Below are 115,343 nucleotides of genomic sequence, written 5' to 3'. Positions count from 1 at the left end.
TGTCCACCATGAACATGGGCTGAACGACACGCAGCTCGCGGCAAAGCCGCCGCCAGTCGAACAGATGTTCGTATTCGCCCGTGCTGAGATGCACCAGCACACCATCGTCGGCCAGCGTGCGGCGGATGAGCAAGTCGGTGAGTTTGTCCCTCCAGAAATGGAACAGCGGAACGTCGTTGGTAGCTGGTAGACTGATGGTTGGCACGATACGGTAAGACGCGATTCCGTCCAGCGGCCGCAGCAGTCCGTAGAGATAGCACGTAATGCGTAGGTGCTCCTGAGCATAGTCGAGGGCTGACGGGCTGAGTGTTGCGGCCCGCAGGTGCTTGTAGGCCTGGCCGCTGTAGGCCATGATGGCCGGCCGGCGTTCGGCCAGCAGAAAGTTCTGATAGCGCAGCCAGTTCTCGGCGGCCAGCTTGGGGCTGCATTTCAGCTGGTCGCCCAGCTCAGCGGCATCCATCCGGGCCAGGTCGGCCGCAATGGCTTGGGCCGTGGCGTCAAACATGGGGACAGATTGGGGCTGCACCGTGCAGCGGCCATTCATCAGCTTGGCATCGGCAAGAAGTATTTGCATATCGGCGGTTTTGGGAGTTTGTGTTGCGGTGCAAAGGTAAGGTTTTTGGGCGAATCCCGTCATCCGGGGCCGGCTGTTTTTGCGTCGGGACACAAAAAAACAAGACCTCTCGCGAGACCTTGCATCTTTGTTGGCAGAACCTTGGTTCCGCTTTTGGAGCTTGATTGTGGGTTCACGCCTCACGGCGGAAACCAACGCTCATGCTTCAACTTGTTGTCCTGAATGGTTCAATCTTTGTTTACCTTAAACTAATTACCTAATGACTTAAACAATCTTTACCTAAAAACCTAAAACTAAAAACCTATATGAAACTACTAACCTAAAAATCTTATTAACCTTTTGACGATGCAAAGATACGGCGTTTCTCACGACTGCACAATGTTTTCGCTCCTGTTTTCTCCCAAAACCACTCAATTCTTGACCTAAATCAATGGGTTGTGTGCGGGCACAACACAAAAACTCCTGTTCGTCGCAATGAATGTCCCCACGGCTTGCCGCTTTCAGAAAAAATCTCTATTTTTGCATTTGCAAGTACCCCTCACCCCGAAACCGTGAGGTCGGAGAAAACCCTGCAACGAAGATGGAAGAAACGAAGAAGATAAAAAAGATGCTGCTCGTCGTGGATCCGCAGATTGATTTCATCGGCGGAACGCTGCCCGTGCCCGGCGCGGCCGAGGCCATGGACGGGCTGGCCCGGTATGTAGAGACCCACGACGACTATGCCGTGAAGCTCGTCACGTCCGACTGGCACCCCTACCGCCACGCATCGTTCGACCGTGAAGGCGGCCAGTGGCCGCCCCATTGCATCCAGCACTCGGCGGGGGCGGCCCTCTGGCAACCCCTGCTCGAGGCGCTCAACCGCTCGCGCGGTGGCTTTACCTTATTATATAAGGGCGACCGGGTGGACCGCGAAGAATACTCCATCATGCAGAACGATCGGTCGGCTGCCGTCGTCGACCGGCTGGTGCGGGCCCTCCGCATTGACCGGATAGACCTGTGCGGCCTGGCCGGCGACGTGTGCGTGCTCAACACCGCACGCGACCTGCTGGCCCTCTACGGCCCCGGGCGGCTGCACCTGCTCACCCCCTACTCGCCCTCGCTCGACGATGGCAGCCGGCTGCGCGCCTTTGTCCGGGAAAACGGCATCACCGCCGAATAGATGACAGACAAGCGCAGCTATATCGCCATCGACCTCAAGTCGTTCTACGCCAGCGTGGAATGTCGCGAGCGTGGACTGGATCCGTTGACGACGAATCTGGTCGTGGCCGACGTGAGTCGCACCGAGAAAACCATCTGTCTGGCCGTGTCGCCCTCGCTCAAGGCCTACGGCATCAGCGGCCGGGCACGCCTCTTCGAGGTGGTGCAGCGGCTGCGCGAGGTGAACTATGCGCGGCGCCAGCAGGCGCCGGGGCGGCAGTTCGCGGGGCAGTCGGTGTCGGACACGGAGCTCAAGGCCCATCCCGAGCTGGAGATTGGCTACATTGCCGCCACGCCACGCATGGCGCACTACAAGGCCTACAGCAAGCGCATCTACGAGATATACCTGCGCTACGTCTCGCCCGAAGACATCCACGTCTATTCCGTCGACGAGGTGTTCTGCGACGTGACCCCCTATTTGGCCAGCTATAAAATGACTGCCCACCAGCTGGCCATGACTATGATACGCGACGTGCTGCGCGAGACCGGCATCACGGCTACGGCCGGCATCGGCACCAATCTCTACCTGGCCAAGGTGGCTATGGACATCGTTGCCAAGCACATGCCGGCCGACAGCGACGGCGTGCGCATAGCCGAACTCGACGAAACAGCCTACCGTGAGCAGCTGTGGGACCACCGGCCGCTCACCAGTTTCTGGCGGGTTGGGGGTGCCACTGCCCGCAAGCTGGAGGCCTACGGCATGCACACCATGGGCGACGTGGCCCGTTGTTCCGTCAATCACGAGGCGTTGCTCTACCGGCTTTTTGGCGTTAATGCCGAGCTGCTTATCGACCATGCCTGGGGCTGGGAACCGTGCACCATGGCCGCCATCAAGGCTTACCGGCCGGAGACGAGCTCGCTGAGCAGTGGGCAGGTGCTGTCCGAACCCTATGATTTTGCCAAGGCCAAGGTGGTGATGAAAGAGATGGCCGACGCGCTGGCCCTCGACTTGGTGGACAAACGGCTGGTAACCGACCAGATTGTCATCACCATTGGCTACGACCGTGAAAGCCTCATCCGCCCCGAGATACGGGCCGCCTACCGTGGCCCCATCGGCTTCGACCACTATGGCCGGCAGGTGCCCCGACCGGCACATGGGTCGCAAAATCTGACGAGGCTCACGGCTTCGAGTAGAAAAATCATTGAAGCGGCTATCTCTTTGTTCGACAGCATGGTTAACCCTAACCTGCTCATTCGTCGCTTGAACATTGTCGCGGCACGGGTGTTGCCCGAGCAGGAAGCCGAGAAGCAGCACCAGACGCCGGTACAGCTCGACATGTTTGCCGACAATTCCCTGCTGCTGCAACAGCAGCAGGACGAGGAACGGTCGCTCGCCCGCGAGCACCGCATGCAGGAGACACTGCTCGACATCAAAAAGAAATTTGGGAAGAATGCCATCCTGCGGGCTCTCGACTTTACTGAGGGAGCGACGGCCCGCCAGCGCAACAGCCAGATAGGCGGGCACCGCGCCTGACCTTTCTGCACGCCAAAGCCACGGACACTCATCGAAAATACGACGATAATGGGAAAATACGACGACATCATTCACCTGCCCCACCACGTTTCCAAGCTGCATCCCCCCATGCCCATGTCGGAGCGGGCGGCCCAGTTCGGCTCTTTCGCTGCGCTTGGCAGCCTGGACTTTACCTCCTCGTCCGCCAAGAGCTGACAGGCCAGCGCTTAGTGGACAAGGAGAAAAAGGGGCCGCGACTACCTAATCTCCAGTACGGGCGCAATAGTGTTGCAGGGCTTTCCCGGGAGCTCTACCACAAGCCCTGTGGCTGTACGGTTGAACTTCACCTTACCGTGGCCAAGAAGTCGGACAGTATGAATCTTCCCCGAATAGAGATCACTACCGTCCGCCAGGCTCTTAATCGTTAACTGATGAGTGTCCGGCCAGGCAAGTGCTGTGGCATAGAGCACATTGCCTTTTGTTGTAAATCGAATCTCAGAGGCACCGGCCTTGGTGTATGAACCCTCGTTGAAGCCCTGGGCGTTAATCTTAATATCGGACTCTGCAATGGGACCCTCACCGAACTTTTTCCAAGGACGGGTTGCAAAGATGCTCTCTTTATTGACACGCATCCATGCGCCAAACTCATCCAGAATGGCTTTCTCCTTCTCGTCGAAAGTACCGTCAGCCCGTAGAGGTACCGAGAGCAACAGGTTGCCGTTCTTACTGACCACATCAACAAGAAGCCGTACAGCCTGCGAGGCCGTCTTGTACCAGCCGTTCTCGTAGACCTCGGTATCATAGTGCCAACCACCAATACACGAGCAAGTCTGCCAAGGATGGTCAACAATTTGGTTGGGCGCACCGCGCTCAACATCCCATGTAATGCCCTTGCGCTGGTTCTTATTGAGAATCTTACCAAACAGAACGGCCGTCATTTTCCCCTGATGCGTGGCCAGGTTGTGGTTGTAGAAGCCAGCCGCTATTTTCAGTCCGGCATCGCTGATTGGCCAGAATGGCAGTACGGTTACGTCAAAATAGAGCAAGTCGGGGTTATACCGATTGATGACATCAAGCGTCCGATTGTAGAAGTTGGTAACGAATTGCTGCGACGGCTGAGCCACACCGTTGCCCCAACCCCACTGTTGATGAATCATGCCATCGGCCCAGGAGCCCCGACTCAAGGGATGATTCTGCTGATAAAGGTCCTGCGGATCCAGGCCTTCCCACCATTTGCCCTTGCCGTCGGCCTTGGTGAGCCAGCCATCGTAAGGCACCCCCATCTTGTCGCCACTACGGTCGTAGCGGCGCGACGGCTCGTACCACGACCACGCATGGTCGGCATGTAGCGACACGCCAAACTTCAATCCATGTTTGCGGGCTGCCTCTGACCATCCTGCAAGAATGTCCTTATGTGGCCCTATATTCTTGGAATTCCAAGGCTGATACTTGGAATCCCAAAGGTCGAAATTGTCATGATGATTGCCAAGAGCAAAGAAATACTCCGCGCCGAGGCTCTTGTAATAGGCCACCAACGAGTCTGGATTCCAACGCTCTGCCTTGAAAAGAGGTAGAATGTCCTTGAACCCCACCTCAGACGGATGCCCATAATGCTCACAATGAAACTTCCAAGCCTTGGATCCCTCCTGGTACAGGGCGCGCGCCATCCAGTCGCCCGAACCCTCTACACACTGTGGTCCCCAATGGGCCCATATCCCAAATTTGGCATTGCAGAACCATTCGGGCACTTGATATTGCGTTTCAAGAGATTCCCATGTGGGCTGAAACCGGCCCGTAGTCATCTTTTCTTGCGCCTCGGACACGGGCACTTCGTAGGTTTGGGCCCATGAAACAGAGGGCAGCAGGAACAACAGGCTTATGAATAATGGTTGTTTCATATCGGGTATGCTTTACTTTTAAGTCAAACGGAGCAATTCTTTTTTAATTGTAGCCCTCGTTTTGTTTTAAGTTTTTGTTGACATTCAGATCGTTCTGAGGGATTGGGAAATAGCGATTATGGCTGTCCCATGCACGCGCTTCAAACTGATAATAGCCATCTTTGTCTATCGGAGAAGCCGAAGCACCACTGCCGCGATAGTTGCGTGCCGACGGATCATCGGAGAGTTTCACACCCGTAAACACATGGTTGAGCTCCTGCTTGGCAGTGCCCCAACGAAGAATATCGAAATAACGGAGGCCTTCGAGAGCGAGTTCCACGCGGCGCTCACGACGCACGGCCTGCCGCACATCGTCTTGTGAAGCGAGCTCTTCTTTCTTGAGGCCCGGCAAGGACACGCGACTGCGAATCTCATTGATCGTCGCGTCAATAACCTGTTGTGTCACAGCACTGGGGTTTGACTCGTTCAATGCCTCAAGATAACTGAGCAGTACCTCCGCATAACGCATCACGGGAGTATAGGTATAGGTGCTTCCCAAATTGTTTGTAATCGACGGATCAAGCCCTTTCTTTGGACAATAACCGTCAAAAAGCGTGTAGCGGTTATAGCTGTCTGAGGTGTTGGCACCCTTGAAGCAGTCGTAAGTAATGTCATTATACTTCGTTCCTGGATAGCTGCCGAGGGGTGGCAAGAAGACCGTGGCATAAAGACGGGGGTCGCGATTGACATACGGGTCCGCATCATTATAAAGCGGCGACTGGTCAATACTCTTGCCATCAGTGCAGAAATAAGCCTTTACAAGCTCGTTATAAGGCGCAAACTGGTGCCAGCCACCATACGCACACTCTGGATAGGCATACTGATATCGGGAAGTAGTGTACTGGTCCTTGACATAAGTAATGCAGAAAATCTGCTCGGCACTCTTCTCTCCACCCATTTGGAACAATTTCGCGTAGCTGTCAGCACCGTTAGTCTTGTCTATCTGATAGATGCCAGAATCTATGACTTGCCCGAGAACCCTGGCCGCATCGGCCCACCGTTCCTCGGCCAGATAGAGGCGGCTCAACAATGTACGGGCCGCACCACTGGTGTATCGGCCTACATCTGAAGTCTCATATGTAGCCGGGAGTAAGGATATGGCCTCTTTCAAATCGCTCTCGACTTGGTCGTAGACCTGCTGTTGAGGAGTCTGCGCAATCGTATTCGCTTCTGCTACAGACAGCGTCTTCAGCGGCATGGGCACATCCTTGTAATAGAAAGCCAAGGAGAACAGGTAGTAGGCACGCAGGCATTTTACCTCGGCCTTATACTGATTTTTCAGCGTCTCATCCATCGGACAGTTGTCGATATTGCCGAAAAATGTGTTGTAGCGGGATATATGGGCATAGGCATTACTCCAATACCAACGCAGGTTGCTGTTGGTAGCCACCGTATTGGTGCTGGCCATCAGTGTCGTGAAGTTCTCTTTCTCTGTGCCATTTCCACCGGCAAAGTCAAGATAGAGCAGGCCTTGAGGCGTAAGGAAGTCGTCATGCGACCAGCCGCTTTCAAAGCGATAGCATCCTACAAGAGCCAGATGAGCATCGCTCTCTCCCGTCCAAAAGTTGCCATTGGAGATGGCTGCCGGCGGGTTCTTCTCAAGCAGGTCGGTAGAACAAGCGGTCAACCCTGCTGCCAATATGACTGGAAACAACACCACACTGGTGTATTTCGCTAAATAATATCTTGTTTTCATCATCGTATGCTGCTTTTAGAATTTTACGTTCAGTCCAAACGAATAAACACTGTTGATGGGATAGTAGCTCGGTGCATCGCCCGTTGCGATCTCGTTCTCAGGGTCCCATCCTTTATAGAACTTGTTGATGCAGAAGAGATTCTGCCCTGATGCAAACACCCGAATGTGCTCAATGCCAATCCGGTGAACCAGCCGCTTAGGCAAGGTATAGCCTATCTGCAAAGTCTTCAGGCGAAGAAAACTTGCATCTCTCGTCCAGTAATCAGAGATTTGCAGGTTGGGATGGTTCATGTTGAGCGTTTCCAAGCGTGGGTATTCAGCCCATTTGTTGGGATTCTCCACAGTCCAGCAGTTGTCGGCTTGCCACCGTTGGATGGATCCTCCATTGTAGAAAGCATAGGCCATATAGGAACCAATGAGACGCTTGTAACCACCCAGTCCCTGAAACAGAGCCGAAAAATCAAATCCCTTGTACTGGGCCGTCAGGTTCAGTCCATAGTAGAACTTAGGAGTTGTGCTGCCCAGCACCTTGCGATCATAGTTGGCATCGACCTTGCCATCGGGCACACCATCGGGGCCGGAAATGTCTTTATACTTCACATATCCCGGCTTGATGTTGCTCTTGCCCACCAGTTGTTCAGGGGCGGCATCTATCTCGGCCTGATCCATAAAGAGGCCATCGGTCTCATAACCATAGATAATACCGATGGGTTGGCCCACAATACGGTTGTTATTGATTTCCTCCGTGGCACCATTGGAAAGCTCTTCCACAGCATTCTTTATCCATGTAAAGTTGGGAGATATACTGAATGTGAAATCCTTTCCTATCTTTCCATGATAGGCAAGACTGGCCTCAATGCCCTTGTTGGACACCGCACCAACATTGGATTGGCCCACCGACATGCCCATGATGGAAGAAACTTCGACGGGTGCAAGTATGTCGGACGTGTACTTATAGAAGTAGTCAATGGTGGCCGTAAGGCGGCTGCTGAACAGGTTGAAGTCGATGCCGAAGTCGGTCACGGCCGTCTTTTCCCATGTGATGTCCTGATTCAGATAAGTTGTCATGGCTGCTCCCGACTGCAATGTGCCTCCCAACGGATAGTCGTAGCCCAGGGTATAAGTCTGCTGATAAGGATAAACACCGATGTTCTGATTGCCCAAAACACCATAGGAGGCACGGAGTTTCAGATAGTCGACAACGTTGGAGATAGCAGCTTTTTTCCAGAAACTTTCCTCGGACACACGCCAGCCGGCCGACACTGACGGAAAGATGCCCCACCGATGCCCTTTGGCAAAACGCGACGAACCGTCGTAGCGTACGTTGGCTTCCAGCAGGTAGCGGCCGGCATAGGCATAATTGACACGCCCGAAATAGGAAATCAACGCATACTCAGAGAGCCCGCTATTGTTGGTGGCCGTCGAAGCATCGCCCGAAGACAACTCGTAGAGATAGTTGTTGGGAAACGTATTGCGATAACCATTCAAGTCCCTGTCTTTCGTGCATTCCACCGAGGTGCCCAGCAGTGCACTGAGCGCATGACGGCCAAACTCACGGTCGTACTTGGCATAGGCTTCCATGTCGGTGTAGGTGTTGTTGGCCGAATACACGTTCAGGCTGGCTGGCCCGACGGTCTTTGTAGCGTCGAAATAGGTATTGGCATTATAGGTTTTGTCGTATGCCGTATAGTAGTTGCCACCCATTTTGCCCGTGAGCGAGAGCCCCTCAAGTGGTGTGACCCAGGTGAGCAGGGCCGAACCACTGATGTTGCGGCCCACATTGCGCACAAACGACTCGCCGGCCATCCATGCCTCCGGGCTGTAGTTGTCCTGATAGCCAAAGCTGCCATCGCTCTTCCGACCGGCAAACTGTGCGCCTTCGCGCACGGCATAGCCTATCATGCTGGTGATTTCATGGGGTGCTTTGTAGCGATTGTTGTAGGCATTGACGTTGATGCTGATGTTCAATCGGTCGGTCAGGTCGGCCCGCAGAGAGAGCAAAGCCGTCATGCGCTCGTTGTAGGTCTTGTCCGTCATGCCGTTCTGCTTGCGGTAGCCCACGGAAAGATTGTAGGTGAGCTTTGGTGTTCCACCCGACACGCTCACGTTGTGCTGGTGCTGAAAACCGTTACCCGACTCCAGCAACCACTTCAGATGGTTCACGTTAGGGTAGTTGTCGGGGTCGCTTCCATCACGGAATTTCTGTATCTGTTCCTGGCTATAAGCATCCTGCCGCCCCATATTTTGCATGGCCATATTATAATAGGTGGCATACTCCCACGAGTTCAGGAACTCAGGAAGCTCGGTTGCCCACTGCCATCCCATCTGGCCATTGTAGCTGATGCTGGTCTTGCCCTCCTTACCTTTCTTGGTTTCTATCAGGATCACGCCATTGGCGGCGCGGTTGCCGTAGATGGAGGCCGAGGCGGCATCTTTCAGAAAAGAGATGTTATCTATGTCGTTGGGTTCCACATCGTCAAGATTTCCTGCCATCCCATTGATAAGCACCAATGGGTCTGTTCCGGCGTTCGAGAAAGTGCCTGTACCACGAATTTTCACGTTGGCTCCCGTGCCAGGAAGACCGGAAGAAGCGATGACGCTGAGGCCGGGAGCCAGTCCAGCTAAGGCCTGTGACGTGCTAGAGACGGGCTTATTAGCAATATCCCTGGCCGTCACTGACGATACAGACCCTGTGAGATTAGCTTTCTTCTGCGTACCATACCCCACGGCCACCACCTCGTTCAGTAGGGCAACGTCTTCCGTGAGCCGGATATTTAAAACGTCTTGCCCATCTGCCTTGACAACTTTTGACTGATACCCCACATAGGTTACAACAAGTTCTTGTCCTTGGGCGACGTGAGAAAGAGAGAACGTTCCATCCATGTCGGTCACGGCCCCATTCGTGGTTCCCCTCACCATAACAGTTGCACCCACGATGGGTTCACCCAAAGCATCAAGGATGCGCCCTCTTACTGTTCTTCCGTCTTGCTGGACAACGTAAACGCCTGCATCAGAAAATATTGGGACAGCAGTAGTAAAGGGAAGGTGCTTGGCCTGTATTGTCGGACAAAGGGCAAGCATAGAGGCCAGAAGAATGCCATGCTGTTTGTAGTTCATAAGCGTTATTTTAGGTTTAAATCATATTCTTTCTTTATCTGTCTATATTGCAAAAGTAGGGATTACCATTCAATAATCCATTAAACTTTATGCGTTAAAGATTGCACTTTGTCGACTTGTTGCTTGTTGCGTCACGTCTTCTGCACTGTTTCATCTCTCCCATATAGATTCATGGGAAAGCTCCTTTTCTTTTTGGGAAACCCTTTGATGTTTCATAGAAAATGGCGACATTTGCACAGATATGAACCATTACGACATCTCGCAACTACAGATTACGACCCTCAATACGGGTTACGCGGAGCACCATTCCGACTGGAACTGGCAGAACGTGCGGAGTCCTTTTGCACGTCTCTACTATGTCACCGAAGGGGAGGCATGGGTGAAAATGGAGAATCGGCGCATCCATCTGCAGCCCGACCACATTTATATGATACCGCCTTTCACCGTGCACAGCAACATCTGCACGGGACGCTTCTGCCACTATTACATTCATATCTACGAGGCTCCGGTCGACTTCAGCTTTCTGGAACAGCTCTCCTATCCCCACGAAGCCGCTGGAACCTCACACGACCGGGAGCTGTTTTGCCGACTGATGGAGCTCAACCCCTCCATGCAGCTTCCGGAATCAAACCCACAGTCGTATGACAACAGCACCACACTGCTACGCAATATTGCCAAAAACAAGCAACGGCAATTCTGTGATATTGTGGAATCGAGAGGCATTCTCTTTATTCTTCTGGCCCGGTTTCTCAAAGGGGCGCGACCTAAACAGGACATTAAGGACGAGCGCATCAGCAGCGTTGTGGGTCACATTCGCCGACACATCACCGAGCCAATGGATATTCCTACACTGGCCCGTAGGGCGTTCATGTCGGAAGACCACTTCATCCGCATGTTCCGCAAAGAGTTGGGAGAGACGCCCAATTCCTATGTCATCAGACTCAAGATGGAGCGCGCCGAGCTGCTGCTCGTCACTACCCGACAGCCGATCAAGAACATTGCAGCCCTGCTGGGCTATGACGAGGTGCCCTATTTCAACAGGATTTTCAAGAAGAAAGTAGGGAAGACGCCCAAGGAATACCGAATGGGGAAGACGGAATAAAACGTTGAAAAAAGACGAAACTCTCTCTTTTCAAGAAACTCCCCGAAAACCATCGGACAAGGTTTTCGGGGAGTTTTGCTCAATTGTGCACCAATGTGCCAATCTCCTCGCCGGCCATGACACGCTTGAGGTTGCCCACAACGTCCATGTTGAAGACGTAGATGGGCAGGTTGTTGTCCTGGCACATGCAGATGGCCGTGAGGTCCATCACCTTGAGTCCACGCTCCAACACCTCTTTATAAGTTATCGAAGTGAACTTCGTGGCCGTGGGATCTTTCTCCGGGTCGGCCGTGTAGATACCATCCACACGGGTGCCCTTGAGCATCACGTCGGCCTCTATCTCAATGCCGCGCAGCGATGAGCCCGTGTCTGTGGTGAAGTAAGGGTTGCCGGTGCCGGCCGAGAAGATGCAGACCGTGCCCTGCTCCATGGCCTCGATGGCTCTCCATTTGTTGTAGAACTCGCCGATGGGCTCCATGCGGATGGCCGTCATCACCTTGGTCTTCACGCCAATGGCACCGAGCGCAGAGCTGAGCGCCAGCGAGTTGATGACCGTGGCACACATCCCCATCTGGTCGCCCTTCACGCGGTCGAACCCTTTCTGGCTGCCACTGAGACCGCGGAAAATGTTGCCGCCGCCGATGACGATGCCGATCTGTACGCCCATGTCGCGTATTTCCTTAATCTGCCGGGCATAGTCGCTCAGCCGTTCGGCATCGATGCCATAACCCTGTCCGCCCATGAGGCTCTCGCCGGAGAGCTTGAGCAGAATACGTTTAAATCTTGCCATAACTGGTATTGTTTTTGATGAGTAAAAATCTTTATAACACAAACTCTACCTCCTTGAACGCGTAGCTGCGGATGCTCCCTGCGGTGTCACGCAGGATGAGATGTCCGCCGTCCTCCACCTCGACCAGGGCCGCCTCAAAGCTGCCCGCGGCATCGCGATAGGCATGAAAACCGTCGGCCCGATAGAGATGGGAAGCATAGGCCGCGGCTATGCCGGCATAATTGCCGCGGCGCAGGGCCTCGAGATTCTCGCGGAAAAGCTGAATCACACGGTCGAGCAGCTGCCGGCGGTCGGTCTCGTGGCCCAAAATCTGGACAAGCGACACCGGGTTGGGAGCGTCGCTGCGGAATGTCTGCTGGTTGACATTGATGCCCACGCCGACTACGCAGTCGCGGATGCGGCCTTCCTCCAGCCGGTTCTCTATCAGGATGCCGCAGATTTTGCGGTCGCGCCAGTAGATGTCGTTGGGCCATTTGATCGAGATGCCGCCTGTCAGTTCGGAGAGAGCATCCCGAATGGCCAGTGCGATGCACTCGGAAATGCAGAACTGTGCGCGCACGGGCACCCATACGGGATGGCACAGTATGGAGAAGAGCAGGTTTTGCCCGCGTTCGCTTTCCCACGTATTCGCGCCCTGTCCACGGCCTAATGACTGATACTCTGCGGTGATAACGGCCAGCGAATACGGCGCAATCCCGATGCGATTACGGCCGCACAATTCGGCGAGGCAATACTGATTGGTGCTCGTCGTCTCGTCCAAGGCGATATGGAGCACGTCGGGAGCCGGCTTTTTGGCCTTTTTAAACAAGGAGCGGATTGAAAGCATCTTGCAGGTGATGAAGTTGAATGTCGGCACCATCTTTGCGCCCTACAATGGTGATAATGTCAAAACGCAGGTGTTCCACCACGTGGCACTGCTTGACGTAGCAGTCGGCCGCAAGTCCGATATGGCGCATCTTGCGCACGTTGACGGCCTCTTCCGGGTCGCGGAGCTGCTCGGCGGAACGTGTTTTCACTTCGACAAAGACCACCGTCCGGCCATCGGGCGACTTGCAGATAATGTCAATGTCGCGGTGGCTCGGGCCCGACCGCCAGTCGCGCTCCAGGATGACGTAGCCCTGCTGCCGCAGATAGTCTGCGGCAAAAGCCTCGCCCCACTTACCCACTTCGTTGTGCTCTGCCATGCGTCGTACTTATGATTGTCATGCAAAAATAGTGCTTTTATCCCACACTTCAAAAAGAATGTTGTAATTTTGTGGGGAAATTACAAGTCGAAAAAAAAGAAAACCATGGAAACAGAGACGCAGCGGCAAAGCGACGAACGCTTCATGCGCATGGCCCTGCAAGAGGCCGAGACGGCCTTGGCCGAGGGGGAGATACCCATAGGAGCCGTGGTGGTGAGCCATGGGCGCATCATTTCAAGGGCCCACAACCAGACGGAAACCCTGCACGACGTGACGGCGCATGCCGAAATGCTGGCCATCACGGCGGCTGCCAATGCCCTCGGCGGCAAATACCTGCCCCACTGCACGCTCTACGTGACCGTGGAACCCTGCGTGATGTGCGCCGGGGCCATCGGGTGGGCCCAAATGGGGCGCATCGTCTATGGAACCGGCGAGGACAAGCGGGGCTACCGCCAATATGCACCCCACGCCTTGCATCCCAAGGCACAGGTGGTGGAGGGAGTGCTGGGCGAGGAGTGCCGGAAACTGATGGTGGACTTTTTCAGGAAGAAAAGATAGCCTCCCGAAAAAGCCCACCTGCATGATTACTTGACAAGAATGACCAGATATTTGCTGGTGCTCCAGAAAATCTGCGGGTTGGAAATCCTGAGCACATACTGCTTGTTAGCGTCGCGTGTCAGCGTATAACTGCTGGAGGGGTGCATGGTGAGCAGCTTGGCCGACTTGGAATAGAGCCTGATCTCCTTGTCTACACGGATGTCGATCTTGGTGAAGTAGTTCTTGTTGAAACTCGACTGCAGCACCTTACCATCGACCAGAATGCGCTGATCTTTCAACTCCCGCTTGTTGCCGAAGACATACCAGGCCGTGTTGAGCTGCGTGTCCTGGCTGTTGATGGTCTGCGTCTTCTGTGCGCTTTCCGTTTTCAGGTCGGAAACGTTGGTGTTGAGGTTGTTGATCGTCTCGTCCAGCTCCGTGATGTGAATGTCCTTGGCATCCAGTTCGGCACGCAACTGCTGCAACTGCTGGTCTTTTTCATCGAGCTGCTTCAGCATGTTCTCAATGGTTTTTCTCATTTCCTCGCCCTTGAAGCTGCTCTGGCGCAACTGTCCCTGCAACTTCTTGATGAGCTGCCGGTTCTGCTGCATGCGTGTGGAGATGAAGCGAATGTTCTCGCGAATCTGCTGGGCCTTGTTGGCACCCTCGCTCTCCTTGGCGATGCTGACGCGGTGTTCTGCCTCGTTGATTTCACGGAAGCCGTCCTGAATCTCGTTCATGGTCGACATCATGTCGTTGATTTCATTGTCTCTCTGGGCAATGATTTTCTTTAAAGAGTCGTTCTGTTCGATACTCTGCAAGTCGGTGGGAGCCGCCTTCTTGTCTTTGCAGCCAACGGTCATCAAGAGCGCGCAGGCCATGGATAAAAGCAATAATTTCTTCATATCTCGATGTCTTTAGATTTCTTTGGATGTTTCTTAACCGGGACGGTACCTGCCAATACAATGACGATTTCGCCGCGAGGTTCCTCCTCGGCAAAGTGTGCCGTCACTTCTTCAAGCGTTCCCCGGACGTGCTCTTCGTGCACCTTGGAGATTTCGCGGGCTACGCTCACCTGCCGTTCGTCGCCGAAGACCTCGGCAAACTGCTTGAGAGTCTTGAGCAGTCGGTAAGGCGATTCGTAGAAAACCATGGTGCGGGTCTCCTCGCGCAGACTGTCAAGATGGGTTTGGCGGCCTTTCTTCTGTGGCAGGAATCCCTCAAAGCAGAACCTGTCGCACGGCAGCCCCGACGACACAAGGGCCGGAATGCAAGCCGTGGCTCCGGGCAATGTCTGCACCGTGATGCCGGCACGGGTTGCCTCGCGGGCCAGATAGAAGCCGGGATCGCTGATGCCCGGCGTGCCGGCATCGCTGATGAGGGCAATGGTCTGCCCCGCCTTGAGGCGTTCCACGATACCGGCCGACGTGCCGTGCTCGTTGAACTTGTGGTGGGACAGCAGGTGATTTTTAATGTCGAAATGTTTCAACAAGATGCCCGACGTCCGGGTATCTTCAGCCAACACCAAGTCTGCCTCTTTCAAGATGCGGACGGCACGCAGCGTCATATCCTCCATGTTGCCCACAGGCGTGGGTACGATATACAATATGCCCATAAACGATGAGCAAATATAGGCAAATATTCTGCTCTGCCAAAATAATAGCTCATTTCTTTGCAATTTTTAAGTTACCCTAAAAATTCTCTTTGTCGCGCTCCATCAATCAACAATCTTTTGCTATCTTTGCACATGATATGATGGAAAATCTAACAGGGGAAGCCCACCGCCCCGGCAGAATAGAGGTGGTTTGCGGCTCCATGTTCTCCGGAAAAACCGAGGAGCTGATTCGCCGGCTGAAACGAGCTCAGTTTGCCCGCCAGAATGTGGAAATATTCAAACCGGCACTGGACACACGGTACTCGGAGATCAATGTGGTAAGCCATGACAACAACGCCATCCACTCCACGCCCGTTGACAATGCAGAGACCATCCTCCGACTGTCTGCAGGTCATGAGGTTGTGGGCATTGACGAGGCGCAGTTTCTGGACGATAAGCTCGTCGAAGTGTGCAATGCTATGGCCAACAAAGGCATCCGCGTCATTGTGGCCGGGCTGGACATGGACTATCTCGGAGTTCCTTTCGGCCCTATCCCCGCCCTATGCGCCGTGGCCGATGAGGTGACCAAGGTGCATGCCATCTGCGTGAAATGCGGGGCACTGGCCTATGCCAGCCACCGGCTGGTGCACAACGACGCCCAGGTCATGCTCGGCGAGAAGATGGAATACGAACCCCTGTGCCGAAGTTGCTTTCAGAAAGCACTCGAGGAAGACCGGCGAAACGCCCAGTCCAGAAGCCTCTTTGAGCATGTAGCCCCTTGAACAATCCGTCCAAAAACTGCCATTCAGAATTTATGCAAAAGGAAATCACTTTCGACCGTTTCATCCGCCTGGCCGGCATCGGGTTGCTCATACTTGCCGTGTTCTACATGGTGAACTACCTGAGTGGCGTGTTGCTCCCCTTTTTCATAGCCTGGCTTTTTGCCTACCTGCTCTACCCCATCGTGAAGTTTGTAGAGCAGAAGATGAGACTTCGCGTGCGTGCGCTGGCCATCATTGTCACCATGGCATTCGTGCTGTCCATCATCGGGCTCATCGTCTACCTCATTATTCCGCCAATGATTGAGCAGTTCCAGAAGCTCTATGACATACTGACCCACTGGATGCACGAGTCCACTCATACCAACAGCATCTCGGAATGGCTGTCGGGCTGGATAGCCAACAATCAAAGCCAAATAGAGCGATTCTTCAAAAGCACCGACTTCACCGACACGCTGAAGAGTGCGGCGCCCAAGCTCTTCAACATTCTAGGGCAGACGGCAAGCATCGTTATCAGCATTGTGGCTTCGCTCATCACCTTATTATATATGTTCTTCATCTTACTGGACTACGAATATCTTACCACCAACTGGGTGCGCATCTTCCCGCAGAAGAACAGGCCTTTCTGGCGCGACTTGATGAAAGACGTGGAGCACGAGCTCAACAACTACATCCGCGGGCAAGGACTCGTGGCCCTTTGCATGGGCGTAATGTTCTGCATAGGCTTCACCATCATGGACTTTCCCATGGCCATTGGCCTTGGCATACTCATCGGTCTGCTCGATTTGGTGCCCTATCTCCACACCTTTGCCCTCATCCCCACAGCCTTCCTGGCCATGCTCAAGGCTGCCGACACGGGGCAGAGCTTCTGGCTCATCTTCGGGTTGGCCGTCGGTCTCTTCATTGTGGTGCAGATCATCACCGACATGATTGTGACGCCCAAGATAATGGGCAAGGTGATGGGACTCAACCCTGCCATCCTCCTTCTCTCGCTCTCGGTGTGGGGTGCCATCTTCGGCTTCATCGGACTCATCATAGCCCTTCCTCTCACCACCCTCATCATTGCCTACTGGAAACGGTATGTGACCCGCGAGTAAAGACCAGAGACAGGCAGACTTTTACATTGAAAATTTAAGGGTTCCTCCATTCCATATGTCATGGTGATGAATGAAATTCCCTTTGATTTTCTTGCCATTGAGCATGGCCTGCCTTACATAAATGTCACTTGCACGCTTCCTTGCAGCCACAATATGGAAAGTGCGGCCATTCGGCAGATGAATTTTAATGTCGTCGAAGAGCGGAGTTCCAAGGGCCAGCTCACCGCCTACGGGACATACCGGATAGAAAGCCCATCGCACTGAAGACAAACCAAGAAGACATCTCGCCACAATCATCATTACCTGCATATCCGCTTGATGACGTGTTGTACAAGGTGTTCATAATCTGAGAAACCAGTTTTTGCGTCTTTTGTGGCTCGCCGGCATAGTCGTAAAGGTATGCCACATGATGGCTTGGCTCATTGCCATGAACATACTGTCCGATGAATCCGCTGGCATTGTCATTCTTTTCACCACTCGTATCGGTGAGCGTGAAGAATTTGTCCAACCGGCTAACAAACGCTTTTTGGCCACCCATCAGACGAATAAGGTCGGGCACGTCCTGTGGCACGTACCAGTTGTATTGCCAGGCATTGCCCTCGGTATAGGGATTGCCTCCGTTGGCACCATAACGCAAAGGGTCGAAAGGCTCCAACCATTTCCCGTCACTATTCTTTCCCTGAAAGAATCCATTGGCAGGATTGAACAGGTTGCGATAAAACCGGCTTCGCTTCATAAAGCGTTCGTAAATATCCTGCTTTCCCAGTCTTTTGGCAAGCAGGGCCACACACCAGTCATCGAAAGACTGCTCCAAAGTGACAGATACCGACTGCGACTGGATATTTTCTGGCATATAACCATACTGTTCCCAAGCCTCAAAGTTGGACCCCAGGTGTGATCGGGTGCAGGAAGTGACGACGGCATCCAGCACCCGCTCACCATCAATCCCCTTGAGCTACCCCTTGAGATAGGCATCCACCACGACGGGAACGGCATGGTTGCCTATCATGCAGTAATTGTCTTGTCCATAGAGATGCCAGATAGGAAGATAGCCATACCGGTCATAGTGGCAGAGCATACTGTTCACAAACTCGGCGTTTTTCTCTGGAACTATCAGGCTGTAAAGCGGATGGGCGGGCACGAAAGGTGTCCCAAAGCGAGAATGTGGTATAATAGTTTTGGCCATTTGGCATACGTTGCGTGCTATAGTCTGGTGCCGTGTATTCGCCGTTCACGTCGCTGAGCACATTGGGCTGAATCATCGTATGGTAAAGGGCGGTATAGAATTTCTGCATGTCTTTCTCGTTTCCTTTTACCTCAATACGCCCCAACAACTCGTCCCAGGTACGGTCTGCCGCTTCCTTGTAATGCCTGAAGTCCCAGCTTTCGGCTTACTTGCGCATGTTGGCGCGTGCATTCTCCAAAGAGGTAGAGGAAAGTGAAACCTTGCAGGTGAGCGGTTTGCCAACGGTCTGGTCGAAATCGAAGAATCCTTTTAATTCCGAACCATTGACAAGTGTGGCATTCTTTTCTTGTCTGCTTCCGTCTATTAAGAGATGAGAAGTGACCGGCCTTGACAACTCGAGGTGAAAATATACCCTTTGGAGTTTTGCCCACCCTGTGATAATACGCCATCCCTCAATTGTTGTTGGATTGACGAGGCATATCTGCGATTGGATGATGCGTCGGTTCCAACTGCCCTTTGGTGCAGAGTGCTCTATATCCAGGTAAAGCCGCTGACGTTTCCCTTGAGGGAAAGTATATTGGTGGATGCCTGTGCGCGTAGTTGCCGAAAGTTCTGCTATGATGCCAAATTGACCGAGCCTTACCTTGTAATATCCCGGGTGAGCCTCTTCCTCTTCATGAGAGAATGATGAAAAAGGCTTGGCAGTACCTTCTTGAGTGGTGGGCATGAGGAGGATGTCGATGAGGTCGCAAGCTCCAGTCCCGCTCAATCGGGTATAGCTGAAGCCCATGATATTCTAGTCGTTGTAATCATACCCCGAAGCCTTGTCCCAATCGGGTGCATCCTGTGTGTCAGGAGATAGCTGTACCATGCCAAAAGGCAAGGTAGCTCCAGGATAGCAATTGCCCGAGAGACTGTTGGCAACAGCACCTGTTCCTATGAACGGGTTCACATATTGGGTAAAGCCTCTTGCAAATGAAGCACTATATACGACAGCGGCAAGAAGTGTTGCAAATAGTTTCTTACTCATACGTTTTTCTCTTGAGTTTTTACTTTTATTTCAGAGTTATGTCTTCAAAACTTCTTTCTATAAGCTAATATCCTCTTATGAAAACGATTAATATTCACTGTTCAATCGATTCTTTCCAAATGAAAGGCCTGGCCAATCGTCTGTACGGAAAGAGGAGGCAGGAAGTCCGAAATGATTGAAAAGCTCAATCTCTGGGTTGTCTTGCCAGGCATATCTCACTGCCAATGGAAAAGGCACGTCCTTGCACCAAACAATGATGTTGTTGTCCTCTATCCTGGCTTCAGCTTGATGGAACTTATGGTCGGCACCGGCAATGGTGAAATTCTTGAGTTTGTCGCCCTTGACCTGCAATCCACCGGCCGGTTCCATCTTCAATATTATCTTATCTCCATCAATAGTATAGTCTTTCAGTGTTGGCCCCCAGTAAATTGCATCCTTGGCATGGTAGCATTTGGCAAGTGCTATCTGAGCTAATCGGCGTCCAACCTCCTGCTTGTTGGGATAATGCACATTGTCACCCTCGCCAATGTCTGCCGTCACAACCATCCCTGTATTTTTTACATGCAGTGCCATTTGCTGCGCTTCCCTTATCTCTGCCCAAAGAGACTCGACGGGCTCGTTCTTGCGAGCATGGAAGTTGGCTAACTGTACGAAAAGAAACGGCATGTCCTCTTTTTCCCATTGCTTTCGCCAGTCGCTGATGAGCATGGGCAAGAGGTCGCGATATTCATATCCGCGCAATTCGTTTTGCTCGCCCTGATACCAGCATACGCCTTTGATAGCCATAGGCACCAATGGACTAATCATGCCATTCCAAAGTGCTGTCTGAGAATTTCGCCATGGATGATAATCGGTTCTGGAGATACTGTCGGCGAACTGGGGTGCATACAGAAGCGTGCTCTTGCTAATCCATGACTCTATGTTGGAACCACCCCAAGTAGCATCTATGACACCAACAGGAATACCTGTCTTTTGGTTGATTTCACGTGCAAAAAAATAGGCCACAGCAGAGAATTCTGGCACGGACTGCGATGTGCATGCCTGCCATGTTGGTGAATTAGCAACAACTTGGCGAGACGGTTGCTCGGCTGCCACCTTGTGTATTTGCAGCAACCGGATGCCCTGATGATTGGCTTCTGCCACCTCTTTGTCGGCATTGATCACCTGGGCCCAACCTTTTACAGGAAACTCCATGTTCGATTGTCCACTGCAAAGCCAAACTTCGCCCACCAATACATTTCTCAACGTGATGGTCTGACCATCAGATATACTGATCGTATAAGGGCCTCCGGCTTCAGGGGTCTGGAGAGAGGCCCTCCATTCTCCTTTATTGTCTGCTCTGACGATGATTTTCTCTTGGTTCCAGGATGCGGTAATTATTACTTTCTTATTAGCTTTTGCCGATCCCCAAATTGGAGCGTTGGTTTGCTGTTGGAACACCATATTGTCGGAGAACAAAGGCGGTAGTATTGGCAATGCCATGGCTGTATTTGCCATGGTCATCGCCATAATGATGGTTGAGAAAAGGATTTTCTTCATCTTTTAGAATCGTGATGATTGAATGATGGGAGCATATACCCTAATACTTGGGGACGGGATAAGCCCCTAAACAAATTCAATAAGTTGTTACTTGCTCGAGAGTACTACCTTATGGCTCTTCTTTTCTTTTGAGCCGATTGCCTGAATAATGTATATGCCAGCAGCACAATCTTCCATTGACAGGTCATAATAGCGTTTGCCCTTGGTGCCTTCTTGTCTCAGCACCACTTGCCCCATGGCATCGTAGACAGCAATATTCTGCACGTCCTCTTGTGGGGAACTCACAGAGATTTTTCTTCCTCTTGTCTGGATGTCAATATGCGAGTTATGCCCTTTCTTGATGTCGGGGATGCTATTTGCTGAATGTTTTTTTGTAATGCGATAGATACGGGCATCACTGAAAGGAACATCATATGTAAAACCTGCGGATGAAACAGCAACAGGATTGCCAGTCCATAATTCCTTGATCTCCTCCACACGATCGGCATCCACGCCTAATCGTTCAAAGGGTATGTTGTCTTTAAGCGAAGCAAAGACAGACTTCCCGTAATTGATGGCGGCAAGATACACATACTTATCATTCTCATAGGTCATCAAGTTTTCTGCGTTTTGGCTGGAAGAGGCGTTTCCCTCTACCGGGCGAAAAGCTTGGCAAGTGCGGGGTATCTCGTTGATTTCCTCGTTGATAAGCAGGGCGAGAGTCCTTTCTCTTGATAAGGATGGATAGCCTGCATCCACCCTGTCACTAAAGTTGTCACCTATAATAAAGGAACCGGTTATGACTCCCGAGGTGATGCGTGCCCTGTTTACCCCCTCGCTTTCTTTACCATTTCTATCAAGAGTTTTCATAACCAAGTGATCCGGATCATTGGCGAAATATACTTGGTTGAGCCACCATCCGTAAGAACTATTGTTCATGACATACTTTGTGTTGTCAATAGATCCCCATGCGTCACAACTGATACGACGGCCATGAGCGTAATGGGCTGGGAACATAGGAGCAATGGACAAGAGCAGATATATGTTGTCGCCCGCTTGCTTTCTGAGAAAAGCCATGCCCATGTTGTAGGCTTGCATGCCTGTATAGCACTGGCTGTCATACCAACTGTCCGCCTCTATGGCTCCATTGCTCATAAAGTCGCATTTCAAATACTCAATGCCCCAATCCTTGAATTTCTTCATATCGTGCGCCATAAAGAGCTTGTTACCAGGATGCGTTGGGTCGAGGCAGTAAGCACCGTCTATCTTCTTGTAACTGCCATTTTGCTTGAGCCATAAATCTTTGTATTTATATCTGCCCCCGGTACCTGGTACATCGTTGTTGTCATAGCCGCCAAAATCACAGAATGGTCCGTAATAAAGACCAGGTATCATCTTATTCTCTTTGCAGTAAGCAACGAACTGCTTGATTTGGGCTAAAGAAAGGTTGTCGTTCCACCATGCGTCCAAGCTCAACACAATCCTGCCTTTCTCATCGTGGAATCCATGAATCCTCACATTGTCTTTCAAAAAATCAGCAACATCCATGATGGCGTCGTATGAAATCTTGGTTTGCATGACTCCCCAACTGCTCCAGCCGTAAGGAGTTCCCCCGTCCCATTCTCGGCGAGGGCTGACCATAGCGCAACTCCTGCCGTAGGTATCCATGCCTAACCGCCAGTCATCAAAACAGCCAAACATAAACCTTGCAGAGGTTATCGTTGCAGCCTTTACTGTACCATGGGGATAACTTCTTCTTTCTAGCTGGATGGAGTCATGGCTGTGCTCGTCAGTATAACCAGACATTAATTCCAACTCGTTTATCTTATTGTATTCTGTAGCATTCACATGAATGGCATTTTTCCACAAGTCATGGTCCACAGCCCCCATTACCAACCCATATCGGTCGGCCGGATGATAGATGGCCGTTACATTGTACGAGTTCATATCGGTACGCAAGAAGTTGGCTGCGTAACCAATAAATCCATCATTGTCCCATGGAACCCACAACATACGGTTGGTCTTGTCACCAGGCATAATTGCTTGAGCAGTGGAAGTAGCCAATGGTACAAGATGATTGCTCCTAAGTATCATGGATTCACTTTCTGCCGAAAGTGAGAGCTGAGTGAAAAACAAATCTTTATTGTCATAGAAAGCAAAGGTCTGAGTCATGACGAGTCCGCTTCCGAAGCGATAGACAAACTCATATTTCTTTCCAGTCCCAAAGCAGTCGGCTACCTCTTCTTCTTCAAAGCTGGTGCTGATGGCTTCGGTCGATTTCACGGTGGCGAGCTTGCGGTCTGTCCCATCAAATCCGAAATTGGCAGACGCATAGACGTTTGAGAGAGCCATGCTCCCGTCTTTTTTGATATTCATCAACTTGGAGTTCTTGTCCAAACTGATTTCCCAGTTGCCATGCTTGACCTGTTGCGCTTGTGCCATCAGCGACACAACAAGCAATAACACGATAAATAGATGTCTTTTCATTGCCTTGATTATATAGGTGTATTATTTCATTCGGAATATCATGGCATCCTTGGATGGAAGCGTGATGGCCTCTCCTGCCTGTATATTCTTGTGGCTCCACAACTCCTCAATGCAGTGCGGACTGCCAATACCCATGCTGGACAGAGGTAAGTTAAAATTCATGTCGTGGTCGGTGTAGTTGAATACAGCAAGATAAGTGGTCCCATCTTCATCCTTGCGAATGAAAACATTCTCCGAGTTGTCATTGTTGCCCCCCCCAGTGGACGGAAAGAGCGTCCGGTGGCAATCATGTTGACATCGGGATTGGTCAGGTATTTGCGGGCACGTTCCTTAACGTTCTCGTCTCCCTTGTCACTGTAGTCGTCACCGGTGATAAACAGACCAGTAATGATAGAAGAGGTGATTCGAGCACGATTTTCTCCTTCGGTGGCATCACGCAATACCACATGGTCGGCATCGTTGTATCGGTAAACTCTGTCTATCTTTTATCTTGTTCCATGCGTCGCAGGCAATTCGGCGAGACTGCGCATATTGAGCAGGGAAAATAGGAGAGATGGAGAGGTTGAGATACATGTCGTGGAAAACGCTGTCGAGCAACTGCATGCCATAGTTATAGGCTTCCGTGCCTGTAGTAATGTCCTTTTTGTACCAATGGTCGGCTTCCATGCGCCCATGAGTCATGAAGTCCATCTTTACATATTTATATCCACATTTACGGAATAGCGCGGCAACATCTTCCATCGTCTTCTTGATGGCAGGATGGGTAGGATCAATGGCGTAAGCCCCATCCAGTTCTTGCGGCTTGCCATTGGCATATAAATACACATCCTTATATTTATAGGAGGTTCCCGGCACCTCACGCTCCGGATCCTTTCCCCAGTCGGTGAAAGGAGTCCAATAGATGCAAGGCACCTGGTTGTTGGCTTTGCACTGGTTTGCAAAGTCTTTAAGGTCAGGTTCGCTGAAGCTATTCCAGCCCGAGTCCAGCCCCGTGTAGAGCAGACCGTCGGGGTTGACGAAAGCGTGAGGCTGCAGTTCATTGGCAAAAAACTTCACCACTTCTGTAGAATTGGTATGGTTTACATCGAACGCCAGTGCCCCCCAACTGTTCCAGCCTACGGGCATAGCCTTGCCCCATGCACGGCGTGGGGCTACGATGGCATTGTTGTCCGCGTATCTCTCCATGCCGTCACGCCAATCCTTGAAATGACCAATCATGAATGTAGCCGACTTGATGTCTTTTCCCTTGAGAAATCCGTGGGAACGGGTGTCACGGGTTAGCTTGTCGGCTATGCCGCTGTACATTTTGAGAGACTTTTGCTTGTCGCTCAGTTCCACAGCATTCTTCCACCTGTCGTGATTGACTGCACCCATCACGACCCCGTCTCTCTGACGTGCATCATACACGCTTGTCACCTCATAGCTGCGCAGCGTACTGTCAATATGGGTGGTGGTGGCGTAGCGGATCCAAGCGTCATTGTCGAAAGGTACAAAGAGTTTGCGCCTGTTCTGAGAATAGAGCAAGGTGTCCGTATAGGCTACCACGGGTACCATGTAGTTGGTCTTCAGTTCCTTCGACTTGGACGAAATCTCAATGTCCGTGAGTAAGAAATCCTTATAAATGCGAAAGGTATGAGTCAGCGTAGGATGCCTCTTGGAAGAATAGATAATGGTCCATTTCTTACCTTTCCCAAACCGGTCGTTTATATTTTGTATCTGAAACCTTGGAGCCGAGTACTCCTTGTCAGTAACGATGTTGTTGTCGATACTGTATTCAGCATGGACGTCACCGGCTATTTCCTGTCCGGCGTGATATACCTTGATACCGTTAGAATACTTTAATTCCCAATCGTTGGACTGAACGCCAAACTTGTTTCCACATGACCACAAACCTATGGTTAGCACTGTGGCAACATAGAATATTTTCTTCATGATGGTTTGACAAATGGTTTTAGTTGTTCGTCTATTCTACGGGCAAAAGTAATCAAAAGATGAGGGACGGGCAAATCGCACCTCGTCAAAAAATAGCAATCCCTTGTTTGTGGGAAAAATATTATATTCCTTACTACATTTATTATAATTTCATTTTGAGTATCGGGAAAGGATTGCCGAGTTCGTCGGTCTCTGTTCTATCGAAGACGTGAAAGCCCATTTTCCGATAGAATACGAACGCGTTGGGATTTTGTTCATTAACATCGACATAGCATGTTTTGTATTCATCAATGGCAAGCCGGACAAGTCTTTGTCCTATGCCTTTCCTGAAATGCTCGGGCGACACAAACTGCATTTCGATCTTGTCTCCCGAGATACCCATCCATGCGACCGGTCGCCCTGCGTCGTTCACAACGAACAGGTTGACCGCCTTTATTCCTTCCCGGCAGACGGGGCCGAGGTTCCGAATATCTTGCTCTGTCAGGAAATGATGGGTTGCCCGTACAGACCTCTCCCATACATCTACCAGGGCATTGAGGAGTTCGTTTGTCCTTGGCGGATTGGTAACTAAATTCTTCATAAGCGATTGATTTGTGCTTCCTTGTCGTGTGAGAAATCATCATAAACGCTTGTTCGGTTTGGATAAATTGCTTATCTTTGCCGCTGTACTAAATCGTTTACGGTGCAAAGATAGCATCTTTCAGGCTATCATGCAGATGATTGGTTTCTTTTTGATACCACTAAACACGTTTTAACGTTTGGAAAGAGCTGCTTTGAAATGCACCTTTAATATAAAAAAGAAATGACGATGGAAAGAATGATGACAAGAAAAGCGGTAGCATTTTCGCTCATGGTTCCGGGTTGCGGTTCTGCAAGTTGCAGGGACAAGTCTTGTTGTGAGCCCAAATAAGAGCACTCGTTTCAGCATTCAATTCCATCTTAAATACATTTTCGACCTTATGGATATTACCGAAAGATTCATTAATTACACCAAGTTCGACACACAGTCGGCCGAGGATTCCCAAACGGTGCCCAGCACATCCAAACAACTTGTCTTTGCCCGCTATCTTAAAGAAGAGCTTGAACGGGAGGGTCTGACCAATGTGGAGATGGACGACATGGGCTACATCTATGCCACTCTGCCGGCCAACACCAAGAAGAAGACGCCGACCATCGGCTTCATCTCGCACTACGACACGGCACTCGATGCCAGCGGTGCCAACGTCAAGGCCCGTGTGGTGAAGAGCTACGACGGTGGCGACATCGAGCTCTCGCCGGGCATTGTCTCCTCCCCAAAGAAGTTTCCGGAGCTGCTGGCCCATCGGGGCGAAGACCTGATTGTGACCGACGGCACCACCCTGCTGGGGGCCGACGACAAGGCGGGCATTGCCGAAATCGTGCAGGCCATGTGCTGGCTGCGCGACCACGACGAGGTGAAGCATGGCGACATCCGCGTGGGCTTCAATCCCGATGAGGAGATAGGCATGGGTGCGCACCACTTCGACGTGGAGAAATTTGGCTGCGACTGGGCCTACACCATGGACGGCGGCGACATCGGCGACCTGGAATACGAGAATTTCAACGCCGCAGGGGCCAAGGTGAGAATCAAGGGTGTGAGCGTGCATACGGGCTACGCCAAGGACAAAATGGTGAATGCCAGCCGACTGGCCTGCGAGTTCAATGCTTTCATTCCCGAGACCGACATCCCCGAAAACACCGAAGGCTATCAGGGATTCTACCACCTGATGGGCATCGACAGCCGCTGCGAGGAGGCCAAGCTGAGCTACATCATCCGCGACCACGACCGCAAACGCTTCGAGGCGCGCAAAGATTTCATCGAGGACATTGCCCGCAAGATGAACGAGAAATACGGGGAGGGAACGGTGACCGTGGAGCTGAAAGATCAATATTACAACATGAAGGAGAAGATAGACCCCAACATGTACGTCATCGACATTGTGCTCAAGGCCATGCAGGAAACGGGTGTCACGCCCAAGGTGGAGCCCATCCGCGGCGGCACTGACGGCGCACAGCTCTCGTTTCGCGGACTGCCCTGCCCCAACATCTTTGCCGGCGGCGTGAACTTCCACGGTCCTTACGAGTTTGTCTCCGTGCAGGTGATGGAGAAAGCGGTGCAGGTGATTACCAAGATTTGCGAGATCACGGGCACGTTCAACGATTAACCCCCACCCCGCTTCCCTTTTGCCAAGCCTCCCCAAGCCCTCTGTCAAGGAGGAGACGGGGGAGGCTTGCGCTTGAATATACTGCTGATATGGCCGAACTTCCCAACCTCGTCAAAGACCTGGCCCTCATTCTTGTCGTGGCCGGAGCCGTGACACTCCTGTTCAAATGGCTGCGCCAGCCCCTCGTGCTGGGCTACATCGTGGCCGGTTTTCTGGTCTCGCCCCACATGCCCTACACCATGTCGGTGATGGATAAAGTGGATGTACGGATCTGGGCAGACATTGGCGTGATGTTCCTGCTCTTCTCTTTGGGACTCGATTTCTCGTTCAAGAAGATACTCAAAATGGGGCTCTCGCCTGTCATTGCGGCCCTCACCATCATTTTTTCGATGATGATGCTGGGGACCATGATGGGGCACGCGTTCGGCTGGAGTCGCATGGACTGCATCTTTCTGGGCGGCATGCTGGCCATGTCGTCCACCACCATCATCTACAAAGCCTTCGACGACACCGGGCTTCGGCAGCAGCATTTTGCCGGTTTGGTGATGAGCGTGCTCATCCTCGAAGACATGCTGGCCATCGTGATGATGGTCATGCTGTCGGCCATTGCCAGCGGCAACAACCCCGACGGCGGACAGATGCTTGGAGCCGTGCTGCGCATCGGTTTCTTCCTCATCCTGTGGTTTGTCGTGGGGCTCTTCGTCATCCCCTCTTTCCTGCGCAGCACCCGCAAGCTGATGACCGACGAAACCATGGTCGTGGTGTCGCTGGGCCTGTGCTGCCTGATGGCCTGGATCTCCACCACGGTGGGCTTCAGTCCGGCATTCGGGGCTTTCATCATGGGCAGCATCCTGGCCGAAACTGTCGAGGCCGACAAGATTATCCGGCTTGTGGAGCCTGTGAAGAGCCTTTTCGGAGCCATCTTCTTCGTTTCGGTGGGCATGCTCGTCGACCCCAAAGTGCTTGTCGACTATGCCCTGCCCATCCTTGCTCTCGTGGCGACCATCCTGCTGGGACAGGGCGTGCTGGGCACTGCGGGCTTCGTGCTGAGCGGCCAGTCGCTCAAGACGGCCATGCGCAGCGGCTTCTCCATGGCGCAGATCGGCGAGTTTGCATTCATCATTGCCTCGCTCGGACTGTCGTTGGGGGTCATCAGCAACTTCCTCTACCCCGTGGTGGTAGCCGTCTCGGTCATCACCACATTCCTCACCCCCTACATGATTCACGCGGCCGACCCCTGCTATCAGCTGATAGAACGGCGGCTGCCCAGGAAGTGGACGCGCCGCCTCGACCACCTGGGCGCAGCCCATCAGCATACTGCACAGGAGACGAGCAACTGGAAAAAGCTGTTGCGAAAGATGGGTACCAACGTACTCATCTACACCATCTTGTGCACGGCCATCACCGCGCTCATGCTCACATTCTTCCTTCCTTTCATCCGCCATATCCTGCCCCACTGGTGGGCCAACGGCGTGTGCGGCGTGCTTACACTGCTGATGCTCTCCCCGTTCCTGCGGTCGCTCGTGATGAAAAACAACCGCAGCGAAGAGTTCAAGGCCCTCTGGATTGAGAGCCGGTTCAACCGATTGCCGCTGATGTTTACCGTTCTGGCACGGGTGTTCATCGCCGCCGCCATCCTTTTCTACATCTGCAACTATCTGGCCCGTTTCGCCAATGCCATTGTCATTACGCTGGCCTTGGTGGTCATTGTGCTCATCATCCTGTCGCGAAACCTCAAGAAACGCTCCATCCGTCTAGAGCGCATGTTCATCAAGAATCTGCACAGCCGTGACATCGCAGCCCAGGTTCAAGGTCGCAAACGACCGCTCTACGAGGGGCGGCTGCTCGACCGCGACATCCACATCTCCGACTTCAACGTGCCCGAAGACTCGCTCTGGGCCGGACAATCGCTGATGCAACTGCGCTTTCGCAACCGTTTCGGCGTGCACGTGAGCAGCATTCTGCGCGGCACGCGACGGCTCAACATCCCCAACGGCGAAGCCATCATCTTCCCCGGCGACCGCCTTCAGGTGATTGGTAGCGACGAGCAGCTGCAGCTCTTTGGACAATCCCTGAAAGGAGAGCTGGTGGCCGAAGACAGCCACATTGAGGAGCGAGAAATGAAGTTGCAGAAGCTGATTCTCTCCATGCAGTGCCGTTTTATAGGCAAGACACTGCGCGAAAGCGGCATTCGCAACGACTTCAACGTGATGGTGGTCGGCGTGGAAGAGGGGCAGCAAAACCTCACCCTCATCAACCCGGCACGCCGTTTTGAGCACGGCGACATTATCTGGGTGGTGGGCGAACGCCAGTCGCTCCAGGCACTGATGGCCGTCTGCTGACGCATGTGCAGCCGTCTGCCGACACGAAATAGGCCTCCTGCCGATGCCGTGGCACCAACAGGAGGCCTGTTCAAGAAGATATTCCCGCCCTACTCCTGACGGCAGGCGGCCACCGCCCCGGCCAAGCGGCGCACCCCCTGCTCGACGTAGGCACGGGGCGCACCCACGTTCAGGCGCATGAATCCCTCGCCGCCGGGGCCGAACATCTCACCGTCGTTGAGAGCCAAACGGGCCTTGTCGACAAAGAGATCGATCAGCCGGTCGTGGGTGAGGTGCAGGTCGCGGCAGTCGAGCCACACCAGGAACGAAGCCTGGGGACGCAGCGGCCGCACACCGGGAATGTGCTCGCGGCAAAAGTCCTCCACAAACCTGATGTTGCTTTCCACGGCCGCCAGCATCTGTCTGCGCCACTCCTCGCCTTTGCGGAACGCCGCAATGGTGGCTATATGAGCAAAGATATGGGCCTCGTCCAGCTCGTTGGCCTTGAGCCAGCCATAGAACTTTTCGCGTATCTCCGCCTGGGGCACGATGGCATAGCTGCTCACGATGCCGGCAATGTTGAACGTCTTTGTGGGGGCCTGAAAGGTGATGCTGATGCTGGCTGCGCGGTCGGAGACGCTGGCAAAGGGGATGTGCTTGTGGCCGAAGAGGGCCATGTCGGCATGTATCTCGTCGGAAACAACCAGCAGATGATGGTCGCAACAGAAGTCGGCCAGCCGCTCGAGCGTCTCCCGCGTCCAGCAGATGCCGCCCGGATTGTGGGGATTGCAGAGGATGAGCACCCGGCACTTGTCGTCGCATACACGCTCCAATCCCTCGAAATCCATGTCGTAACCGCCGTCTTCGCGTAGCCGCAACGGGTTCCACACCACTTCTCGGCCGTTGGCCCGCGGCGTGAGGAAGAACGGATGGTACACCGGCGGCATCACGATGACCTTCTCGTCGGGCTGCACAAAGAGGTTGCAGACCATCCCGATGCCCTTGACAATGCCGGGGATGAACGACACCCACTCGCGCCGAACGTCCCACTGATGATGGCCGAGCACCCAGTCGTGGATGGCCGGAAAGTAGTCGGCCGGCTCCACCGTGTAGCCAAAGATGGGGTGGTCGAGCCGTCGGCGCAGGGCCTCCACGATGTCGGGACACACGGCAAAGCCCATGTCGGCCACCCACATGGGCAGCAAATCGTTGCGCCCCCAGCGCGGCAACAAGGCCTCGTGCATCAGGTCTCCCGTGCCGCGCCGCTCGATAACGGTAGAAAAATCGTAGTTTGCCATCATGCTGTCATTTTAGATTTGAAGATACGAATCCCTAATTTTGAATTTTGAATTCTGAATTTTGAATTGCCCTCAGCCCAGTGCCTGCTCGATGTCGGCCATGAGGTCGTCCACGTCTTCCAGCCCGATGCTCAGGCGAATGGTCGTGTCGAGGATGTCCATGGCGGCCCGCTCGGCCTCGGAGAAGTTGCCGAAGATGGTGCTGGCCGGGTGTATGGCCAGCGTGCGGTTGTCGAAAAGGTTGGTGGCGCGGTGGATGAGCGCGAGCCGATCAACAAACCGAAAGCAGGCCTCCCGGCTCTCCAGGTCGATGCAGACCATGGCTCCGGCCGTGTCGCCAAACTGTCGACGGGCCAGCGCATGGAACGGATTGTCGGGCAGCCCCACGTAGTTCACCCGGCGAATCTGCGGCAGCGCCTGCATGCGGCGGGCCAGTTCCAGCGCATTTGCCGACTGCACCCGATAGCGGGCGTCGAGTGTTTCGAGGCCCATAGTCTGCAAAAAGGCCACGTTAGGATTCATATAAGCCCCGAGGTTGAAGAGCATTTCGTTTTTCATCGTCCCGGCAAAGCCGGGCGTGGTGCCATAGTCGATGACCAGCCCGCCCAGCGACGTGGCGCCGCCGCTGACGTACTTCGTGCTCGACACCACCTCGATGTCCACGCCCAAGGCATGGGCGCCGAACTGCGTGAAAGGTATTGCCGTGGTGTCGGCCACGAGCGGAATGTGGCGGGCGTGGGCTATGCCGGCCAGCTCTTCGAGGCTGGCCACCTCCATCTGCGGGTTGGTGAGTATCTCCAGAAAGAGGCAGCAGGTGTCACCGTCTACCAGCCGTGCCACCTCGGCGGGCCGGGTGAGGTCGGCCAGACGCACCTCCACCCCGAAGCGTCTGAGCGTGGACGTGAAGAGCGAATAGCTGTTGCCGAAGAGGTGCCTCGACGTCACCACGTTCTTGCCCTGCGCTGCCAGCGACATGATGGTGTTGCTGATGGCGGCCATGCCGCTGTTGAGGGCGATGACGGCCGAGGCTCCCGTCACGGCCTTGACGCGCTCCTCGAAGTAGCGTGTCGTGGGATTCTCGCAGCGGCCATAGTCGGGAGCATCGATGCGGTTGCAGAAAGCGTCGCTCATGATTCGGGCATTGTCGAACTCATAGGCCACGGCATTGTAGACGGGCATGCTCAATGCGTCGAACGCATCCCGGCGGACATAGGGCAGGTGGATGGCTTGTGTTCGCTTCTTCATGGGAAAAATCGTTTTGCCTTGTCTCTTTTTGCGGTTCAATACCACTGCACCGCATTGCTATATCCACTGCGCTTGTCGTACTTCAGCGCGTCGGTGAGTGTGGAGGCATTGCAGCGGAACGAGAAGTTGTAGCTGGTGTAGGGGGCCAGCACCACCGAGCAACTCATGTTGAAGCAGTGCAGGTCACGCTGCAGCGAGGCGGTGGTCATGGAGATTTTATGGTTCTCAAAGTCGTAGCCACTGGAGAAACTGATGTTCCATCCGTCGCTGATGCGCAGATTTCCGCTCATGTTCAGCGTCTGGGAGAATTTGTAGGGATAGCGCATGGTCTTCTCGTTGAAGCGGCCCGAGGTGTTCTCGCGCATGGTGACGCCATAGCCGAACGTGAGCGACCACGGCATGGAGAACCTCATGTAGCCGTCGGCATCGGTCTCGGCCTTGCCGCTGCCGCTCTTCTTGGCGGCCCCGCGCTGCCCCTCGATCATGTCCTCATCGACGTTGCTTTCTATCTTCGGGTCCACGCCCTCCTCGTCGTCCTTGTCTTTTTTCCGGTCGTCGTCACCGTCTCCTCCGAACCATTTCTTCAGCCGCTCGGGGTTGAGGGTGAACGAGAAGTTCTGCGACATGCCCTGAAAGCGGCCGAAGCGTCCCCGCCCCCACTCCGTGTGGTTGCCCACATAGGGCTTGCCGTCGGCGCCTATCTCGTAGGCATAGGTGGCGAAGACAGCGTTCATGTTAAACGTATAACTCTTCCACCACTTCAGTCTGAGCCGTACCGACAGGTCGCTCCAACGGTGGGTGGTGGCGGCCATGTTGTACGACATGGAGGCGCCCAGCTCGTCGATGAGGCTTATTTTCTTGAATCCTGTAGAGTCGTTGTCGCTCTTGACCCTCATCTCCAAGTTGTTGCTCACGTCCCAGGAAATGCTTCCCGTACATCCCTTGCCGGGCACACCGTAGAGCCCTGTACTATAAGGAGAATACTCCACGAGCGACACATTGCCGTCCGCGTCGGTCTTCTGATAGGTCTGGTAATAGCCATAGCGCGCCGAGCCGAAGTCGGGCGCGTAGCTGAAGCTCACCTGCGGCGTAATGACATGACGGATGGCCTGAATCTTGTCGCCGAAGAGTTTGCGGCTCGGCAACCAGAAACCATAGAGCTTGGTACTGGCCGACACGCTCATGTTCCAGTTGTAAACGTTGTGGAATCCATAGCTCGTGTCAGCCACCTCCACCTGTCTGCGCTCGTCCCACGAACGCGTAACCTTGCTGGCATACATGCGGTCGGTGAAGTTGAACGAGGGCGTGATGTTGATGTAATTGAGCAGTGTAAAGTTGCCGTTCACCGGAATATTGTGCTGCATGCCGTTGCGCCAATCCTTGATGAGATTGGAGTGCAGCAGCTTGTCCTCCTTGGTGCTGATGGAGTTGCTGAGCTGTCCGGTGTAGCTCAGGGAGATTTTCTCGTACCACCGTTCGTTGCCCACCTGATGCCTTCGACGGAACGGATAGAAGCGGCTGAGCGAGACATTGAGGTCGGGCAGCGTCATGGCGATGCTCGAGTCGCGCATGTTTTGCGACAGGTTGGTCGAGGAACTGAGCGACAATCCGAGGCTGGAGAACGTGGTGCTCCAGCTCACCGACGAGGTGCGCGTGGACTGCGTCATGGTCTGTGGATTGTACATACTCGTCAGGTTGTTGCGCTCATAGCTCGACGATGCAAAGTTGACGCTGGCCGAGAGCGAGCTGAACGGGTTGGCCTTGGAGTCCTGCCGGTGGCTCCACTGCAGCTTGAAGCTCTCCTGTTTCTCGAAGTCGGGCAGGCCCTTGTCGCCGGTCTTGGTGTCCTGAAAGCTGAAGTAGAACGAGCCGCTGTACTTGTAGCGGCGGCGGTAGTTGCTGGCGGCCGAGATGCCCCAGGAGCCTTTGGTGTAGATCTCGCCCAAGAGCTTGAGGTCCCACTTGTCGCTCATGGCAAAGTAATAGCCGCCGTCGCGCAGGTAGAAGCCCCGGCTGTTCTCGTCGCCGTAGGTGGGCATGATGAAGCCCGAGGAATAGCTCTTGGTGAACGGGAAAAAGCCGTAGGGGATGGCAAAGGGCAGCGGCACGTCGGCCACCACCAGATAGGCCGGGCCGAAGACCACGTCCTTGCCCGGGCGCACCTTGGCCCGCGAGAGGGCGATGTAGAAGTCGGGGTGCTCGTGGTCGCAGGTGGTGTAGCGGCCGTGGGCCAGATATATCTCGCCGTTGTCGTTGCGCTTGGACACCTGGCTGCGCAGGTAGCCGTCCTCTTGCTGGGTATAAGCGTTTTGCACGAGGCCTTTCTTGGTTTTGAAGTTAAAGGCCATGGTGTCGGTGTCGTAGGTGTCGGACCCCATCTTGAACACGGGCCGGCCCTTGATGCCGCCTTTCTCCGTGGAGTCGGCAGTGCCTGTGGCGTGCACCAGACTGCTGTCGAGGCTCATGTATATCTTGTCGCTCTTGAGGTTCATGTTCTCGTAATCCACCTGCGACGCGCCGTAGAGGTGGGCCGTGTTGGTGGCAGCCTCGTAGATGAGCGAGTCCGACGCCTCGTACTGCACGGGAGCGTCGATGCCGTTTTTACGCTTGCGGTTGATGGAATCCAGCCTCACCGAGTCGTCGATGGCCTTGTTGTGGCGATAGATGGCCAGCTGCAAGGAGTCCATTCGGGTGGTGTCGGGCAGGTTTGTGCCCACGGCCGTGGAGTCGCTTCCGCGGCGAGCGGCCGCGTTGGAATCATTCTGTAGCGTCGAGTCCTTGCCGGCACCCGTCCGCTTCTTCCTTGGAAAAAGATTCGCGCCGCTGCCTGCCATGACCAGAACAACGGCACAAAGCCACAATATGATGAATGATTTCGTCCTCATTGAGGTGCAAAAGTACGTAATTAATGGGGAAAAGCCGAGTGTTTTCGTAATTTTAACGTTGCCCCCGCAGGGCCCCGTCGGGCACGCGCACCCGCCGTCTATACGGGGAAAAGACGTGCGGAACGGGCCGCCGCCCCACCCTCTTTTGGCGGGCACCGCACCGCGGCCCTGCGACGACGGCGCAAACGCGCTGCGATTGCGCCGTAACGGCCGCGCGATCACGCCGCAATCGCCTCATGAATACGCCGTCATCGCAAGGCGACAACGGCGTGACGGAATCGGGACAAGAACCCGGCAGCACAGGCATGCGGCCGGAACGGCCCGACGGCCGCCCCGCGCGGCAGGCTCATTCAAACAGCCGCTCCCAGGCCTGAAAGCGTGCGAGGCCGTCGGCTCCGAAGCCGGCCAGGCTGCGTTCGGCCTGGGCCAGCGTCTTCTCGCGGGCCAGGTTGGACTTGCTGTAAAACTTGTCGGCATAGCAAATCAGCTTTTCCTCCATCGTCTCGGGCAGGAAGTCCATGGGAGGCAAGGGCAGCCCCTGGGCCACAATCTCGCGGGCGGTGAGCCCGGCGCCGGTGTGACGCTCGCACACGCGGGCGTGCCGCTCACAGCCCTCGGCCCGCAGCAGTTCGGCTCCGATGCGGCCGTGGCAGATGTAGGGCTCCGTGCCGTGGCAGGCTATGGAGGGGGCATGGCAGCGGAAGATGCCGATGTCGTGGAGCATGGCGGCCTCCTCCACGAAGCGGCGGTCGAGCCGCAGCTCAGGGTGGGCGTCGACAATGCGCAACGCCCGTGCCGTGACGCTCTGGCTGTGCACCATCAGGATGTGGCGCAGCTCGTTGTCGTCGGGATAGTATCGGTCGATAATGGCTTGGTAATTCATGGTTCTTGCGTTTTACAGATACGGCCGATGGCCTGTTCTACCTTGCGGCGGGCACAGCGCATTCCCGGCAGCAACGTCTCGCCATCGAGCAGGGAGAGCGTGGCGGCCAGCTCCTGAAGCAACTCGGGCCAGGCCTTGCACTGGCTGTAGGCAAGGTAAATGGCCAGTGAACGGATGCTGGCCGGGCGGGAAGTGTCGGGGATAAGGGCGAGACAGAAATCCAGAAAACCGGTACAGATCTCCTCTTCGCCGAACGTCTGCGGCCGCAGCAGCGTGAGCAGGAGCCGGCACTTGGTGGGGCTCGCTGTGGTCATAGCCTCCTGCATCAGCTCGTGCCGGTGTTGCCGCAGAAAGGCCGTCGCCACACCTCCCAGATGAGTCAGCACCCAGGCGGCATTGTCGGCCACGCGTTTCTCCTCGGCATAGACCAGCGCGTAGAACTCGTCCACGAGCTGCGTGCCACCGGCCGAACGGGCCTCGGCAGCCCATTCGTCGAGGTCGGCTTTGTGGATGCGCATGCAGAGCCGTGCGCGCAAGGTAGAATCTTTCATGTGTCTGGGGCAAACAAACAGCCCACCCCTGCCGGTTGTCAGACCGGGCCGAGGTGGGCCGTCACGGTGTATGGTGTGTGGTTAGGCTTCGTGTTCGCGCTCGATGTAGGCCACCACGTCGCCTTTCTGAACCTTGGAACCCTGCTTGGCGTTGATTTCGACGAGCTTGCCGCCGAGGCCGGCCTTCACCTCTACAAACTCGCCCCACGGAGCCAGAATGTAGCAGAAGGTGTCGCCCTCCCGGTAAGCCTTGCCGATGTAAGGCTCTACGGCCGGTGCGGCCTCGCCCTCGCCCTGGAACTCCCAGAACACCTGACCCTTGACAGGAGCCACCACGGCATCGGCCTTGGCATGCTTGAACTCGGCCAGCTGCTCGGGCGTCACGCTGCCGCCGAGCTCGGCATCCTTGGCCTTTTGCAGGTCGGCCAGCATGTTTTTCTTGGCCTGTCCGCTGCGGAAGTTGCGATACTGCTCGGGGTGCATGGCCAGCTCGAAGAGCTCTTCCTCGTCCTTACCGTAGTCCCAGCCGTTCTCATCCATCTCCTTGCGGAAGTCGTCAAGGGCGTTGGGCAGCAGTGTGTGCGGGTCGGCCTCGGTGAATTCGAGTCCTTTTTTCTTGGCCAATTCCACCAGTTCGTCGTCGATTTGGCCGGGTACCTTGCCGCTTTTGCCCAGAATCATGCCCCACATGGCGTCGTCCATCATGGCATAACGGCCCTTACCCTGCTCCAAAGTGAGGAGGTTGAAGAGCGCAATGTTCTTGGTGTACTGCGAGAACGGCGTCACGAGGGGTGGGTAGCCCACCCGCGGCCACACATAGGCCACCTCGTCGAAGAGCTTGATGAGCAGGTCGTCAACACTCAGCTCGGGCTCGCCTTTCTTGCGGCGCAGGTTATTGATGGTGCCGTGAATGCCGCCCAAATCGGACATCATCGAGCCCATCATTCCACCGGGAAGGCCGCACGTGAGCAGCAGGGAACTCATCACTTTGTTCTGCGGATTGATGAAGCAACCCAGCCATTCGTCGATGAATTCCTGGGTGAGGGCGCGTGCTTTCATGTAGGCGCTCATGTTGATTTCGGGCACGTCGAAGCCCGCGTTCTTGAGCATGCTGCGCACAGAAATGACATCCGGGTGTACCTTGCCCCAGGAAAGCGGCTCGATGGCGGTGTCGATGATGTCGGCTCCGTTCTTGCACACCTCCAGGATGGAGGCCATGCTGAGGCCCGGGCCCGAGTGTCCATGGTACTCGATAATGATTTCGGGGTGCTTGTCCTTAATCATTTTCGTGAGCTGACCAAGGAATGCAGGCTGGCCGATGCCGGCCATATCTTTCAGGCAAATCTCCTCGGCGCCGGCTGCAATTTCCTCGTCGGCCAGCTTGGCATAGTACTCAAGCGTGTGCACGGGCGAGGTGGTGATGCAGAGTGTGCCCTGCGGTGTCATGCCGGCTTCCTTGGCCCAATGGATGGAAGGAGCGATGTTTCGGATGTCGTTCAAGCCGTCGAAGATGCGCGGGATGTCCACGCCCTGGGCGTGTTTCACGCGGTACATCATGGCGCGTACGTCGTCGGGCACGGGATACATACGGAGGGCGTTGAGGCCGCGGTCGAGCATATGGGTCTTGATGCCCACCTCGTTGAACGGCTTGCAGAATGTCCGCACGGCATCGTTGGGGTTCTCGCCGGCCAGCAGCTGCACCTGCTCGAAGGCGCCGCCATTGGTTTCCACGCGGGCGAAACAACCCATATCGATAATCACCGGGGCGATGCGCTCCAGCTGATCCTTGCGTGGCTGGAACTTGCCAGAGCTCTGCCACATGTCCCGATAGACGAGACTGAACTGAATTTTCTTGCTCATTATTTCTTCAATTATTGTTGCCTTAACTGCGATAAAGGCGTGCAACGGCTCCGAAAAGGGCCTCGACGAGCCAATGCCGCCCCATTACTAAGGCTGCAAAATTAGCCAAAAAAAAACAAAAAACCGAGCAACGCGTTGTTTTTTTATGATTTATAAGGAACTTCGCACCGGCCACAGCCCAAATGTCCGGGCCCTGCCAAGGGCTGCGGGTGCCGTCCGCAACCCTGCCGGCCATGTAAACAAGAAACATCGTTGCCCCGCTGCCGGCCGCCAACATGACGGCAACGGGCAACGGGGCAACGATGGAAAGATGGTGCGGGAGCAGGGCTACAGCCCGTGGCGGGCAAAGCGGGTGTCGGCCAGTTGCTCGTACCGGGTGCCCGGCCGCCCATAGTTGGCATAAGGGTAAATGCTGATGCCGCCCCGCGGAGTGAAGATGCCCGTCACTTCAATATACTTGGGATTCATCAGCTTCACAAGGTCTTTCATGATGATGTTCACGCAGTCCTCGTGGAAATCGCCGTGGTTGCGGAAGCTGAAGAGATAGAGTTTCAAGCTCTTGCTCTCCACCATGCGCTCGCCTGGAACGTAGCTGATACGGATCTCCGCAAAGTCGGGCTGGCCCGTAATGGGGCACAATGAGGTGAACTCCGGACAGTTGAACTGCACCCAATAGTCGTTGTCGGGGTGCTTGTTGACAAAGGTTTCCAGCACCTCGGGGGCGTAGTCCATGCGGTACTGGGTCTTGGCCCCGAGTGCCTGCAGCCCGTCTGCCTTTCTGTTGTCTTCCATGCCTTATCCCAAACTAAAGATTTTCCAAACGTTGTAGCTGATGCCACGGTCGTAGACATCCGCGCCCTCGTGCCGCTTCAAGGCACGAACCACGCGTATGGTAACGGGCAGGGCCACCACCTCGTAGACGGTCTTGAGCACCACCTGCCAAAGCATCAGCGCGGGAAGCTCGCCAGCCGGCACCACGCCGCCCAGGGCCAGGGGGAAGAAAATCAGGGAGTCGCAGCTCTCGCCAGCCACCGTACTGAGGATGGCGCGGGCCGAGAAATGCCGGCCGCCGTCGCGAATCTTCATGCGGCTCATCACATAGGCATTGATGAAACTGCCCACCACGAAAGCCACAAACGAGGCCATGGCAATGCGGGGAGCCAGGCCGAAGATGGCGTGGAAGCCCTCGTCATTGTGCCAATAGGAGGCACCGGGGATGGCGTCGCAGAGTGCACCGAGGGCCACGAAGAAGAAATTCATGGCAAAGCCCGTCCAGATGAGCAGACGTGCCTTGCGAAATCCCCAGACCTCGCACACGCAGTCGTTGATGATGTAAGACACGGGAAAGACGATCAGACCGCCTGTCAGGCTGATGGGGCCCACCGCAATTTGCTTTGTTTCGAGCACGTTTGCCGCAATGAGGCAAACGCAAAAGAGAATGCTGAAAAGCATAAACAGCACACTTACGCTTTGCTTTTGTTCTGTCATAATCTTGTTTTTAAAGAGGTTTACCAAGCACTCTATGCGGCTGCAAAGTTACGAAAAAGATTCCGTAACGCCGCCTTTTCAAACCGTATATCCTATTAGATAAGTCATATAGCCCACAAATGCAAGCACCAGCACCGCGCCTTCCCAACGCTCGATACGGAGTTTTGTAAACGAGAAAAGCCACAACAGTATCATCGAAACCACCATCACCGAGAGGTCGGTCTGGGTAATGCCCTGCATGACCATGGGGCTCACCATGCCCGTGATTCCCAGAATGAGGAGGATATTGAACACGTTCGACCCCAGCACATTGCCGATGGCGATGCCGCTGTTGCCCCTGCTCGCGGCCACTACGCTGGTGGCCAGTTCGGGCATCGACGTGCCGCAGGCCACAATGGTGAGGCCGATGATGGCGTCGCTCACGCCCAGCGTGCGGGCCACGGCCGAGGCATTGTCCACGAAAACGTCGGAGCCCAGGATGAGTGCGGCCAGTCCCACCGTGAGCAATGTCACGACCTTGAGGGGGTGCATCGGGGGATTGGCGGGCCCGGTCTCTTTGTTTTCGCCCTGTTCTACCCCATCCTGCCGGGCGCCACGCAGGGTAATGGTCATGAAAATCAGGAATAACGCCAAGAGCAACAACGCATCCAATCGGTTCACATTGCCGTCGAGACACATCATCAACAGCACGGCCGAGGCAACCAATGCAAAGGGAATGTCCTTGCGAACCGTGGCCCGAAGAATGGTGATGGGCGCCACAACGGCGGCACATCCCACAATCAGCAAGGCGTTGAAAATGTTGCTTCCCACGACGTTGCCCACAGCCAAGTCGGGCGTCCCGTTGATGGCCGACATGAGGCTTACGAAGAATTCGGGCATCGACGTGCCCATGGCCACAATGGTGAGACCGATGACAATTTGGGGGATGCCCATGCGTTCGGCCAGCCCCACGGCCCCTTTGGTGAGCAGGTCGGCGCCTCCAAGCACCACGGCAATGCCCGCAACAAGAATCAATACCTGCAGCCACATCTGTTGTGGAACCATGCTGAGGAGGACGAGTGTGTACATTTCGCTTCAAGATTTTAGGCTGCAAAGGTAACGAAAAAGCCCTGGATATTCTCATATCCGGGGCTTAAAATCTAACAATCACATCATTTATGCAGTTGCCCTAATGCGGGCTCGGGCTGCCATTAACCTACCTCGATGGAACGAACTACCTGCTGCTCCTGCCGGCTTACCTTGGGCAGGTCTACGGTGAGCACGCCGTCGGCCACGCGGGCGGTAATCTTTTGCCGGTCTACATCGTCGGGCAGGATGAGCGTCTGCTCGAACTTGGCGTAAGCAAACTCGCGCCGCAGGTAGTGTGCGGGGTCGTCGCCAGACTTCTGCTGCCTCTCCATCTTGATGGTCAGGTCGCCGTCTGCATTGACGTTGACATCGAAATCCTCCTTCTTCAGTCCGGGTGCAGCAAGCTCTACGGTGTACTGCGTGGCGCTCTCCAGCACGTTGATGGCCGGGGCCGTGGCGTTGGTGCGGGGCATTCTGTTTGTATCAAAGAAGTCGTTAAAAACTTCTGGAAGCCAATTGTTACGTGTGTACATTGTCATATCTCCTATCATTAAAGTGTTAAACATCATTGTTTACACCCTCCATAGGACAAACCCCGTACCAACGCAAGCCGTATGACATGATGTCATACAATGGCAGACATATTGGCGCTTTCTCGTGGAGACACCCAGATACAGCAGTCCCCCACCGCCGTTGGGGCAATGGGGGACTGGTGTTGCTCTATTCGGCGTCCTTGCTATCGTCCACGTTGTCACCCTCGGTCGGGGCCAGCACAGACTTGAAATCGGTGTAACCGTTGTTTACCAGAATGTTATACCACTGCAAAAGTTTCTTTATATCACTGTCGTGCACCCTGTCTTGGTCGAAGTTGGGCAGCACCTCGGCAAAGTAAGCACGCAGCTCCTGGGACGTGCATTTCTTGTAGTTGAGGGAGCAAGGCTTCTGTTCTTCTTTCTCGCCCACCTTAGCAAGCACCTCCCAAAGGGCGATGTCCTCGGCATCAGTGTACATGGCAATGTCGCCCAGACTCGTCACGCGGTCGCTCGAAAAGGCCGGTATGCGGCGGTGTGCCTCGTCAATTGTCTCTACGATGAGATTCATTTTGCCGCGCGACACCAGCCTGTACAGCCCGGGCTTACCGGCAATCGAAAGTATTGTCTCCATTTTTGCTTTTATGTTTAAATAGTTGAATAATCCATTGATTTGCTTGTTCAAGTCGTGGTGGCCGTCATTTTCTATCACGTAGTGGCAGCGCTGCGCCATGTCCTGCTGGGGCATCTGACTATCTATCCAGGCCATGGCCCGCTCGTGCGACAGGTTGTCGCGCTGCATCACCCGGTTCAAGCGTACTTCTGTCGGGGCCGTTACGCCCACGTAGACATCGAAAGGGACACGACGATCAAAGCCTGATTCAAAGAGGACGGCACTCTCCAACCACTGGCATCCGCTCTGCATGAAGTCGCGTGCTACGGCAGGATGCACCACGCCGTTCACCGCTTGTTTGTTGGCTTCTGAGGCCAACAAGAAGCGGGCAAGCACCGGTTTCTGCAACACCTTATTAATATAGACACCCTCGCCAACCAGTCTTTGCAGGTCGGCTTGCAGTTGCAGGTCGGTACGCATCAGTCGCTTGGCGGCCTCGTCGCAGTCATAAACCTTAATGCCGCGGGCTTCAAGTAGCTGGCATACGTGGCTCTTGCCACTGCCAATGCCTCCTGTAATGGCTATCCGCATCATTGATGCTCGATGAGATAATCCACCTGTTGCACCTCCAACCGGGCGCTGTTCACCCCTTGTGGCTTGGCCCGCAGATAGAGTTTACACTTATCCGAGGGATGCGCGGCCACCTCACGGTAATCCACAACCACCTGAAAATCGGTCGCCTTAATCAGACGGTACATGCTCGCCCCCACTGTGAAGCTCACCTTGACACGCTGTGGGAACGTGCGCACCACCAAGTCGTCGGGCTTGTTGATGGTCGTGATGGGCACCTCGATACTCTCTTCAGTCAGGATGTCGGGATAGAGCGCGAGCTTCACGCTCTGCGGCACTATCTTGACGCCAGGCATTGATTTGAGCCTCACCTCACATACCACCGTATCCTCAAAGTTCACTATATCGAGGTACTCCGTGAGCACATTTTCGAGGCTGTCCAGCTTGCTTTTGCTGGCATAGACGGTCACTCGCTCGGGCCAGAACTGCACATGGGCCAGATAATAGTTCTTGGCCGGCACAATATGTCCCGACAATCGCACCTTCACTTCCTTGTTGCGGCCATAGTTGAAGTAGAATTCCAACCGGTCGGCCTTGAGGCCGGTGAGTGTCGACGAGGCCGACAACTGTTGGCGAACATACTTCTGCAGGTCGGCCACCGGCACTTGCCCGTGGCCCGTCTGCTTGTTGGCATAGGTGTTGAAATTGAGCTGCACGGGATGCAATCCGTCGCTCATGGAATAAGAAAGCAGCATGAATCCCTTGTCGCGCACGGTGACCCGCACCGTATCCGACATGCTGGAGGTCATCACTACATTCTTTGGAGCCCCAACCAAACGCACGGCCACGGGAAACTCTTTCTCGTAGGTCTCGTTGAGAGTCATCATCAACCAGAAGATGCCGCTCAAGGCAAGAAAGAACAGAAAAATCAGAAACTCCTTGTGCATCCAGCCAAACAAGAAGTTCCTGACCAGTTGATATATCTGCTTCAGACTATGCATTAGGTTGCTGCTGGGCTGCGTCGGCAAACACATAACCCTTGTCAACCGTCACGACCACGCCGCGGTCGATCTCGACTTCCACGGCATTTCGGTTCAGGTCGACACGCTTCACAGTGCCATAAATGCCACCGCCGATGACCACCTTAGTCCCTTCTTGCAGGGCGTTCTGGAACTCACGAAGCTTCTTCTGCTTCTTCTGCTGCGGACGAATCATGAAAAACCACATGATGGCAAAGATGGCCACCAGCATAATTAGCATGCCACTCATGCCGCCTCCTTGGGCTGCCTGTGCAGCCAATACGAATGTACTCATTATTTAATTGTCTGATTTTATATGTTTATAACGTTGGCAGGGGTGCGTCACTCCTGTGTCTCTTCCGGCCCGCTCTGCGGTTCCCCGTCACCCGGTTCCGGTTGTGGCTCGGCGGAAACCGGCTCAGACGCAGGTTGTGGGGCCGGTTGCTCGTTCACGCGCGGCCGGTGCACGAAGCGCACAGGGCCGCCGCCACCCTCGCGACGACGATAGTCGGACTCGGGTCTGCGCTGGCGCAGCTCGGGCATTTCCTTCATCATCTTGCCGTTTTGAATGAGGTAACGGGCTATGGCGTCAAGCATGCCGTTGATGTAAGAGCCGCTACGCGGCGTGGAATAGAGCTTGGCAAGCTCCACATATTCGTTGATGGTCACCGTGACAGGAATGCCTGGAAACGTGAGCATTTCGGCGATGGCGATTTGCATAATCACCACATCCATATAGGCAAGGCGGCCAAAATCCCAGTTGCGCGACGTGTCGCTCATGTACCGCTGATAGGTATCGGCATTGAGAATAGTGGCTCGGAAGAGCTTGCAGGCAAAGTCTTTGTCCTCCTCGTCCTTGTATTCGGGCAGCAGTTCCTGCTTGTTTTTGTTCTTCGGATCGAACCGTTTGATGGTCTTCAGCACGAAAGTATCCACCGTTTCCTTATCGTCGTTCCAATAGAGACTCTTCTCTTCGAGCAGGGCATCCAGGTCGGCATTCTCCTGAATGAGCTGGCGATAGAGCTTGCGCCACAGCTCCCGGTCGGTATCATAGTCGGTTGTGGGCTCGGCCATATACTCGTTGTAGGCCTCGGACTGCTCTATTTGGTTGCAGAGTTTACGCACGAATTCGATGTCGTCGTCCCAAGTCAGCTTCTTGTCTTCAATGAATCCGTTGAGCATTTTGTTCTCCTCCAACTGCACGGCAAACTGGTTGAAAGCAAACTTCTGCGAGGGTGCCTCACCGCCTTCACGCTCTGCACGCTGGGTGAGCACGTCACAACGGTGCCGCTCTTCGCGGGTGACAGCCACGATGAGTTGCAGCAAATGATTGTACAAGTCGTATGCTTTGGACAGGCTGAAAAGCAGCTCTTTCTCGGCGGTGTCCATATTCTTGTTGCCGTTTTGATAGTAAGCATAGGTTAATTGAACGACCTTAATGCGAATTAAATCCCTATTGATCATTATTCTTACTTTACGTTGCGTTTTGTTGATATTACACTGCAAAAGTAGTCAAAAATCCCTTGACATGCAAGAATTACGGGAATAAAACTTCGGTTTTTTAGAGAAACTTTGCACAATTCTTGGCGTGAACAAATAAAAATACTACCTTTGCACCGCTTTTTCAGATTGGTAAAGTGATTTCCAGTGTGATGGCGAATTAATATCATTTTAATTTAGAGTAACACCATTAAAAGTAAAATCATGAAAGAAATTAGTATTTCCGGCAAGAAGCGTGAGACCGTAGGCAAGAAAGCCACCAAGGCTCTCCGCAAGGAAGGATTCGTTCCCTGCAACCTTTATGGCGAGGAGAGGGAGAATGGCAAGCCTGTTGCCATTGCTTTCGCAGTCTCTTTCAGCGAACTCCGCAAGCTCATCTACACACCTCATATCTATGTCATCAGGGTCAATCTTGACGGTGTAGACCACACGGCCGTGATGAAAGAGATTCAGTTCCACCCGGTGACCGACGCTCCCCTGCACGTTGACTTCTTCGAGGTGAACGACCAGAAGCCCATCACCATCGGCATTCCCGTGAAGCTCGTGGGCCTTGCCCAGGGTGTGCGCGACGGCGGCCGCATGAACCTCTCCATCCGCAAAATCAACGTGACCGCTCCCTACCAGCAGATTCCCGAGCACCTCGACGTGGACGTAACAGCCCTGAAGATTGGCAAGAGCATCAAGGTGGGCGAGCTCTCTTACGAGGGCATCGAGATTGCTACCAGCAAGGATGTGGTGGTTTGCTCCGTCAAGATGACACGTAACGCAGCCACTGCCGCCGCCACTACCGAGGAGGAAAGCACTGCCGCTGAGTAATCGTCGCAGAATGGACAAGTACTTGATTTGTGGTCTGGGCAACCCCGGCGCCGAATATGCCGGTACCCGCCACAACACAGGATTCATGATATTGGACGCTTTTGCCAAAGCGTCCAATATTTGTTTTGAGGACAGGCGTTACGCCTTCGTGGCCCAGACCATGCTCAAGGGCCGAAAGATCATGCTCATCAAACCCACCACTTTCATGAACCTCAGCGGCAATGCCGTGCGCTATTGGCTCAACGAGGAGCGCATAGACCAGGGCCGTCTGCTCGTCGTCAGCGACGACGTGGCCCTGCCGCTCGGCGACTTCCGTCTGAAAGCCAACGGCAGCAACGGCGGCCACAACGGGCTGGGGCACATCATCCAGCTCATCGGCGACGAGTTTGCGCGGCTGCGCGTGGGTGTGGGCAACGACTATCCGCGAGGCGGACAAATCGACTGGGTGCTGGGCCGATACTCCGAAGACGAGCTGAAACAGCTGCAGCCCACGCTCGACCTGGGCGTGGACATCATCAAAAGTTTCGTGCTGCAGGGCATCGGCAACACGATGAACCAATACAACAAGTTAGGCAAACACAAGCAATGACCCCCGAAACCTCCCAACCCCGCATGCCCAAGAGCGGCCCTTCGGCCCGCATTGACAAGTGGCTCTGGGCTGCCCGCATCTACAAGACGCGCTCCATGGCCGTTGACGCCATCAAGAACAGCCGGGTGACCATTGGCGGAACCAACGTCAAGCCGAGTCACACGGTCAAGGCCGGCGACGTGGTCAGCGTGAAGAAGCCGCCCATTACCTACAGTTTCAAGGTGCTGGCCTGCATCGAGCAGCGCGTGGGGCCCAAACTGGTGCCCCAGATTTACGAAAACGTCACCGACCCCAAGCAGTACGAACTGCTCGAGATGAGCCGCATCAGCGGCTTCGTGGATCGCGCCCGCGGCACGGGCCGGCCCACCAAGAAAGACCGCCGGGCCATGGATGCCTTTGTCGATCCGGCCCTGTTCGGCTTCGACGACGGCGACGACTGGGCCGACGACACGCCCTGACCCCGGCCTACCCCACCCCCGAATCCCCCTCCCACCATACCCCGCCATGGCTGGAAACGCCTTCTTTTGTTTCCGGAACGTGGCGGAACGGGCAGTTCGCCCATTGCATTTTACCCAATTTTGAGTATTGCAGGATGCGGTGCGAATGATTAATTTTGCAGCCGAATGCCGGACAAACGGCCGGCAGAACTCAAAGTTTAATCATTTTTCAACCCCATTTTTATATGGAAACCAACCAAAAACTATCCCCATGCCGGATTGCGTCCGCCCGTCAACACTTGGCGGGAGCAGCCCTTTTGCTCTGTCTCGCCACCCCCTCCCTCCCCTGCCACGCCCGGCCGGCCAACGTGCCTGAAACGCCGGCTCGCAGCCGCACCCAACTTTCCGGTAGCATCGTGCAACGCGGCACACGCACGCCGATAGCCAATGCCGTGGTCAGCGTGGCGGGCACCAACATCGTCGTTTCCGCCGGGTCGGACGGCCGATACCGGCTACCCTGGCTGCCCCAAGGGCAGTGCATCGTGGAGGTGAAGGCCCCGGGCTACCGCACGCAGACCCGCACCCTCGCGCCCACAGCCGCTGCAAGCACGCTCGACTTCGAGCTGACACCCGACGAAATATCGCTCGACGAGGTGGTGGTTTCGTCCAACCGCACCGTCACCCTGCGCCGCGAGGCTCCGTCGCTGGTCAACATCATCGACGCCAAACTGCTCCAAGCCACCAACTCCTGCACGCTGGCCCAGGGGCTCAACTTCCAGCCGGGCGTGCGCACGGAGACCAACTGCCAGAACTGTGGCTTCTCGCAGGTGCGCCTCAACGGACTCGACGGCCACTATTCGCAGATTCTCATCGACTCGCGCCCCATCTTTTCCTCACTCAACGGCGTGTACGGACTGGAACAGATTCCCTCCAACATGATCGAGCGCATCGAGGTGGTACGCGGCGGCGGCTCGGCCCTCTACGGAGCTTCGGCCATCGGCGGCACCATCAATGTCATTACCAAGGAGCCCCTGCGCAACTCCGGCGAGTTCTCGCACCTGCTCACAGCCATCGGCGGCACCGGCAGCTGGGAGAACAACACCACGGCCAACGCTTCGCTCGTGACCGACGACGGCCGCGCGGGGCTCTATCTTTACGGCCAGCACCACTACCGGCCGGGCTACGACCACGACCACGACGGCTACACCGAACTGCCCAATCTGAACAACACCACCGTGGGCTTCAGCTCGTTCCTGCGGCTGAACCCACACTCCAAGTTCACCTTGCAGTACCACAACCTGAGCGAGTTCCGCCGCGGAGGAAACCTGCTCGACCGCGCGCCGCACGAGGCCAACATCACCGAACAGATAGAGCACAGCATCAATGGAGGCAATCTGGCCTACGACTTTATCTCGGCAGAGGCCCGCCACCAGGCCAAGGCCTACTTCTCTTTCCACCACACGGCGCGCAAGAGCTACTACGGCGGCACGGGCGAGAACGCCTCCGACGAGGACCGCGCCAACGCTCTTAAAGCCTACGGCCGCACGCGCGACCTGACCTATGTGGCCGGCACACAGTACACGCGGCGGTTCGACCGGTTGCTCCTGATGCCCGCCAACCTCACGCTGGGAGCCGAGTACAACCACACGGGACTCGACGACCGCATCCCCGGCTACGGCCGGCACCTGGAGCAGCGCGTCAATATCTGGAGCGCATTTGCCCAGAACGAATGGAAGAACCGGCAGTGGAGCCTGCTCGCCGGCTGCCGCATAGACCGTCACAATCTGGTGCACCGGGCCATCCTCAGCCCCCGCGTCAACCTACGGTTCAACCCTGCCGAGCCCGTCAGTCTGCGGGCATCGTATGCGGCTGGCTTCCGCGCACCCCAGGCCTTCGACGAGGAACTGCACGTCGGGCTGGCGGGCGGCGAGCGCATCATGACCGTTGCCGCCCCGGGGTTGAGGCACGAACGGTCGCACAGTTTCAGCCTGTCGGCCGACTGGGTAGGCCAGTGGGGCGGGCTGCAGGTCAACCTGCTGGGCGAGGCTTTCTATACCCGTCTCACCGACGTGTTCGGCCTGCGGCAGCTCAGCGAGCAGTTGCCCGACGGCACCCACGTGCAGGAACGCTACAATGCCAGCGCGGCCCATGTGGCCGGCGCCAACCTGGAGGGCAAGCTGGCCTACGGCCGATGGGTGTCGTTGCAGGCCGGACTCACCCTGCAGCAGAGCCGATACCACACGCCGCAGACCTGGGACGAGGAGGCCCCGGCCGAACGCCGCATGATGCGCACGCCCGACACCTATGCCTATTTCGCCCTGTCGTCCGCCCCGGCAAGCCGTCTGTCCGTGTCCCTCTCGGGCAACTACACGGGCCACATGCTGGTGCCCCATCTGGCCGGGTCGGGCATAAGCCGGCCCGAGGCCGTGCGCGTGCGCGACTTTCTCGTGCTCAACCTGAAGCTGGCCTACGCCTTGCCCACACGCACGTCGCTCGGACTGGAGCTCAATGCCGGCGTGCAAAACCTGGCCAATGCCTACCAGAACGACTTCGACCGCGGCTGGAACCGCGACTCGGGCTACATCTACGGGCCGGGCTCGCCGCGCTGCTTCTTTGCGGGCATACGGGCCTTCTATTGACCACAACGGCGTAATCGCACCGCGACGACGGTGCAGACGCCACACGAAAACGGCGTAATCGCATTGCGATTACGCCGTTGTTGTTTTGCCTTTGCGGCGTTTTGGTTTCCCGCCGAAACCTTAATCCACCATGGACGGACCGCCGAAGCCGCCGCCGGGACGCCCGCCCCCGAACCTGCCGCGGCCGCCAAAGCCACCCGGCCCGCCGCCGGGGCCTCCGCCGCGACCGCGCCGGCCGCCGGGCCCCATGTCAGGCCCGTGCATGTCGTGACGGGCGTTCTTGCCGCCAAAGACGTTGAGCCGGTAGTTCACGCGGAGCATGACATAGCTGTTGATGGAGTTGTACTCCGTGTCGCTGCGCTGCTGGGCCGACACCGTGCGGCTCAGGTTGCTCTGGTTGTGCAGCAAATCGTAGAACTGAAGCATCACCGTAAGCGGCCGCCCGGACAGGAAACCCTGCGAAATCTGGGCGTTCCACACCAGCTCGTTGGTGTTGAGCGACTGGTCGGCATAGCCTCGCCGGCTGCTCATGTGCACGTCGGTGGCCAGCGTGGTGCCCCAAGGCATGGTGGCGTTGACGTTGGCCCCGTAGGAGAATTGCCAGGTGTCGAGGTTGGCTGTGGCCTGCAGGTTGTTGCGGGTGTGGCGGTACGACAGCGACCCGTCGAGCTCCACCTCCAGCCAGTCGTTGCGGTAACTGCCCGAGAAACGCTCGCCCAGCTGCAGGTCGCGCGACGTGTTCTTCTGCGAATCGGCCGTGCGGCCGAGCGTCACGAAGCCCACGTTGTTCTCATAGCCCACCGTGGAGAAGGTGTTGATGTTCCAGTATCCGGCCGTGTCGAGCGGCGTGTTGAACATGAAAGCGCCGTTCAGGTTCCAGTCGCCGTTGATGTTTTCTGGGCGTGTCAGGCGGCCGCCTGTCTGCTCGTTGTAGGTCACCCTGCTGCTGATGGCGTTGCGCGTGGTGGAGAACCGCAGGTTAGTCATGACCGCCTGCCGCTTCTGCTCCGAATAATTGTTGTAGAAAAAGTTGAAGTTCTGCGTGAACGAGGGCTTCAGCCCCGGGTTGCCCGTGCGGATGTTGAGCGGGTTGGAGTCGTCGTAGACGGCGAGCAGGTCGCTGATGGCCGGCTGCGAGGTGTTGGCCCGGTAGTTGATACGCAGGTTGCTCACCTTGCTGAACCGGTATCTGAAGTCGAACGTGGGCGACACATTGGACACCCGCCGCGCGGTGTCCACGCTGAGACCCTGATAGTCCTGCACGTAGTGGGAGCGCTGGGGCTGGGCCAGCACGCCAGCATTGAGCTGGTATTTCTCCCGAATCATGCGGAACATCAGCTCGATGCTGTGCGTGTAGTTCCTGTATTCCGAGTAGCGGCTCAGGTCGCTGTCCAGGTAGCTGGTGTAGGGACGGGCCAGCCGGGAGAGGTAGTTGTCCCACGTGCGGTAGCCCAGCAGCGCGCCGGCGAAATAGTCTTCACCCAGATTGGAGAAGTCGTAGGTGGAGCGGTCGCTCTTGTTGTAGCTGTAGGCAAAGCGGTAGCGCAGCTGTAGGAACGTGGCGCGCCAGAGGGGCTCGCTGTAGGTGGCCTGGAGGGTGTAGTTCCAATTACGGGCCGGAGTCACCGTGTAGCGGTTGGTCTGGTAGGTGGAATCAAGGCCTTGCCGGTTCTGGATTTGGTAGAGATGCACGTTGTTGGCAGACAGTGCCTTGTTGTCGTTGCGGCCGTAATTGCCGTCGGCCCGCAGCGTGATGTTGCGGCCGCTGGCGTTCAGCCGTCGGTTGAATTGCAGCATCATGCCCGCACTCTTGCTGTTGGAGTAGGTCAGGTTGACCGTGCGGCTGGTGTTCACCAGCAGGCTGTCGGCGGCCAGTCGGGCCAGCGAAGCGTCGGCCAAAGGGTCGTCGGTCAGGGTGTAGGGGTCGGCATTGAAGGCAGCCGACATGCCTCCCGTGATGCCGTCGCTGCTATTCAGGCTGGCCGTGGGGCGGATAGTGATGGTGGTCATCGTGTCTGGCGTCCACTCGATGCGGGCCTGGGCGTTCCACTGGTTGCCGCGCGAGAAGTTCTGTCTGAGGCTGTTGGAGAACGAGCCCACCCGGCTCACGAAGTTCTCCGACGACGACTTGGTGTAGACATCGCCGTCGTTATGGTTCCAGCGCACGCTGCCATCAATCTTCAGCAAGTCCTTTTTCTCGTAGTTGATGTTGGTTCCTGTCATCTTGGTGGCGTTGAGTCCGTTGCGCCCGCGGCCGAATCCGCCCCGGCCGCCAAAGCCCATGTCGTTCACGTTGTTGGCATTGCCCATGCCGAAGATGCGCCAGTCGGCGTTGAAATAGCCGCCGAAAAGGCGGTTGGAATAGCGGCTCTGGCTGCCCGCAGCCATGTCGGCATTGGCCATGAGCCCCTTGTTCATGCCGGGCTTGGTGCCGAAATCGAGCACCGTCTGCTCGTCGCCGTCGTCGATTCCCGTCACCCGTGCGAGGTCGCTCTTCTGGTCATACGACTTCACTTTGTCTATGATCGAGGTCGGGATGTTCTTCATGGCCGTCTTGGTGTCGCCCGTCATGAACTCCTTTCCATCCACAAGAATCTTCTTGACCTGCTTGCCGTTGATGGTAATCTTGCCGTCGTCGTCCACCTGCGCACCGGGCAACCGCTTCACCAGTTCCTCTATAGTGGAGCCCTCGGGCGTGCGATAGGCCGCGCTGTTGTAGACAAAGGTGTCTTCCTTGAGCGTCACCTTGAGGGCCTGGGCCGTCACTCGGGCCTCTTTCAGCATCACGGCATCCGAGCCCATTACCACCGTTCCCATGCGGAGGTCGCGGTCGTCCTGCATCAGCAGCCGCTTGAACGAGGCGACATAGCCAATGCTCGACAGCTTGAGCAGATAGTGCCCGTTGGCCGGCGCCTGAATGACAAACTTGCCGCTGTCGCTGGATATGGCTCCCGCAACAAACGTGGAGTCCATCTTCAGCAGCTGCACGGTGACCATGGGAATGGGTTCGCGCGAGTCCTTGTCGACTAGCACGCCCGATATTTCCCGCTTCTGGGCTCCGGCCATCACTGACGTCAGCATCAGGAGGGCAAGGAGGAGGCTCTTCTTCATACCTTGATTGATAAGCTGTGGTTCTTGACTTGATGATACCCTTATGACGCGTTTGCGCCGCAAGGGTTTAATGGCGGTGCCGAAATCTCCCGTTTTTTCATCGGCGTCAAAAACCTGCACACGCACGGGAGGGTGTGCGCAATACGAGCGACAATTCCCTTAAAAAGACTTAATATGTAGTCATAATTGGTTCCACATTGTTCGATTTATCACTATATTTGTAATTAAAGAAAACAAAATATGATTATGGAGCAGAGCGTTATTATATCGAATAATTTGAAGATGGAGCTGGCCACGGCCCTCTCCGAGTGCGAGCACGACAGGCTGTTTGTGCTCGCCGATGACAACACGGCGGCCCAGTGCTGGCCGCTCATTCGGAATTTCTTTTGTCTGCGAGGGGCCCGGCTCATCACTATCCCTGCCTCCGACACCCACAAGGACCTGGAGTCGCTGACCCATGTGTGGCGGCAACTGGGTCAGGGCGGGGCCACGCGCCACTCCTGTCTCATCAATCTGGGGGGAGGAATGGTGACCGATTTGGGAGGCTTTGCAGCATCGACGTTCAAGCGCGGCATCGACTTCATCAACATTCCCACCACACTGCTGGCCATGGTCGACGCCTCGGTGGGCGGCAAGACGGGCATCAACTTCGACGGACTGAAGAATGAAATAGGTGTGTTCAACGATGCCAAGCGCGTGCTTCTGGACACGGAGTTCCTGCGCACACTCGACGAACGGAACCTGCGCTCGGGCTATGCCGAGATGCTGAAACACGGGCTCATCTCCTCGGAGAGCCATTGGGCCGAGCTGCTCAACTTCGATTTGAAACGGCCCGACCTGCAGCAACTGGCCCGCTTGCTGGCCGAGTCGGTGCAGGTGAAAGAGCGCATCGTCGGCAAAGACCCCTATGAGAAAGGGCTGCGCAAGGCCTTGAATCTCGGCCATACCTTTGGGCACGCCTTTGAAAGTTTCTCGCTGCGCAACCAGAATAAGGCCACACCCATCCTCCATGGCTACGCCGTGGCCTACGGACTGGTGTGCGAACTCTATCTCTCGGCCTTGAAAACGGGATTCCCCACGGAGAAGATGCACCAGACAGTACAGTTCATCCGCGACCACTATGGCCGCTTCACCATCAGCTGTGACGACTACAACGAACTGATTGCGCTGATGCGTCACGACAAAAAGAACACGGCCGGCACCATCAACTTCACCCTGCTGGGCAATATTGGAGACATCCGCATCAACCAGACGGCCGGCGAAGACGACATCAAGGAGGCGCTCGACTTCTTCAGGGAAGGGTGAGGGCAATTCAAAATTCAGAATTCAAAATTCAAAATTAGCCCTGCGGCGAAGATGCAAATCGGAGTTCATAATTTAAAAGGGGGCATGCAATGAATTATTGATTCAGAATTTAAAATTCAAAATTGGCCCTGCGGCATGGAGCCAAATAGGAGCTCAAAATGCAAAATTGGCCCTGCGGCGAGGACGCGATTCTGAATTTATCACTTAAAATGAGCCCTGCGGCGAGGATTCGCCGCAGGGCTCATGGGTTTTGCAAGGCCAGCTTTTCGGCCTCGGCGCGGGCGGGTTTTCCGTTGGTTGTCAGGGGAATATGGTCGGTGTGGACATATTTGCGGGGCACCCAGTACTGGGGCAGGGCATTCGTACAAAGCTCTGCCACCTCGGCCATGTCGGTGGCCTCGGTGAGCAGCACCACCTTTTCGCCATACTTTGCAGACGGGGCTTTCGTAATGAGGAAAGGCTTGGCGAGAAACGGCCTCAAGGCCTTCTCCACCTCTTCTATCTGTATCTTGATGCCGCCGGACACGATGACGTTGTCCTTGCGACCCAATATGCGGAAGCCCTTGCCGGGCAACAGCTCCACGCGGTCGTGGGTAACGAGGCGCCCATCGTGCACCAAAGGCGCGTCGATGACGAGGCAGCCGTCGGCATCCTGACCGAGCTGCACGCCATGAAAAGGCGTGTACCACTCGCTGGCCTTTGGGCCGGAGAGGCGGCGCAGGGCGATGTGCGAGAGGGTTTCGGTCATGCCATAGGTGCTCCACACGGCGTTGGGGAAGCGGCGCAAACGGCGGGCCAGACCGTCGTCAACGGCCCCGCCACCGATGATGAGTTGTCTCACGCTGCGCAGCCAAGCCTCCTCGGCAGGCACTTGCAGTGTGTTGTAGACCTGCAATGGCACCATGGCGGCAAAGCTGATGGCCCCGGGACGACGCTGTTCGACCGACAGCGCGGCGGCCGGGTGGCCGGTGGGGGGCACGCATACCAGCCTCATGCCCCGCTCCAGACTGCGCACCACCATCATCTTGGCCCCGATATAGTCCAGATTCATGCAGAGCAAGGCAGTGTCGGCCGCCGTCAGTCCGAGAAAGTCGCAGGTGATACGGGCCGAGTTGAGCATCCTCTGCTTCTCCACCCACAGCGGTTTTGGTGTGCCCGTGGAGCCGCTGGTGTGCACCAGCAACCGGTCGCCGGGAGCGTTCCATTCGGTCAGGAATTCTTCAAGAACCATAGTTTGTCTCCTCGTATTTGCAGGGGCATGTCGATGTTGTCGGTATAGAGCATTCCCGTGCCCAGCCCCTGCGGCATGAGAATATAGGGCCCATAGACCTCGGCACAGAGGTGGGCCACGGCATTGAGCCCCACGTTGCTTTCCAGAGCCGACGTAATCCACGAGCCGATGCCCCGCTCGCGGGCCAGCCTTATCCACTCGCGACAACCTGCCATGCCGCCGTGCAGGCTCGGCTTCAACACGATGTAGGCTGGGCGAAGCTCGTCGAGCAGCCGCGTCTTTTCTCCCGGATCGTTCACGCCTATCAGCTCCTCGTCGAGGGCAATGGGCAGCGGCGACACGCGGCAGAGCCGGGCCATCTCGGGCCACTGACGCGGGCGGATAGGCTGTTCGATGGAGTGAATGCCGTATTGGGCCAGCGCATCCAGTCGCTCCGAGGCGTTGTCGGGGGAGAATCCGCCGTTGGCATCCACCCGCAACTCTATCTGTTCGCGGGTGTAACGGCTGCGAATATGACGGATGAGCTCCAGTTCGCGCTGCCAGTCGATGGCCCCAATCTTCAGCTTTACACAGCGGAATCCGGCGGCCAGCTTCTCCTCCATGCGCGCGCTCATCTGCTCGAAGGTGCCCATCCAAACGAGTCCGTTGATGACGATGCCCTCTTCGCCACGGGCAAAGGGCGTGTCGAAGAGGGCCGGCGAACCGTGGGCACGAAGCTGTGCCATCGCCGTTTCTAGTCCGAAGAGCACCGACGGATAGGGCCGCAGACAGTCGTAGGGAATCTCGCCTGTCCGCTCCACGTTGCGGCATGCCTCGCGCAACAGGGCCTCATAACGCGCCCGGGGCATCGCGTCGCAACTCAGGTCGGGCAGCACCGAGCACTCGCCCACCCCCTGCACGCCGTCCTGTTCCAGCGTGACGTAGTAGGAATGGTGCGTGGTGTACACCCCCCTGCTCGTGCCTGCCGGCTGCTTAAAGTGCAGCAAACGGTCAAAATAATTTGCTTTCATCCGACAAAAGAACAGAGATTAAAGACATAATAACATAATAACAAAACTTTAATCGTAGGTGCAACTTCAAAGCAACGGTATAGCAAAAACTCAGAATTGCTTAGTGTAGAGTCGGTATTTTCGCCTGTATTCCAGCTTCTCTGAACCGAAATTAATGAGTAATCCATCATCTATGCCCGTGGCCGTCAAGTAATTGACAAGCTGTATTTCATGGGCAACAGACAAGGATTGAACAGCCTTCAGCTCAAGAACCAGCCGTTCCTCGACGATAATGTCTGCCTTAAAGTTACCTACAACCACATGGTCATAGTACACTCGGATAGGCCGTTCGGTCTCATAAGCAATGTGATTCCTACGCAATTTCACAACCATTGCATTCTTATAGACGCTTTCCAAATACCCTGGCCCCAACTGTCTACGGATATTTTTGGACATGTCCATCATCTTACAAATCAAATTATCTATATCTGTCGGATGGTCATGAGGCGTACATATCTTTGACTCTACCACTATTTTTTGTTATTATGTTACTATGTCTTGTTATTGTGTTACTATGTCTTGTTATTGTGTTACTATGTCTTTAACGACCCGCTCCCGACTTTCACATCACGTTGCCATGTTGCGATGTCTGCCCGCAGGTATTCCGTCTTAGGGGAACTGCGGGTATTTGTCGAAGTTGGGCTTGCGTTTCTCCAGGAAAGCACGGCCTCCCTCCTGGGCCTCGTCCAAGGTATAGTAGAGCATGGTGGCGTCTCCGGCGAGCTCCTGAATACCGGCTTGCCCGTCGAGTTCGGCATTGAAGCCGGCCTTCATCATGCGCAAGGCGAGAGGAGAACGCTCCATCATAGTCTCGGCCCACGCCACACACTCATCCTCCAACTGGTCGGCGGGCACCACTTTGTTCACCAATCCCATCTGTTCGGCCTCGTGGGCGGAATACTGACGGCAGAGAAACCAGATTTCGCGGGCCTTTTTCTGACCCACGATGCGGGCCAGATAGCTTGCTCCCAGACCGGCGTCGAAGCTGCCAACCTTGGGTCCGGTCTGGCCGAAGACGGCGTTTTCGGAGGCCACGGAAAGGTCGCACACCACGTGCAAAACGTGGCCGCCGCCGATGGCGTAGCCGTTGACCATGGCGATGACAGGCTTGGGAAGCCGCCGGATTTGCATCTGCACGTCGAGCACATTCAGTCTGGGCACGCCGTCGCCGCCGATATATCCGCCACGCCCCTTGACGTGCATGTCGCCGCCCGAACAGAAAGCCTTGTCGCCGGCACCGGTAAGAATGACCACACGAATGTCGAGACAGTCGCGGCAATAGGTGAAAGCCTGCCCCATTTCCATGACTGTAAGCGGTGTGAAAGCATTGCGGTAACGTGGCCGGTTGATGGTGATTTTGGCAATGTGATGATACGATTCAAACAGGATTTCCTTGAAGTCGAATCCTGCTATGGGTTTCCAGTCTCTTTCCATATCTTGATATTTTGAATGTAATTCTGGTAAATGCGGGCGTCTTCACGCCCGTCGGTCTGCACCTCCAGCAGGATGGGGCGGTCTGAACGGGCGACGGTCAGCACCTCCAGCAGCCGGTTGAGGGATGCCGTATTGTCGGCACAATAATACGCAATGCCGTTTTCTCGGCAGATGCCCTCGGCCGTAGTGCGGTGGCTGGCCGCCACATAACGGTCGCAAGCAGGCGACCGATCCAGTCCGTCGAGCTGGTAGAAGATGCCGCCGCAACCGTTGTTGAGCAGCAGTATGCGCAGGTTGCCGCGCAGGTTTCGGTTCCAAAGGGCGTTCTGATCGTAGAAGAAACTCAGGTCGCCAATGACGCAATAGACGTGTTTGTCAGTCGCGAGCGAGTAGCCGGCAGCCGTGGAGAGCGACCCCTCAATGCCGTTCACGCCACGATTGCAATGGATATAATGCCACGAGAAGATGCAACCCAGACGCACGGCCATGCTGTTGGCATAGTGCGTTTCGGAGCCTGGGGCGTCGCGTTCGGTCAGTTCTTCAAGCCGCTTCACGGCGAGCATCTGCGAATAATCGGGCTCGAACACCGCACGGTAGCGGGCCGCCCGCAGCTGCACGGCCGCCCAGAGGTCGCGAAATGTCGTCATGGAGGCTGTGCCCAACTGTTGCAACACGTTGCGCGGTTCTGCTGCAATCACTCCTGTAAGATTCATCAACACATCGTGTATCTCGCCGTCGGGGCAGACCGTCCAGCACTCCGCCCCACGGGCACGACGCAGGAATCGGCGGGCCTGTTTGCTCACCAACGTGTCGCCGACATAGAGTATAAAGTCGGGCAGGTAGCGGTCGTCGCCGTCGATGAGTGCCATAGTCTCGTCGAGTCCTGCGGCTGTTCGGCCAGCGATGCTCAGCCGTTCCTGCAACACCACATAGCCCAAGGCGTGCAGACGCCCGCCAAGCGACTGAGGAAAGGCCCCGCGCCGCAACTGCCCCACAACAATCATGGGGCGGCGTGCATGCTCAAAACGGGCCAGCATGTCGCGGTTCACCACTGTCGGTTCGGTGGGCAACCCATGGATAACACGCTCGCGGGGCAGCCGCTCCACGGTGTAGTCGAAGAGCGGTTCGCCGATGGGCACGTTGATATGAACCGGGCCGCCGCCACCCCGACGGGCAGCCAACAAGGCCTCATTGACGAGCCGGTTGCAGTACCATCGCTCCTCGTCATCGTGGGGTTCGACCAAGTTCACGGCCTTGCGGACGAGTCCTCCCAAGGCTCCGGGCTGGGGAAGCGTCTGCCCGTCCAGCTGATCGATCCACTGTGCCGGCCGATCGGCCGACACCACGACGAGCGGCAGATGCTGGTAACAGGCCTCGGCCACGGCAGGAGCAACGTTGAGCAGGGCCGACCCCGACGTGACACACACCACCACCGGCTCGCCCAAGGCCTGGCAAATGCCCAGTGCATAGAAGCCCGCCGACCGCTCGTCGGTGACAGGATAGCACGTCAGCTCCGGGCAAACGGCCAGATTATGGACGACGGGCGAGTTGCGGCTGCCGGGACAAACCACGGCATGGCGCACGCCATGGCCCAGTAGCAGGGCCGTGAGTATATTCACATGGTCTTTGCTTGAATACATGGACGTTCTGTCTTGAGATGGACTAACAATGGAGAAAAGGGCGACGTCACAACAGACGCAGCATGGTTTGCAGCTTGTTCTGGGTTTCCAACCACTCGCTTTCTTCCCGACTTTCGGGGAGCAGTCCGCCGCCGGCATAGAGCCGGCAGCCGTCGGGCTGTATCTCCATGCAGCGCAACGACACATAGAGATGGGTGTCGCCGTGAGGCTGGAGCGGCCCGCAGAAACCGCTGTAATACTTCCTTTCAACAGACTCCTGCCCAAGAATGAAGCGGCGGGCCTCCTCCTTGGGGATGCCGCAGACGGCGGGCGTGGGGTGCAGGGCCGAGAGCAGACGGCCCAGATGCGCCGTGTCGGACAGTGAAAAATGGAAATCAGTGCGCAGGTGCAGCAGGTGGGCGGCTTGCGTGGTGTAGGGGCCCGTGCTTGAAACCTGCCGTGCAAAGCCATCCAACACCTCTTTTATATAAGAGGACACACACTGTTGCTCGCTCACGTTCTTGGCCGACCATGCCACGTCGGCCGGCCGATGGCCCCCGGCATTCATCGTTCCGGCCAGGGCCATGGTGCGCCAATCGTCTCCGTTGCCACTGAGCAACACCTCGGGTGTGGCCACCAACCACGTGCCGGCGTGCCGCAGGGAGACCAGCGCAATGAACTGATGGGGGTACAGGCGACAGGCTTTCCAGAAGAGTTGCTCGGCCCGAACGTTCGCGCCCTTCACCGTAGCGCGGCGCGACAACACCAGTTTGGCAAAGCGGCCGGCCACGATTTCATGGTGAAATCTGACGAAGTCGCGATGATAAACCTGCCGTTCTGCCGTATCAGCTCCGCCCTCTACCTGCAATTCCGGCCAAAGACGGTCTCCATCGCAGGGCGTGGACGGGACAGCTTCGCCCGTTGGCGGCCCGTCAGTGGGTAGCTCTTCCACCACGTCGGGGTGCATGAGCAGGATGGGGCAATCGGCCGATGGCTCAAAGGGTGCCATGACCCAGCCCGACCGTCCGTCCAAATCGGCCACCGTTTTCAGCTGTTCCGGCTCTCCGTCGGCTTGTGCCATGAAGATACAGCGGTTGGTCTCGGGCAGTCGCCAGTAGGCATAATTGACTAAATTTCTTCTCACCTCACGTCTGCATTACTCGTCCGCCGGTTGCTGGTCGAACGGCGTTCCTTTCTTGGGCGTCACCACATAGTTGGTCACGTGCACGGTAGAAATCAGTTCGTGAGCAGAGTTTTTGATGTCCACCTGCCACTCGTGGAGGGTGCGTCCCTTGAACTGCAGCCGGCCGTAAGCCGTCACCGTGTCGCCCTCGAGCACGGCACGCACGTGGTTTCCGCTCACGCTGATGCCCACGCATATCTTGTTGGGACAGAGGGCCATGGAGCCCACGCCGGCCAAATTCTCGGCCAAAGCCAGCGAAGCACCGCCCGAGAGAAATCCGAACGGCTGCCGGTTGCGCCTGTCTACACGCATGCGCGCCATGCAGGTATCGGGCTCGGGCGTGGAGATGAACTCCATGCCGAGCGTGTTGGACAGTCCGTCCTGATGCTCGACGCTTGCTTTTTGATATTCTATGTTCATGTTATCGTTCCCTGTATAACATGGGCAAAGATACAGATTATCATTGAAAATCGTCACGGATTGGCCGAAAATATTGGCGATGAAACGGCAAAGCCAACGAAAAGAATGGGCAAAAACATGAAAAAGCAAGCCGCAAAACTTGTGTTTCTCGGCGAAACGCCTTATATTTGCCGCGTCAAATCGAGACTTTCCCCACCAGGCGGGCAGTCGGATCCAAGCCGAACCTAACACTCTCCACCATGCGCATCAAAGCCCTGACCACCCTTGCCGCCGCGCTCTGTCTGCTGGTTCAGACCGCTGCGGCACGCGACTACGCAGCCGAAAAGTACCATATCGTAGGCGATGGAACCACCATGAACACCGCGGCCATCCAGCAACTCGTCGACCGGGTGAGCCGGGAGGGCGGCGGACGCATCGTCTTTGGCCACGGTCGCTACCTCACGGGATCCTTCCACATGCGCTCCAACGTGGAGGTTCACGTGGAGCGAGGAGCCACCATTCTGGGCAGCACCTCACCCTTCGACTACTTCAACGTCACTGCGCATTCGGGCAGCGAGACCGACCGAATGGACAATGCACACCTGGGTCTCTTCGTCTCCCACCGCGCCCGCAACATCAGTTTCACGGGCGAGGGCACAATAGACGGGCAGGGACTGGCCCTTGCCCTCGCGGCCGACAGCCTGCACCACGCCGGTGCCTACGTCGACGCCCACTACAACACACGGCGCATGCGCCCCAGCGAACTCGTGCGCCCCACCCTCTTCTATCTGGCCGAAACCGACGGCATACGCATTGAACAGCTGCATTTGCGCAACAGCTCCAACTGGGGCCTCTCGTTCAACATGAGCCGAAACATCACCATTCGCGGCATCGACCTCCACAACCGCGCCTACTGGAACAACGACGGCATCGACCTGACCGACTGCCAACGCGTCACCGTGACCGGCTGCTGCATCAACAGTGCCGACGACGGCATCTGCCTGAAATCGTACAATCCCGACAGCGGCAACGACAGCATCGACGTGAGCCACTGCGAAATACGCAGCTCGGCCAGTGCCATTAAGTTCGGTACGGGCTCCTACGGCGGCTTCCGTCACGTCAGCATCCGCCACATTCGCGTGCTCGACACGTTCCGCTCGGCCATTGCCATCGAGAGTGTCGACGGAGCCATCATCGAACACGTGAGCGTGGAAGACGTAGTGGCCACCAATACAGGCAACCCCATTTTCATCCGTCTGGGGCAGCGTGCTGGCCAGCGGCCGGGGGCCATTCGCCACATCAGGCTCAAGGACATCTTCGTGCAGGTGCCTTTCGGACGGCCCGATGCCGACTACGACCTGCGTGGCCCGGAGGTCGACTTCTTCCACAACGCCATGCCTTCGCCCATCTGCGGCATCCCGGGCAACTGCATCGAGGATGTCGAGCTGGAGAACATTCGCATCGTCTGCCCCGGTCGCGCCACCAAGGGCATGGCCTATCTGCCGCTCTGGCGGCTCGACAGTGTGCCCGAGCGCATCAAGGATTACCCGGAGTTTACCATGTTCGGCGAGTTGCCTTCATGGGGATTTTACGTGCGCCACGTGCGGGGACTGAGCCTGAAAAACGTGGGGCTCTCGCTGGCCGACGCCGACTTTCGCCCGGCCATGGTCTTCGACGACGCGCAGGATGTACGGCTCGAAGACATCCGACTGCCCCGTGACGGCGCCACCCGGCAGATTGTCTACCACAACTGCGGAGCGCAGGAATAAACCACAGAAACACGGTGCAAAATCCGCATAAAAGCGGTGCAAACGCAGGGAAAAGCCGAGTTTTTTCATTATCTTTGCCGTCAATCAACCCTCAAGACAATGAAACGACTCCTGCTTTTCCTTTGCTGTTGCTGTGCCCTTTTGGCACAGGCCAACCCCGTGGATCGGCTCATCGGCCGCATTGCCCCCGGCTCGGCCGGCAAGTTCAAGACCGTGCTGCAACCCTCCGACCGCGACTTCTTTGAACTTTCACAGGCCGGCGACAAGGTGTACATCAAGGGCAACACCTGGGTGAATATCGCTTCGGGCCTGAACTGGTACCTGAAATACCATGCCGGCATCCACCTCTCGTGGAACAATATGACCGCCGAGCTGCCCGCCCGACTGCCCTGCATAGCCAGGCCCGTGCGCCGGGAGACCGACCTTGCCGAGCGTTACGACTTCAATTACTGCACCTTTTCTTACTCCATGGTCTTTTGGAACTGGGACCGCTGGCAGCAGGAGATTGACTGGATGGCCCTGCACGGCGTGAACATGCCGCTGGCCATCGTGGGCGAAGAAGTGGTTTGGCGCAACATGTTGCTTAGGCTGGGCTACACCCGCGACGAGGTGAACCGCTTCATTGCGGGCCCTGCCTTTCTGGCCTGGTGGGCCATGAACAACCTCGAGGGCTGGGGCGGACCGCTGCCCGACTCGTGGTACAGGCAGCAGGAAGCCCTGCAAAAACGCATACTCCAACGCGAGCGCGAACTTGGCATGGAGCCGGTATTGCCCGGCTATTGCGGCATGATGCCCCACGATGCCAAGCAGAAACTGGGACTCGACGTGACGCCCGGCGGCACATGGAACGGCTATGTTCGCCCGGCCAACCTCAGTGCCACCGACCCGCGTTTCGACGAGATTGCCGACCTGTACTACCGCGAGCAGACACGCCTCTACGGCAAGTCGCACTACTATTCCATGGATCCTTTCCACGAGACGAGCGACGACGTTTACATCGACTACGCCCAGGCGGGCCGCAAGCTCATGGCGGCCATGAAGCGCGAGAACCCCAAAGCCAACTGGGTGATTCAGGGATGGACCGAGAATCCACGCCCCGCCATGACTGACGGACTGCCCGCAGGCAGCCTCACCGTGCTCGATCTCTTCTCCGAATGTCGCCCCATGTTCGGTGCGCCCTCCATCTGGAAACGCGCCGAGGGCTACGGGCAACACGACTGGCTCTTCTGCATGCTCGAGAACTTTGGGGGCAACGTGGGGCTGCACGGCCGCATGGACCAGCTCATTGGCAACTTCCGTCTGGCCACGTCGCCGCAGTCGCCGCTGCAGCAGGCCCGCCGACACCTGCGCGGCATAGGCTTCACCATGGAGGGCTCGGAGAACAATCCCATCATGTTCGAGCTGATGAGCGAACTGCCCTGGCGCACGGACGAGGTGGCCCAGGCCGCCGATGCGCGCACTTTCCGCACGGAGTGGGTGCGCGGATATGTCAAGGCACGCTATGGAACCGACGACCCGCACGCCCAGCAGGCATGGCAGTTGCTGGCCGAAACCATCTACAACTGTCCTGCGGGCAACAACCAGCAGGGGCCCCATGAGAGCATCTTCGACGGGCGGCCCTCGCTCAACAACTTTCAGGTAAAGAGTTGGTCGAAGATGCGCAACTACTACGAGCCTTCGGCTACACTCGAAGCAGCCCGACTGATGGCGGCCGCGGCCGACCGCCTCAAGGGCAACAACAACTATGAATACGACCTTGTGGACATCGTGCGCCAGGCCATCGACGACCAGGCGCGGCAGGTCTACCTGCACGCCATAGCCGATTACAACGGCTTCGACCGCCGGGCATTCTCGCGGGATTCGGCCCGGTTCCTCGGACTCCTGCTCATGCAGGACCGGCTGTTGGGCACCCGCCGGGAGTTCCGTCTGGGCCGTTGGACCGAGGCGGCACGCAGTCTGGGCACCACGCCCGCGGAGAAAGACCTCTACGAATGGAACGCCCGCGTGCAGATTACCACGTGGGGCAACCGCGCGTGTGCCGACCAGGGCGGCCTGCGCGACTATGCCCACAAGGAGTGGCAGGGGCTGCTCGCCGACTTCTACTACATGCGTTGGCACACCTATCTCGACGCGCTCTCCCGACAGATGGCCCGCAACGCCCTGCCCGACCCCGACGCACTGGGTGGCGGACCCAACGCCACGAAGACCTCATCGGAGCTCTTTGCCCTCGCCATGCCGGCCGGCCCGCAGATCGACTGGTATGCCTTGGAGGAGCCCTGGACTCTCCGACACAACACCTACTCGCCCCAACCCGTGGGCTCGCCCATAGACATGGCCCACGAAGCCCTGCACATGCTCGACGATATTCAGGCTGCGCGGTGAGGTTTAAAGACATAGCAACATGGTTTAAAGACATAGTAACATAATAACAGATGGCTGCGCAATAAGAATAAAGCCACAGGCTTCGACGATGGTTTGCTCTTCAATTTCGGCCGTCTGGACGGTCTTAACATTAATCGTAAGCACCGAATTTACAGCCCCTCCACGCCTTTTCATTAAACAAAACAAGAACTTGCTCCCTCCAAACCACCGTGCCAGCTCCATGTTATTATGTTACTCTGTCTTTAACCTCACCGCGCCAGCCCCATGTTATTATGTTACTCTGTCTTTAACCCCACCGCGCAGCCATATGTAAAATATGTTGTTATGTCTAAAACCACATGTTGTTATGTCTAAAACCACATGTTGTTATGTCCAAAACCACCACACAACCCCATGTCCAACCCAACCATAACCCGTATGTCCTCCCAGCGTCTCATCAGTCTTGACGTGCTTCGTGGGCTTACCGTGATGCTCATGATTTTTGTCAACAACGGGGCGGGCGAGCAGATTTTCGCCCAGCTCCAGCACTCCCGATGGAACGGAATGACCCTCTGCGACCTGGTCTTCCCTTTCTTTCTCTTCATCATGGGCGTGTCCACCTACCTCAGTCTGCGGAAGACGCAGTTCGTCTGGTCAGCCCGTCTGGGCCGCAAAATAGCGCGCCGCACGCTGCTGCTCTTCGTCATCGGCCTGGCCATCAACTGGTTCGACATGGCTTGCAGCGGTCGTCCGTTCGACCTGTCGCACCTGCGCATCATGGGCGTGATGCAGCGCATAGCCCTCTGCTACGGAGCCACGGCCCTGATCGCCGTAGGCTGCCAGCGGTGGCTGCATGACTTTCGGGCCATGCCCGCCATCATCGCCGCGCTGCTGGGCGCCTACGGCGCCTTGCTGCTCATGGGCCAAGGCTATGCCTACGATGCCGCCATCAACCTGCTGTCGCGTGTGGACCAGGCAGTGCTGGGCCATGCCCATCTCTACCACAAGTCGCCCGTGGACCCCGAAGGGCTGGTCTCTACCCTCGCTGCCGTGGCCCACACCCTCGCGGGTTTCTACGTGGCCCACTGGGCCCTGGGCCCCGGGCGCGACGGCGCGGGCCCTGCCGCCCGGCGGTCGATGATGCGCTTCGCGGCGGCCGGAACTGTGCTTGCAGTGGTCGGTCTGGCCCTCTCCCCCCTGCTGCCGCTCAACAAGCGCGTGTGGAGCCCCTCATACGTCTGCCTCAGCTGCGGCCTCGCCGCCCTGCTGCAGGCCCTGCTCATCCTGCTCGTCGACCTGTGGCGTCGGCCCGCACCCCACACCGCGGCCACACCCACGGGCACCCTCCGGCCCCGGCAGGGCACCGCGGTGAGCCTTACTCTCATCTTCGGCACCAACCCGTTGTTCCTCTATGTGGCCAGCGAGGCCATCGCCATTGTCCTGGGAGCCACAGGCATCAAGGCCGCCGCATACGACGGCATTCACGCCATCGTGGCCAATGGCTACTGGGCCAGCGCGGCCTACGCCGCCCTTTTCGTGGCGGTGCACGCCCTGATGGGGTACCCTCTCTGGCGGCGGCACATCTACATCAAGCTGTAGCCCGGCAGCCATGGCCCCGCCACGGCCGTGCGAAAAGGCCGCAAACGCGACGCGACGACACCGTAAAGGCCCTGCGATTACGCCGTAACCACGTTGCGATGACGGCGCAATCGCAAGGCGATGATGCCGCCATGGCCGTGCCGCCACCATGAAACCGTACATCCCCCGTACCTCCGCCGTGCAAAGGCAAGCGTGCGGGGGACTGTCCGTCATGTCTGGATGGCCATGCCGGCGGGTGATGGCGGCGCGTGGTGCAGAGCGTGGCCGGATTTTGTGTGTACCTGCACAAAAAGTCGGCCGCAGGGGGCGGAATGTGTGTTAATCTTTGTACCTTTGCACGACAAAACGTAACGGCAGCACCCGCGCACATACACATCACACATCATATATTGCACAACGCATCATGGAATTATTGAGAAATCTCTTCGAAGGCTTCCCCGAATACTGGGGAGGCGGCGTGTCTCATTCCCTCTTAATCCTGTCGCTGGTCATCTCCCTCGGGCTGATTCTGGGCAAGCTCAAGGTGAGGAACGTGTCGCTGGGGCTCACCTGGGTCCTGATTATCGGCATCGTATTCGGCTATTTCAACATGAACCTCGACCCCAACCTGCTTCACTTCCTGCGTGAGTTCGGGCTGGTGCTCTTTGTTTACTCCATTGGTTTGCAGGTGGGCCCGAGCTTTTTCTCCTCGTTCAAGAAAGGCGGACTGTCGCTCAACATGCTTGTTGTGACGACCATTGCGGTGGGACTGGCGCTCACCGTGGGCCTCCACTTTGCCACGGGAACGCCCATCACGGCCCTGGCCGGCATCTTCTCGGGAGCCGTCACCAATACGCCCGGACTGGGTGCAGCCCAGCAAGCCTACTTCGGACTGCAGGGCGTCGAGGCCCCCGACATCGCCATGGGTTACGCCTTGGCCTATCCGATGGGCGTCATCGGCGTGATTCTCTCGTTCATCCTGCTGCGCTACATCCTGCGCATACGCCCCACCGAGGAGGAGCAGGCGGCCGAACGGGGCCTGGGCCATCTGGAGCAGCTCACCGTTAGACAGTTCACGCTCGAAATCACTAACCAGCGCATCGACGGCGCCACCGTGAAACACGTGCGCGAGCTGGTGAAGCGCCGCTTCGTCATTTCGCGCATCGTGCCCCACGACGACACGGAGCACAACGCTGTGGTAAACGGTCACACCGAGCTGCATCTGCACGACCGCGTGCTCATTATAGCCGCTCCGAAAGACGTGGATGCCATTACGGCCCTGGTGGGCATACCGGTAGAATTGGACTGGAGCCCCTACGAACAGGAGCTGTTGTCGCGCCGGGTGCTCCTGACGCGCCCCGAGCTGAACGGCAAAACACTGGAACAACTCAACGCGAACGGCAACTTCGGCGTCACCGTGACGCGTGTGAACCGGTCGGGTGTGGACCTCGTGGCCTACCCCCACCTGCGTTTGCAGCTGGGCGACAAGCTCACCGTGGTGGGCACGGAACTGGGCATCGGCCACGTGAGCAAGATGCTGGGCAACTCGCTCAAGCGGCTCAACTATCCCAATCTCATCCCCATCTTCCTGGGCATTGCCCTGGGCTGCGTCGTGGCCAACCTGCCACTCATCATCCCCGGCATACCCCAACCCGTCAAGCTGGGCCTGGCCGGCGGCCCGTTTATCGTGGCCATCCTCGTGGGTTATTTCGGTCCACGCTACCATCTGGTGACCTACAACACCATCAGTGCCAACATGATGATGCGCGAAATGGGCATCGCCATCTTCCTGGCGTGCGTGGGACTCGGGGCCGGCCCCGACTTCTTCAGCACGCTGACCGGCGGCGAAGGCCTGGCCTGGATAGGCTACGGACTGCTGCTCACCGTGGTGCCCATCCTGCTGGGCGGGCTCATAGGCCGCTACGGTTTGCACCTGAACTACTACACGTTGATGGGTGTACTGGCCGGCGGCAACACCAATCCGCCCGCCCTCGCCTACTCCAACATGCTGACGACGAGCGACACGCCGGCCGTGGGTTACGCCACGGTGTACCCGTTTGCAATGTTCCTTCGCATCATCACGATACAGATATTAATCCTCCTCTTTTTTGCATAATGGAATCAGAGAACCATCACAACGAACATCTGCTGCGGCACAAGCTCGACCTTCTGGTGCGCACCGGCTGCCTCCTCATGCAGAGCAATGCAGACTGTCCGCGCATCATGCGCAACATGGAACGCTGCGAAGCCTATCTGGGACTGCCCGAAGAGAACGTGCACATCTATCTGAACTTCGACATGATTATGGTGAACCTGAGCGACAAGAACCACTCGTTCTCCAAGTATCAACGCTGCGCGAAGCACAACATAGAGTACACGGTCATCTCTAAAGTAAGCAAAATGCTCTGGACGGCCATCCGCGAAGACTGGTCGCTCGACCGTTACGAGAAAGAGTTGGAGGCCTTAAAGCACGTGAAGAAGAACTATTCGCCCTGGCTCACAGCCTTGGCCGTGGGTCTGGCCTGCGGCGGATTCTGCATCCAGTTCGGCGGCGACTGGACGGCTTTCTTCTATTCCGCCATCGCCGCCATGCTGGGCTTCCGCCTGAAAGGCTGGCTGGGCAAGATGGGTTGGAACGTGTATGTGAACATCGGCGTGTGCGCATTCGTGTCCACTCTCGTGGCCTGGCTGCTGGCTTGGCTCTCTCTGCGGCCGGAGATTGCGGCCGCCGCGCCCGGGTTCCTACTGTCGTCCACGCCGTGGCATCCGCTGATGGCCTGCACGCTCTACATCGTGCCGGGCGTGCCGCTCATCAATTTCGTGAGCGATATGCTAAGCGATTACGTGCGCGTGGGCATCACACGGGCCGTCATTACCCTGATGATGGTGCTGGCCATGTCGTTTGGCATCGCTTTCGCCATCGAGGTGTGCGGCATCGACAACTTCGTGAAAGACCTGAGCATGACGCCTCATCACGACTACCTGACGTTTGCCGCGGCGGCCGCAATTTCGGCTATGGGCTTCGCCACCATCTACAACACGCCTCCCCGCATACTACCCGTGCTGGCCGTGACAGGCATCATCGCCGTGTGCACGCGCAACTTCGTGAACCTCGGTCCCAGCAACGGCAACATCGGTTTAGACATGGGACTCATCGTGGGATCGTTCTGCGGCTCGGCCTTGGTGAGCCTCATCGCCACGCGGTCGGCCCATTGGCACCACATCCCTCACCAGGTCATCGCCATCCCAAGTGTCATTCCTATGATTCCCGGTGTGCTGATGTACCGGTCGCTTTTTGCCTTCATCGACATGTCGGGTGTGGTTGGCGAGCTCACGGTGGCCTTTAACCACGCCATCCATGCCAGCCTCGTCATCCTGTTTATTGCTGCAGGTGTGGCCATCCCCAACATCTTTGTGCGCCGCCTCATCCAGCCCAAGCGCAAGCAAAAGCTCCTGAAGCTCATCAAGGAGCGGCGCGTGAAGCACGGCGAGATGGTGGACCTGTCGAAACTGTAAACAGGCCTTTCGGCAAAATTTTATGGGTAAAGGGGGCCTGTCAAAACCCTATACCCGCGACTTACAAGTAGGGACACACTCTGGGTGTGTCCCTACACTTTGTTCAATGCTTGTTCGTTTTGCCTTCAAGGGGTTCATGGCGACTGCGTCTGCAAAACTTAGTCGGCGTGGTTCCATAGGACTTTTGGAAACACTTTGAGAAGTAACTCGAATTGGTGAAACCGACCATATACATCACTTCGGAAACGGAAAACCTGCCCTCCTTGAGGAGCAGGGCTGCCCGGTTCATGCGGATGTTGCGAATGTATTCCACGGGCGACTGGCCCGTGTGGAGTTTCACTTTGCGGTAGAGCAGTTTATTGCCTATGCCAAGTTCGTATTGCAGCATGGACACATTGAAGTCGAAGTCCATGATATGCTTCTCGATGGTGGCCGTAATGTCGTTCATGAGTCGATTGTCCACCTCGTTTTTGGCCGTGGTCTTCTCCGTAACGTCTGCCGACATGGCTGTGCTCGTGATGGCTTGACGAGTGTCACCATTCGGAATGGAGAGGCAGAAGTCGATTCCGCCCTCGTTGTTGCAGCGGGTATAGAGCTCGCCTTGCATGGCTTGTACGTATTCGCGTGCAAGATAGAGTTCGGTGTTGCTCTCGTTTTTGCCGGCAGAATCATGATTGGCCGGATAGCGCTCGAAGATATGCTGTACATCGTTTTCGGTGAACTTGGGCCGGTCTGTAGTGAGGATGATGAGCAGCCGATCCTCTTTTGAGGCAAGTGTCATGACGACATGGCCATTGCTGATGGTGTTGTTGACGACAAAACGCAGCAGAATGTACATGATAGCGTCGAAACGTACAATGCCTATGGTTTTGTGCAGATGCCGTTCGGGTGCCTCAAACTGCAACTCTATGTTGCGCCGTGCAGCCTGTTGCTGCATGCTGCGAACCATTTGCTGACAGAAGGTGTTGAGGTCAATGTCGTGGACGACAAGGTCGTTTGGCTGCGTCTTCTCGTGATTATTCAGGTCGAAAGCATGGCGTATGAGCGTGTTCATCTGGGTGGCGGCCTGCTGGATGACGCCCAGTCGGCGAATGGTTTCGTCTGTGTGCGTATGCTCAAGAAGCTGCCCAACACCAATGAAAGCATTGGCTATAGGCGTCTTCATTTCCCGTGAGAGCTGATGGAAGAAACGGTTGCGGGCCTCTTGCTGTTCGAGGATGGACTGTCGTTCCTGCTGTTCTTTGGTCAGGTTCCGGCGCACGCGGATATAGCGTTGGAAGCCTAAGACAAGGGCCAATGTGAAGACAAGATAGAGCAACTTGGCCCACCACGCCAGATACCATGGCGGAAGAATGCAGATGGGCAGACGGTAGGCTGTGGCCAGTGGATGGCCCAATCCATCGATAGCGGCTATCTCCAGTTCATAGCTGCCATGGGGAAGCCCGGCAAAATTGAGTTCCAACGAACGGGGATCGAGCTGATACCATGTATCGCTGCTGCCCTTGAGGCGATAAGCGTAGAGCAATCCTACCTGATTCTTATAAGGTATATCGGTGAAGTTGAGGGTGAGATTGTTCTCGGAACTCTTCAGTTGCAGTTTGTCTATAAAGCGCGCATCGTGGTGATAATCGGAGAAATTGGTATTGTTGACCTTGATATTCGTGAGCAATAATCGGGGATGAGCGTTGAGTTGTGACACTATTTTGGGACTGAAAGTGACCATCTCGTCGGTGCCTCCCACATAGAACTCATGGCGTAGCGGGGAATAACAGCTGGCCGACACCACGATGTCGGGCAGTCGGAAGATGTTGACATGCCCGTTGTCATCAATGACACGGCAGTTGAAGCGGCTGAAAGCCCAGATGCGACCGTCGGCTTCTTGCATGCTGACAATGTTCTTATAGAAACCAGAACCCGAGAAATCGTAGGTCACCGGTGCTTTATCGGGGGCATCGTAGCATTTGATTCCACCATCGTAGGCCATCCAGACGCGATGCCGGCGGTCTTCGAGAATACAGTTTGCGTAGTTGTCTGTAACATGGGTAACGCGGTGTGTTGTGGGGTCGATGATGTCGATACCGCTGTTCGACACTGTCCAGATGGTGCCCGAGTGGGTGGGAAGGAGCTTTTGTACATGAAAGCCCGAAAGGCCATGGGGGCCATCGGTATAGTGTTCGTCTGCGACGCATTCGCCATTGGAGGCGAGGAGCTTCTGCTTGCTCACGACAAAGATGCCGCCATCGTAGGCTGCCACCCACAGCCGCTGCCGCGAATCGAGGAAAATATCGTATGCCCAACGTGCACTATGCCGCTTGTTCTTGTTGTAAATAACGAAATTACGCATCTGGTCTTTGGCGTGACGATAGAGGTTGATACCGCCATCGGTGGCCACCCAAATATCTCCTTGTGGATCCTCATACACTTTGCGTATGCGGTTATGGGAGAGCGGATGCGTCGTGTTACCCTGTCTGAACCACGCCTTTTGGGCAGTTCCCCTGCCCGTGGAATAGCGGATGAGACCGTTGGTACCCCCGGCCCAGAGGGTGCCCCGGCGGTCAATGTAGAGCTCGTGCAGGTAGTTGCCCTCGTTGGAACGCATCATTTCGTCGATGCGATAGCGTTTGAATTGCCGTGCAGCGTGCATGAGCGACAGGCCGGCCTCGTTGCCTAACCACAGGTTCTGCTGTTTGTCGATGAACACTCTCCAGATAATATTGTTGCCCAGAGAGAGTGGATTGCCGGAGTCGTGCACAAAATGGCTCAATTTGCTTCCCTCTTTGACATAAAGTCCATTGTCTGTACCTATGACAAGACGGCCCTGTCGGTCTTTCGCCATCGACTTGATGCTGTTTCCTTTAAGCTGGGAGAAAGTTTCAATACGGTTGGAAACAATGTCGAGACTAAGCAGATTGCCTTCGGTACCAATCCAATAACGTGTCCCTTGGTCGTGAGCCAATGAGTTTACGAACACGTGGATGGGATATGTGGTGTAGTTATTGCCCCGCACCATGTGTAGTCCAGAGAACGAGCCTGCCAGTATTCCTTTAGGCGTGAGTTGCAGAGAATAGACGGTTTTTAACGTCGGACAAAGCTGTTGCACGGAGTGATTATCCAGATTATAGGTGAAAAGTCCCTCCATACAGCCAAGGAAGAGCGTGCGTCCACTGGTCACAATGGTGCGTATATCCTTATTTTGAGAAGACTCCGGCTGTGAGAGCGAACCGTGGAGACGGTCGTAGATAAAGAGTCCTTGGTCGCTACCTAAATAAATATAGCCGTCATGGGCAGCAATGCAGTAGGTGTTGAAGTTGGTTCCCGACCTATTGGTGAGACGATGGAAGATGCAATTATACCCATCATAACTGTAGAGCCCATGGCCGGCACCCACCCAAATAATGCCGTCACGGTCTTGCACGATGTTCATCACGCAATTGTTTTCGCCTACAATGATGTTTTGATAGCCCGTTGCAAACTGGGCAGAAAGGTTTGCAGACATGCCTATTGCCAGTAGGAACAGCAGATTTCTCAGATATTTCATCGTGTGGGATTGTTGCGTAGCAAAGATACTAAAAATACGGAAAAGACATAAATTAGACGGTAGAAATATCTCGCGTTGTCTGTTTTATGTTGCAAAAAACCGACGAAATGTCTATTATGTGTTGTTCAATGTCCAAAAACTTATATCGATTTATGCCCTATTTTACATAATTTTGCAACCGGAAGCAAACCTAATTTTATCGTAAACCAACATTAATACCTAACAAATTAAACGTATGAAACATTACTTTGCTTTATTGTGTATGCTGGGACTGCCAATGAGTGCGATGGCACAGCAGCAAGAAGTAACGGGTACAGTCCTCGACGCCAATCGTCAACCGCTGATTGGCGTGACCGTAAAGGTGCCCGGAACTCCAAGAGCTACAGTAACCGACATGGATGGAAACTACAGCATTTCCGTGAACAGAGGTGAAAAACTTGAGTTCACATATATAGGATTTAAGCCTCTTACGGCAACGGTCAATAAGGGCCGTATTGACGTGAACATGATGGAAGACGCCAATCTGCTCGACGAAGTCATCGCAACAGGTTACGGTTCGGTAAGCCGCAAGAACCTCACCACGTCCATTGCCAAGGTGGATGCCGACAAAGTGGTAAAGACCGGAACAACCAACATGAGCCAGATGCTGATGGGGCGTGCGGCCGGATTGCAGGCGACCATGGCCAGTGCACAGCCTGGTGGCGGCGTGAACATGACCATTCGCGGAGGCACCCAACCTCTTTACGTAGTCGACGGAGTGGTGATGCCGACCGGTTCGCTTGAAGGCGGCTCCGGCGGTTCCACCACCGTTATGCCGTCGAGCGTGAACCGTTCGGGGCTGGCAGGCTTGAATCCGGACGATATAGAGAGCATAGAAGTGCTGAAAGATGCCTCGGCTTCTATCTATGGAATCAACGCGGCCAACGGCGTGGTGCTCATTACAACCAAGAGCGGAAAGCAGGGCAAGATGCGTGTGAGCTACGACGGGGAGGTGTCGCTCGTCTCAAATTACAGATACATCAGTTCGCTCAATGCCCGGGAATACATGAGCTATGCCAACCTGTTCAAGAAAGAACAGTACCTGTTTAATAACCAAATGGCCCCTTATGGCCCCAATGCCTACGACGGAGGCAACTCCGACGTGTTCACAGCAGAGCAGATTGCAAGCGCACAAACCACAGACTGGAAGAGCCAAGTGCTGCGCAACGGCAGCATCTCGAGTCACAATGTAACCATTCAGGGAGGTGCCGAAAGACTTCAATACTATGTGTCGGGCAACTACTATCGCCAGGTTGGTACTGTTCAGAACAACGCTTACGAGCGATTTATCTTTCGTTCCAATGTAGCTGCGCAGGTGTTCGACTGGATGAAGATCACGGCCAATGTCAACTATAACCGCAACAACAACAATAACGGTACTGTAGGCGGCACGTCAAACGGGCGCGGTTCTCAGGCTTCGGGTGCCCTGAGTGCAGCCCTCATCTATCCGTCGAACCTGCCGATCTACAACGAAGATGGCAGTTATACCACCTTTATGAGCGTGCCCAACCCGGTGGGAATGCTGGACATGACCGACAGATCGAACACTGACGGCTTCAATGCAAACTTTACTTTCGACTTCACCATCGTTCCACAGATGCTGAAAGCCAAGCTGCTCTATGGTTATAATAAGGAGAATGCAGAGCGCAACGTGTACATACCCTCAACCGTTTACTTCGACCAGATGTTCCGTTCAAGGGGCAGCATGCAGAGCGACAAGCGCGACAACACCACCATGGAAGCAACCATCAGCTTCGACCACAACTTCTTCGGCGATGCCCTGACCTTTAATGCTGTGCTGGGCATGGGCCGCTACCTGAACCACTCCCACGGCATGGGCATCTCGTACAAGGACATCAACGACGCCTTAGGCAACGACAACATCGCTGCGGCCACGGGCGACAAGACCATCGGCTCGTATCGCACAAGCGATGAGAAGCGTTCACAGTTTGCGCGCGTCAGCTTCGACCTGCTCGACCGCTACGTGCTCGCAGCAACACTGCGCCGTGACGGTACGGACAAGTTCTTCAAAGGCAAGAAATATGCTTGGTTCCCATCCGTATCGGCAGCATGGAAGATATTCAATGAAAACTTCATGAAAGACGTGAAATGGGTGAATATGCTGAAGCTGCGGGCTTCATACGGTGTGACCGGCAACGACTATTTGGGGGCCTCGCTCTATGGCGCATACAGTGCATTCGGCAATCATGTGATGTTCGACAACAACACAACCGACCACGTGCCCTACTATCTCGCGAGCAATGACTACCCGGATGTGACCTGGGAGAAGACCGTAATGAAGAACGTCGGACTGGATTTTTCGATCCTCAGAGACCGCGTGAGCGGCAGCTTTGACTACTTCGTGAACGACATTACCAACATGCTGGGTTATGCCAATACCGAAGGTCTGTCCATGTTCAGCACCCATCCCGTCAATGGCGGACACATTCGGCGCTATGGTTGGGACGCTACTGTCAACACCAAGAACATCGTCACTCCGAACTTCAAGTGGGAATCCATGCTGACGCTTTCGCACTACAATTCAATCTGGAAAGAGCGCATGCCGCAGTATGACTATCTGGAGTATCAGCAACGAAAGGACGAACCCGTGAATGCACTCTACTTTTACCGCACCGCGGGCATCGTGAACAGCGACAAGAGCAACATGCCCGCATACCAGCCGACCCTGTATCAGCATCCCGGTTGCCCCATCATCAAGGACCTCGACGGCGACAACGAGATTACGGTCAAGGACGTAGACATGGTGAATGTGGTTCCAGCACTCTACTGGGGCTTCGGCAACACCTTTACTTACAAGGACTGGGACTTGAACATCTTTGTGTATTCGCAGCTTGGACTGAAGAAATACAACTACTCATACGACTGGAGCGACGTGCGCAAACTGGCCAACCAGACCTCCAACCAGAGCACGATCGTGGCTGATGTCTACAACTCGCAGACCAATCCCAACGGCACATTGCCAGGCATTGCCTACCGACTTGCCAGTGCCGCATTGCCGGGCGGCGCGGGCACAGACGTTTATTATCAAGACGCGGGCTTCCTGCGCGTTCGCAACATCACGCTGGGTTACACCTTCTCCGGCACCAACCTCGGCTCGCTGAAAAAGCATATCAGCAGCATTCGCATCTATGCAGACGCACAGAATCCATTCACTTTCACCGATTACAAGAACTTCGACCCCGAGGTAACGACCGGCGGAAGCTACAAGGGCGGCAAGGCCGAGTATCCCATGATACGCACTTTCTCCATGGGAGTAAAGGTTCAATTCTAAAACAACTACGACACATTATTAATATAGCACGACAATGAAAAAGAACATATTGTACATGGCTTTGGCCATGGGACTCGCCGGCACAGGCCTGACCAGTTGCGAAAACAATTTCGACGCAAAGATATTCGGCACGCTGTCCACAACCAATTTCCCGGCTTCGGCGGCCGATTACGAAAGCTATCTGATGGATTGCTACGTGCCTTTCTCCGTGAACTGGGGCTACAACTTCTCTTCATGGCAACACAATTTCTACGTAGCTGAAGGCGGACTTTACCGCATGCTCGACACGACAAGCGACGAAAGCAGCGCCTGGAACATCAGTTCGTTGGGTGGCAGCTGGCAAAAGATGTCGGCCGGGCAGTTCGACGACTTGAAACTTGTGGGCCGCGGTTCGGGCGGCGACCCCAGCCACTACGAGAAAGTGCGCGACATCACCCGGATGACCAAGATTATAGGCGCCATCGAGAATGCCGACGAGAAAGTGCTTCCGGCTGCGACAAAGGAGGAATACCTGGGCGAGGCCCGGCTTTGCCGGGGGCTGATGATGTACTATCTGCTGCACTTCTACGGCCCTGTGCCGGTCATCGTGAATCCGAAAGACGTGGGCAGCAAGGAGGCGGAAGCCAACTTGGTTCGCCCGTCACTCGACCAAATGACCCGGTATATCACCGACGACCTGGAGTATGCCGCCCTGCACGTCAATGAAACCCAGAAAGAAAAGGGACGCTACAATGCCGACTACGCCCGCTTCTGCCTGATGCGCCATTACCTGAACGAGGGCTACCACGAGCAAGGCTACTACCAGAAGGCTTGCGATCTGTTCGGCCAGTTCCATGGCAGCTACAGCTTGTTTGCCGATTATGCCGGCCAGTTCAGGATTGCAAACAAGTTCAACAGCGAAGTAATCATGTCGTGCAGCTGCAGCAACAACGCCACAGGGTCGGGCACTCAGGGCAACTTTAATCCTACGAGCTGGTATGCAGTGCCCGGCGACGCAACGAAATATGACGACAAGGGCAACCCCACTCCGTTCGTGAATCAAGGCGGAGGCTGGGGGCAGTGCTTCAACATCTCGAAATACTTCTACGACACCTTCGAGCCGGGCGACAAGCGCGCGGAGACCATTCTGACCCGTTATTACAGCAAGAACAACCATTGGGTGACGGCCGACCATCTGGGCGACCTCTGGGATGGATTCATCGTTAACAAGTATCCCATCGAGACGTCGACGGCCTTCCAAGGCACTGACTATCCGTTGGCACGCTGGGCAGACGTGCTGTTGCTCTATGCCGAGGCAGACGCAAGGGCCCACAATGCCGTTTCGCAAAAGGCTGTAGACTGCGTGAACCAGGTGCGCCATCGCGCAGGGCTGGCCGACCTCGACGCCGACAAGACCGCCACGGTGGCGGCTTTTCTCGATGCACTCTGCACGGAGCGCGGGCACGAACTCTTCTATGAAGGCTGCCGCAAAATCGACTTGATTCGCTTCAACCAGTACTACACACGTATGAAAGCCAGCGGACGAACACCGTCGAGCGAGTATTTCCCCATACCCGACTTTGCCGTTAATCAGGCCAAGGACGGAGGAAAAGAGCTCACGCAGTACTTCACCCGCGACAATTACGACGGCCCCAAAAGATAACGAACATTGCAACAGCTGGCATTGGGGGCTCAACAACTTATTTGCTATCTTTGCAAAAACCAAAAACTGTATTTATGAAGAAAGCTATCTTTGCACTTTTTCTCATGGCATTGTCCCTGCCTGCATGGGGACAACAGAGGCAAACATTCTGGCTGGGCGCAGACATCAGCGGGACCACCCAACTGGAACACGCCGGAGTGGCGTTGCGAAATGCCCGTGGACGCGTCGCGAATAACGTCTGTTTGCAACGGCTTTATGGCGTGAACGCAGCGCGTTTACGGGTTTGGGTAAACCCCGAAAACGGTTGGTGCGGCAAGGACGACGTGCTTCGGATGGCGCAGCGTGCCCAAGCCCACGGCATGGCCGTCATGCTCGACTTCCATTATTCTGACTCCTGGGCGGACCCTGGACACCAGGACATTCCGGCGGCGTGGCAGAAAATGAGCTATGGCCAGATGCGCAAGGCGCTGGCCCGCCACACTGCCGATGTGCTGCAGGCCCTGAAAAGCCACGGCATCGAGGTGAAATGGGTGCAGGTGGGAAACGAGACAACCCACGGTTTTCTCTGGCCCATGGGCAGGGCCGAGGAGAATATGAAGCAGTATGCCGGCCTCACCCAGGCGGGATATGACGCCGTGAAGTCGGTCTATCCGGAGGCAGCGTGCATCGTTCATCTTGACGGAGGCTGCGACCAGGAGCGTTACGACCGCATTTTCGACGGGCTCAGGCAGTATGGCGCCAAGTGGGACATGATTGGGCTCAGTGTCTATCCTTATTGGGACCAAGAAGCCAAACTTACCTCTTCAGACGAGGAAACGCTGCAAAAGGCCGTGGCCAACATCAACCATCTCTACGCCAAGTATGGCTCGGAGTCGATGATTGTCGAGACGGGTTACGATGCGGACCGGCCCGTGCAAGGGCGCGAGTTCATGAAACGGCTCATCGATGCAGCTGCCCATCAGACGAACGGGCACTGCCATGGGGTGTTCTACTGGGCTCCCGAACTCGAAGGCCAGTACAAACTGGGGGCATTCCGCAATCATCGTCCCACGGTCATCATGGATGCTTTCAGGGAGGCGGCAACCATGGTGAATGCCCGGCCAGCAGTGACGTGGGACGGCCTGAGCCTCATGATAGACGGCAAGCGCGTGGCACCCGTGATGGGCGAAATTCACTACAGCCGCATTCCCGCCGAGGAATGGGCCCGCGAGGTGCACAAAATGAAGCTTGGCGGAATCACGATGATAGCCTGCTACGTGTTCTGGAACCATATAGAAGAGGTGGAAGGACAATACGATTGGAGCGGCCGGCGCAGTCTGCGCGACTTCCTCGAGGTGTGCCAGCTGGAGGGCTTGCCCGTGATTCTGCGGCTGGGGCCGTTCTGTCATGGCGAGGTGCGCCATGGCGGCATTCCCGACTGGGCGTTGGAGCGTGGGGTGAAAATGCGCTCGGAGAATCCGGAGTTTCTCGAAATGGCCAGAAACCTCTATCGCCAAATCTTCACGCAGGTGCAGGGATTGCAGTGGAAAGACGGCGGGCCGGTCGTTGCGGCACAGTTTGACAACGAGTACGGCGGGCATGCTTCCTATCTGCTTTCGCTGAAGAAGATTGCGAAAGAGGTAGGTTTCGACCTCCCGTTCTATACGCGCACGGGCTGGCCCAAATTGGCCGACAAGATGCCCTACGGCGAGATGATTCCGCTCTTTGGCGATTATGCCGACGGTTTCTGGGACCGTTCTGTCGAGGAAACCGCCGGAAATTACTGGCAGGCATTCCATTTTCAGCCCAGCCGGGCCAACGAAAACATCGGCTCCGAGCAGATAGACTACGGCAGGCAAGTCGCAGAAAGGGAGAATGCCGACCTGCAATACCCTTATTTCACCTGTGAATTGGGCGGCGGAATGATGACGAGCTTCCACCGCAGGGTATATCTCTATCCTGCCGATGCCTATTCCATGGCAATGGTAAAGCTCGGATCGGGAAGCAATCTGTTGGGTTATTACATGTATCACGGCGGCACGAACCCCGACGGCAAACTCACGACACTCAATGAAATGCAGCGTACCATAGCCACCAACTATAACGATCTGCCGGTGAAAACCTATGATTTTCAGGCTCCCTTGGGCGAGTTTGGGCAGGTGAACCCCCACTTTTTCAAGTTGCGCAAGCTGCATGTGTTCATGCGCGACTTCGGCGAGCTTCTGGCCCCGATGGCGGCCGCGTTCCCTGAAGATGCGGTGTTCCGAAAGGGCGACGACTCGAAACTACGCTGGAACTACCGCCATGACGGCGACAAGGCCTTCGTATTTGTGAACAATTATGAGCGGCTGCAGGGGCTCTCGGCCAAGCAAGGCGTGCAGTTCACGGTTTGCGGCGTGACCTTTCCACAGCGCCCAATGGTGGTGCCCGCAGGTGGAGTGGCTGCCTTTCCCGTGAACCTTCGGCTTGGAGACGTCCGTTTGAAGTATGCAACAGCCCAGCTCCTGGCCCGGCGTGAGAGGGCAAATGGGCGCGTGGCCTATTATTTCTTCCAGCCTGAGGGCTTTGCAACAGAGTTCATGGTGGACGGCAAACTGCTGGGCAACGTCCGTCCTCAAGGCACCAAGAAAGCCATATACAAGCGGGGGAACACCGATTTCTATCTGCTTGCAGCGGCAGAAGCGGAAAGTTTTGACCTCGACCTGGACTATCTGAAGCTGCATTCGCCCGCGGCACTGTCCGTGCTCGATGAGCATGCAAGGACTGTCTTGCCGCAGAGCCCCGGCGTGACGGTGGCCGTGACCAAGGTTCGCGAGGCCAGGCCTGAACGCTCCATCACGGTCGGAGCGGCCGGTGTCGCTGAAGAACCGACGGATGAAGACTTTGAGCACGCTGCGGTTTATCTGCTGGATCTCTCCCGGATAGGCGATTGGCACAGCGGCCTGAAAGTGCTCGACATTGAATATCAGGGAGACGTGGCCCGGTTGTACTGTGATGGAAAACTCCTCGACGACAACTTCTACAATGGCCGCCACTTTCAGTTTGGGCTCTGGCGCGTGCCGGAAAACTGCAGGCAACTGGAACTCCGCATACTTCCATTGCAGAAAGACATGGAGGTGTATTTCCCCCAAGAAGCCAAGCGCGAATTGGGCGAGAAAGTGATTTCGGTGACCGTGAAATAGGAATTCGCGCCATCCTGCCCCCCTCCCCTTTCACAAATAAAAAGTTGAAGAAAACAGACTGTATATAAAAAATTCAGTATCTTTGCGGAGTAAAACCTTATAAAACCCAACCAAAGATGAAAAAGAAACTATTGATTGCAATGCTTTTTGCCGGAATGACTTGCCTCTCGGCCTCGGCACAAGTGAAGTTTGGCGTGAAAGGAGGTCTGAATCTGACCGGCCTCCATTACACTTTCGACGACTATGACGATATGAAAAATCAAGCGGGATTCTTCATCGGCCCGACGGTCAGGGTGGGTTTGCCGCTGGGATTTGCCGTCGATGGCTCCGTGCTCTACGATCAGCGGAGCACGAAAATTACCCCGAACGTTGTGGGCGGCAAGATTTATTCCACAACCATCAAGTTGCAACAAGTAGTGGTTCCCGTCAACTTGCGCTATGGCAGGTCACTGGGCCATGCGGTGGAAGCATTTGTCTTTGTCGGTCCGCAGGTTGGCTTCAACGTCGGTGACAAAACCATCGGGACTTGCTATGGCGACTGGGATTTCAAGAAAGCGACCGTCAGTGTCAACATGGGCGTGGGCGTGACGCTACTCAAGCATTGCCAAGTGTCGGCCAACTACAATCTTGCCTGCAGCAAATCGGCCAATATCAACATCAACAAGAATCTGGGTGGTACGTGGGAAAAGACTGTAGGCAACGGCAAATTGAGTGCATGGCAAATCAGCGTGGGCTATTATTTTTAACTGAACGTAGCGTCGTTCTCCTCCCCCGCAAAAGTCCAATACAAAACGGGAAGTGAACATTGCAGGTCTGCAAAAGCCTCAAGCAAACGGGAAATGAGCTTTGCAGACCTGCAAAAGTCTCAAGCAAATGGAAAGTAAATTTCGCAGACCTGCGAATTGTTGTACGGCTTTCCCTTTTTGAAACGGCACATGGGCAACGTGTCATGATGCCCACGTGATGATTGTTGTTGGATCATAAAAAAGCATTATACGTCACCACCATTGGAGAGAAAAAACCTAATTTTTAGGTATTGTGTATTCCAAAGGATGGGCGTAACTTTGCACCGCAACTAACAACCCAACAACATAATAATAAAATGAGAAAGATTGTAATGATGATGCTTGTCACCATGTTCGCCATGAACGTGCTGGCAGAAAACGTGAAATTTAAGGTAAGCAACATGCACTGTCAGAACTGTGCAAACCGAGTAGAGAAAGCCCTGAAAGCCAACAAGGCCGTCAGCGAGGTGAAGGTCAATCTCGAGTGCAAGGCTGTCAGCGTAAGCTATGATGCGGCAAAGACCAACGTGGAGGCACTGCAAAAAGCACTGACCGATGCCAAGTTTGAAGCTAAAGTCGCCACGTCATGTGACAAAAAGGAAGGTTGCAAGCACGAAGGCAAGGGCGGTGAACATAAATGCAGCAAGAAAGAGAAGCAGCAGAAAGCCGGCGAGCACAAGTGTGGAGCCGGAGGTTGCGGACACGACAAGGAATCCAAGTAAACTCTAATTATAATTTAATACCGTATGATGCGATTAGTAAAATTTGCATTGGCAGTGCTCATCTGCCCAATGCTGCTCGCCTCTTGCTCTGAAGACGAGGCTGAAAAGAAGATTGATGTGACGTTCAACGCCATTCCCAAGGTTGCAGGAGCACTGGATGTAGCGACTTTGGCAGGCACACCCGTCAAGTTCACCGAGGTGCGCAGCCAGAACACAAGCCAGTTCCCGCTCGACGCCAACGGAAAGGCGGTCGCCTCTCTGCCGATGGGTGTCTATAACATCGCCATAGAGAAAGACGTCACCAACGCCCAGGGCGAACATGTGGTGATCTCGCTGCGTATGGAGAATGTCAATGTAAACACTTCTGGACAGGCAATCGACGGCTATGTGAACTCGCTGCCGGCCAGTGCACTTGGCAAGGACTTCATCTTCAGCGAGGTGTTCTTCAACGGCGAGACCAACTCGGGCCGCATGATGCACCCCGACCAGTACATCGTGCTGTTCAACCCGACGGAGAACGTGCTTTATGCCGACGGCGTGAGCATTGGCGTGACCATGCACATCTCCTGGCAGAACAAGCAGCTGTGGTACGACAAATATTATCCCAACCAGGTGCCCATCGGCGGATTCATCACCGTCCCGGGCAGTGGCAAGGATCATCCCGTGCAGCCCGGCGAGAAGCTGGTAATTGCTTTCACCGCCATCAACCATTCTGAAGTGGTGAAAGGCGAGATTGCCTACGACCACGCCGTAGACCTGAGCGGCGCCGACTTCGAGTTGTACGAAGGCCCCGATTCCAAGGACGTGGACAATCCCAATGTTCCCAATGTGCTCCTCACGGAGAACGGCGACTCCTATGGATTCTTCCTCCATCCCCGCGGCTACGTGTCGCCGGTGATGTTCCGTCTGGAAAATGGCTTGCAGTCTACCATCGACGCTTTCGTCAAGAGCCATACCACGTTGTCGAAGACTCATGTCAAGGCAACCGAGACCACTCCGGAGGGCGACATCGACATTCATATCCTCGCCATAGAGACGGAGAAAATCATCGATGGCATTCAGACCAGCGACGTACCGCAGGACGTAAAGACCCGCGTGGTACCGGAGATTGTGGATCGCGGCAAGTTCCTCGTCAACGGATGTCACCGTCAGGAGCTCTGCATCCGCAAAGAAATCAAAGTGGGTGACAAGATTTTCTACAAGGACACCAACAACAGCGATGAGGACATGCAGAACGTGAACGAGCGAAAGGCTGCCGGACTCACCCAAAACGCATTCCCCATTGGCTGGAGAAAGAAGTAAGCCGGCAGTGGGAAACAGCAAATGAACACTTTGAAAAAGAAAATTCTCCTTTTGACCCTTTCCCTGCTGTGCATGGTGACCGCTGCCGTGGGGCAGACCTGTACGGTAAAGGGAATGGTCATAACCGACCACGATGGCGAGGCTGCAAGCTTCGCCATCGTCAGTATCCAGAACCAGGAGCTTCGCACCCGATCTGACGTCAACGGATACTTTGAACTCCGTAACGTCCCGGTGGGCAAGCATGTCGTCGAGGTGGAGTGCCTAGGCTATGCCAAGTTGAAGCGCCAGTTCACAGCCACAAAGGATGTCAGTCTGTCGCTCCAACTTCAAAGTAGCAGTTTCACCCTGCCGGAGTTTGAAGTGATGGCAAGGAAAAGCCGCAAGGGAAAGGTTGTTGTCGACGAGGCTGCTCTGGAGTACATCCAGCCCACCTCGCTGGCCGACGTGCTGCTGCTGTTGCCCGGCAGCGTGTATAAAGAAAACAACCTGACACAATTCTCACAGATCAGCAGCCGCCAAGTGGGCTCCGATGCCAACACCTCGCTGGGAGTGGGAATCGTCACCGATGGTGCCCCGGTCACAAACGACGGCATCCGTTCCCAGCTGGTGGGCGTCACCGAGGGCAGTGGCAGCTACGACCGTGAGGTGCGCAGCCGCACGGGCATCAACCAAGGGGCCGACATGCGAATGATTTCCACCGACCACATCCAGAGCGTAGAGTTCACGCGCGGCATCTCGTCTTCCCGCTACGGCAACCTTTCAAGCGGTATGATAAGTATCTCGTCGAAGCACGGCGTAACCCCACTGCGCGTCCGCTTGAAGACCGACCTGAAGAACAAACTCTTCTATGCAGGGAAAGGCTGGCGGCTTGGAGAAAAAGCCGGTACGCTCCACGCAGGCATCGACTACCTGCGCTCCATCGATGACATCCGCGAGGAAATGGACAAGTTCTCGCGACTGACGGGACAGCTTTACTATAATAATAAGGTAAGGTTCGGCAATTACAGCCTCGACCTCGACGGGCGGCTGAGCCAGACCGTTACCGCCAGCAAGATGAAAAAAGACGAGCTGACCTATGAGTATGACGAGTCCTACAAGGCCGACTACAGCCGCACGGCCCTGATGATGAAAGGAATGCTCACACTCGGCAAGGCGTGGCTGAACCAACTGGAACTAGTCATGTCTGCCGACTATACCCGCGACAAAATAAGCCGCCACCGCATGGTCATATCGGGTTCAGGCCCGCTGAACACGCCGCTGGCATACGAGGAGGGTGAGCACGAAGGCATTTATCTGCCACGCAAATACTACAGCGACTTCTATATCGACAACCAGCCTGTAAACATCTATGCCCAGCTAAATGCCGTATCACGCATTCAGCTGCTGAAGAATACGATGCTCAATCTGCAATACGGGGCAGAATATACCAACGTGAAAAACCACGGAGCGGGTGCCGTCATCAAAGACGAGACACGTCCGCCGTTCCCCTACGACAACTCGTATATGCGCCCGAGACCAAACTGGGCAGTGCCTGCCTTGGGAAATGGAGCGGCTTATGCTCAGGCCGACTTTATTTACGATGACAATAATAAAAATATCCTGCAACTCTCCATCGGAGGCCGCGCTTCCATGCTGATGAACCTGCCCCACGATTACTATCTGCATGGCTATGTGTTGACAGACCCGCGCCTGAATCTCTCGTACACCATAGGCAAAACGTTTAAGAACACCTTCCGCATAGGCTATGGCGAGGAAAGCAAGACGCCTACGCTTGACTATCTCTATCCCGAGAAGCTCTACAAGGACTTCTACATGCTCAACGCCTATACCGTCGATCCCCAATACCGCCACCTCATCACATACACCAATGTCTACGACGTGGCCAATCGCGACCTGCGTGTCAACAAGAATCGAAAGATGGAGGCCGGATGGGACATAGATTATCATGGCTTCAGCCTCTCGCTGACGGCTTTCTACGAAAAGTCGGACGCGGGCTTTGAGTACTTCACGGAGTACCACCCGCTGACCTACGACCTCTACACCACTTTGAAACCCGGCGTGAGCATTGAGGGGCGCATCCCCCAGAAAAGCGATTATATACAAGAACAGTACAGCATTTTCACCACGTCGCAACAGGTCAGGAACTCCAGCAAGGTCATCAAACGGGGAATAGAATACCGCCTGATACTGCCGAAAATCAAGCCGCTGCTCACGACAATAGAGATTAACGGCGCTTACTATCAGACCGACTACGCCTCGTCGCTGCCGCTCTACTATTACCCTGCCGTGAAGATTGGCGGCAAGGAATATCCTTACGTCTGCATCTACGACAACGGTGCCAAGAACCAGTACCGCCGTCTGAACTCTAACATCTGGCTCAACACGCATATTCCGAAGTTCAAGCTGTTTCTGACGAATTTCTTCCAAGTCGTGTGGCTCAACACCTCGCAGTATAAGGATAACCACGACTACATTCCCACGGAATACATCGACATGCAGGGAAACCGGCTGCCGGTAGACGAATCGGTCCGGGCGCGCATCGCTGCCGACGACGGAACGTTCCGCTATTTCCGACGCACAATCCTGCCCGTGAAATATGCCCGTAACGAAAAGCCCATATCCCTTCTCTGGAATATCAAGGCTACCAAAGAGTTCAACAAAGGCACCAAGTTGTCGTTCTTCGTCAACGGTCTGCTCGATGTCAGCCCCAAGTATCTCTCGGGCAGCAAGATTACCCAGCGCGAGTGGCACGACCCTTATTTCGGGCTCGAACTATACTTTAATTTCAATTTATGATACGCAACATACGAATATACCTCCTCGCCTCTGTCTTGCTTGTCGGCCATCAACTTTATTCCCAAAGACTGCCCGACCGGGTGAACTACAGTCTGTCACCATCCGAAGACCGCTGGCTGTCCACCCATTCCGACTTCACGCTGACCGCTGCCAAGACAATCTACGCAAATCCGGCTTTCACGCAATGGCACAAACAGAGCGACACCACTTTGTTCCGGCGCTCGGCCATTGTTTACACAGGATTGGCAGGTGCCGACACCAAGGGCGACTTCATTCCTTACGAGGGCAACGGCAGCACAGACTACCGCGTAGGAGCCTACGGCGAATACACCTTGCCCCGAAGCGGAACCCTGTCGGGCCGCATCCAATACGCCCAAGGCAAGCACCGCAACATCGGCTGGAGTGCCATGCGGCTGCCAGAACTCTATTTCCCATATATATCTACCGATTCCTGCGGCGGAGACTTTAAGTTTGACACTTACTTTGCAGAAGGCAACTACGCATTCACGCTCGGCAAATGGACTTTAGGCGCAAAAGCCTCCTTTTACGGTGAGCAGGCTTATCGGCTGACCGATCCGCGCGCCTTGAACAACACCACATGGCTGCGCTTCAACGCCGGCGTGGCGCGACAAATGGGGCACAATCTGTTGTTGTTCGATACCGGATATGGCCGCAACAAGCAGCACATGCAACTGCGCTATTGGCGTCCGGGACAGCAGGACCGTTTCTTCGTCTGCTACGGTTTCGGGCTTTACGACACCCGCCAGAGTGGAGTATCTTTCGGAAAATCACGCATGTACTACATCGACGAGCTGAACACGCGGGTGCAATACCTCTCATCCCAGGCCCACCCCCTGCGCGTGCATGCCGCGCTGGGCTATTCTTTCGACCACATGAAGACGGAAGAGAGCGACATCTACAACCTCTACGAGTCGCGTAGCCACCAGCTCTCGCCACTCATCCGTCTGATATTTGACCCTCAAAACGACTGGCAATTTGAACTGGCCGCCGCGGGCGACATCACGATGCGCAAAGGCTATGAGAACATCATTGAGGAATATCTGATCGACAAGGAAAACAACATTTATGATTTCCGCACCATCGATACCCGCCAAAACTACGTCCGCAACACCAGCCGGCTTTCTTCCGCACTGAAAGCGTCCAGACGGATGGGCCGTGTTGAACTTAGCCTACAGGGAGGTGCAGCAACCGAAAGTTATGTGGAGAAATACAAGGCTGACAACCACCATATCCGCGTTTGCACCCTGACACCCCATGTCAAGCTGGGCATCGACTGGCAGGGAACCAAGGAAGACATCGCCCTGAGCATGCTGTATGCCCGCCAACACGTAGCCGACAATGACTACAACGTGTCTTTTCAGAACCAACAGATTGCCCATCTTGACTTTCAGCATGCCTTTGCCCCCTATGCTTTCCGCTGTGCCGAACTCGACAAGGTGACGGCAAGCGTCACTTGGCAGCACCGGATGAAAAAGATGGACGTTGGTCTGAATGCCAAGCTCTATTTGGCCAATGGCAGACGGAAAGACGATGTGTCCTACAGCGAAGCCATCGGTTTTCCCTCTACGGCTCCGATGATTCGCGCAACGCCTGACAAGCATCAGGAACATTGGGCATCCCTAACGGCATTCGTTTCTTTTTGATTGTCTCCAGGTTTCTTGCTGTTTAGCCCGGCATCCATGGAAAATTCTTTCCTCTACCATTTATGAGTCAATCACAGTTGTTATAAAAACATACACATGCTTAAAAAAGAAAGCACATCAATAAAGACCTCATACAGAGTCTATTTATTCCGAGAATCATTCTCGAAAGTTATCATCGGACAGGAATAAAGAGCCAACGAACCTTTGATGCCATAATTGCTGCGTGGCGTGCAAAGCTCCAAGAAATCCTGTTTTACGTAGATACACATTGCATCCAAATCGACAGAACACTGCGTATTCTCCATCAATTGCTGAAGCCCGATAATCACCATCTCGCCCGCTTTCAATGAGAACATATGATTATTGTCGATGCGGTCGAGCGTTTGCAGATTCATGCTTTCAACCTCCCTTATTTCCTTTTTAGCCGGTGTACAGGCACTTGCGCCCAGCGCACCCAGCAGAATCAATGCAAGCGATAAAATCTTTTTCATACGTCTTCGTCTTTGGTTTACCGGTATAAATATACGGCGATAAAACGGAACCGGCCTTACACAAAAGTCGCTTTTCCTTTCACTTTTCGGCAGAAAGCATCAAGGCAAACCGTCTGAAACATCACCAACCGATGCTTGCGCCTTGAAGATATGCCTTGCAACGCATTGTTACCAAAGCGTGGTAACAGGATTACCAGCCTGCGGTAATGCCATTACCGGCATGTGGTAATGCTATTACCAATGTGCGGTAACGCCTTGGTCGTCAGTCGTTGTAGAAGCGGAAACGTTCTTCGTAGGCATCAAAGACCACTTCTTCGGTGTAGCCGTAACCGCGAAACAATTCGGCTATCCACGCTTGCTGCTCGGGGGAGAGAGCGCGGTGGCCATGCAAGTAGCGGTAGTAGGTGCCGTTGCCGCCAAGATAGGCCGTCAGCTCCGCACGCATTTGGGGGGCATGCCGCTGCTTCACCTCCCTGAAGATACGGCTGAAGCCCACGGCAACCCGCATGGTCTCTATCTTTCTGAACATCGGACACACGGGGCCTTTCAGCACAGACGGGGTGACGGAGAGGGTCTGTTGCAGGTCGGCGGGAATGGCAAGACCGGCTCGATAGCGCAGGCATTCGCCCTTGCGCACACATTCTTTCAGGAAGCACAGCGGCCATCCTGTTGGTATTTGTTGGTAAGTCAGTTCCATATTTCCAGTGATTTTAGTCACAAAGTTACACATTATTTTATTATATTGCAAGCCCAATGTGTTTCGTCGAAACTCGTGTCGTCCTTTCATTTTCTGAAAAATTGGCCCGAACAGTGGAGTTTTGTGTAAAAGGCGGAGGGAAAATACGGCGTACCTTTGCAGCATCAAACAACATTTAAAAGCATTTGGAAAAGCCACTCTACTTTGACCCTTTTGGCCAAACAGGATTGCTCACCTTGGCCATAATATGATTGACCCTTTTGGCCAAAATAACATTAACCACTTAGTACAAGTGTCGTTAGAGTTTTTTATGTAGATTTGGGAACCCGAGTCCTGGTGTAAGGGGTAATAATAAAATCTATGCAAATGAACAAGAGAATCAAGAACATTTTAAGATGTTATGCGGCAGGGATGGGTATCAAGGAAACGGCATCCACGTTCCATACTTCCCGTAACACTGTCCGCAAGTATGTCCGCCTGTTCCTTTCAAGTGGGAAAAGCATCGATCAGCTTCTCTCCCTTTCCGAGGAGCAGTTGCATGAGATGTTTGTCGGTACGGAATCCCGACGTCGGTAGCCTTCTTCCAAAAGGATTGAATTGGAGGCTTTGCTTCCCGGATATGTATCCCGCCTGACACGCAAAGGGATGAGTGTCAGAAAACTGTTTAAGGAGTATCATGCTGAATATCCTGACGGTCTTCAGCTGTCTTCCTTCAAGCGGGCAGTCCGCCAGTACAAGTTCCACATCAAGGTCGTCGGCCATGTCGAGCACTATGCCGCAGACCAGATGTATGTTGATTTTGCCGGTGACAGGCTTGAAGTTGTCGATGAGATGACAGGCGAGACGAGGAAGGCCGAAGTCTTTGTTGCCATCCTTCCGTTCAGTCATTACACCTACTGTGAGGCCGTATGGTCGCAGCGCAAGGAAGACCTGATCAAGGGATGCGAGAATGCCATGCTGTATTTCGAAGGGGCTCCGGCGGCAATAGTCCCCGACAATCTGAAGGCGGCCGTCACCCGAAGCGACCGCAACGAGCCCGTCATCAATGACGATTTCGCCGCTTTTGCCGAGCATTACGGCTGTGCGGTCTATCCCGCCCGTGTACGCCACCCCAAGGACAAGGCCCTTGTTGAAAACGCAGTGAAGCTTCTCTACCGTTCCGTTTACCTGGACATAGAGGGAATGACTTTCTCCAGCCTGGACGATCTCAATGCCGCTATCCATGTTTCCCTGCACGATTTCAATGAAAAGGTGATGGCCGGCCGGGAGGCGTCACGCAAGGAGATGTTCCTGCGCGGTGAGAAGGACTACCTCCGCCCGCTTCCACTGAAACGCTACGTCATGAAAGAGAAAAAGCTGATGACCGTCGGCAGGAACTCCTACGTATCGCTGTTCAAGCACCATTACAGTGTTCCCAAGGAACATGTGGGGAAACGCGTGACGATCCTCTACGATGCCGACACGGTGGAAATCTACTGTGGCATGAACCTTGTCGCCGCCCATGACCGCAGTGACGTCCCCTACGCTTATTCATGGAAAAAGGAGCACAACCTGCCGGGACATTACGGCCCTTATGACAAGGACTTGGAGGAACTCTTCCGGCGTGCCTCGGAAATGGACAACACCGTATTGAACTATCTTCGGGAAGTGGAGCGGCTCATGCAGTATCCTCCAAAAGCGTTCAGAGCCTGCCGGGGCATACTGACGCTGGAGAAAAAGTACGGGCGTGACCGTCTGGTCGCGGCCTGCGCCTGCGCAAACCAGAAGCTGCAATACGGATATCAGGCCTTACGCGAGGTGCTTGAACTGGGAGAAGACGCGGATTTCCTTCCCGATGAGGACGGAAGGGTACAGCCCCTCGGGGCTTCCCCTGCGCCACCGACCCACAAGAACATACGCGGACGTGAATATTACAGAAAAGACAAACAAGAATTATAAAGTTCGGATTTATGGAAACAAACAACAAGACAGCTCCTGTTACAGGACAGCAGGATCAGAATGCCATATCGCTTGATTTGATGAACCGCATGAAGCTGCATGGTATGGCGGAGGCCTTCAGGGAAAGCCTTGCCGGCACCACGCCGCAGGCCATGACGGCGGACACTTTCCTTTCCATGCTTCTTGCACGAGAATGGGACCATCGTGCCCAGGCTGCCATAGCACGGCTTACCAGGAATGCGGCATTCCGTTACAAGGCCTATCTTGAAGATATAGACTATGCCACGAACCGGGGGCTGGAGCGCAATCAGATGGAACGCCTCGCCACCCTGGATTTCGTGAACAAAGGGCAGAACCTTTTCGTCACAGGATCTTCCGGTACGGGAAAAAGCTTTCTGCATGTGCCCTCGGCCACGAGGCGTGCATAAGGGGATTCCGCACTTTCTATGCCAATGCCCCAAAACTGCTCGGGGCACTGAAAGTGGCCAAAATCAAGGGTACACTCGAGGCAGAACTCAAGAAGATCGAGCGGTGCCAGCTGCTTATCCTTGATGACCTGTTCCTTGTGCATCTTGACGCCAGGGAACGGCCCATACTGCTCGAAATTATCGAAGACAGGCATGAACGGAAATCCATCATCATAACCTCACAGTACCCTGCGTCCAACTGGTATGACATGGTGGGGGACCCGACAATAGCAGATGCCATTCTTGACCGTATCATTCATACGGCGCATACCATAGAATTATATGGCGAAAGCATGCGTAAGTTAAGGGCTAAGAAAAGCCAGAGAATCTAAAAGGGTAAAATAAAATTGACCCCTGCACCAGAACTTTACAAGGGGCAATCATGTTGTGGCCAACAGGAGCAAATTCTACTTGGCCAAAAGGGTCAAAGTAGAGTGGCTTTTCCAACATCTTCTGTCATTCATTTAGGTGTTGCAAAATTAATGGAATGGGCCGAATGCGCCGCAACACATTTAAAACAGAAAATACAAGATATGTCGCAGACACCTTTTTTTCGACATTCTTTATATTACAAGAAACGGGAACATGGATTTCATGTGGCGTTCCGGCCGTCGGCACCCGCGCCTCTGCGGCCGCCCGCGACGCTATGGACGAGCGGGCACATACTGCCCCGCCGGACAGCATGCGGGCAAACAGTTTCGCGGCATCGCCGTGCGACGGGGCAGGAAAGTGATAAAACGGAAAGGAGCCTTTCAGTCGATAAATCTTTGAGTGATGTCGCCATAGGCCTCAATGCGGCGGTCGCGCAGGAAAGGCCACCAGCGGCGCACCTGCTCGCCCCGGCCCAGATCCACGCTGACCACGCGGCTCTCTTCCCGACAATCGGAGGCCCGGCAGAGCAGTTCGCCCTGCGGCCCGGCCACAAAACTGGAGCCCCAGAACCGGATGCCGCCCGTCTGGCCGCTGGGGTCGGGCTCCTGTCCCACCCGGTTCACCGTCACCACGGGCAGCCCGTTGGCCACGGCATGGCCCCGCTGCACGGTGGTCCAAGCCTCGCGCTGCCGCTGTTGTTCCTCGGGCGTGTCGCTCGACTCGTAGCCGATGGCCGTGGGATAAATCAGCAGGTCGGCACCTTGCAGGACCATCAGGCGGGCAGCCTCGGGATACCACTGGTCCCAGCACACGAGTACGCCCAGCCGCCCCACCGAGGTCTGGATGGGACGAAAGCCCAGGTCGCCCGGCGTGAAATAGAATTTCTCGTAGTAGGCGGGGTCGTCGGGGATGTGCATCTTGCGGTATTTGCCGGCGATGCTCCCGTCTCTCTCCAGCACCACGGCCGTGTTGTGGTAGAGGCCTGCGGCCCGCCGCTCAAAGAGCGACGTCACGATGACCACTCCATGTTGCCGCGCCAACCGGCCGAAGTGCTCGGTTGAGGGCCCGGGGATGGGCTCGGCGAGGTCGAACAGATCCACGTTCTCGGTCTGGCAGAAGTAGAGCGAGTTGTGCAGTTCTTGCAACACAATGAGCTGCGCACCCTCTTGGGCCAGCCGGGCCACGCCGGCCGAGAGTCGGTTCACGTTGTCTTCCACGCTGGCACTGTTCTGCTGTTGCAGTATTCCAATCTTGAGTTCCATGTCTGGTGTTGAATGTGAGGTTATGGTTTAGTCGACGACACCCGCCGGATATTGCATGGTGAGGCAGTGGAGCGAGCCGTGCTGGCGCACCACGGTGGAAGCATCCATCCCTATCAGTTCCCGGTCGGGAAAGGCTTCGCCGATGATTTCCATGGCCCTCCGGTCGTTGTCGGGCTGCCGATAGGTGGGCACAATGACTGCTCCGTTCAGAATCACGAAGTTGGCATAGGTGGCCGGCAGCCTCTCGCCACCGTCGTACATGACTCGGGGCATGGGCAGCCGCAGCAACCGATAGGGCCGGCCGGCCATGGTGCGAAGGCGTTGCAGCTGCATTTCCAAGGCCGCAAAGTCGGCATGATGCTCGTCGGCCGGGTCGTCGCAGCCCACATAGAGCAGCGTATCGTCGGGGGCCATCCGAACGATGGTGTCGATGTGGCCGTCGGTGTCGTCGCCAATGAGGGTTCCATGCTCGAGCCAAACCACCTGTTCGGCATGAAGCACGCGCTTCAGCCGCCGTTCAATATCCGGCTGCGTGAGCGGCTGATTGCGGTGGGGAGCCAGCAGGCACGACGTAGTGGTCATGATGGTGCCCTGCCCGTCGCTCTCGATGGAGCCGCCCTCGAGCACGAAGTCGTTGTGGTTCTCCATGGTGCCATGGAGCAGTCCCGAGGCCAGCAGCTGCCGGTTGATGTCGTTGTCGGCACGCCAAGCAAACTTCTCTCCCCAGGCATTAAACTTGAAATCGAGCAGCCGGCACTCCCTCCGGCCGTCGGCCGCGGCATCTGCAGCGCAGAGCGTGATGGCCCCATGGTCGCGTGCCCAGGTGTCGTTGGTGGCGCACGTACAGAAGCGGACGTTGCGCAGCAACGCCTCGCCCAGTTCTTTCAGAAGCAATTCCCTTACTTTTTCCGCCTCCGGCGACACTATTACCAGCTTCTGCCGCCGTGCAATCTCCCGCGCCAACTCCACGAAGGTGGCCGTAATGGCTTGCAGATAGGGCTTCCAGTCGGTGGCGGCGTGGGGCCATGTGAGCTGAATGGCACTCTGCGGAGCCCATTCGGCGGGCAGGGTGATGCGGGAGGGATGGGTGTTGGACATGCTGTTTTCGTTGTTAAATAGGCGAATGCTACACTTTCGCAGGGTTGCAAAATTACGCAATTATCTTGTAATTCTCCGTTGTTCGCGGAGAAAATCATCCTGTCGTGCCGCAGATCACAGATGTAAAAATGGTTGGGCATAACCACATGTTCCCCGCATTCTACATCCGAAAACGCCTTGGGTAGCTCCAAATAGCATTTCTCCATGGCCCGTCCGGCCCCATTCCGCACCGTGATACACTCTATAAAGTGCTCGGCCGCCAGTTGCACAGAGCCACCACGACCAGCACCACCAGCGTGGTCAGCAGGGCCAACGGCGGCAGACCGCCCAGGCTCACCGACGACAAATAGCCGGCGGCATCGCCCAGCATACGGCTGATGAGGATGCGCACATCGGCCACACCGTCGAACAATAGGAAGAGGGCCATGGCGGCAGCGGCGCACAGCGTGGTCCAGAGCTGGTTCATTCGGCGCACCCGACGCGGCAGACGACGCATCACGCGGTCGGTGAATCCGTCGTCGGGCAGGTCGCACCGGGCCTCACTGAAAAAGCGCATCAGCAGCTCATCGTCGGCCCGAGCATCTTCCATTCTTGTATTCTCGTTTGTTTCCATCATTGTCTTGATTTTAAAAAGACGCGTTCCTCATTTTAAAAAGTCACCGTCTTGGTTTTAAAAGGGCCCTGTCTTCGTTTGAAGATGATACCGTCTTGGTTTTTGAAAGCCACTGCATGGAGGTCGGAATCTCCAGCAGAACTACAATCCAACTATCCATACCCGTTGGCCCTCAAGAATGTAGCCATCTTCTTTTTACCTCGTGAAAGGTGGCTTTTCACCGTGTTCTGGGGCATGCCCGTAATCTCTGAAATCTTCTCGATGGGCTGCCCCTCCATGAGTTGCAGCGTCACGCAGCTGCGCTCGTTGTCGTTGAGCAGCTGCAGCGCATCGTAGAGATCCATGCGCAGGCTGCCGTCGCCGCTGCCGCCGCTGCGCCCGGTCACGGCGGGCGTGTCCAGGTCGGACGTGGGCCGAAGGCCCCGCGTGTAGTCATAGAAAACATTGTAGGCAATGCGGAAGAGCCACGTCAGGAAAGACGACTGCCCCCGGAACTGTCCGATGTGGGTGTAGGCTTTCACAAATGTGTCCTGTGCCAGGTCGTCGCTCAACTGCGTGTCGCCGAGGGTCTGACCGAGAAAGAACCGCCGCACAGGCGACTGGTATTCCCTCGTCAGCTTGTCGAACGCGCGCCGATTGTGGAATACGGCCACCTGCGTTACCAGACCAATGTCTTCTATCCGGTCCACTATTTCGTTGTCTTGGCTATGACCAGCTGACCCACGCCAAGGCATGCAATGAGCAGCCCGACACCCACGAGCACGTCCGACCCCCAGACGGAGAACATCAGGGTGAGGCCCACACCGACGGCAATGTTCATGATGCCTTTCCGCTTATAATAGCCCGGCGAGTCGGTCGGGGCCGGCTTGAGCTCGTCGGGGATGGGCACGCCGGTCTCCATGGACTTCTCGGCCAGCGACACTTTGCTGTTGTGCCGGTTGATGAGATACTTCAGCAAGAGCACCAACAAGATGAACGGGGCCAGGGCGCAGACCAGCAGGGCCAGGATGATGAGGATGGCGATGACCACGCCGCCCACGCCGATGGTGCCGCCGACGAGCCGCAGGAAGAGGTCGTGAACGTCCGAATCGGCATCGTGCCCCAGGTCGTAGGCCGTCGATGTGTAGGTGGAATCCTCCTCGCCGGCGGGTGCCGACGTGGTGTCCGAGTAGGCCTCGATGCCACCTTTGGCCGTGCTGTCCACCAGTTCGGTCGGTGTGTGGTGGCGGTGTTGCGGCTTCACACCGGCCGCTCCGGCATTGAGAGTAAGCATCAATGCCAATGCTATGAATACTTGTTTCATCGTTTCTTTCTTTTCAATTTTCTGCGTTTTGGACGAAAGAGGCAGGGGTTTAGTTGCAAAATAACGAAAAATATTCTACTTTTGCAACGTCAAAACCACCGTTTTCATGACTTTACCCCAGGATTTCGAGGCCGACACGCGCCGGCTCATGGGCGACGCCCTCTACGCCACGCTGCGCCAGGGGCTGGCGGCCGAACCGCCCGTCAGCATCCGTCTCAACCCATTCAAGACTGCCGCCACCGGCCCGTCGGCCCGCGCCGACACCCTCCGACCGGGCGCTGATGCCGTGCCCTGGTGTGCCGAGGGCCGCTATTTGGCCGGCCGGCCCAACTTCACTTTCGACCCGTTTCTCCATGCCGGCTGCTACTATGTACAGGAAGCCGCCTCGATGTTTGTGGCTCATGTGCTGCGCCAATTGGCGCCCACGCCGGTGCTGATGCTTGACCTCTGCGCGGCCCCGGGCGGCAAATCCACCGCGGCCCGCGCCGTGCTGCCTCCGGGCAGCCTACTCTTTGCCAACGAGCCCGTGCGGCTGCGGGCCAGCGTCCTTGCCGAGAACGTGCAGAAATTCGGCCACCCCGACACGGTGGTGACCCATAATTTTCCGCGCGACTACGGCCGGTCGGGACTGCTGTTCGACGTGATTCTGGCCGACGTGCCCTGCTCGGGCGAGGGCATGTTCCGCAAGGACGAGGGAGCCATCGGGGCCTGGAGCCGGCAGCACGTGGCCCAGTGCCGGCAGCTGCAGCGCACCATCGTCGAGGATGTGTGGCCCGCCCTGCGCCCAGGCGGTCTGCTCGCCTACTCCACCTGCACGTTCAACGCCGAGGAAAATGAGGAGAACGTGGACTGGATAGCCCAGCAGCTGGGGGCCGACGTGGTGGACATCCCCACGCGCCCGGAGTGGAACATCACCGGGGCGCTCGTCGGGCGGGAGCCTGTGTGCCGTTTCATCCCGGGCAAGACGCGCGGCGAGGGCCTCTTCATGGCCGCCCTGCGCAAGCATGGCGAGAGCGAGGGGGTGCTTGCTCAACTCGCCGGCCCAGCCCGCAAACCGGCAGCCCGCAAGCAACCCGACCGCCGCAACAAGGCGAACGCACCGGCCGCCCTGCCCCCCGTGGAGGCATGGCTCGAGGGCGACTTCCGCCCCACCGACCTGCGAGGCACCCGGCTGGCCGTTCCCGCAGCCTGGCACACGCTCTACGAGCGTGCTGCCCGGCAGCTGCACGTGCTTCATGCCGGCGTGACGCTGGGCGTGCAGAAAGGCCGCGACCTCGTGCCCCACGCCTCGCTGGCCCTCTCCACTGCGCTGCGCTCCGACGCTTTTCCGCGGGCCGAAGTGGACTATGCCACGGCCGTTGCCTACCTGCGCAAGGAGGCGGTGACGCTACCGCCCGACACGCCGCGCGGCCTCGTGGTCATCGCTTGCCGCGGCCACGCGCTGGGCTTTGCCAAGAATCTGGGCGGCCGGGCCAACAATCTCTACCCTCAAGAATGGAAAATCAAGAGCAGCCATCTGCCCGACACGCCCGTCGACGTGCTCGCCGCCTTGGCCGCCCCAACGTGCCGCCCCCATGCCGATTAGCCTTGTTGCCGCCCTGGCCGCCAACCGGGCCATCGGCTTCCGCCGGCAATTGCTCTGGCACCTGCCCGAAGATCTGCACCGTTTCAAGGCCCTCACGCTGGGCCATGCCGTCGTCATGGGGCGCAAGACTTTCGAGTCGCTGCCCCACGGCGCCCTGCCCCACCGCCGCAACATCGTGCTCAGCCGCAGCGTGCGGAGGCTGCCGGGCTGCGAGGTGTATGCCTCGCTGGAGGCAGCACTGGCGGCTTGCGGGGGCGAGAACGAGGTGATGGTGATTGGCGGCGAGAGCCTCTACCGGCAGACACTGCCCCTGGCCCACAGGCTCTATCTCACCCACGTCGATGCCGAGCCCGCCCTGGCCGACGCCTGGTTTCCCGAGATTGTCGCCGCCGACTGGCGCATCGTGCGCCGCGAACAGCGCCCCGGCTTCACGTTCGTAGACTACGAAAGGGTTTAGTCTGCGCCGCCATCCAGCTCGAAAACAGCCGTTTACGCAAAACCATGACGGCGTAATCGCGATGCGGTTACACCGTTTTCGCGTGGCCTTTACGGTGTCATCGCACGGCCGTTGCGCCGCAAACGCAACAGGGCCACGCCCCCGTCTGCCCCATGGTGCAGAAGAAAGCGTGGCCCTGTATGGGGAATCCGCGTCGGAACAGCCTACTCGTCGTCGGCCGAATCGTCGTCGGCCTCGGCTGGTTCCTCGTCAAGAATAGGCAACTGGCGGTCGATCACGGCATTGAAGCTCACGATGGTCTCGCTGCGCGAGAGCCCCAGCGGCTGCAGCTTGTCGTGGATGATGTTGAGCATGTGGTGGTTGTTGCGGGCGTAAATCTTGATAAACATGTCGTATCCGCCCGTGGTATAGTGACACTCCGTCACTTCCGGAATCTGGCGAAGTTTCTCCACAACGTCGTCGAAACTCGAGGGATCCTGCAAATAGAGCCCCACGTAGGCACAGGTTTCATAGCCTATTTTCTCAGGGTTGACGATATACTCCGACCCCTTGATAACGCCCAATTTGATGAGCTTTTGTATGCGTTGGTGAATCGCCGCCCCGCTTACGTTGCAGGCGCGAGCCACTTCCAGAAACGGGATTCGGGCGTCGGCGACGACCAATTTCAGAATCTTCTTGTCTAAATTATCTAACTGATGACGTGCCATATTACTGTTAATTTGCCCGCAAAGGTAGTAAAAATAATTCTGAATCGCAACTATTTAGATTATTTTAATGATAGAATGACATTGCAAAACGTCATTTACGGCCTTTCCGTTCCACGGCCGAGTAGCTGATGCGCAGGGCTTTGGCCTGTCGCAGGGCTTGTTTCACGTCGGCGATGACGCTCATGCGCGTGTCGCGGTCGGCCCTGATGGAGACTGTCATCTGCTGCTGGTCCTCGGGCGACATGCGGTCGCGCTCGGCTGCCACATAGTCGGCCACGTCCTGCGGCGAGGCGAATTTGTCGTTCAGTTGGATGCGCGTTTCTTGCCCGGCAGCTCGCTGGAGGCTGGGCGTGGGACGGCCGATGTAGATATAGGTCACGGCCGATTTCTTGGTCAGCCGAGTAAGCTCCGTGCCCTGTGGAGTGCGGTATTGCACCTTGACGGCCACCTTCTGCATGTGCGTTACAATCATGAAGAAGAAGAGAACGGTGAAGATCAGGTCGGGCAGCGAGGCCGTGTTCAGGCCCGGCACCTCGTGCCGACGGCGGCGAAACAGGCTCATGGGCGGCCTCCTTTCCCGGCCGCGGCGGGGGCAGAGACGGGCTCAGCGGCACTATTGTCGTAGGGCTCGGCAATGCGCTGCGGGCAGAGGTCCCTCACGTGGTCGCGTTGTTGGGGTGAGAGCTCTGCATAGTCGCGGCCGTAGAGACGGCGGGCCTCGGCGTTGCGCAGCCGTCGATAGGCCGCCGCCAGCGCGTTCTGCACCTGAAAATAGGCGTCGTAGCTGGCCGCGGGATCCGCCTGCACCTTGATGAGGTGCCGGGGGGCCACCTGCGTCACAAACGCCTCGACGCGCGCGCGGAGCCGCGACACGGGCATGGGGCGGCCGTCGGCAAGCAGCCGGTTGTCGGCCGTGAGCGTCAGTTCAAGCATCGTGCCCTTGTCCACGACCGACTCCTGCCGCTCCTGTCGCTCGGGCGGAGGGAGCTGGCGCGCGAGTCCCTTGTCCACGTCCATATTGGTGGTGACGAGGAAGAATATCAGCAGCATGAACGAAATGTCGGCCGTCGACGTGGTGTTGAGCTGCGGAACGCTGTGCTGACGATGGCGGAACCTCATTTCCTACGAACGTATTTAGTGGCACCATACGCCACGGCTCCGACGGCTGCAACCATCAGAACCAGCGAGGTGAAAATGAACATGTCGGAGGCTTTCAGCCAGAAAGTGTCGGCATAGCGCAGCCCGTTGACGGTCATTTCCGCCGAAGAGCCGGCCAGGAATCCCACTGCCATGAGCACCGCCACGCCGGCAATGATGCCATAGCCTATCCTTTTCGTGGGAATGTTGTTGTCGAGTCGGTCGGCCTTGCCCCGCACGCGGAGCACGTGCGCCACCGACCACGCGGTGAAGCCGACGGCGCCAAGCAGCAGTAGCTCCATGAGCACAAGCACGGCATCGGCCAGGAGCGGGGCGTTGAAATTGGGGTCGTTGTCGAACGGCCGGTCGAAACCCACCAGCCAAAACAGCGCGAAAACCACCACAATCACCGCCACCAGCGCGTAGAAGAGGCGGATGGACAGCCTCTCCGCGGGCCACTGCCGCCAGTTATCCGATTGTTTCTTCATGCGCGTTTGAGCTTGTATTTCATGATGGAGTCGAGCAGTGTGATGGCCGACTCCTCCATCTGCGCCGTGAGATGGTCTATCTTTGAGAGGATGTAATTATAGAAAATCTGCAGGATGAGGGCCACGATGATGCCGAAAATGGTGGTTATCAGTGCCACCTTCATGCCGGAGGCCACGATCGTCGGACTGATGTCGCCGGCGGTTTGAATCTGGTCGAACGCCATCACCATGCCGATCACCGTGCCCAGAAATCCCAGCGACGGGGCCATGGCAATGAACAGCGTGATCCACGAACAGCCCTTTTCCAGGTTGGCGCTCTGCACCGAACCGTAGCTCTGCACCGAGCGTTCCACGTTGTCTATCGGCTCGTCGATGCGCTCCAATCCCTGATAACAGATGGAGGCCACGGGGCCACGCGTCTCGCGGCACTGCGTCTTGGCCCCCTCAACGTCGCCCTCCATGAGGCGCCGGTCGAGGTCGCGCATGAACCGTTTGGCATTGATTTCGGAGAGGCTGAGGTAGATCATGCGCTCAATACAGAACGCCAAACCCAGCACCAGAGCCAGTGCCACGAGCGACATGAAGCCGGCATTGCCCTCGATAAACTTGGTCTTCAGCGACTTGTAGAAGCCTTGACTCTCGACGGGGGCCACGGCGGTGTCGGCGGCGGCCATGCCGTCGTCGAGCAGTTGCTCGGCTGCAGCACTGTCAAGGTCGGCCGCATGGGCAGCCGTGTCGGGCTTGGCTTGAGACGAAGACACAGCTTGGGCCTGCACGAACGAGAAGCTAAGAAAGAAAAAGAAAACGATGGTGAGACGCTGAATCAAATGTTTCATCTCTGCGCGGGATTAGTTCAGAAAACGCAATTGCCTCAAACGCGGAAAGAGGGGGATTCGAACCCCCGATACGCTTTTGGCGTATACACGCTTTCCAGGCGTGCCTCTTCAACCACTCGAGCATCTTTCCCTTTGTGTTTGATCGGCAATTTTGAATTGCGAGTGCAAAAGTATGATATTTCGTTTAAATACCATTCAATTGCAGATTATTTTATGTTTCTTTAATGATTTGCCCAAAATCGCGAACAATGGAGCCCCCAAAGAGGCGGGCTGCATTGGCATTGGTGACGCGGGCCACCTCGTCGTCAGGCACGCCGTAGCTCGCAGCCAGCGTGTGGAGCACGTGCACCAAGAGGGCGCTCTCGTTGCGCTGGCCCCGATGCGGCACGGGAGCCATGTAGGGGCTGTCGGTCTCCAGCACGATGCGATTGAGGGGCACAGCGGCCGGCAAGTCGGTGCGCAGGTGGCTGCTTTTAAAGGTAGACACGCCGCCAATACCCAGGCAGAACCCGTCAAACTGCAGGAAATCTTCGGCCTCGCGCGGGTTGCCCGTGAAGCAATGGAACACGCCGCCGGGCAGCTGTGCGGCGTAGGGACGCATGAGGTGCAGCATCTCGTTCTGCGCCTTGCGGCAATGAATCATCAGCGGCAACCGGTGTTCCACCGACCATTCCACCTGCCGCTCAAAAGCGGCAAGCTGTTCGCGCTCGAACTCGCGGCTCCAATAGAAGTCGAGTCCGCACTCGCCCACGGCGACATAGCGCAGGGGTGTGTCGGCCTCGGCCTGCAGATTGGCCTCAAGCCGCCGCTTCATCCGGGCCAGCACGTCGGCCCAACCGGGCCGCACCTCCTCGGGCTGCAGCCCTATCATGGGGTAGCAATAGCCCGGAAACCGGCGGCACACGGCCATCACGGAGTCCACAGAACTGTCGTCGATGCCGGGCACCAGAATGGCCCCGACACCGGCCGCGCGGGCCCGCTGCACCACCTCGGGCAGGTCGTCGCCAAACTCTTCGCCGTCGAGGTGGGCGTGGGTGTCGATGAATGGAATCATGAATGGATGGGGATTAATACTTGCGCTTCATCATGCGGCCGGCATAAGCACGCAGCTCCAGCTTGCGCTCGGCGGGCACGCCCACGGCATCGAGGTAACGTTTGCTCTCGTCAAAGTAGTAGAGCATCTTTTCCTGGGCCAGCCGGTCTATGCCTATTTCATTATAGAGAGCCGTCATGGCCCGCACCTTCTCCTCGCGGTCGAAGTGCGTGGCCTCGACCCAGTGGGCAAGTTGGGCGCGCTGTGCGGGCGTGGCCCAGTTGAAAGCGTTGATGAGCATGTAGGTCTTCTTGTTGGAAACAATGTCTCCGCCGATGGCCTTGCCGAAGACCTTGGGGTCGCCGTACACGTCGAGATAGTCGTCCTGGAGCTGGAAGGCCAGCCCCATCTGCTCGCCAAACTTGTACAGGTTGTCGGCATCCTCGGCCGACGCACCGGCCAGAATGGCTCCAATCTTCAAGGCACAGGCCAACAGCACGCTGGTTTTGAGCCGAATCATTTCGATATACTCGTCCTCGCCCACGTCGTTGCGCGTCTCGAAGTCGATGTCGAGCTGCTGCCCCTCGCAGATTTCCAGTGCCGTCTGACTGAAGAGTCGGAGCACGGCGGGGAGCTTGTCTTCCGGGCAGGAGGCCATGCGCTGATAGGCCAGCACCAGCATGGCGTCGCCGGAGAGGATGGCCTGGTTGGCATTCCACCGCCGGTGCACCGTCTCGTGGCCGCGCCGCAGGTCGGCGTGGTCCATGAGGTCGTCGTGCAGCAACGTGTAGTTGTGGTAGGTCTCCAGTGCCGCCGCCTGCATCAGGATGCGCTCGGGATGGTCCTCAAAGAGGTTGTAGCCCAGCAACATCAGCGTGGGGCGGATACGCTTGCCGCCCATGGACAGCGCATAGTCTACGGGAGCATACAGGCCCTCGGGCTTGCGGTCGCAACCCAAACGGTCGATGAACTGATTCACCTGCAATAGGATTTCGTCGGCAGAACAAACGGGGTTAGTCATATCATTAAATCTTAAAGTTGATGGGAATGGCAAACATCGTACGGCAAGGCTTCTCGTCGAGAATGCCCGGTTTCCAGCGGGGCATCATCCGGATGACGCGCAGGGCCTCGCTGTCGAGCAGGGGGTCGGCCGACTTCACCACCTTGGGACTGGCTATGGAACCGTCCTTATTGACGATGAAAGAGACCACCACCCTGCCCTCAATGCGCTGTTGCTGGGCCTGGACGGGGTAATGGAGGTTGCGCGTGAGCCACTTCATGAAAGCCACCATGCCACCGGGAAACTCGGGCAATTGCTCCACCGTGCGCACCACATCAGAGTCTTGGGGCACGGGCATCTGCGGCAGAGCCTCGGTGACATTGGCGTCGCGAGCCAGCCCCTCGCCGTCGCCAATGACCAGCTTACTGGTGATGGGCGCCAGGCGGTCGGCGGCATCGGTGGCATGGTCCACGGCCTTCACCCGTTCCGTGAGTGCCTTGGAGGCGGGGGCCGGAGCCGCCGAAATCATGTCTCTGGCATCGACGGCGGGGGTGAGGTCGAGCTCCTCCGTGAGGTCGTCGAACTGATCTTCGTCACGGTCGGGGCCGTCGGGGCGCGACGTGTACTCCAGAGCGGCAAACAGCAGAGCCAATGCCAGCACCAGCCCGAGCAAGAATCCCTCGGCCCGCCGCTTCTCCAAATTGGCCCTGTCACTCTTCTTCGTTTCCATGTCGCAATATTCTACGCCCGCCGTCGTTATTTAGGCGAAATCGCCTTGCAAATTTACAGCAATTCTTTAAAAAAGAAGTATCTTTGCCGAACAATTAGAAAAAAACGATGGAAAAAGCCGCCATAGCCTTCCTGCTGTTTCTCGCCGCCCTCGCCGCCCAGGCGCAGGACGAGAGCCAGACTGCATACAACTTCCTGCGGCTGCCCGTGAGCGCACATGCCGCGGCACTGGGAGGCGACAACGTGACCCTTGTGGAGGACGACGGAGCGCTGATGTTCCACAACCCGGCCCTGCTCTCATCGGTGACCGACAAGGCCATCGGGCTGAACTACATGAACTATATGTCGGGGGCCAGCACGGCCAGCGCCAGCTTCAGCCGCGTGGTGAAAGAGCGGGCTTCGTGGGCCGTGTCGGGACAATATGTGGACTACGGCAAGATGAAAGAGGTGGACGAGAACAACATACAGACGGGCGAATTTTCGGCCCGCGACATGGCCGTGGCCGGATATTTCTCGTACATGCTCGGCACACGGTTTGCCGGCGGCATCTCGGCACGGCTCGTCAACTCGTACATCGGCAACTACAACTCCATCGGCTTCGGCGTGGATCTGGGACTGAACTATTTCGACCCCGACCACGAATGGTCGGTCTCGCTGGTGGCCAAAAACTTGGGCGGACAGCTCAAGGCCTACAACGAGAACTACGAACACATGCCGCTCGACGTGCAGCTGGGCGTGAGCAAGCGGTTTGTGGGCACGCCTTTCAGAGTATCGGCCACGGTGGTGGACCTGAATCATCTGGATTACAAGATGATTAACCACGTGGTGGTGGGCGGCGAGATTCTGCTCACGGAGACTTTCTGGATAGGCGGCGGATACAACTGCCGGCGGGCCAACGAAATGAAGATAACGGGCACCGAGGGCAAAAGTAGCAGCCACGGGGCCGGGCTCTCGCTGGGCGCAGGACTCAATCTGGAGCGGTTCAAGCTCAACCTGGCCTATGGCAAATACCACGTGTCGAGCTCCAGCGTGGTGCTGAACCTGGGCTACCGCCTCTGAAGTGCGGCCGGCTACACCTATTATTATATAAGGATCATATTGCACACAAGGACAAACACACCAACAATGAAGAAAATCACAATAGCCATCGACGGCTTCTCGTCGTGCGGCAAAAGCACCATGGCCAAAGACCTGGCCCGGAAAATAGGATATGTCTACGTAGACACGGGCGCGATGTATCGCACGGTAACGCTCTTCGCCCTGCGCAACCGACTGTTCCGTGAGGACGGGAGTGTGATGGCCGAAGCACTGGAACGACGCATGAACGAGATACGCATCAGCTTCAAATTCAACCCTGAAGCCGGTCGCCCCGATACCTATCTGAACGGCGAATGCGTGGAGCGCGAGATTCGCGGCATGGAGGTAAGCAGCCACGTGAGCCCCATTGCCGCCATCCCTTTCGTACGCGAGGCTCTGGTGGCCCAGCAGCAACAGATGGGGAGAGACAAGGGCGTGGTGATGGACGGACGCGACATCGGCACGACTGTATTCCCCAATGCCGAGCTGAAAATCTTTGTGACGGCCTCGGCCGAAGTGCGTGCCCGTCGTCGGTACGACGAGCTGAAAGCCAAAGGGCAGCCGGCCGACCTGGCCGAAATACTGGCCAACGTGCAGCAGCGCGACTATATCGACACCCACCGCGACGTGTCTCCGCTGAAGAAAGCAGACGATGCCATCGAACTCGACAATAGCCACATCAGCATCGACGAGCAGAACGCCTGGCTCATGCAGCAGTTTGAAAGTGCATGCCGCCAGTAGCACCCATATGCACTTTCTCTGGAAATCGCCCACCCTCTTTCCCCTTTTACTTTTATACTTTTTTACCTTTTTACTCTTTTTTCTTGTCCGTCTCACAAACTTTCATTACCTTTGCAGCGGATTTTAAATATATGTACCCACAACATCCATATACGAGCGAGCGCGAAGAGCGGCAGGGAAAGATGAATTTTCCTGCAAATTTTTCGTCGAATTGTTTGGTAGTTCCAAATAATTTGCTACTCTCTCTCTCTCTCTCTCTCTCTCTCTCTCTCTCTCTCAAGCCACTGGCGTAACCTCTCTCTAAAACATACACGCGTACGCGCGCGAGGCGAACCTCGCGCAACCCCAATAGGCAAAGGACTCCCCGGAGTTTCCTTTGCCCCACTTTTCGTGCCCTTTTTGCAGCTGGGCGAAAAGGGAAATAAGCAGCTTTTAAGCACTTCAAAAAGCAAGTTAAATCCAAACTAAAATGAAGCGTATAAACATGAAAACGAAAAATGAGCAAGACAAGCACAGGCAACCCTATGTCTGTCCCAACTGCGAGGTCGTCGCCGTGGAGAACGAAAACACCATCCTTGCCGGCAGCCCGGCAGTTCAACCCGGTGGCGGAGGGCCAGTAGGCAACAAAGGCAGCGTCAGCATCGAGGGCCCAGTGGAGGATGACGACGACACGGAAATCTCCGGAGCCAAAAAGTCCACCGTCTGGGACGCGTGGGAAGAGTGATAAAAGTAAAAGAGTAAAAGGTGCTGTCGCGATCCCTCCTTTCCTCTGCGCCTCTGCGTGAGCCATACTCGTGTAGCTCCCACACAGAGACGCGGAGGAAAGGAGAAGCAAGAACGGAGCCACTCTTAAGGCAAGCAGACCATTAAGAAAACAAGCAAAGGAGTCAGCAAGCAAAAGGAAAAGCAAGCAAGCTGACAAGTAGACAACGATTAAACAACAAGCAACAACCATGATAAGATTCAAGGAATATTTGGAACGCAGGGCCCGCAGGGCGGCGTTCGTGAGTGTGTGCCTCGCGGGACTCACAGTTTTCGGCGGGCTCTTCCTCGGCTCGTGCGCCAACGAGGACTTGGGCAAGGACAATGACAAGGATGGCGGAGACAGGAACGCCGCAGTGGCCTTCAACGTGAGCGAGGCGCAGAACGATGCACAAGAGGCCGCCGCCAAGACCATGCCGGGCGCGCCCGTGACGCGCGCGGCGTTCAGCGAGCAACTGGGCATGATGAACCTCACGCCCGCAGACCTTACCACGCAGAAGCTCGCCGCTGAGGGTGCTGCAGGAGCCGACCTCTGTCTCATCGAGACCACCACGCCCGGCGTCATCCCCACGCAGCAGGGCAGCAACGCACACGACACCCAGACGGCAGCCGCAACGGCCGGCACGGAAGAGGCTACAGCCGCCACCCGCGCCAACATCACCACACTGAAATATCTGGGACACTTCTCTTCCTACGGCTACCGCGGCACCACCGCCACGTCCTTTTCCACCACGCCCAACTGGTTCTACAACAAGGACACCAACCCCGACGGCACGCTCGTAGACCCTGTCTACTGGTCGTGGACCAGCCACCACTTCGGCAAGTTCTACGCCGTCTCCCCGCTGGTGACCGCGGGCTACACCAAGCTCACCGTCTCACCAGAGACTTATGCCTCCACGCCCTACGTGGACTTCGAGGTGGAGCCCAACGTGACCGACCAGAAAGACCTCATGACCGCATTCTCGGGCGTGGTGGAGTATGCCTCGTTCGGTGTGCCCCCCACCACCAACCTCAAGTTCCACCACGCACTCACGGCCGTGCGCTTCGCCGTGGGCCAGAACCTCTCGTGGGACAAGACCATCGACAAGGTGGAGATACGGGGTGCCGTGAGCAAGGGACGCTACACCATGGCAACCGACGCCGACGGCACGGACGCCGCGTGGAACCCCGACTACACGTCGACCGGAACATTCTCACTGGCGTGCAGCGTGAACACCAAGGCCAACCCCAACGTCATCATCGTGGGCAAGCCCGGAGACAACAGCACCACACCCGGCGACAACTACACGTTCTACATGATACCGCAGACGCTCACCGGCAAGGGCGTGAAAGCCTATGTCCACTTCACCGACGGCACCGAAATCAGCGTCACGCTCACCGGAAGCTGGAAGCCCGGCACCACCAAGACCTACAAGATCAGCAACACCAACAGCAACTGGCAGTACACGCTGAACGTCACCCCGACACTCGGACCCGTGCCATACAACCAGACCGATGCTGGCTGGTACAGCGTGCAGAGCTACCGTCAGGCCCCCGACGGCACACAGCAGGCTGTGGCATGGAAAGTCGTGGGCTATCAGGAGAGCACCGACGGCGGTACTACTTGGTCACCCCTTAGCGATACAAAACCCGAATGGCTTGATGAGCTGCCCGTAAAGGAGGGCAACGGAACGACTTGGAGTGAAAGTGGTATTGCCACCATACAAACATCTTTCATCGATAAACTCGCCGCCTACAACAAGGTTCTGCACGATGCTAATGCCAAGGGAACAGCCAGCAGTTACTACGACCTGTCTACACACGATTACAAAGGTAATCCGACTGCACGCAATACCGCCAACTCCTATCTCATCTCAGCCCCCGGCTACTATAAAATTCCCTTGGTCTACGGCAACGCCATCAAGAACGGGCACGACAATCCTGATTCCTACACAGGTCCCTCTGCGCCTGTAATGTACTATGGTACTGATGTGAATCTCTATCACTTCAAGGATCATAACGATCAAGATATCACCGACCCATGGATAACCCAAACCAACGGCGGTGTGAATGCCCCCGACGATGCCAAGATTGTTTGGACCGACCAGAGCGGCATCGTTGAGGCCAGCAGCCTCGGCATTGAGGGTAGCGGGACGAACGCTTTCGTCCACTTCCGCGTGCCACAAGATAAGATTAAGAATGGCAACGCTGTCATTGCCGTTACCAAGGGCGGTACGGTCGTATGGTCGTGGCACCTGTGGTTTGCCAAGTCTGAGGAGCTTAACACCATCCCGATGGTCAACTATCAGAACAAGACCTACAGCTTCACCCAACAGACGCTGGGCCTCGTCTACTACAGGTGGGAGGTTTCTACCTGCAGCAAGACTCGCGCAGTGCGCATCAAGGTGGAACAGACCATCCCCAACGGTTCCCCTGCCGTCAAGCAGTCAGGTACCATTACCATCACCCAGACTCCTGGCAGGGACGAAAAGAAGTTCGGCTCTACGCTCTATCAGTGGGGCCGCAAGGATGCCACGCCTAGTACTGATGCCATCGCCGACGGTAGCTACTCTTTCGACGGCACCCCCGGCGGTCGTTCCATCGGTTACGCCATCCAGCATCCTGGGCAAATGTTCATAAACGCTCAGACTAATCCTCATTATTACGATTGGTGCAATGCCACCTACTTCAACCTCTGGTCTGCCAAGAACACGGAGGTATCCAACTGGTGGAACGACAACACTGTCGTCAAGACCATCTATGACCCTTGCCCTGCTGGGCTGAAGATGCCGGCAAGCAATGCTTTCTCGGGCTTTACCACCACAGGCCAGGGAACCTATACCCCATCTGAGTTCAACGTCGAGGGCAGCTTTGACGAGGGTTGGACTTTCAGGTCGCACAGTGGCACGAACACTATCTTCATCCCTGCTTCAGGCTTTCGCGCCTACAGCTACGGTTTGTTGTCAGCTGTGGGATCCTACGGTTACTATTGGTCGGCCGTTCCATGCAGCTCCCTGGACTATAGTTGCTATTTAGACTTCGAACCAAACAAGGTGAATCCGATTCATGACTCCACTCGTTCGCACGCCTTTGCAGTGCGGCCCGTGGCAGAATAATCCGATGATTTGATTCATTCGGTTTATTTCGGGCGGCTACAAGGCCGCCCGCTGGAATACCAGCGTTCTTTGACACATTGAAGACAACACGGAGGGAGAAAAACCGCATTCGGCTTTGCCGTTTCACGGAAAATCGGTATATTTGCCACGAGAAGCAAACATTAAATGAAAAAGGTATGGCAACTTACACTATTCACATTAACGAAAGGACCAAGGAAGGCCGCGGGCTTGTGAACTATCTGCGCGAAAAGGGGCTTATCCCCTCTGTTAAAGTGGACGACAGGCCAACCACACACAAGCAGGGCATTTCGCCCGAGCTGCAAGCCAAACTGGACAAGGCAAGGGAGGAGTACAGAAAGGGCGAAACGCTCCACTTTGAAACTGCCGAGGCTATGAACGCATGGCTTGAAGCACTATGAGTTATAAAATTGATTTCTCCAAGATCGCCCGAAAGACGATTGAGAAATGGGCTAAGTCCGATCCTCAGATGCACAGGAAGCTGACAGCCATTCTCAATGAGATTGTTCGGCATCCGCGCACAGGGCTCGGACATCCCGAGCCTTTGGTTGGAGGCAACCAAATGACCTACTCCCGGCGCATCGCCGCCCACCACCGCATCATCTACGACATTCACGACGACACCGTGAGCGTGATGGTGCTCGAAGTGGAAGGGCACTACGGCGACAAATAGCCCCGAGCCGAGGCGCCCACGACCTCTTTTTCCGTCCCTCATTCCCTGCAAGGAGTAAGGGACGGCTGTTTTTCCCTTCGGATGGTGTTGTCTCATTGTGTCTTTCAAGGTAAAAGGCAGCCCCGCAGCAGGGGAAACCCACGCGAAAAAGGGTGTTTCGGCAGCTGCCGAAAGCCAGAAAACAGAAAAAACAGAGCTTCGGCAGCTGCCGAAACGCAAGAAAATGTCCAGGCAGCATTTCGGCAGCTGCCGAAGCTCGTTTTTAAACAAAATCCAGTCGGCGGCACCTGCCGAATGAAAGCAAATCGTTTGATGCTACAAATATTTATGTTAAACCCTTAAAAATAAAAATCATGGAACTCGAAACCATCCGAAAAGATCGCCTCCACAACATGGAGCACTACCAGTTTGCCGACCGCGTGCTCACGCTCTGCAAGGAGGCAAAGACCGAGAAGCTCACCGCCGTGCTCGGGCCCCTCGAGGCTGCCGTGGCCGCCGAGGACAAGGCCCTCAACCAGCCCCGAACGGAGCCCAACACGCAGAAGATGCGCGAGGCCGACGAGCGGCGCGACAGGTCGTACCAAGCCCTGCGCCTCGCCGTGGCCCTGCACCTGCACAGCACGGACGCGGCCACGCAGGCCGCCGCCGAGGCCGTGAACCGCGTGATGGAGGCCTACCCCAACGTCACGGCATCGAACTACGACAAGGAGACGGGGCTCATCCGCAACCTCGTGGCCGACCTGGGCACGGACGACATGGCACAGCACGTGACGAAGATCGACGCCGACCTGTACGTGAACCGGCTGGAGATGGACAACACGGTGTTCGACAAGCTCTTCCACGCGCAGCTCAAGACGGGCGTGACGGCCGGCGCATTCGACGTGAAGCAGCTGCGGGCCGCGACGGACCGTGCGCTGTCGGCCGTGCTGCGCCGCGTCGAGGCGCTGGACGAGCTGGAGCCCTCGGCACCCATCGCCTCGCTCATCACGCAGTACAACAACTTAGTGGACAACCGCCGCACACTCTTGGCCCACCGCGCGGGCACGTCGCAGACAGCACGCGACCGCCGCCGGGCTGAGCACGAGGCGCATCTGCGGCCGGGTTTCGCCGCGCTGGAGCAGCAGCTGGGGCTTGCGGCCGGCAGCCTGTCGTTCACGGGCAAGACGGAGGGGACGGGGGCGAAGCGGCACTACGAGCTCGTCGTGGCGGGCCAGACCACGCCCGACGGCCAGCCCAAGACCATCTGGGTGGGGCAGAACAAGAACGGCTCCCTCTTTGTGTACGAGAAAGTGGAGGGGTGAACCGCGTCGGGTTCAAAAGACAACGGCATTTCACATGGGTTCAAAAGGCAACGACATGTCGCATAGGTTCAAAAGACAACAACGTGTCGCATGGGTTCAAAAGACAACGACGTGTCGCATGGGTTCAAAAGACAACGACGTGTCGCATGGGTTCAAAAGACAACGACAAACAACCATAAACAACGCTGCGCCACGGTCATGTTGTTGTTATCTGTTGTTCCCAGTTGTCTTTGCCAACCCACTAATGACAGTTGTATGAATGGACACGCACGGGGTGCCGGCCATCCCTTTATGCAGACAAGGTAACTACAATACTCTCAATATCGTGTTTTTATAATATCTCTTTTTGCGCGGGCTGTGTCGTGAGACACGGCCCGCGATTCTTTTAGACAGAACAACAGATGGGGACATATAGCTGCGCGATGGAAAGGGGCACACCGATTCCATACGTGGCGTTCTCCCGCAGATTCCACGCGTGGTATTTTCTCACAGATTGCACAGATTTCACAGATGCTGCGCGATGAATGTGCATACGAGGTTTTCGGACTCCGTGCCGCCCCGCACGCCAAAACCACACTAAACCCCTATGCCATTCCAACGCGCAGCATCTGTGAAATCTGTGCAATCTGTGAGAAAATACCACGCATGGAATCCGCGGCCCCCCTTTCCACCGCGCAGCTATATGTTCAAATATGTTGTTCTGTCTAAAACCCCAACACGCAGCCATATTTCAATATGTTGTTCAGTCTAAAAAAGCCGCGCAAGACTGCACCCATGCAAGCCGTCCAAGGTGACCGAAAAGCTGGAGAGAACTTATAATTTGTCGCGGAAACCGATTTTTTGCTGTGGAAACAGCAGTTTTTTCAATATGTTGATTCGTATTTTAAAGAAAAACACTATATTTGCAACGAACAATACAACCAAGACAACAAGACCGTACAACCAAGACAACAAGACAAAAACAAGCAAACCAATAGATTATAAATTTTGAGTTAATTACTGTTTTTCGAGGAGCACGCCCGGGATGGGTAGGCTCCTTTTTTATGTTTTATGGGGTATTGTTTGGGGCTTTCTCCTTTTTATATTATATTTGTCGCCGTAAACCGAAACAACAGACCCTATTAAAAAAAGACCTTATGAACAACGAACAACTCATGATGAATGCCAACCCCATCGTAGCCGCTCTGGGCAAGGCCCCCTCGGAATTCACCCGCGAAGACATCATCGACTATGTGACGAAAAACAATATCCGCCTCGTCAATTTCATGTATCCGGGCGGAGACGGGCGGCTCAAGACGCTCAACTTCATCGTTTCTGACCTGGCCTACCTGCGCACCATCCTTACCTGCGGCGAGCGCGTGGACGGGTCGAGCCTGTTCAGCTTCATCCAGGCCGCCAGTTCCGACCTCTATGTGCTGCCCCGCTTCGCCACCGCCTTTCTCGATCCTTTCAGCGAGACGCCCACACTGTGCATGCTTTGCTCCTTCTTCGACAAGGACGGGAACCCTTTAGGCTCGGCACCGGAACACACGCTGCGCAAGGCCTTGGACCGGTTCAAAGCCAAGACCGGCATGGACTTCGAGGCCATGGGCGAGCTGGAATACTACGTCATCAAGCCGGCCGAGAGTCTGTTTCCCGGACAAGACCAGCACGGCTACCACGAAAGCGCCCCGTATGCCAAGATGGGTGCTTTCCGCCAGAGGTGCATGCAGTACATCGCCCAGGCCGGAGGACACATCAAATACGGACACACGGAGGTGGGATGCTTCGAGCAGGACGGCATGCTCTATGAGCAAAACGAGATAGAATTCCTGCCCGTACCGGCCATACACGCCGCCGACGAGCTGGTGATTGCCAAGTGGGTGATACGCAACCTGGCATGGCAGGAGGGGCTCAACGTAACTTTCGCCCCGAAAATCACCACGGGCAAGGCCGGGTCGGGCCTGCACATCCACATGCGACTGATGAAAGACGGCCGGAACATGCTCGTGAACAACGGGCAGCTCACCGACACCACACGCAAGGCCATTGCCGGACTCATGGAGCTGGCCCCCAGCCTCACAGCCTTTGGCAACAAGATTCCCACCTCCTACTTCAGGCTGGTGCCGCATCAGGAAGCGCCCACCAACGTCTGCTGGGGCATGAGCAACCGCAGCGTGCTCGTGCGCATTCCGCTGGGCTGGACCTCGGGCCACGACATGAGCCGGGCGGCCAACCCGATGGAGCAGGAGGTGCCGATGGAACAAAGGGGCAGCGAGAAAC

At 56.1% G+C, this 115,343-nt stretch carries 90 protein-coding genes, 1 tRNA gene and 4 pseudogenes (2 of these 95 cut by a window edge); 40 read left to right on the top strand and 55 right to left on the bottom strand.

Features of this window, described 5'->3' with window-relative positions:
* A protein-coding gene (locus PREDE_RS08085) for a YaaA family protein (protein ID WP_015310362.1) crosses the window boundary here: on the bottom strand, nucleotides 1-574 show its 5' portion. Its footprint begins 182 nt before the window's first position; 574 of the gene's 756 nt are visible here — the first part of the coding sequence; it begins with the start codon at nucleotides 572-574; its stop codon lies off the left edge, out of view.
* Between the two features lie 580 nt (nucleotides 575-1,154).
* Between PREDE_RS08085 and PREDE_RS08080 the strand changes: the two genes are divergently transcribed.
* From PREDE_RS08080 to PREDE_RS13885, 3 genes are read left to right on the top strand one after another with little or no spacing between them, the layout of a single operon-like run.
* A complete protein-coding gene (locus PREDE_RS08080; protein ID WP_005846382.1) occupies nucleotides 1,155-1,733 on the top strand; it encodes an isochorismatase family protein in 579 nt (192 codons plus the stop codon).
* The gene (locus PREDE_RS08075; RefSeq protein WP_005846380.1) at nucleotides 1,734-3,245 is read left to right on the top strand and encodes a Y-family DNA polymerase; all 1,512 of its coding nucleotides are present in this window, start codon (nucleotides 1,734-1,736) and stop codon (nucleotides 3,243-3,245) included. It begins immediately after the preceding gene.
* 48 nt (nucleotides 3,246-3,293) lie between these two features.
* Nucleotides 3,294-3,440: a hypothetical protein gene (locus tag PREDE_RS13885; RefSeq protein WP_005846363.1), complete on the top strand. Its 147-nt coding sequence runs from the start codon at nucleotides 3,294-3,296 to the stop codon at nucleotides 3,438-3,440.
* A 41-nt stretch (nucleotides 3,441-3,481) separates the two neighbouring features.
* On the opposite strand, the gene PREDE_RS08070 is transcribed toward PREDE_RS13885, so the two are convergent.
* Genes PREDE_RS08070 through PREDE_RS08060 form a run of 3 tightly spaced genes read right to left on the bottom strand, consistent with a single transcriptional unit; the run spans nucleotide 3,482 to nucleotide 9,974 of the window.
* On the bottom strand, nucleotides 3,482-5,122 hold the full coding sequence (locus PREDE_RS08070; protein WP_005846361.1) for an alpha-L-fucosidase: 1,641 nt from the start codon (nucleotides 5,120-5,122) through the stop codon (nucleotides 3,482-3,484).
* Nucleotides 5,123-5,165: 43 nt separating this feature from the next.
* Nucleotides 5,166-6,860 carry a RagB/SusD family nutrient uptake outer membrane protein gene (locus PREDE_RS08065; protein WP_005846359.1) on the bottom strand — a complete coding sequence of 565 codons (1,695 nt, stop codon included), beginning with the start codon at nucleotides 6,858-6,860 and terminating at the stop codon, nucleotides 5,166-5,168.
* Nucleotides 6,861-6,872: 12 nt separating this feature from the next.
* Nucleotides 6,873-9,974, bottom strand: coding sequence for a SusC/RagA family TonB-linked outer membrane protein (locus tag PREDE_RS08060; RefSeq protein ID WP_005846357.1), 3,102 nt, complete (start codon nucleotides 9,972-9,974; stop codon nucleotides 6,873-6,875).
* Between the two features lie 241 nt (nucleotides 9,975-10,215).
* Here PREDE_RS08060 and PREDE_RS08055 point away from each other — a divergent pair, with 241 nt between their 5' ends.
* Nucleotides 10,216-11,076 (top strand): AraC family transcriptional regulator, encoded by an 861-nt coding sequence (locus PREDE_RS08055; RefSeq protein ID WP_005846355.1) that lies wholly within the window; start codon nucleotides 10,216-10,218, stop codon nucleotides 11,074-11,076.
* Nucleotides 11,077-11,155: 79 nt separating this feature from the next.
* Here PREDE_RS08055 and pyrH read toward each other — a convergent pair whose 3' ends face one another.
* Genes pyrH through PREDE_RS08040 form a run of 3 tightly spaced genes read right to left on the bottom strand, consistent with a single transcriptional unit; the run spans nucleotide 11,156 to nucleotide 13,050 of the window.
* Complete coding sequence (gene pyrH, locus PREDE_RS08050) at nucleotides 11,156-11,866, bottom strand: UMP kinase (protein ID WP_015310361.1); 711 nt, start codon at nucleotides 11,864-11,866, stop codon at nucleotides 11,156-11,158.
* 31 nt (nucleotides 11,867-11,897) lie between these two features.
* On the bottom strand, nucleotides 11,898-12,725 hold the full coding sequence (locus PREDE_RS08045) for a biotin--[acetyl-CoA-carboxylase] ligase (RefSeq protein WP_015310360.1): 828 nt from the start codon (nucleotides 12,723-12,725) through the stop codon (nucleotides 11,898-11,900).
* Entirely contained in the window at nucleotides 12,667-13,050 is a 384-nt protein-coding gene (locus PREDE_RS08040) for a YraN family protein (RefSeq protein WP_005846350.1), read from the bottom strand. The genes PREDE_RS08045 and PREDE_RS08040 overlap by 59 nt, the downstream gene beginning before the upstream one ends.
* Before the next feature lie 105 nt (nucleotides 13,051-13,155).
* Here PREDE_RS08040 and PREDE_RS08035 point away from each other — a divergent pair, with 105 nt between their 5' ends.
* A complete protein-coding gene (locus tag PREDE_RS08035) occupies nucleotides 13,156-13,608 on the top strand; it encodes a nucleoside deaminase (RefSeq protein WP_015310359.1) in 453 nt (150 codons plus the stop codon).
* 26 nt (nucleotides 13,609-13,634) lie between these two features.
* Here PREDE_RS08035 and PREDE_RS08030 read toward each other — a convergent pair whose 3' ends face one another.
* Entirely contained in the window at nucleotides 13,635-14,492 is an 858-nt protein-coding gene (locus PREDE_RS08030; RefSeq protein WP_005846346.1) for a Cbp1 family collagen-binding glycoprotein adhesin, read from the bottom strand.
* On the bottom strand, nucleotides 14,489-15,202 hold the full coding sequence (rsmI, locus tag PREDE_RS08025; RefSeq protein ID WP_005846344.1) for a 16S rRNA (cytidine(1402)-2'-O)-methyltransferase: 714 nt from the start codon (nucleotides 15,200-15,202) through the stop codon (nucleotides 14,489-14,491). Before rsmI ends, PREDE_RS08030 begins: the two co-directional genes overlap by 4 nt.
* Before the next feature lie 137 nt (nucleotides 15,203-15,339).
* Between rsmI and PREDE_RS08020 the strand changes: the two genes are divergently transcribed.
* Nucleotides 15,340-15,963, top strand: coding sequence for a thymidine kinase (locus tag PREDE_RS08020; RefSeq protein WP_015310358.1), 624 nt, complete (start codon nucleotides 15,340-15,342; stop codon nucleotides 15,961-15,963).
* A 32-nt stretch (nucleotides 15,964-15,995) separates the two neighbouring features.
* Entirely contained in the window at nucleotides 15,996-17,057 is a 1,062-nt protein-coding gene (locus PREDE_RS08015) for an AI-2E family transporter (protein ID WP_015310357.1), read from the top strand.
* A gap of 21 nt (nucleotides 17,058-17,078) precedes the next feature.
* Here the strand turns inward: PREDE_RS08015 and PREDE_RS08010 are convergent.
* The 6 genes and pseudogenes from PREDE_RS08010 to PREDE_RS07985 form a co-directional block, all read right to left on the bottom strand.
* A pseudogene (locus PREDE_RS08010) lies at nucleotides 17,079-19,273 on the bottom strand (GH92 family glycosyl hydrolase).
* Between the two features lie 87 nt (nucleotides 19,274-19,360).
* On the bottom strand, nucleotides 19,361-20,812 hold the full coding sequence (locus tag PREDE_RS08005; protein ID WP_005846331.1) for a sialate O-acetylesterase: 1,452 nt from the start codon (nucleotides 20,810-20,812) through the stop codon (nucleotides 19,361-19,363).
* Between the two features lie 87 nt (nucleotides 20,813-20,899).
* Nucleotides 20,900-23,278, bottom strand: coding sequence for a T9SS type A sorting domain-containing protein (locus PREDE_RS08000; RefSeq protein WP_005846329.1), 2,379 nt, complete (start codon nucleotides 23,276-23,278; stop codon nucleotides 20,900-20,902).
* Between the two features lie 21 nt (nucleotides 23,279-23,299).
* Nucleotides 23,300-23,500 (bottom strand): hypothetical protein, encoded by a 201-nt coding sequence (locus PREDE_RS14055; protein ID WP_235777530.1) that lies wholly within the window; start codon nucleotides 23,498-23,500, stop codon nucleotides 23,300-23,302.
* A gap of 210 nt (nucleotides 23,501-23,710) precedes the next feature.
* The gene (locus tag PREDE_RS07990) at nucleotides 23,711-25,210 is read right to left on the bottom strand and encodes an alpha-amylase family protein (protein WP_005846325.1); all 1,500 of its coding nucleotides are present in this window, start codon (nucleotides 25,208-25,210) and stop codon (nucleotides 23,711-23,713) included.
* A 142-nt stretch (nucleotides 25,211-25,352) separates the two neighbouring features.
* Nucleotides 25,353-25,790: a GNAT family N-acetyltransferase gene (locus PREDE_RS07985; RefSeq protein WP_005846324.1), complete on the bottom strand. Its 438-nt coding sequence runs from the start codon at nucleotides 25,788-25,790 to the stop codon at nucleotides 25,353-25,355.
* 379 nt (nucleotides 25,791-26,169) lie between these two features.
* On the opposite strand from PREDE_RS07985, the gene pepT reads away from it, so the two are divergent.
* Together pepT and PREDE_RS07975 are read left to right on the top strand one after the other, a co-directional pair.
* Nucleotides 26,170-27,393, top strand: a complete 1,224-nt coding sequence (pepT, locus tag PREDE_RS07980) for a peptidase T (RefSeq protein WP_015310354.1) — start codon at nucleotides 26,170-26,172, stop codon at nucleotides 27,391-27,393.
* Nucleotides 27,394-27,482: 89 nt separating this feature from the next.
* Nucleotides 27,483-29,735 (top strand): cation:proton antiporter, encoded by a 2,253-nt coding sequence (locus PREDE_RS07975; RefSeq protein ID WP_005846318.1) that lies wholly within the window; start codon nucleotides 27,483-27,485, stop codon nucleotides 29,733-29,735.
* An 89-nt stretch (nucleotides 29,736-29,824) separates the two neighbouring features.
* Here the strand turns inward: PREDE_RS07975 and PREDE_RS07970 are convergent, their stop codons facing one another.
* The 15 genes and pseudogenes from PREDE_RS07970 to nusB all read right to left on the bottom strand — a co-directional run bounded on the left by PREDE_RS07970 (nucleotide 29,825) and on the right by nusB (nucleotide 45,188).
* Nucleotides 29,825-31,015 carry a MalY/PatB family protein gene (locus tag PREDE_RS07970; RefSeq protein WP_005846316.1) on the bottom strand — a complete coding sequence of 397 codons (1,191 nt, stop codon included), beginning with the start codon at nucleotides 31,013-31,015 and terminating at the stop codon, nucleotides 29,825-29,827.
* 69 nt (nucleotides 31,016-31,084) lie between these two features.
* Nucleotides 31,085-32,257: a trans-sulfuration enzyme family protein gene (locus tag PREDE_RS07965; protein WP_015310353.1), complete on the bottom strand. Its 1,173-nt coding sequence runs from the start codon at nucleotides 32,255-32,257 to the stop codon at nucleotides 31,085-31,087.
* Between the two features lie 35 nt (nucleotides 32,258-32,292).
* Entirely contained in the window at nucleotides 32,293-35,091 is a 2,799-nt protein-coding gene (locus PREDE_RS07960; protein ID WP_015310352.1) for a putative LPS assembly protein LptD, read from the bottom strand.
* Between the two features lie 397 nt (nucleotides 35,092-35,488).
* Entirely contained in the window at nucleotides 35,489-36,025 is a 537-nt protein-coding gene (locus PREDE_RS07955; RefSeq protein WP_005846309.1) for an HD domain-containing protein, read from the bottom strand.
* Nucleotides 36,022-36,576: a hypothetical protein gene (locus PREDE_RS07950; protein WP_005846308.1), complete on the bottom strand. Its 555-nt coding sequence runs from the start codon at nucleotides 36,574-36,576 to the stop codon at nucleotides 36,022-36,024. Before PREDE_RS07950 ends, PREDE_RS07955 begins: the two co-directional genes overlap by 4 nt.
* An 81-nt stretch (nucleotides 36,577-36,657) precedes the next feature.
* Complete coding sequence (locus PREDE_RS07945) at nucleotides 36,658-38,436, bottom strand: biotin/lipoyl-binding protein (RefSeq protein ID WP_015310350.1); 1,779 nt, start codon at nucleotides 38,434-38,436, stop codon at nucleotides 36,658-36,660.
* Nucleotides 38,437-38,763: 327 nt separating this feature from the next.
* On the bottom strand, nucleotides 38,764-39,228 hold the full coding sequence (queF, locus tag PREDE_RS07935; RefSeq protein ID WP_005846303.1) for a preQ(1) synthase: 465 nt from the start codon (nucleotides 39,226-39,228) through the stop codon (nucleotides 38,764-38,766).
* A gap of 3 nt (nucleotides 39,229-39,231) precedes the next feature.
* Nucleotides 39,232-39,924: a queuosine precursor transporter gene (locus PREDE_RS07930; protein WP_015310348.1), complete on the bottom strand. Its 693-nt coding sequence runs from the start codon at nucleotides 39,922-39,924 to the stop codon at nucleotides 39,232-39,234.
* Nucleotides 39,925-40,002: 78 nt separating this feature from the next.
* The gene (locus PREDE_RS07925; RefSeq protein WP_005846299.1) at nucleotides 40,003-40,992 is read right to left on the bottom strand and encodes a calcium/sodium antiporter; all 990 of its coding nucleotides are present in this window, start codon (nucleotides 40,990-40,992) and stop codon (nucleotides 40,003-40,005) included.
* A 122-nt stretch (nucleotides 40,993-41,114) separates the two neighbouring features.
* A complete protein-coding gene (locus PREDE_RS07920) occupies nucleotides 41,115-41,531 on the bottom strand; it encodes an Hsp20/alpha crystallin family protein (RefSeq protein ID WP_015310347.1) in 417 nt (138 codons plus the stop codon).
* A 181-nt stretch (nucleotides 41,532-41,712) separates the two neighbouring features.
* Nucleotides 41,713-42,156, bottom strand: a complete 444-nt coding sequence (locus PREDE_RS14265; RefSeq protein ID WP_044127093.1) for a DUF5606 family protein — start codon at nucleotides 42,154-42,156, stop codon at nucleotides 41,713-41,715.
* 54 nt (nucleotides 42,157-42,210) lie between these two features.
* Nucleotides 42,211-42,726, bottom strand: a pseudogene (coaE, locus tag PREDE_RS14260) (dephospho-CoA kinase); the annotation flags it as partial.
* Nucleotides 42,726-43,706 (bottom strand): CdaR family protein, encoded by a 981-nt coding sequence (locus tag PREDE_RS07905; protein WP_005846294.1) that lies wholly within the window; start codon nucleotides 43,704-43,706, stop codon nucleotides 42,726-42,728. The pseudogene coaE and the gene PREDE_RS07905, both read right to left, overlap by 1 nt.
* On the bottom strand, nucleotides 43,699-44,019 hold the full coding sequence (yajC, locus tag PREDE_RS07900; protein WP_005846292.1) for a preprotein translocase subunit YajC: 321 nt from the start codon (nucleotides 44,017-44,019) through the stop codon (nucleotides 43,699-43,701). The genes PREDE_RS07905 and yajC overlap by 8 nt, the downstream gene beginning before the upstream one ends.
* Nucleotides 44,020-44,066: 47 nt before the next feature.
* Nucleotides 44,067-45,188 (bottom strand): transcription antitermination factor NusB, encoded by a 1,122-nt coding sequence (nusB, locus tag PREDE_RS07895; protein ID WP_005846290.1) that lies wholly within the window; start codon nucleotides 45,186-45,188, stop codon nucleotides 44,067-44,069.
* Between the two features lie 240 nt (nucleotides 45,189-45,428).
* Here nusB and PREDE_RS07890 point away from each other — a divergent pair, with 240 nt between their 5' ends.
* From PREDE_RS07890 to PREDE_RS07875, 4 genes are all read left to right on the top strand, one after another.
* A complete protein-coding gene (locus PREDE_RS07890) occupies nucleotides 45,429-46,040 on the top strand; it encodes a 50S ribosomal protein L25/general stress protein Ctc (RefSeq protein ID WP_005846288.1) in 612 nt (203 codons plus the stop codon).
* Between the two features lie 10 nt (nucleotides 46,041-46,050).
* Complete coding sequence (pth, locus tag PREDE_RS07885) at nucleotides 46,051-46,629, top strand: aminoacyl-tRNA hydrolase (RefSeq protein ID WP_005846286.1); 579 nt, start codon at nucleotides 46,051-46,053, stop codon at nucleotides 46,627-46,629.
* Nucleotides 46,626-47,087: an RNA-binding S4 domain-containing protein gene (locus PREDE_RS07880; protein ID WP_005846284.1), complete on the top strand. Its 462-nt coding sequence runs from the start codon at nucleotides 46,626-46,628 to the stop codon at nucleotides 47,085-47,087. The genes pth and PREDE_RS07880 overlap by 4 nt, the downstream gene beginning before the upstream one ends.
* Before the next feature lie 224 nt (nucleotides 47,088-47,311).
* On the top strand, nucleotides 47,312-49,705 hold the full coding sequence (locus PREDE_RS07875) for a TonB-dependent receptor (RefSeq protein WP_005846282.1): 2,394 nt from the start codon (nucleotides 47,312-47,314) through the stop codon (nucleotides 49,703-49,705).
* 120 nt (nucleotides 49,706-49,825) lie between these two features.
* Here the strand turns inward: PREDE_RS07875 and PREDE_RS07870 are convergent, their stop codons facing one another.
* Nucleotides 49,826-52,816, bottom strand: coding sequence for an outer membrane beta-barrel protein (locus PREDE_RS07870; protein ID WP_015310346.1), 2,991 nt, complete (start codon nucleotides 52,814-52,816; stop codon nucleotides 49,826-49,828).
* Between the two features lie 246 nt (nucleotides 52,817-53,062).
* Here PREDE_RS07870 and aroB point away from each other — a divergent pair, with 246 nt between their 5' ends.
* Nucleotides 53,063-54,121 carry a 3-dehydroquinate synthase gene (gene aroB, locus PREDE_RS07865; RefSeq protein WP_015310345.1) on the top strand — a complete coding sequence of 353 codons (1,059 nt, stop codon included), beginning with the start codon at nucleotides 53,063-53,065 and terminating at the stop codon, nucleotides 54,119-54,121.
* A 241-nt stretch (nucleotides 54,122-54,362) separates the two neighbouring features.
* On the opposite strand, the gene PREDE_RS07860 is transcribed toward aroB, so the two are convergent.
* The 7 genes from PREDE_RS07860 to PREDE_RS07830 form a co-directional block, all read right to left on the bottom strand.
* On the bottom strand, nucleotides 54,363-55,352 hold the full coding sequence (locus tag PREDE_RS07860; protein WP_005846276.1) for an AMP-binding protein: 990 nt from the start codon (nucleotides 55,350-55,352) through the stop codon (nucleotides 54,363-54,365).
* A complete protein-coding gene (locus tag PREDE_RS07855) occupies nucleotides 55,331-56,362 on the bottom strand; it encodes an o-succinylbenzoate synthase (protein WP_005846274.1) in 1,032 nt (343 codons plus the stop codon). Before PREDE_RS07855 ends, PREDE_RS07860 begins: the two co-directional genes overlap by 22 nt.
* A gap of 90 nt (nucleotides 56,363-56,452) precedes the next feature.
* Complete coding sequence (locus tag PREDE_RS07850) at nucleotides 56,453-56,872, bottom strand: GxxExxY protein (RefSeq protein ID WP_015310344.1); 420 nt, start codon at nucleotides 56,870-56,872, stop codon at nucleotides 56,453-56,455.
* Nucleotides 56,873-57,010: 138 nt separating this feature from the next.
* Complete coding sequence (gene menB / locus PREDE_RS07845) at nucleotides 57,011-57,835, bottom strand: 1,4-dihydroxy-2-naphthoyl-CoA synthase (RefSeq protein ID WP_005846270.1); 825 nt, start codon at nucleotides 57,833-57,835, stop codon at nucleotides 57,011-57,013.
* Nucleotides 57,811-59,475: a 2-succinyl-5-enolpyruvyl-6-hydroxy-3-cyclohexene-1-carboxylic-acid synthase gene (menD, locus tag PREDE_RS07840; protein ID WP_005846268.1), complete on the bottom strand. Its 1,665-nt coding sequence runs from the start codon at nucleotides 59,473-59,475 to the stop codon at nucleotides 57,811-57,813. The genes menB and menD overlap by 25 nt, the downstream gene beginning before the upstream one ends.
* Nucleotides 59,476-59,521: 46 nt before the next feature.
* Nucleotides 59,522-60,598 (bottom strand): isochorismate synthase, encoded by a 1,077-nt coding sequence (locus PREDE_RS07835; protein ID WP_005846266.1) that lies wholly within the window; start codon nucleotides 60,596-60,598, stop codon nucleotides 59,522-59,524.
* Between the two features lie 12 nt (nucleotides 60,599-60,610).
* Complete coding sequence (locus PREDE_RS07830; RefSeq protein WP_005846264.1) at nucleotides 60,611-61,057, bottom strand: PaaI family thioesterase; 447 nt, start codon at nucleotides 61,055-61,057, stop codon at nucleotides 60,611-60,613.
* Nucleotides 61,058-61,296: 239 nt separating this feature from the next.
* Between PREDE_RS07830 and PREDE_RS07825 the strand changes: the two genes are divergently transcribed.
* From PREDE_RS07825 to PREDE_RS07805, 5 genes are all read left to right on the top strand, one after another.
* Nucleotides 61,297-62,805 (top strand): glycoside hydrolase family 28 protein, encoded by a 1,509-nt coding sequence (locus PREDE_RS07825; RefSeq protein ID WP_005846262.1) that lies wholly within the window; start codon nucleotides 61,297-61,299, stop codon nucleotides 62,803-62,805.
* Between the two features lie 99 nt (nucleotides 62,806-62,904).
* Nucleotides 62,905-65,187 carry an alpha-N-acetylglucosaminidase gene (locus PREDE_RS07820; protein WP_174264891.1) on the top strand — a complete coding sequence of 761 codons (2,283 nt, stop codon included), beginning with the start codon at nucleotides 62,905-62,907 and terminating at the stop codon, nucleotides 65,185-65,187.
* A 417-nt stretch (nucleotides 65,188-65,604) separates the two neighbouring features.
* On the top strand, nucleotides 65,605-66,765 hold the full coding sequence (locus tag PREDE_RS07815) for an acyltransferase family protein (RefSeq protein ID WP_005846257.1): 1,161 nt from the start codon (nucleotides 65,605-65,607) through the stop codon (nucleotides 66,763-66,765).
* A 403-nt stretch (nucleotides 66,766-67,168) separates the two neighbouring features.
* Complete coding sequence (locus PREDE_RS07810; protein WP_005846255.1) at nucleotides 67,169-68,860, top strand: putative transporter; 1,692 nt, start codon at nucleotides 67,169-67,171, stop codon at nucleotides 68,858-68,860.
* Nucleotides 68,860-70,260, top strand: a complete 1,401-nt coding sequence (locus PREDE_RS07805; RefSeq protein ID WP_005846253.1) for a threonine/serine exporter family protein — start codon at nucleotides 68,860-68,862, stop codon at nucleotides 70,258-70,260. The genes PREDE_RS07810 and PREDE_RS07805 overlap by 1 nt, the downstream gene beginning before the upstream one ends.
* A 103-nt stretch (nucleotides 70,261-70,363) precedes the next feature.
* On the opposite strand, the gene PREDE_RS07800 is transcribed toward PREDE_RS07805, so the two are convergent.
* Nucleotides 70,364-73,798 carry a hybrid sensor histidine kinase/response regulator transcription factor gene (locus PREDE_RS07800; protein ID WP_005846251.1) on the bottom strand — a complete coding sequence of 1,145 codons (3,435 nt, stop codon included), beginning with the start codon at nucleotides 73,796-73,798 and terminating at the stop codon, nucleotides 70,364-70,366.
* 235 nt (nucleotides 73,799-74,033) lie between these two features.
* On the opposite strand from PREDE_RS07800, the gene PREDE_RS07795 reads away from it, so the two are divergent.
* The 8 genes from PREDE_RS07795 (at nucleotide 74,034) to PREDE_RS07760 (ending at nucleotide 89,201) form a co-directional block, all read left to right on the top strand.
* Nucleotides 74,034-77,129 (top strand): SusC/RagA family TonB-linked outer membrane protein, encoded by a 3,096-nt coding sequence (locus tag PREDE_RS07795; protein ID WP_015310341.1) that lies wholly within the window; start codon nucleotides 74,034-74,036, stop codon nucleotides 77,127-77,129.
* A gap of 34 nt (nucleotides 77,130-77,163) precedes the next feature.
* Nucleotides 77,164-78,771, top strand: coding sequence for a RagB/SusD family nutrient uptake outer membrane protein (locus PREDE_RS07790; RefSeq protein ID WP_005846247.1), 1,608 nt, complete (start codon nucleotides 77,164-77,166; stop codon nucleotides 78,769-78,771).
* 74 nt (nucleotides 78,772-78,845) lie between these two features.
* Nucleotides 78,846-81,932, top strand: coding sequence for a glycosyl hydrolase 53 family protein (locus PREDE_RS07785; protein ID WP_015310339.1), 3,087 nt, complete (start codon nucleotides 78,846-78,848; stop codon nucleotides 81,930-81,932).
* Nucleotides 81,933-82,048: 116 nt separating this feature from the next.
* The gene (locus PREDE_RS07780) at nucleotides 82,049-82,678 is read left to right on the top strand and encodes a porin family protein (RefSeq protein ID WP_005846243.1); all 630 of its coding nucleotides are present in this window, start codon (nucleotides 82,049-82,051) and stop codon (nucleotides 82,676-82,678) included.
* Nucleotides 82,679-83,034: 356 nt separating this feature from the next.
* The gene (locus tag PREDE_RS07775; protein WP_005846239.1) at nucleotides 83,035-83,439 is read left to right on the top strand and encodes a heavy-metal-associated domain-containing protein; all 405 of its coding nucleotides are present in this window, start codon (nucleotides 83,035-83,037) and stop codon (nucleotides 83,437-83,439) included.
* 24 nt (nucleotides 83,440-83,463) lie between these two features.
* Nucleotides 83,464-84,741 carry a DUF4876 domain-containing protein gene (locus PREDE_RS07770; protein ID WP_005846237.1) on the top strand — a complete coding sequence of 426 codons (1,278 nt, stop codon included), beginning with the start codon at nucleotides 83,464-83,466 and terminating at the stop codon, nucleotides 84,739-84,741.
* A gap of 21 nt (nucleotides 84,742-84,762) precedes the next feature.
* Nucleotides 84,763-87,537 carry a TonB-dependent receptor gene (locus PREDE_RS07765; protein WP_005846235.1) on the top strand — a complete coding sequence of 925 codons (2,775 nt, stop codon included), beginning with the start codon at nucleotides 84,763-84,765 and terminating at the stop codon, nucleotides 87,535-87,537.
* Entirely contained in the window at nucleotides 87,534-89,201 is a 1,668-nt protein-coding gene (locus tag PREDE_RS07760) for a DUF6850 family outer membrane beta-barrel protein (RefSeq protein ID WP_005846233.1), read from the top strand. The genes PREDE_RS07765 and PREDE_RS07760 overlap by 4 nt, the downstream gene beginning before the upstream one ends.
* A 140-nt stretch (nucleotides 89,202-89,341) precedes the next feature.
* Here PREDE_RS07760 and PREDE_RS07755 read toward each other — a convergent pair whose 3' ends face one another.
* Both PREDE_RS07755 and PREDE_RS07750 read right to left on the bottom strand, forming a co-directional pair.
* Nucleotides 89,342-89,692: a hypothetical protein gene (locus PREDE_RS07755; RefSeq protein WP_005846230.1), complete on the bottom strand. Its 351-nt coding sequence runs from the start codon at nucleotides 89,690-89,692 to the stop codon at nucleotides 89,342-89,344.
* 262 nt (nucleotides 89,693-89,954) lie between these two features.
* Nucleotides 89,955-90,389, bottom strand: coding sequence for a DUF6078 family protein (locus tag PREDE_RS07750; protein WP_015310337.1), 435 nt, complete (start codon nucleotides 90,387-90,389; stop codon nucleotides 89,955-89,957).
* Between the two features lie 366 nt (nucleotides 90,390-90,755).
* On the opposite strand from PREDE_RS07750, the pseudogene istA reads away from it, so the two are divergent.
* Together istA and istB are read left to right on the top strand one after the other, a co-directional pair.
* A pseudogene (gene istA / locus PREDE_RS14050) lies at nucleotides 90,756-92,327 on the top strand (IS21 family transposase).
* Nucleotides 92,328-92,338: 11 nt separating this feature from the next.
* Nucleotides 92,339-93,126, top strand: a pseudogene (gene istB / locus PREDE_RS07740) (IS21-like element helper ATPase IstB).
* A gap of 420 nt (nucleotides 93,127-93,546) precedes the next feature.
* On the opposite strand, the gene PREDE_RS07735 reads toward istB, so the two are convergent.
* From PREDE_RS07735 to PREDE_RS07715, 5 genes are all read right to left on the bottom strand, one after another.
* Complete coding sequence (locus PREDE_RS07735) at nucleotides 93,547-94,428, bottom strand: carbon-nitrogen hydrolase (RefSeq protein WP_005846223.1); 882 nt, start codon at nucleotides 94,426-94,428, stop codon at nucleotides 93,547-93,549.
* Between the two features lie 27 nt (nucleotides 94,429-94,455).
* Nucleotides 94,456-95,526 carry an agmatine deiminase family protein gene (locus PREDE_RS07730; RefSeq protein ID WP_005846221.1) on the bottom strand — a complete coding sequence of 357 codons (1,071 nt, stop codon included), beginning with the start codon at nucleotides 95,524-95,526 and terminating at the stop codon, nucleotides 94,456-94,458.
* 241 nt (nucleotides 95,527-95,767) lie between these two features.
* A complete protein-coding gene (locus PREDE_RS07725; protein WP_005846219.1) occupies nucleotides 95,768-96,142 on the bottom strand; it encodes a DUF5056 domain-containing protein in 375 nt (124 codons plus the stop codon).
* Between the two features lie 149 nt (nucleotides 96,143-96,291).
* Nucleotides 96,292-96,828, bottom strand: a complete 537-nt coding sequence (locus PREDE_RS07720; RefSeq protein ID WP_005846217.1) for an RNA polymerase sigma factor — start codon at nucleotides 96,826-96,828, stop codon at nucleotides 96,292-96,294.
* Nucleotides 96,828-97,442: a DUF6249 domain-containing protein gene (locus PREDE_RS07715; RefSeq protein ID WP_005846215.1), complete on the bottom strand. Its 615-nt coding sequence runs from the start codon at nucleotides 97,440-97,442 to the stop codon at nucleotides 96,828-96,830. The genes PREDE_RS07720 and PREDE_RS07715 overlap by 1 nt, the downstream gene beginning before the upstream one ends.
* Before the next feature lie 106 nt (nucleotides 97,443-97,548).
* On the opposite strand from PREDE_RS07715, the gene PREDE_RS07710 reads away from it, so the two are divergent.
* Together PREDE_RS07710 and PREDE_RS07705 are read left to right on the top strand one after the other, a co-directional pair.
* On the top strand, nucleotides 97,549-99,027 hold the full coding sequence (locus PREDE_RS07710) for a methyltransferase RsmF C-terminal domain-like protein (RefSeq protein ID WP_005846212.1): 1,479 nt from the start codon (nucleotides 97,549-97,551) through the stop codon (nucleotides 99,025-99,027).
* Nucleotides 99,017-99,484, top strand: coding sequence for a dihydrofolate reductase (locus PREDE_RS07705; protein WP_005846210.1), 468 nt, complete (start codon nucleotides 99,017-99,019; stop codon nucleotides 99,482-99,484). The genes PREDE_RS07710 and PREDE_RS07705 overlap by 11 nt, the downstream gene beginning before the upstream one ends.
* A gap of 203 nt (nucleotides 99,485-99,687) precedes the next feature.
* On the opposite strand, the gene PREDE_RS07700 is transcribed toward PREDE_RS07705, so the two are convergent.
* From PREDE_RS07700 to PREDE_RS07660, 9 genes are all read right to left on the bottom strand, one after another.
* Nucleotides 99,688-100,191 (bottom strand): Lrp/AsnC family transcriptional regulator, encoded by a 504-nt coding sequence (locus PREDE_RS07700; RefSeq protein WP_005846208.1) that lies wholly within the window; start codon nucleotides 100,189-100,191, stop codon nucleotides 99,688-99,690.
* A gap of 91 nt (nucleotides 100,192-100,282) precedes the next feature.
* Entirely contained in the window at nucleotides 100,283-100,753 is a 471-nt protein-coding gene (locus PREDE_RS07695; protein WP_005846204.1) for an ExbD/TolR family protein, read from the bottom strand.
* A complete protein-coding gene (locus PREDE_RS07690) occupies nucleotides 100,750-101,310 on the bottom strand; it encodes an ExbD/TolR family protein (protein WP_005846202.1) in 561 nt (186 codons plus the stop codon). Before PREDE_RS07690 ends, PREDE_RS07695 begins: the two co-directional genes overlap by 4 nt.
* Nucleotides 101,307-101,816, bottom strand: a complete 510-nt coding sequence (locus PREDE_RS07685) for a hypothetical protein (RefSeq protein WP_005846200.1) — start codon at nucleotides 101,814-101,816, stop codon at nucleotides 101,307-101,309. The genes PREDE_RS07690 and PREDE_RS07685 overlap by 4 nt, the downstream gene beginning before the upstream one ends.
* Nucleotides 101,813-102,652 carry a MotA/TolQ/ExbB proton channel family protein gene (locus PREDE_RS07680; protein WP_005846198.1) on the bottom strand — a complete coding sequence of 280 codons (840 nt, stop codon included), beginning with the start codon at nucleotides 102,650-102,652 and terminating at the stop codon, nucleotides 101,813-101,815. Before PREDE_RS07680 ends, PREDE_RS07685 begins: the two co-directional genes overlap by 4 nt.
* 42 nt (nucleotides 102,653-102,694) lie before the next feature.
* Nucleotides 102,695-102,782 (bottom strand) — tRNA-Ser (locus PREDE_RS07675).
* A gap of 81 nt (nucleotides 102,783-102,863) precedes the next feature.
* The gene (locus tag PREDE_RS07670; RefSeq protein ID WP_005846196.1) at nucleotides 102,864-103,706 is read right to left on the bottom strand and encodes a TatD family hydrolase; all 843 of its coding nucleotides are present in this window, start codon (nucleotides 103,704-103,706) and stop codon (nucleotides 102,864-102,866) included.
* Nucleotides 103,707-103,719: 13 nt separating this feature from the next.
* Entirely contained in the window at nucleotides 103,720-104,706 is a 987-nt protein-coding gene (locus tag PREDE_RS07665; RefSeq protein ID WP_005846194.1) for a polyprenyl synthetase family protein, read from the bottom strand.
* A 4-nt stretch (nucleotides 104,707-104,710) separates the two neighbouring features.
* Entirely contained in the window at nucleotides 104,711-105,415 is a 705-nt protein-coding gene (locus PREDE_RS07660; protein ID WP_005846192.1) for an energy transducer TonB, read from the bottom strand.
* A gap of 107 nt (nucleotides 105,416-105,522) precedes the next feature.
* Here PREDE_RS07660 and porQ point away from each other — a divergent pair, with 107 nt between their 5' ends.
* From porQ to PREDE_RS07620, 9 genes are all read left to right on the top strand, one after another.
* Nucleotides 105,523-106,473, top strand: coding sequence for a type IX secretion system protein PorQ (gene porQ, locus PREDE_RS07655; protein ID WP_005846191.1), 951 nt, complete (start codon nucleotides 105,523-105,525; stop codon nucleotides 106,471-106,473).
* A gap of 66 nt (nucleotides 106,474-106,539) precedes the next feature.
* Entirely contained in the window at nucleotides 106,540-107,232 is a 693-nt protein-coding gene (cmk, locus tag PREDE_RS07650) for a (d)CMP kinase (protein WP_005846189.1), read from the top strand.
* Between the two features lie 469 nt (nucleotides 107,233-107,701).
* On the top strand, nucleotides 107,702-107,956 hold the full coding sequence (locus tag PREDE_RS07645; RefSeq protein WP_015310334.1) for a hypothetical protein: 255 nt from the start codon (nucleotides 107,702-107,704) through the stop codon (nucleotides 107,954-107,956).
* A gap of 229 nt (nucleotides 107,957-108,185) precedes the next feature.
* Nucleotides 108,186-111,089: a hypothetical protein gene (locus tag PREDE_RS07640; RefSeq protein WP_005846185.1), complete on the top strand. Its 2,904-nt coding sequence runs from the start codon at nucleotides 108,186-108,188 to the stop codon at nucleotides 111,087-111,089.
* Nucleotides 111,090-111,265: 176 nt separating this feature from the next.
* Entirely contained in the window at nucleotides 111,266-111,508 is a 243-nt protein-coding gene (locus tag PREDE_RS07635; protein WP_005846183.1) for a hypothetical protein, read from the top strand.
* Nucleotides 111,505-111,780, top strand: a complete 276-nt coding sequence (locus tag PREDE_RS07630) for a Txe/YoeB family addiction module toxin (protein ID WP_005846181.1) — start codon at nucleotides 111,505-111,507, stop codon at nucleotides 111,778-111,780. Before PREDE_RS07635 ends, PREDE_RS07630 begins: the two co-directional genes overlap by 4 nt.
* Nucleotides 111,781-111,877: 97 nt before the next feature.
* Entirely contained in the window at nucleotides 111,878-112,078 is a 201-nt protein-coding gene (locus PREDE_RS14170) for a hypothetical protein (RefSeq protein ID WP_044127020.1), read from the top strand.
* Nucleotides 112,079-112,133: 55 nt separating this feature from the next.
* Entirely contained in the window at nucleotides 112,134-113,081 is a 948-nt protein-coding gene (locus tag PREDE_RS07625; RefSeq protein WP_015310333.1) for a DUF6261 family protein, read from the top strand.
* A gap of 1,136 nt (nucleotides 113,082-114,217) precedes the next feature.
* Nucleotides 114,218-115,343, top strand: the 5' portion of a protein-coding gene (locus PREDE_RS07620; protein ID WP_015310332.1) for a glutamine synthetase family protein. Its footprint extends 386 nt past the window's final position; the window shows 1,126 of its 1,512 coding nt (coding positions 1-1,126); its start codon is at nucleotides 114,218-114,220; its stop codon lies off the right edge, out of view.

It is taken from the genome of Prevotella dentalis DSM 3688 (assembly GCF_000242335.1).
GTDB lineage: Bacteria > Bacteroidota > Bacteroidia > Bacteroidales > Bacteroidaceae > Prevotella > Prevotella seregens.
This window is presented reverse-complemented; position numbering and strand designations above follow the sequence as displayed.

Bases quoted from the DNA above. Each gene is read 5' to 3' on its own strand.
- PREDE_RS08080 (WP_005846382.1), top strand. From the start codon at position 1,155: ATGGAAGAAACGAAGAAGATAAAAAAGATGCTGCTCGTCGTGGATCCG.
- PREDE_RS08075 (WP_005846380.1), top strand. From the start codon at position 1,734: ATGACAGACAAGCGCAGCTATATCGCCATCGACCTCAAGTCGTTCTAC.
- PREDE_RS13885 (WP_005846363.1), top strand. From the start codon at position 3,294: ATGGGAAAATACGACGACATCATTCACCTGCCCCACCACGTTTCCAAG.
- PREDE_RS08070 (WP_005846361.1), bottom strand. From the start codon at position 5,122: ATGAAACAACCATTATTCATAAGCCTGTTGTTCCTGCTGCCCTCTGTT.
- PREDE_RS08065 (WP_005846359.1), bottom strand. From the start codon at position 6,860: ATGATGAAAACAAGATATTATTTAGCGAAATACACCAGTGTGGTGTTG.
- PREDE_RS08060 (WP_005846357.1), bottom strand. From the start codon at position 9,974: ATGAACTACAAACAGCATGGCATTCTTCTGGCCTCTATGCTTGCCCTT.
- PREDE_RS08055 (WP_005846355.1), top strand. From the start codon at position 10,216: ATGAACCATTACGACATCTCGCAACTACAGATTACGACCCTCAATACG.
- pyrH (WP_015310361.1), bottom strand. From the start codon at position 11,866: ATGGCAAGATTTAAACGTATTCTGCTCAAGCTCTCCGGCGAGAGCCTC.
- PREDE_RS08045 (WP_015310360.1), bottom strand. From the start codon at position 12,725: ATGGTGCCGACATTCAACTTCATCACCTGCAAGATGCTTTCAATCCGC.
- PREDE_RS08040 (WP_005846350.1), bottom strand. From the start codon at position 13,050: ATGGCAGAGCACAACGAAGTGGGTAAGTGGGGCGAGGCTTTTGCCGCA.
- PREDE_RS08035 (WP_015310359.1), top strand. From the start codon at position 13,156: ATGGAAACAGAGACGCAGCGGCAAAGCGACGAACGCTTCATGCGCATG.
- PREDE_RS08030 (WP_005846346.1), bottom strand. From the start codon at position 14,492: ATGAAGAAATTATTGCTTTTATCCATGGCCTGCGCGCTCTTGATGACC.
- rsmI (WP_005846344.1), bottom strand. From the start codon at position 15,202: ATGGGCATATTGTATATCGTACCCACGCCTGTGGGCAACATGGAGGAT.
- PREDE_RS08020 (WP_015310358.1), top strand. From the start codon at position 15,340: ATGATGGAAAATCTAACAGGGGAAGCCCACCGCCCCGGCAGAATAGAG.
- PREDE_RS08015 (WP_015310357.1), top strand. From the start codon at position 15,996: ATGCAAAAGGAAATCACTTTCGACCGTTTCATCCGCCTGGCCGGCATC.
- PREDE_RS08005 (WP_005846331.1), bottom strand. From the start codon at position 20,812: ATGAAGAAAATCCTTTTCTCAACCATCATTATGGCGATGACCATGGCA.
- PREDE_RS08000 (WP_005846329.1), bottom strand. From the start codon at position 23,278: ATGAAAAGACATCTATTTATCGTGTTATTGCTTGTTGTGTCGCTGATG.
- PREDE_RS07990 (WP_005846325.1), bottom strand. From the start codon at position 25,210: ATGAAGAAAATATTCTATGTTGCCACAGTGCTAACCATAGGTTTGTGG.
- PREDE_RS07985 (WP_005846324.1), bottom strand. From the start codon at position 25,790: ATGAAGAATTTAGTTACCAATCCGCCAAGGACAAACGAACTCCTCAAT.
- pepT (WP_015310354.1), top strand. From the start codon at position 26,170: ATGGATATTACCGAAAGATTCATTAATTACACCAAGTTCGACACACAG.
- PREDE_RS07975 (WP_005846318.1), top strand. From the start codon at position 27,483: ATGGCCGAACTTCCCAACCTCGTCAAAGACCTGGCCCTCATTCTTGTC.
- PREDE_RS07970 (WP_005846316.1), bottom strand. From the start codon at position 31,015: ATGATGGCAAACTACGATTTTTCTACCGTTATCGAGCGGCGCGGCACG.
- PREDE_RS07965 (WP_015310353.1), bottom strand. From the start codon at position 32,257: ATGAAGAAGCGAACACAAGCCATCCACCTGCCCTATGTCCGCCGGGAT.
- PREDE_RS07960 (WP_015310352.1), bottom strand. From the start codon at position 35,091: ATGGCAGGCAGCGGCGCGAATCTTTTTCCAAGGAAGAAGCGGACGGGT.
- PREDE_RS07955 (WP_005846309.1), bottom strand. From the start codon at position 36,025: ATGAATTACCAAGCCATTATCGACCGATACTATCCCGACGACAACGAG.
- PREDE_RS07950 (WP_005846308.1), bottom strand. From the start codon at position 36,576: ATGAAAGATTCTACCTTGCGCGCACGGCTCTGCATGCGCATCCACAAA.
- PREDE_RS07945 (WP_015310350.1), bottom strand. From the start codon at position 38,436: ATGAGCAAGAAAATTCAGTTCAGTCTCGTCTATCGGGACATGTGGCAG.
- queF (WP_005846303.1), bottom strand. From the start codon at position 39,228: ATGGAAGACAACAGAAAGGCAGACGGGCTGCAGGCACTCGGGGCCAAG.
- PREDE_RS07930 (WP_015310348.1), bottom strand. From the start codon at position 39,924: ATGACAGAACAAAAGCAAAGCGTAAGTGTGCTGTTTATGCTTTTCAGC.
- PREDE_RS07925 (WP_005846299.1), bottom strand. From the start codon at position 40,992: ATGTACACACTCGTCCTCCTCAGCATGGTTCCACAACAGATGTGGCTG.
- PREDE_RS07920 (WP_015310347.1), bottom strand. From the start codon at position 41,531: ATGACAATGTACACACGTAACAATTGGCTTCCAGAAGTTTTTAACGAC.
- PREDE_RS14265 (WP_044127093.1), bottom strand. From the start codon at position 42,156: ATGGAGACAATACTTTCGATTGCCGGTAAGCCCGGGCTGTACAGGCTG.
- PREDE_RS07905 (WP_005846294.1), bottom strand. From the start codon at position 43,706: ATGCATAGTCTGAAGCAGATATATCAACTGGTCAGGAACTTCTTGTTT.
- yajC (WP_005846292.1), bottom strand. From the start codon at position 44,019: ATGAGTACATTCGTATTGGCTGCACAGGCAGCCCAAGGAGGCGGCATG.
- nusB (WP_005846290.1), bottom strand. From the start codon at position 45,188: ATGATCAATAGGGATTTAATTCGCATTAAGGTCGTTCAATTAACCTAT.
- PREDE_RS07890 (WP_005846288.1), top strand. From the start codon at position 45,429: ATGAAAGAAATTAGTATTTCCGGCAAGAAGCGTGAGACCGTAGGCAAG.
- pth (WP_005846286.1), top strand. From the start codon at position 46,051: ATGGACAAGTACTTGATTTGTGGTCTGGGCAACCCCGGCGCCGAATAT.
- PREDE_RS07880 (WP_005846284.1), top strand. From the start codon at position 46,626: ATGACCCCCGAAACCTCCCAACCCCGCATGCCCAAGAGCGGCCCTTCG.
- PREDE_RS07875 (WP_005846282.1), top strand. From the start codon at position 47,312: ATGGAAACCAACCAAAAACTATCCCCATGCCGGATTGCGTCCGCCCGT.
- PREDE_RS07870 (WP_015310346.1), bottom strand. From the start codon at position 52,816: ATGAAGAAGAGCCTCCTCCTTGCCCTCCTGATGCTGACGTCAGTGATG.
- aroB (WP_015310345.1), top strand. From the start codon at position 53,063: ATGGAGCAGAGCGTTATTATATCGAATAATTTGAAGATGGAGCTGGCC.
- PREDE_RS07860 (WP_005846276.1), bottom strand. From the start codon at position 55,352: ATGGTTCTTGAAGAATTCCTGACCGAATGGAACGCTCCCGGCGACCGG.
- PREDE_RS07855 (WP_005846274.1), bottom strand. From the start codon at position 56,362: ATGAAAGCAAATTATTTTGACCGTTTGCTGCACTTTAAGCAGCCGGCA.
- menB (WP_005846270.1), bottom strand. From the start codon at position 57,835: ATGGAAAGAGACTGGAAACCCATAGCAGGATTCGACTTCAAGGAAATC.
- menD (WP_005846268.1), bottom strand. From the start codon at position 59,475: ATGTATTCAAGCAAAGACCATGTGAATATACTCACGGCCCTGCTACTG.
- PREDE_RS07830 (WP_005846264.1), bottom strand. From the start codon at position 61,057: ATGAACATAGAATATCAAAAAGCAAGCGTCGAGCATCAGGACGGACTG.
- PREDE_RS07825 (WP_005846262.1), top strand. From the start codon at position 61,297: ATGCGCATCAAAGCCCTGACCACCCTTGCCGCCGCGCTCTGTCTGCTG.
- PREDE_RS07820 (WP_174264891.1), top strand. From the start codon at position 62,905: ATGAAACGACTCCTGCTTTTCCTTTGCTGTTGCTGTGCCCTTTTGGCA.
- PREDE_RS07815 (WP_005846257.1), top strand. From the start codon at position 65,605: ATGTCCTCCCAGCGTCTCATCAGTCTTGACGTGCTTCGTGGGCTTACC.
- PREDE_RS07810 (WP_005846255.1), top strand. From the start codon at position 67,169: ATGGAATTATTGAGAAATCTCTTCGAAGGCTTCCCCGAATACTGGGGA.
- PREDE_RS07805 (WP_005846253.1), top strand. From the start codon at position 68,860: ATGGAATCAGAGAACCATCACAACGAACATCTGCTGCGGCACAAGCTC.
- PREDE_RS07800 (WP_005846251.1), bottom strand. From the start codon at position 73,798: ATGAAATATCTGAGAAATCTGCTGTTCCTACTGGCAATAGGCATGTCT.
- PREDE_RS07795 (WP_015310341.1), top strand. From the start codon at position 74,034: ATGAAACATTACTTTGCTTTATTGTGTATGCTGGGACTGCCAATGAGT.
- PREDE_RS07790 (WP_005846247.1), top strand. From the start codon at position 77,164: ATGAAAAAGAACATATTGTACATGGCTTTGGCCATGGGACTCGCCGGC.
- PREDE_RS07785 (WP_015310339.1), top strand. From the start codon at position 78,846: ATGAAGAAAGCTATCTTTGCACTTTTTCTCATGGCATTGTCCCTGCCT.
- PREDE_RS07780 (WP_005846243.1), top strand. From the start codon at position 82,049: ATGAAAAAGAAACTATTGATTGCAATGCTTTTTGCCGGAATGACTTGC.
- PREDE_RS07775 (WP_005846239.1), top strand. From the start codon at position 83,035: ATGAGAAAGATTGTAATGATGATGCTTGTCACCATGTTCGCCATGAAC.
- PREDE_RS07770 (WP_005846237.1), top strand. From the start codon at position 83,464: ATGATGCGATTAGTAAAATTTGCATTGGCAGTGCTCATCTGCCCAATG.
- PREDE_RS07765 (WP_005846235.1), top strand. From the start codon at position 84,763: ATGAACACTTTGAAAAAGAAAATTCTCCTTTTGACCCTTTCCCTGCTG.
- PREDE_RS07760 (WP_005846233.1), top strand. From the start codon at position 87,534: ATGATACGCAACATACGAATATACCTCCTCGCCTCTGTCTTGCTTGTC.
- PREDE_RS07755 (WP_005846230.1), bottom strand. From the start codon at position 89,692: ATGAAAAAGATTTTATCGCTTGCATTGATTCTGCTGGGTGCGCTGGGC.
- PREDE_RS07750 (WP_015310337.1), bottom strand. From the start codon at position 90,389: ATGGAACTGACTTACCAACAAATACCAACAGGATGGCCGCTGTGCTTC.
- PREDE_RS07735 (WP_005846223.1), bottom strand. From the start codon at position 94,428: ATGGAACTCAAGATTGGAATACTGCAACAGCAGAACAGTGCCAGCGTG.
- PREDE_RS07730 (WP_005846221.1), bottom strand. From the start codon at position 95,526: ATGTCCAACACCCATCCCTCCCGCATCACCCTGCCCGCCGAATGGGCT.
- PREDE_RS07725 (WP_005846219.1), bottom strand. From the start codon at position 96,142: ATGATGGAAACAAACGAGAATACAAGAATGGAAGATGCTCGGGCCGAC.
- PREDE_RS07715 (WP_005846215.1), bottom strand. From the start codon at position 97,442: ATGAAACAAGTATTCATAGCATTGGCATTGATGCTTACTCTCAATGCC.
- PREDE_RS07710 (WP_005846212.1), top strand. From the start codon at position 97,549: ATGACTTTACCCCAGGATTTCGAGGCCGACACGCGCCGGCTCATGGGC.
- PREDE_RS07705 (WP_005846210.1), top strand. From the start codon at position 99,017: ATGCCGATTAGCCTTGTTGCCGCCCTGGCCGCCAACCGGGCCATCGGC.
- PREDE_RS07700 (WP_005846208.1), bottom strand. From the start codon at position 100,191: ATGGCACGTCATCAGTTAGATAATTTAGACAAGAAGATTCTGAAATTG.
- PREDE_RS07695 (WP_005846204.1), bottom strand. From the start codon at position 100,753: ATGAGCCTGTTTCGCCGCCGTCGGCACGAGGTGCCGGGCCTGAACACG.
- PREDE_RS07690 (WP_005846202.1), bottom strand. From the start codon at position 101,310: ATGAGGTTCCGCCATCGTCAGCACAGCGTTCCGCAGCTCAACACCACG.
- PREDE_RS07685 (WP_005846200.1), bottom strand. From the start codon at position 101,816: ATGAAGAAACAATCGGATAACTGGCGGCAGTGGCCCGCGGAGAGGCTG.
- PREDE_RS07680 (WP_005846198.1), bottom strand. From the start codon at position 102,652: ATGAAACATTTGATTCAGCGTCTCACCATCGTTTTCTTTTTCTTTCTT.
- PREDE_RS07670 (WP_005846196.1), bottom strand. From the start codon at position 103,706: ATGATTCCATTCATCGACACCCACGCCCACCTCGACGGCGAAGAGTTT.
- PREDE_RS07665 (WP_005846194.1), bottom strand. From the start codon at position 104,706: ATGACTAACCCCGTTTGTTCTGCCGACGAAATCCTATTGCAGGTGAAT.
- PREDE_RS07660 (WP_005846192.1), bottom strand. From the start codon at position 105,415: ATGGAAACGAAGAAGAGTGACAGGGCCAATTTGGAGAAGCGGCGGGCC.
- porQ (WP_005846191.1), top strand. From the start codon at position 105,523: ATGGAAAAAGCCGCCATAGCCTTCCTGCTGTTTCTCGCCGCCCTCGCC.
- cmk (WP_005846189.1), top strand. From the start codon at position 106,540: ATGAAGAAAATCACAATAGCCATCGACGGCTTCTCGTCGTGCGGCAAA.
- PREDE_RS07645 (WP_015310334.1), top strand. From the start codon at position 107,702: ATGAAGCGTATAAACATGAAAACGAAAAATGAGCAAGACAAGCACAGG.
- PREDE_RS07640 (WP_005846185.1), top strand. From the start codon at position 108,186: ATGATAAGATTCAAGGAATATTTGGAACGCAGGGCCCGCAGGGCGGCG.
- PREDE_RS07635 (WP_005846183.1), top strand. From the start codon at position 111,266: ATGGCAACTTACACTATTCACATTAACGAAAGGACCAAGGAAGGCCGC.
- PREDE_RS07630 (WP_005846181.1), top strand. From the start codon at position 111,505: ATGAGTTATAAAATTGATTTCTCCAAGATCGCCCGAAAGACGATTGAG.
- PREDE_RS07625 (WP_015310333.1), top strand. From the start codon at position 112,134: ATGGAACTCGAAACCATCCGAAAAGATCGCCTCCACAACATGGAGCAC.